We start from the raw sequence: 115,343 nt of genomic DNA, 5'->3' as shown, positions 1-115,343 counted from the left end.
GATTTAAGGTATCTGCCATTTTCCGAACTTGTGCTTCTTCTTTTCGTAAATCTTTTCTCCAGTCAATCCACCCTGTTATGCCACACATGTATTCTCAGCCCCTTTTGGGAAGTTTTCTAATTTCTTTCTAGTTTTTCACTCGCCCCGCTGAAGGGTCATACTCATAACCTATGTGTATTCAACTACTTAGGTAGATGTGTCAACTTTTTTATAGTGGCTGTTCGAAACTTCCGTGTTTTAGTCAGACACTAGGGAACATATTAAACGCGTTGCCTCGAATGCGGAAAGAGAAGAGTTCACATTCGGAGTTGCAGATAAGGCTCGAAAGTTACTGAAAACTCCTCAAAAGTTGCCGATAAAAGCCCAAAGTGCTGAAGAAGGCCTATGAAAAAGGTACGATTTTAAACTGCTCGGTTACCTCATTTATGCATTCATTTCTTTTACTGCTTGATCAGAAGGTAAGAAGAAGGTTAGGATTCCAATCAAAGGAAGAGCTACCGTTAGAAGCATTGTATTTGTTAGGCCGAATAAATCAGCAAACCATCCTAAGGCAACCGAACCAACAGCCCCCATCCCAAATGCTAAACCAATGATAAGACCTGAAACCATTCCGATTTTTCCAGGGACCAAATCTTGGGCATAAACTACTGAAACCGAGAAGCTCGATAAAATGATGAAACCGACAATCGTAATTAGCGGATAGGCAAGCACAGGTCCGACATGGGGTAAAATCAAAGCAATCGGTGCAGAGGCCAGCATCGACAGCATGATAATGGTTCTTTTCCCAAATCGGTCTGCGAGTGGGCCTCCACAAAACGTTCCGACAGCCCCTGCTGCGAGAAATAAGAATATATAAATTTGTGACTGCGAAATCGTTAGGCCATACTCCTGAATAATATAAAATGCGTAAAAGTTCGTTAAACCGGCATGGAACCAAGATCGTGCAAATACTAAGAAAATTAACAAACAAATGGCAAATTGAATCTTCTTTTTATAAGTATGGGATTCCCCTTTACTCCGGTTCGCTTTTGAAGGTTTTTTTCCGATATGGCGTTCTTGTCGTGCGTACCATTTTGCAATATAGATTAGCAACCCAACGGCAAGCGCTGCAACAAAGGTAAACCAAATTGCACCAAATTGTCCAAGTGGAACAAGAACTAACGCCGTAATTAACGGGGCTAACGCTTGACCCGCATTTCCCCCAACTTGATAGATGGATTGAGCCAGACCTCGACGCCCACCAGATGCCATGAAGGCAACCCTTGAGCCTTCAGGATGAAAGGTAGCCGAACCGATTCCAATAAACATGACGGAAACGACAACATACCAAAAGGACGGGGCATACGCAATGCCAAGCACACCAAAAAAAGTGAAGCAAAGTCCAATGGGCAAGGCATATGGCATTGGGTTCTTATCGGTATAAAGACCCACTAATGGTTGTATTAAAGAAGCTGTTGCATTTAAGGCAAATGCTATTAAACCAAGCTGCGTAAATGTCAATCCCATTGAATTTACTAGGACGGGAAACATTGCAGGAACTAGCGCTTGAATCGTATCATTCAATAAATGAACGAAACCAATAATTAATAAAATTCGATACATCGTTTTTTCTTGTGTTTCTTCTTTGATTACTTCAACTTTTTGGGCTTGCATCAATATTCTTCCTTTCTGGGCAAGCATTTTATAATCATAATTATAAAGCATCAGGAGACGATAACATAGAGGTGATTTATCATGGATCTTTTTCATGTCGCAAATCTTGAAGAACAGGACTTGCAAAAACTCCGCTCACTCGAAGAACAACTCGGTGTCGTCTTAATTGCCTATAGTGGTGATGACGAACCAATGAGTGAACAATAGGCTACAGAAAAAGGTTTTTACCTTTTTCTGTAGCCTCTATTATTGATTGCATTTCTTTGTGTTGATCGTCTACACTTAATCAAAAAGAATGAGGTCATGATATGGAGTATGCATTTGTGGTAAAACTTATTCACCAAGTTTGGAAAACCTACACGTATGGTGAAGCTCTCGTTTTAAATAAGTCAGAAGAACAAAAGATCGTTCAAGAAATTAATGACTTAAAGAAACATTCTGATGAGGATCTCATTGATATTACTCATGATGTTGTTTACCAATTTTTCACGGGTCAAACCGATTAGCAAAGGCCCCTGAAGAAGGTACGGTAATTGAAAGGTCTTCATTTCCTCCCTATTTTTTATTTAGCTTTTTCCCGGCGATTCTCTCAACAACGCGTGGCATGAGTTGATAAAGGGTTGAGCCTACATTCATCCAACGGGGCAAGTTTAACTCGCGCTTCGGCTGTTTAATTAGTTGGATAACTTTCTTAGATACATACTCGGGTGGTAGCATCCACTTATCTACATTTTTCACATAGCTTCCTTCCTCATCGGCGCGTTCAAAAAAAGCTGTTCGAATGGGCCCGGGATTAACAGAGCTAACGCGAATATTTGTATCCTCGAGCTCCATCCGAAGGCTATTGGTGAAACCCAGTACTGCATGCTTTGTTGCGGCATAGACACTGGCTTTCGGTGTCGGAAACTTCCCTGCTTGCGAGGCAATATTTATGATATGTCCTGATTGTTGATTCATCATCTCAGGCAATAACCGCTGTGTGACGTAAATCAACCCTACAACATTCACATCAAACATTTCTTTTATCTCTGCAATGGGCGCGTCCTTTAGATAGCGAAACACGGCAAATCCAGCATTATTAATTAGTACATCAATTCCGCCTACTATAAGAAGCAAGTCATTTAGCACCTTATCAACTTTACCAAAATCACTTACATCTAATTTTGCAATATACGCCTGTCCCCCAAGCGATTCAATCTCTATTTGTATTGCCCTTAAGCGTTTTTCATTGCGCGCAATTAAAATTGGGATATGTCCCTCTCTTGCTGCGTCAAGGGCCATTTGTCGGCCTATCCCGCTAGAAGCCCCGGTTATCCACACCTTTTTCGCCACCATTTGCTGTCCCTCTTTTCTCGTCGCTTTACATTTTTATCATACCATGGTCTGCTATCTTCTCGGTACTATCCTTCCTCCATGGATATCTCTGTTCTTAGCTTGACGGAACATGGAGACAGTTTTATAATGGTAGAAATTATAAAAATAATGTGACGAAAGGGATTAGTAAACAACGGTCATGTGTATAGAGAGTGGATCCATCGGCTGAAAGGTCCATCACCTCTGATATTGTTGAACCTGCCCTAGAGCAACCGGTAAACCGGTCGGCTTTCCCACGATACGGGATGATGAGTGGGCACTAAATATGCCAATGAAGGTGGTACCGCGGATAAACTTTTCCGTCCTTTTTTAGGGATGAGAAGGGTTTTTTTATTTTTTTCGAGAAAGAAGGCTGAATTATGGGACGACAACGTATTGTCGTAAAAATTGGAAGCAGCTCCTTAACGACAAAACAGGGCGCCTTAAGTATGGAAATGCTCTCTGATCATGTCAATGCGTTAGCATTACTAAAGCAGCAAGGGCATGAGGTTATTCTTATTTCTTCTGGAGCGGTTGCTGCAGGATTTTCAGAACTTGGTTATCCGTTTAGGCCAATCACCATTGCTGGGAAACAAGCTGCAGCAGCTGTCGGTCAAGGGCTATTAATGCAGGGTTATATTGAACTATTTAAACGTCATAATATAACTCCCGCTCAGCTTCTACTTACACGACAAGATTTTGAAAATCAAGAACGGTTTAGTAATGCGTATTCCACCATTAGTGAGCTGCTTAAACGAGGAGCTTTGCCAATTATTAACGAAAATGATTCAACTTCAATTGAGGAATTAACCTTCGGAGACAATGATATGCTTTCTGCCTTAGTGAGCGGATTTATTCATGCTCAGACGTTATGCATTTTAACAGATGTTAATGGCCTATACGATGACAATCCAACCACAAATCCTAATGCAAAGAAGTTCCATTACTTACCTGAAGTTACAGATGAACTGATGATGCTTGCCGGTGGCGCTGGAACAAAGGTTGGAACCGGCGGCATGAAATCGAAGGTCAGCGCAGCGAAAACCGCTTTATCATTAGGAGTTAATGTCTTTATCGGTCGAGGAAGTGGAAAGCAAAAGTTAATTGATATTATCAGTGGAAAAGGCGATGGAACCTATTTAGGATCCTTTCAGCATGATCCTGTGATGCCAACAGTAAAACAATGGATCGCTCTTCACTCAACAAGTTCTGGCCGTATCATTATCGATGATGGCGCAGAAAAAGCTGTGCTTGCTCATGGAAAGAGTCTTCTACCAGCAGGAGTGGTTTCCGTTGAAGGAACCTTTAATGAACATGACGTCGTAGAGGTCTTTAACAAAGAAGGATATATTCTTGGAAAAGGGAAATCGAATGTCTCATCAGAACAGCTACACCGTGTGAAAGGCTTATCTAGTACCGACGCGCAGCTGCAAACCGGCCGCTTGAAACCAGAAATTATCCACCGAAACAACTGGGTATCATTAAAAAAGGAGAGGATTAAATAATGAATGAATTAAGACGAAAAGCCAAACGCGCACAGGATTTAACGCATGAACTTGCAGCTAAAACGACAGATGAAAAGAACAATGCGCTCAACACCATGGCTACTCAATTAGTTGAAGAGCAATCCTTTATTTTAGAAGAAAACAAAAAGGATCTTGAAGCAGGAAAACAAAGCGGAATGAATGAAGGCCTGCTTGACCGCCTTTCATTAAGTTCTGACCGTATCACAGATATGGCAGAAGGCTTAAAGCAAGTAGCTGATTTGGTTGATCCTGTTGGAAAAGTGATGGACGCTTTCTCACGTCCAAATGGATTAAATATTGAAAAGGTTCGAGTACCACTTGGTGTAATTGGAATGATTTATGAAGCCCGCCCAAATGTTACAGTCGATGCCTCAAGCCTCTGTCTGAAAACGGGAAATGCTGTCTTATTAAGAGGGAGTTCCACAGCGATTCACTCAAATAAAGCGATTGTTCAAGTTTTACATCGTGCCCTAGAAAAAACAGCCATCCCTTTTGAAGCAATTCAGTTAATTGAAGATACGAGTCGAGAAACAGCAACGGAAATGTTTACCTTAAATGACTATTTGGATGTACTAATTCCTCGTGGTGGGGCAACATTAATTCAATCTGTTGTGAAAAATGCCTCCGTGCCTGTTCTCGAAACAGGCGTCGGAAACTGTCATATCTATATCGATGAATCCGCAAAGCCAGAAATGGCTACAGCGATTGCCATCAATGCAAAAACACAACGTCCGTCTGTTTGCAATGCGGCTGAAACGATTCTTGTTCACGAATCATGGGCTACTAATCATTTATCACATTTACTTGATGCCCTTGTGGACAAAGACGTAGAATTATATGGAGATGCGCCTTTATGTGCTAAAGACTCACGAATCAAACAAGCTGGTGAATCGGACTGGGCTGATGAATATTTAGATTTAAAGATAGCAGTAAAAGTTGTTCCATCCGTAAATGAAGCCATTTCACACATTCATCAATATGGAACAAAGCATTCTGAGGCGATTATTAGTGAAAATGACAGCAACGTTGTGAAGTTTTTAAATGAAGTGGATGCAGCGGCTGTTTATCATAATGCTTCGACGCGCTTTACCGACGGCTTTGAATTTGGCTTTGGTGCAGAAATTGGAATTAGTACCCAGAAGCTTCATGCACGAGGACCAATGGGACTTGAAGCATTAACATCCATGAAATACATTGTACGTGGCGAAGGTCAAATTAAAGGATAGGTGATACTATGTTTACAAATAAAACGATCACATTTCTCGGGGCAGGGTCAATGGCCGAAGCGATTATTGCCGGTCTTGTCGCTCATAAAATCGTCTCACCAACACAAATCGTTGCAACAAACTTATCAAATAAACAAAAGCTGGCCGATTTAAAAGCGCAATACGGGATTCAAGTAACTTCTAATCGTCACGAAGCAGTCGAACAAGCCGATATCATTGTTTTAGCGATGAAACCTAAAGGTGTTAAGGATGCTCTATCTGAAGTATTGGTGAATACATCGGAAAATCAACTATTTATTTCAGTTCTAGCTGGTATCCCTACCTTCTATTTAGAAGAATTACTTGGGCACACTGCTCCCGTCATTCGTACGATGCCAAACACCTCAGCAAAAGTTGGCGCCTCCGCTACGGCGATTTGCGCTGGTACACGTGCACGAGACGAACATCTTTCACTCGTTTCAACCCTTTTTGAAGCAGTTGGAACCGTTCTCGTTGTTCCTGAGGAGAAAATTGATGCAGTAACAGGTATTGCTGGAAGTGGACCTGCTTATTTTTATTACTTGGTTGAAGCGATGGAACATGCTGCTGCTGAGGCTGGTTTAACCGAAGAAGAAGCCGGCTCCTTAATTACTCAAACGATTGTCGGCGTTGGCAAAAGATTGCAACAAACGACAAAATCACCGAAACAACTTTATGAAGAAGTGATGAGTCCAAATGGGACAACCGAAGCAGGGATTAAAGTATTAAAAGAACGAGATACACAGAATGCCCTTCAAGATGCAATTGCTAAAGCGATTGCTCGGTCGAAAGAACTTGGAAGCATGTATTCATAAGAAAAAAAGTACTACAGAAAGGTTCAGCAAAAGTCGCTGAACCTTTCTTTCATCCATTCTCTCTCTCATTATTAACTTAATGTGTTTCTAACAATTTTATAAAAACAAAAAACCCTCTATACACTGTCGCTCTTGTTCACACAAGCGTAACATAATTTTTTTACGCTTTACCAATTAATCTTGTAGAATAGTAGATGTTGTGAAATTGATTTAGATGAAGGAGTTAGGATATGGAAAAACAGACGCACCTTGCACCTAAAAATACAATCGTCGGTAAAATTCAGCGAATTGTTTTCCATCGTGCATTTACACCTACGATTATCGCATTTATACTTCTTAATGCATTGGCTGTAGGACTTGAAACATACCCAACACTTGCTCAGAAATATTATCAATGGTTTCACATTATAGATATGGTACTATTGTGGATTTTCACAATTGAAATTGCGTTACGTTTTATGGCAACAACTCCAAAAAAGGACTTTTTCAAGGGTAGCTGGAACTGGTTTGACTTTATTATTGTCGCAGCGGGTCACCTCTTTATCGGTGCACACTTTATCACCGTCCTGCGGGTTCTTCGCGTACTACGGGTTCTTCGTGCAATTTCAGTTATTCCATCATTACGCAGATTAGTCGACGCTTTACTAATGACAATTCCGGCGCTCGGAAATATTCTTATTCTTATGGGGATTATTTTCTACATTTTTGCTGTCATTGGAACGATGCTCTTTGCTAATATTGCCCCTGAATATTTCGGGAATTTACAGCTCTCATTATTAACATTGTTTCAAGTTGTAACTTTAGAGTCGTGGGCAAGCGGCGTGATGCGGCCGATCTTCGCAGAAGCATGGTGGTCTTGGCCTTATTTCATTATTTTTATTTTAGTTGGAACTTTTATTGTCTTTAACCTGTTCATTGGGGTTATCGTAGGGAATGTTGAAAAAACAAATGAGGAAGAAAATAAAGTAGAGGAAGCTTTAGAAAAAGCTGAAGCCAAAGCAGAGATTCTTGCCCTAAGGCAAGACGTAGCCGATATGAAAGATTTACTGAAAGAAATTCATAAGCAAGCATCAAAACAAAATAGAAGTTAACGGAAAATTTCTCGATATCGCTTAACCCTTGATAATACCTAGTAGGCATTATCAAGGGTTTTGTTTAGGGATGGATACTGAGAAAACTAGCGATAATTCAAAAAGTAAAATAAGGTACCTTTTAGTTCATTACATCTTTTATCGCCTTAAAATCATTGGAAATAATAGGTAGAGTTATTTCTACAGTAGTTCCTTCATCTACTTTACTTTGAATCTTTAATTTCCCATTATGGTCTTCTATAATTTTGAAGCAAATCATTAGTCCAAGTCCAGTTCCTTTTTCTTTTGTTGAATAGAAGGGCTCCCCTAGTGAGGATATCCTCTCTTCTGGAATTCCAGTACCCTGGTCAATAATTTGAATTGTCACGTCAGAGTTTTCTTTTTGGATAACCTTAATGTAAATATCCCCACCTTTAGGCATTGCTTCAATTGCATTTTTCAGCAAGTTTAAAAACACTTGTTTTAGACGATTTTCTTCGCAACGAATGATCGAAAAATCAACGTTAAATTCCAAAAAAACCTGAACATTACTCATAATTGATTGGCTACCAATAAATTTCTCTATATCATTAAGTAGGATCTTAATATCTTTTTCAGAGAAAACATCAGCTGAAGGTTTTGAGAGGAATAAAAATTCACTGACAATTAAATTTATCCGTTCAATTTCCGAGAGTACCACATCATAATATTCACCTTTTATATAATTACTATTAGACTTAAATAATTGCATAAATCCTTTTATCGAAGTTAATGGATTACGGATTTCATGGGCAATCCCTGCTGCCATTTTACCCAACAGTGCAAGATTCTCAGACTTTTGAAGTAATTTTTCAGTTCTTTCTTTTTGTTCAGTAATATCTCTACCAATAGAAAGCACTGCCTCCTTCTGGCCAAAAGTAACATACATTGAAGCTACCTCAAAGAAAGCCATTGTGCCATCCATTCGTTTTAATTTATGGACTGTTGAATCTAATGGGCTTCTATCTTTCTGGATTTGCTCTATTCGGTTCTTTACCCTGTCTTTTGATTCTGGTGCAACATAGTTAAAAATGGAATCCCCTATTAACTTTTCACTACCCGAACCACCAAGCAAAGCGATAGCCGCTTTATTTGTATAGACAACTTTATCATCTTGATGGATGATTATCGCTTCAGGTAATATATTTATTAGATGCTTATAAGTTTCTTCACTTGCCTGAGCCTGTTTACTTTGAAATTGCACTTTATCATATTGCCATCCTACCAACCAAGCAATGAAAATAAAAAGAAAAAGCTCAAAGTTAAAAAAAAGATCACGACCGCCCATATATTGAAGGAAAGAAACTAATATCGTAATTAAAATCAAACTAATTCGTCCAGTTTTTTTCATTTAATATTCCTCAATTATTTATTTTTTCATTCTTATATTAGCATATTGATCAATAATTCCTACTATATTTTTCTAAAAAAACATTTCTTATTTTAGAGAAACCAATAAAGCTTTGTTGGAATACAACATAACTATGACTCTCTCTTATCGTACCATATATTGTCCTATAATTCTGATTAATACATTAATCTTTCTTACTAGAGACACTTCTCAAAGTCGTACAAACGAGAAATTTTGAGCGTCAATTATAAATATTATTTTATTATTAATATAGTAAATTATATACTTTCTTACGAAAAATTGAATATAAAGAAAACAAAAAGACGAAACCGTGTCCGATTTCGCCTAAGATAATACCTATAATACTGTAATTCTTTCTTCTAAACTACTTACCTAATTTACGGTTCATTTCTTACTCTATAGTTATTGAACCGTTTCGTCTGCAGAACCGAAAAACTCTTCATAAAGTTCTTGAACAGCACGATCCGTGTCCTTCGCATGAATACCAAGAACTAAACTGACTTCCGATGACCCTTGGTTAATCATTTCAATATTAACATTTGCTCTTGCTAGGGCGACTGTTGCTCTTGCTGAAACCCCTACTGTGTTATGCATACCCTCACCAACGATCATGACCATTGCAAAATCACGCTCAATGTAAACATCATCTACACATAGCTCTGTACGAATACGTTCAACAATTCGCGCCTCAATCTCTGCTGTTAATTGCTCTTGGCGTAATATAACAGAGGTATCATCAATACCTGATGGAATATGCTCATACGATAGTCCTTCATCTTCTAAGATTTGAAGAAGCTTACGACCAAAACCCACTTCACGGTTCATTAAGTATTTACGCACATAAATCGTCGAGAATCCCTCGTCTGCTGCAATACCAATAACCGGATTCTTGAAATACTCACGCTCAGAAATAATCATCGTTCCTGAGGAAACAGGGTTATTCGTGTTTTTAACACAAACGGGAATATCATTTCTGAATGCCGGAATTAAAGCTTCATCATGGAATACTGAAAATCCAGCATAAGATAATTCGCGCATTTCACGATACGTCATTCGCTTAATTTTGACAGGATTTTTAACGACATTTGGATTTGCCGCGAACACGGAGTCTACATCTGTAAAGTTCTCATAAAGACTAGCTTTTGTTCCAGCTGCGACAATCGACCCTGTAATATCTGATCCCCCTCGTGGGAATGTTACAAGTGTCCCTTCTGTTGAATATCCAAAAAACCCCGGGAATACAACGATTTCCTCACGCTCTGTTAATTTTGCTAGATTGTCATATGCTTCTGGTAGAACCTGCGCATTACCCGGCTCGTCACTAACTACTAATCCAGCATCTTGTGGATTAACATACACAGCATTCAGCCCTTCAGCTTGTAAAAACGTAGCAATCAATTTAGCATTATTATCTTCCCCACTTGCCTTGATTAAATCCATAAATGAACCAGGTCGATTACGATCAAACGTTAGTCGATCACGTAAATCGGCTTCAATTGTTCTAGTAATCTCTCCATCAAGTCCAAGTTCAGAAGCAATCGAGTCATAACGTGCGACAACTGCTTTTAATTCCTCCTCCGCTTCACCTTTTTCTAAATAGGTTTCTCCTAAAGCTATTAATAAATCCGTAACTTTCGTATCATCACTACTTCGTTTACCAGGTGCAGAAACCACAATAATTTTGCGCTCTTTGTCTTCAGCAACAATCGCTGCAACCTTTCGAATTTGTTCCGCACTCGCAACCGAAGTTCCCCCAAATTTTGCTACTTTCATTTTTTTCTCCAGCTCCTATTTGTCATGTTATTTACCAACATTATTATTAGAACATTCCAACTATATCATAGCTGTCTTTCTTTGGCAAAGCGGGTTTCAGCTTACTAGTAGCTAGTATTATTGCCTAAATAGGCTTAGTTCCTTTCACCTTTGCCATCCATACTATACGCCTTGATTTGAGCCAATGCCTCCATGATCCATCTCTTTGAGTAACACCTTATTACATTATTGAAACCAGCCAATTAAAATTGGTTTCTTTTCTTTAACAAACACGTTTGCTGTACACCCAGATTCTGGTTCATAATCTAACGCCAATGCCTCACCTAACGTTGTTTCCTCTAAATTATTTGTTAGTCCTGCTTCATCAAAACACGAGGGAGCACTATACACAAATTTTTCATGATCAATAATTACCCTAGTATCATCTGCGGGTCCAACCTCTGTTTGAACGACCAACCCCATTAGAAGGAGAATACCTGCTAACGCCATCCATATTAATGTACCTTTTTTCATTTTTCTGTTCACTTCCTTGTCCATTTTTCCCTTTGTAGTGTAATATGAAGTAGTCCTGTCTGCAACTAAATTTGTTTTTTGAGGCATACCAATGTTGCATTACATTTTTCTATGGTAGAATTTATTAAAGTTCTGTCTATTAATCTATTGATGAAAGACTCAGGAGTGATGATAAGTGAATAAAGCATTACCACCAAAAGCAGAGAGGCATCGCCATTTTGGCTCAGTCGACCCCACTTTTGGCACGAAGCCAACCGAAAAAGAAAAAATGCCTGATCTACAAAATAAACCAGATGATTATTACTTTCCAATTCAGCAGGTAGGGATTTCAAAGGTGAAGTACCCTGTCATGATTGAATCCGATCTTGCCCCGACAATTCAGACGACAACAGCCGAATTTGCCTTAACAACTAGTTTAGAGGCTAATTATAAAGGGATAAATATGAGTCGTTTAACCGAGCAATTACACATTTACTTTCAAACTCATATGCTCTCAATTGAAACATTGCGTGAGTTCACAACGATTCTAGCGAAAGAAATGAAGCAAAAAGCAGCGAATGTTCGTGTAAGCTTTCCTTGGTTTTTTACCAAGGCGAGTCCTTCAGTTGGTTTAGAAGGAATGGCCCATGCTGATGTCACCTACGATGTCACATTTGACGAAAAGACAGGCTATTCTTCTATCATGACATTAACAGCAGCGGTGACAACATTATGTCCATGTTCGAAGGAAATTAGTGAATACAGTGCACATAACCAACGTGGATTCGTAACAATGACCGTTACGACAGATGAAACGGATGCGTCCGATTGGAAAGCTGTGTTACTCGAGGCTGCGGAAAGCAATGCCAGCTCCATTCTATATCCCGTCTTAAAACGTCCCGACGAGAAAGCCGTGACAGAACATGCCTATGAAAATCCACGTTTTGTCGAAGATTTAGCCCGTCTTGTCGCCGCAGATTTATACGAACATGAGAGTGTGCTTGCCTTTGAAATAGAGTGTCGCAATGAGGAATCCATTCATCAACATGATGCGATTTCAAGACTTTCTTTTACAAAAAATAAAGGATGAAAGCACGTTGAAAACCTTGGTCTTAGCCAAGGTTTTTTTATTTCGTGGAGGGCTTTCACTTTTACTGAATTTGATTTCTCTGATTAACGGTTGGTGAAATCCCCTCCTTCTTAGTCATCATCACCTGATTTTTCATTAACCATCTGATTGAGTATATGGTTAATTCCAATCGTACGCTCAACTTCCAACACAAAAGCAATGCCTTTTCCCGGTTTGTTTAATTCTGCATGATCTAAAATGGCTTCCAACACATCATCAGTCTTTTCTCTACAAATCAATGTTAAAACGAGATCTTTCCCTGGTTCGATGGCAATATTAAATAGTCTTGCTTGTTCATGGATACCAGTTCCTCTTCCATTTAAAATCGTTCCTCCTTCCGCTCCTCCCTTTTTTGAAGCTTCAATTACTTTATCTGACTCTCCTTTATTGACGATCGAAACAATTAAATCGTATGAAACCTTATTCTTCATTGGAACCTCCCTGCTTTGCTTCGTTTTGTAATGTAAGTAAATGAGCAATGCCAGCAAGTCGCTTAACTTCAACCACAAAGCCTAATCCTGTTCCAGGCTCATCTAATTTTGCAGCCTTTTCTACGGCGAAAACAATCGCCTCCACTTTTTCTTGTGGTATCAACGTTAAAATGACTTCTCTATCAGAGTCACCACTAATCCCAAAAAACTTCTTCACTTCATGAATCCCTGTGCCTTTCCCGTAAAAAATCGTCCCACCTTCTGCACCCGCTTCCTTTGAAGCTCTTACAATGTTGGAAGCCATACCTTTTTTGACAATCGTAACAAGTAAATTATGACTCCGATTTATAGGTTCGTTCATTTTCCTTCTCCTTTCGACCATAAAGTAACCCTAATATCAAAACCGATAAGATAGGAGCAAGAGCAACTAACGCAATCATCCCAAACCCATCTAATAATGGATCGCGGCCTATTTCTTCTGCGATTCCAACTGCCATTGCAACGATAAACGTTACTGTCATTGGACCTGTCGCGACACCGCCGGAATCAAAGGCGATAGCTGTAAATGACCGAGTTGAAAATTTAATAAGAATGAGCACAAGTAAATAACCTGGAACGATGAAATACCATAATGGAATCCCGGTAATAATTCGAAACATTGATAATGCGATCGATACCGCAACCCCAATAGATAAGGTATATAGCATCACCTTCTCCGAGATGTAACCACCCGAAACCTTTTCAACTTCATAATTCATGATTCGTACGGCTGGCTCAGCAAAGGTAGCGACAAAACCTAAAACAAAACCAATCGGAATCAATAGCCATAAATGATTCATCTGGCCAAGAATGGAACCCATCATTTCACCAGCAGGCAAGAATCCGATTTCGACCCCTTGTAGAAAGAAAGCTAATCCCCAGAATGCTAAAATCATTCCTTTGACAATATCAAATAATTTCTTCATTGATAGTTTTAAGAGAAAGAACTGAAAGAACAGAAAGAAAATCAACAGTGGAGTGAGAGCCACTCCCACTTCAGATAACACGCCCCCAAATCCCTCAAACATTTGAGATATCATCCATAAATCACTCCCAACACTAAAACTGCTAATATCGGTCCAATTGATGCTAAAGCAACTAAGCCAAACCCTTCTGTCGAACCAGATTTTTCTCTTAGCACCGAGGCAACTCCAACTCCGAGTGCAAGAATAAACGGTACGGTCATTGGACCAGTTGTGACTCCTCCTGCATCAAACGAGATTGGAATAAAGTGACTAGGAGTAAAAGCTGCTAACAAAAAGACTAAACCATACCCACATACTAAAAGATAAGTAATAGGGATTTCTAACAAAATTCGAAGCATCGCTAACCCAACAAACAAGGCTACGCCGAGAGCGACCGAATAAATCAGCATATTCTCTGAGACTATACCCTTGGAAACTTCATCAATCTGTGTCGCTAATACGCGCACATCTGGTTCTGCAACTGTTACGACAAAACCGAGTATAAAACCAATCAAGATAATGAGCCATGCTTTTCCCATCTTAGGTAAAGCTGTACCAATCATGTCGCCGACCGGTAGCAAGCCGATATGTACACCTAATAGAAAGAGTATTAAGCCGACTGAAACCATGATGACCCCTGTAATAAATTGTATAAGTATATCCATTTTCAATCCAATAACCGTAAATTGTAAGATGATGATTACCGCGGACAATGGAATGATCGCATAGACGACTTCTTTTACAGTGTCTTTAACTCTTTGCATGATATCCCCCAATGTGAACTCGTTTTCCTGAGAATTTTCAATTTTTAATGATAGATGGTTTTAGGAAAAGAGTTTCTTTTGTTAGAAACGTATCGTTTTACCTCTATACCCCAATTTAAATGAGAATACGCGCTTTTTGGAGTTTTTAAAAAAGGATGGTAATTTAATAGTTAATAACGTTTGTGAGAAGATAATGGAGGAATTTAATAGTGTTATGAAAAGTTTTTTACAGAAGGGAATGGTTTGGTTGGAGGTAGAATTCGCAATGACTTATGTAACATTAAAAATTGTAATGATGCCGCACATTGCTTAGGGGTGTGTGATAAGGTCAAAAAGCAACCTTATCACACACCCCCATTGAATAGATGTTATATCACATTCCGATATCTTCAAACGTTGCCATTTCTCTCATAATTCGTGACGCTGCATCTAAAAGGGGATAGGCCAATGCTGCCCCTGTTCCCTCACCAAGTCTTAAGTCTAACTGCAACAGCGGACGCACACTTAGATAGTTCAATAGAATCTGATGACCTGGCTCTACTGATTCATGCGCTATAATTAAATAAGGGCGAACGGCAGGATTAAGACTAGCCGCGACAAGTGCTGCTGTTGACGAAATAAATCCATCAATGATAACCGGGATGTGTTGCTCAGCCCCCTCTAAAATCACTCCTGCAAGAGCGGCAATTTCCAGTCCCCCAACCTTCGCCACTATTTGAATCGGTGGCATGTTTGCAGCAATCTCCCGTTCGGCTAATGCCCTTTTAATAATATTAATTTTGCGCGCACGACCCTCTTCGTCAATCCCAGTTCCAATGCCAACGACTTTTTCAACATCAACTCCAGTAAATGCGGCAATTAGTGCACTTGATGCCGTTGTATTTCCAATCCCCATTTCTCCTGTTATCAACACACGATGCCCTTCTTCAATACATGTAGCAGCGACAGAACGACCCACGGTAACAGCAGCTTGAGCCTCTTCCTCAGTCATCGCATCTTCATGCAAGAAGTTTTTTGTTCCATTATTGATTTTTTCGTGAATGATGGGCTGTGCGAGAACATCGCCATTAATCCCTACATCGACAACTTGGACCTTTGCGCCTATTTGTCTTCCGAAAACATTTATCGCTGCTCCGCCTTTAACAAAGTTATCAACCATTATAGCGGTCACCGCTTGAGGATAAGCCGACACCCCTTCTTCCACAATTCCATGGTCCGCAGCAGCAACAATAATAGCCGGCTTTTCAATCACTGGTTTAACTTCTTCTGTTATCCCTGCTAATTGCACAGCTAACAGCTCAAGACGCCCAAGGCTTCCTAAGGGTTTCGTTAGCTTATTTAAATGGATTTCTGCTTCATTTATAACCGATTGATTAAACGGTGTTATCTTCATTGATATCCTCTTCTCTATCTACTCTTCTGTACATCTACATTTTTGAATCCTTTTCTATCTGCAATGCTTCCTGAAATTTTCTATTTCGATTCTTATCTTTTAAAAAAGAATCGGTTGAGATACGTTGCAACAATCTTTTTCTAGCTACTAAGGATAACCCTGCCGTAAGGACTTGCTTCCTAGCCTGCTCTAAAAACTGCAATTCCTCTTCCACTTCATCAGAAACAAACTCAGCCAGTTTATCGCGCAATCTCCTTGCATAAGTCGGACTAGCTCCACTCGTTGTAAGTGCAAGCGTTAAACGCTCTTTTTCAATCACTGTCGGAAAATGAATATCACTTTTTTGAGGGTCGCTTGCTACGTACACCCATTGATGTGGGAAACGATTGTTATAGAGAGAATCATTAAGCTTGGGGTTGTTTGTTGCGATCATAAGAAGATCTGCGGTAAATGTTTCATCTTCTTTTGCCTCCACTTGCTTCCATTCAATCTCGTCCATTTCATTAAGGAAATGCAATGAAGAATGAAGAGTCGGAGAAATAACGGTTATCTTTGCACCAGCTTCAAGTAAGCGTGGAATTCGTCTTGCGGCTACTTCCCCCGCTCCAATGACGACAATATGACGTCCTTCAAACTTTAGCATCAAAGGCACCCGTTTCATTGCGCTGGACTCTGTTGTTCTACATGATTAATTCTGAATCTGCATGCATCACAATTAACTTTTACATCATCACTCAGAGTTTCTTTAATTCGAGTTACTAACACATCGACAAGCGCATCCGCGAATCCTAAATAAGAGCATAAAATAAACTCTTTTTCCGTCTTCTCATTCCAGAGATTTAGTGTCTTCTGCAGCCCTTCCATCAAAACACCTGTAAACAGCAAATAAGGTAAAACATAAACCTTTTTATTTGGGATCCGGTTAATACGCTCAAGTCCTTCATCAACGGTCGGTCGAGTCGCAGCAATATAACAAACGTCAACATCAGAAATCGGCGTATACTCCCATAATAAACGTGATATTTTAACTAAATCACTGTTTGCATCAGGATCGCTACTGCCGCGTCCGACTAGTAAAACAGACACTGGCCCACGCTTATCATCTTTCGTTTGGCCTATCGTTACTGGTACTCCTTCTGATTGCAACCGTTCTTTTAATATCGTAATAATCGTTGACTCAATCCCTAATGGACGTCCGTAGGTAAACATCACATCAGGATATCGTTTCTTGGCTTTATCGATTTCAATTGGAATGTCTAACTTTGCATGATTAGCAGTTAACAATAAGACTGGAATGACAGCCACCTTTGTTGCTCCTTGGCTAATGCAAGCATCAATTCCCATTGCGATTGTTGGTTCACAAAGTTCAATGAAACAGCTCTCTTGAATCGGAATATCACTTAGCTTTTTCTTTGCTTTCTCTACAAAGGTAAGCAACTCCTCATTCCCTTGCTGAACCCTACTCCCGTGACCTACATAAAGAACAGCTTGCATGTCTTCATCAGCTCTCTTTCGCTAAAGTATCAATCAGTGCTTCGATGCTAGGTTCAGGTAGTTTCGAATCCACGTTATAACCCAATTGCATTGCCGCCTCAGCAGATTTTTCACCAAAACAAATGACTCTCGCTATCTCGTTCAGTTGTTGCGGGGTTTGTCCACAAGCCGCCATCCCTTCTGTTACAGCATGAACAGATTTGGCACTTGGGAAAATGAGCGTCTTAATTCTATCTTCATCTAATAAACGCTGACAGGTTCTTTCCGATTGTTGAACTTTCTTTGTTGAATAGACCGCTATAAAATCATGATTTCCATACATTTTTTGGCGTATTGTCTTTCTTTCTTGCCAATCATTATTACCTAATACGAGCAAATTTCCTTGATTTATCATCTCATCGATCGGTTGCCCGATACAAGCAAATCGCTCAATAGCTCTCAGTGATTTTATCGAAGCCCCGTAAAACGTTGCTTTGATTTTTCTAACATCAATTCTGCATCTATTCAACCAGTTGAAAAAGGACGATACGCTTTTTGGAGACGTAAAGAGAATTCTTTCATACAACTCGACTTCTGGGATTTCAATATGTTTTTCCAAGCTCGTCCACCGTGGGAATTCGAACACATCTGCCCCTTCCTCACGTAAACACTTTGCCACATTACTAGCTTCATCATTCGTTCGCCCGAGCAAGATATGCTGGTTGAATAGCTTTTGTCTTTCAAACCAGCTCTCTTTCGTCCGTAGCTTTGTTACATCACCAACAAGTGTAATCGCTGGATTCTTAAACTCCGCAGCGCTAGCTTTCTTTGCAATTGTTGCGAGTGTCCCTTCGAGCGTCTTCTGCTTACCAATAGTCCCCCATTGAATCAATAAAACGGGCGTATCCGGATTACGTCCATGTTTGATTAATTGTTCAGAGATATAGCTAAGATTACCAATCCCCATATAAAATGCAATCGTATCAATTGCTGTAGACAGCCCCTTCCAATCAATTGAAGGATGACCCACTTCTGATTTATCATGCCCTGTCACAACGGCAAAAGACGCACCATAATTTCGATGAGTGACTGGCACACCTGCGTATGTCGCGGCCCCAATTCCCGCTGTTACTCCTGGAACAATCTCGTAAGGAACACTAGCCAATTCAAGCACTTCTGCCTCTTCACCCACACGGCCAAAAACGCTCGGATCGCCACCTTTCAGTCGAACTACGACTTTACCTTCAAGGCCATATTTGACAAGTAAATCATTTATCGCATCTTGGCGCAGAAGATGTCGGTCTGGTAGTTTCCCACAATAGATAAGCTCAGCATCTGGCTTTGTCCATTCAAGCATTAAAGGGTTAACCAACCGATCATATAAGACAATATCAGCCTTTTCTATACACTCTTTCCCTTTTAACGTAAGTAATCTGATATCGCCGGGTCCTGCTCCTATAAGATAAACATATCCCATATTCTTCATCATCATCCCTCTACTTTCCCCTGCACTTGCTGCCATTTTAACCATTGTTCTTTCGCTTGCCCATTACGAAGTTGGTCATCCGCTGTTTGGATCCCTTTCTCAATCGTATCAACCTTATTTAAAAGAAAATAACGAATACCTGCATTAAAAATCACTTGGTCCCGGTAATAGGATAATTCTACGTTATCATTTCCTTCAATTACTAAAGAGATTAATTCCGCTTGTTGTTCAAAAGTTATTAGCTCTTTTTCAGGGTCTTTTTGGTGATTGAAGCCATAATCACTCGGCCTTACCGTCAACATTTCCTCACCCTGATCCGTTAATTTATAAATAAAACTACTATTCCGATGAATAGGGATATCTTCAGAACCTTCAACACCTTGAACGATAAATACTTGCTTGTACAATCGTTTAACCACTGGAATGATATGAGTAATCGCCGTTTTATGAAATGCGCCAAGCATTAGTGTTTCTCCCTGCGCCACCCTTCCTAGCTTTTCCACGGTATTGAGCAATGTCCGAACCCCAATCTCTTTGCGAAGGTCTCTTAACTTTGCGAGCGGTTTACAGAAGCTTTCGGTATCAGCAAACCCTATTTTCGTTCGTAAAAGTGTCTCCTCGACGGTATGTATTGAAACTTGAGATTCAATACCTACATGTTTAAGGATGGCCTTTAACGAGCTTCCATATTTCGGAGGCAACGGATCACTCCCGTGTAAAAGAACAGGAATTCCTTTTTCAGAAAGAAGGAGTGATACAGGAATAGTGGCTGCAAATGTATTCCGACCAACATAAGGGCCTGCACAATCAAGCAGCCCTTCAGGAGAGTGAGTAACATGTTCTGTATTCTTGTAAAACACATCAACAAATGCCCTTAGTTCATCTGATGACTCCTCCTTCATTCGCTCAGCCACAAAGAAGGCTGCACATTGGGCAATCGAAGCTTCTCCTGATGCAATTTGACTTGCCGCTTCAAATGCTTCTTCATATGTTAAATCACGAGATCCTTTTTTTCCTCGCGCTACTTCTTTTAACCACTGTTGCATTCTCTCACCTCGTTCTGCCAAACCCGACTTGATTACTATGTTTTATAAAGTATAATACAAGATTCTCAGACTAGGCAATGTCTATTTTATTTTACCTTAATTCTTGAATTCGAGGGAGGTTCTAAGAACATATCGGATCCCTATTTATTATTTCAATTAAGCTATAGACATTAGTTAAAAGGATGTATCACTAAACAACACGCCCCTCGAAACCAGAGAACACGTGTTGTTGCAAGTTCCTCTATTAAAGTAAATGATTATCCATTTATAAATAATGTAAAGTCATCTGATTAAGTAATCTAACCGAACGAACTCCGTCAAAGTAACAAAAATGAGGAAGGTTATTGAAGTATTTTAAGGTTTGATTATAAATATTGCGAAACTGCAAACATTATCGAAGAAGAATAGGTATAAAATTCAACCGTTAACCATACCAGTCTGTGCAAAATTTGTACACAGACTGGTATAATGCCCTATATTAATGAATCTGGCCTTATCCGTTATCTTATTACTTTATATTATAAAGTAAAGTAGTGGTCATAGAAACTAAACAAATCCTTTTTAACTTGTATCTACTCATGTATTAAGGGATTTTAACAGGCACATTTACATCATCTATATTAATATGTCCCCAATCTCCCGTTGAGGTATCAACAACTTGTAAATAAAACTCTTCACCAATATATTGTGAAGCATTCCAATTAATCTTACTATAAACCTCGGAATCATTGCCAGTGGCTTTAAATAATTCCATGCCATCTAACACCCGAACTAACGAAACAGACAGATTGTTTAAATCATTCCCACCACTAATTAAAAAATCAATCTTACCATTTCCACTAAGAACAAACTTCTCTGATTTCAACTTTCCCGTTAACGCGTCTCCACCGTCACGAAAACTAAACAAGTGGTATGTGCCTTGGTGGTTAAATGTGCCATTCCACCAATGCGTGTCTGACGTTACATCAAGGTTGCTGAAGGCGTCACCACTGTCAATAATCCAACCCGTCAAATCACCCGCTTCAAAATCGTGATTTTGTAGGTTCGTATTTAATGGATTTTGCATTACATTTTGGAAAACAGCTGCCGAATCCCAGACATTCAATCCAAAATAACCCCCTTTAAACGTTGAATCATTTGTATTTATTACAAGTGTGTTATTTAAATACACTTTTATAGAATCTCCAACAGCCTCTACTTTAAGGTGATAATTAGTATGGGTATTAAGAGTAGTCGGAAATTCTGAGAGGACCGTTGCCTGGCCATTTACAAATTTAAATAATTTGACAACGTCATTTCTTACATCAACATTTGCTACATACGCATTAGTTGCATCTTCATTCGCTCTAAATACTAATGCTCCGGCACCGTCACTCTCCGTATCTGTTACCTTTATATTCGCTTCATAGGATAAATCAAAGCCTACTTCTGCAGTCATTAAAAATACATCGGCACTCCCACTCCCTTGCTTCCCTTCTAAAGTATTTGTCCATTCTCCATTGAGTGGATGCCATTGCTGCAAGTTTGATACAAATCCACTAAGATTCGATATATTTACATCTTGAAATTTCACAGTAGCATTCCACACATTTAAACCTAATAAACCACTTTCAAAAGTGCTATCCATTTCATCAATAACTAAATTTCCGTTTAAATATACTTTAATTGAATCACCACTAGCTTCTATTTTTAGGTTATACACTGTATGATTATTTAAAAGTGTAGGGTGCTCAGCGATTAATGTATGTTCTCCATTCTCGATTTTGAATAACTTAACGACATCATTCAAAGTATCAACGTTTGCCACATAAGCATCACTTGCATCACGATTTGCTCTAAATACTAATGCTCCCGCACCATCATCTAATATTTTAATATCTGATTCATAGGTGAAATCTCCTGCATAATCGGAGGATATCGCAAATGAATTGCCTTGGCTACGTCCTTGTTTTCCTTCCGTTGTATCAACCCAATGTCCACTAACTTTATCCCAGCCCGTTACATTTGTACTAAATGGATTTGTTCCCCAGATTGAATTTAAATCATACACATCAAGGGAATTTATCGTTACATCTCCTCCTATACTATACATTTGAACCCCTAAGCTCGAAGGGTCTGGGAATATTTGATCCGTGATAATTTGAAGTCCATCATTCCCAAAAACTTCAACAGAAGAACGGTCTAATACAATATGAAGCTTTACTTTTCCATCCTTTGGTTGCATTGGTGCTGAATGTCTCTTTGCAAAATCGCCTTTGAAGCTGGCGTTGCCAGACATTGAACGGTCAACGAACAATTGGTTTTTAGAAATGTCGTAGCCAATTAACGTTTCTTGATTAGTACCTTTTCTTACCTTCAAACCTACTTCATTTGCTGACGTATTATTTACGTTAATTTCTATAATAAATTCAAGAGCGTCACCATTAATATTCTGTAATAGGCTACTCTCCCCAGAAATGATTTCATTTGAGTGGCTTTGTTTGTTGTCTCTAAGAACTTCTAATTCGGAAACCGGTCCCTGTTTTACCCTTACACCTTCGCCAGGGATATCCGTTAACGTCATTTTACGCGGGATTGTCATCGAGCTTCTCCAGTTAGAAGTTGGGGTAACATTCGCATAGTCCCAGTTACTCATCCAACCTAACCATAAACGATGATCGCTATTAGTGGGAACATCACTCCATGTTACCGCTGCGTAGAAATCAGCTCCATAATCTGTCCATAATGTCTCATTCGGGTAGTGATTTGTGAAGGACGTTCCATCAAAATCACCAATAAAATAAATCATCCCAGATCCACCAGCAATTGATTGTGATTGAATACTCACCTGCATAACCCATCTCGTATTATTAGGGTCCCCATCGACAGATAATTCAAACAATTCAGGGCACTCCCATACCCCTTGTGGTGAATTTGATGGTCTTTCAAAATCACTCGTATGTGTCCACTCTTTTAGATTAGAGGATGTATACATCATCGCTTTATCATGTGCAGCGAGAATCATTATCCACTTATTAGTATCTTCATGCCAGAATACTTTTGGGTCTCTCCAATCAGCAACAGGTGGGTCGGGCATAACTGGATTCCCAGAATACTTTGTCCATGTTCTCCCCTTGTCATTGCTGTAGGCTAAACTTTGCACTTGATTGCCATTATCATTGTGTGTAAAGATAGCAACCATTGCTTCATGACCAAATCCAGCAGTGTTGTTCCAATCGATAACTGCACTTCCCGAAAAGATATCCCCTATTTCATCTGGGGCTAAGGCTACAGGGAGATTATCCCAATGGACTAAATCCGTACTTACTGCATGTCCCCAGTGCATTGGCCCCCATTGCGTACCATAGGGATAATACTGGTAAAATAAGTGATACTCTCCGTCATAATAAACCATCCCATTTGGGTCATTCATCCAATTTGCTTCCGGCGAGAAATGGAATTGGTTTCGGTGTTGCTCGTTCATATAGTCATCATCCATAGTTGCACTTACGGAAAGATGAATACTTAAAAATAGAGGAAGTAATAAACAAAGTTGAAATAATAATTTTTTACTCATTTTTTCACCTCTTTTTTTATTTGGTTATTATTACAATAACCATTTGTATACGCTTACAAAAAAACATCTACCCTCCTTATCGAAGTATAAATTACTATATAAACCTTAATTTCTCCGTAGATAAATACAAGGAGATACTTATCTTAAAAAAGAACCCTACTTTCGAAACCACTGATAATGGAAAAAACCGAATCTTTTTAGATTTACAAAGAATCGGTATGGCTCAAATAGTCGCGTAACCGCTATGAGACACCAATCGTAGCGTGCCTAAATAAAGTGACATTTCCCCTCATAACTTCATAGGCCACTGAAAAAGTGAAAAATCGGAGGGCACTGAAAAAGGAAAAGCACCCTTTTTTCAGTGTCCTCGAAAAATCGTGACTTTTCAGTGCCATCCTAGATTCAGCTTCCTTTTCGAAACTATCTCCTTATACTGGTTCTCTTACACTCTTAAAGTCATTCTCTAGTAGTAGTTTTAGGTTCTTTTTCGTAAACGATCGAGTAGTACAGCTATGACAATGACTAAACCCTTAACTACTTGTTGCCAATAATAATCTACATTTAATAACGTCATACCATTCGTAAGAACAGCTACAATTAATACCCCAATAATGGTACCTTGTATACGACCAAATCCACCAACAAAGCTTGTACCCCCTAAGATAACTGCTGCGATGGCATCAAGCTCAGCGCCAACACCCACCATCGGCTGACCTGAAAACAAGCGACCAGCCATGACTACCCCTGCTACACCCGCTAACATACCACTTATAGAATAAACATTGATTAAAGTTCTCTCTACTTTAATACCAGTTAATCGTGAAGCCTCTTCGTTACCACCAACTGAATAAATATGGCGTCCAAACATTGTATATTTAAGCATAATAAACATGACGACATAAACGCTAGTCATAACATATATAGGTGTGGGTATCCCTAAGATGTAACCCGACCCTATAAATTTAAAGTTTTCCGATAGTAATACAACTGGATATCCACCTGTAATAACATAAGCTAAACCTCTAACATACGTCATACTTCCAAGAGTTACGATAAATGAAGGTAATTTAGGTTTTGCTGTGAAATATCCATTAATAGCACCCGCTACATAACCTACTGCAACCCCAGCCAACATAGCTATAGCAACAGGTACACCTGCATTAGAAAGCATTACTGAAATGACACCAGACAATGCCAATATTGACCCAACAGACAAATCAATTCCACCTGTTAATATGACTAAAGTCATCCCAGCCGCAAGTATCGCTGTAATTGAGCTTTGTCTAAGTATGTTCAACATATTACTAGTTTCAGTAAAATTCGGTGCAAAAATCATCATAACGATGATTAATAAAAAGAGTATAATTACCATACCTAGATTATTGAAAATTTGCTGAGAACGTTTTTTAAATGACACACGACTTTGAACTGATTCTTGTGGATTTGTATTCATTATTTAACCTCTCCTGTTGCATAATACATTATTTTTTCTTGAGTAGCTTCCTCTCGGGATAACTCAACCCTTAATTTCCCTTCATGCATGACCAAAATTCGATCACTTACTCCAAGTACTTCAGGCAATTCAGATGAAATCATTAGAACCGCTAATCCTTGGTCAGCTAGTTTACATATGATTTTATGAATCTCTGTTTTGGCACCAATATCAACCCCACGAGTAGGTTCATCAAGTAGTAAAACCTTTGGACTAATCGATAACCATTTAGCGATAACAACCTTTTGTTGATTTCCACCACTTAATCCCATAACATTTTGTTCTTTAGAGGCGGTTTTGACACCAAGATCTTTAATAAATCTATCTGCGTCTTGATCCATCTGTTTCGTCTGTAATAATTTATATTTACGATATGTTGGTAACTGAGCCATTAAGATATTTTCTTTAACTGATAGATTAGGTAGCAATCCTTGTTCCTTTCGACTTTCAGGAACATGGGCAATACCCAATTTCATAGCCTCAATTGGGGTCTTAATTTGGACTTCCTCACCGTTTATGAGAATACGTCCCTCCTGCAATTCAGACAACCCAAATATCGTGCGAATGAGTTCAGTTCTTCCAGCACCAACTAGTCCCGCTAATCCAACTATCTCGCCAGGGTAAATTTTCAACGACACATTACTAACTAAATTTTTGTCAGAAATTCCTTGTAACTCTAGCACTGGCTTTTCATTGTTAGCCCTAATTATTTCTTGTTTTCTTTCTTTAACAAAGAGATCGCTTAATTCTCTACCTACCATAAGCTTTACGAGATTATCAGGACTCGTTTCCGAAATAGGACCGCTCATAATCCATTGACCGTCTCTTAACACTGTTAAACGGTCTGATATTTTGAAGATTTCATCCATTCTGTGAGATATATAAACAATCGCTACCCCTTTTTTCTTTAATTCTTCAATAATGCCAAATAGCTTCTCTATCTCCTTATCGGTTAAGGAAGCGGTTGGTTCGTCCATAATTAAAATTTCAGAATTAAATGATAATGCACGAGCAATTTCCACCATTTGCTGTTGTGCTACACTTAAAGTTGATACATTTGCTTTGGGATTTAAAGTAGAGCCGATAGATTTTAATACATAATCAGCTGTTTCATAGATTTCATTCCATTTCACCAAACCTAGCTTATTTTTCTTGAATTTGGTACCCATTAATATATTTTCACCAATGGAAAGATTAGGAGACAAACTAATTTCTTGATGGATAACACTTATCCCCTTATTTCTTGCTTCCATTGGATTAGTCCATTGCTCTTCATTACCTTTATAAATAATTTTCCCTGAATCAGAATCTGGCTGATGCACACCTGCCATTATTTTCATTAATGTAGATTTACCTGCACCATTTTCACCCATCAATGCGTGAACTTCACCTTTGTAAAGTTCAATCTTTACACTGTTTAACACTTGTACACCCGAAAATGATTTGTTTATCGAATCCATCGTTAAAATTGGTGTATCTGTGGTTGAAGGATGAAATGTTTTTTTATTTTCCTGAAGTACTGTCATTTCCGCCACTCCCTCTTACACTTTTATCTAGCTTTCTATTAGATTGAAAATATATGGCGCCCTTTAAGAGAACGCCATATATTTTATAAATCAACTAAACGGGAAAAAGGTTTACCAGCCTTCATAGGAATCAACATTCTCTTGGGTAATAAATTGAGTAGGAATTAGGACTTCCTCGGGTACTTCCTCACCATCAATAAGTTTAAGTGCTAATGCAACACCATCAATAACCATGGAGTTAGGGAACTGAGCAGCTGTTCCTGCAAAGCTACCACCCGCTTTTAATAAATCTACTGCACTTGGTGCACCATCAACAGATACAATAAAGAATTCATCTAGACGTCCAGCTTGCTCTTGAGCAATTTGAACACCAACAGCTTCTTCATCATTAATCGTAAAGACTGCATCGATTTGCTGGTTAGCAGTTAAGATACTTTCCATTACAGTAAGAGCTTTTTCACGGCTACCTTCACCGTTTTGGTTTGCAATCACACTAATTTCTGGGTATTCACTAATCACTTCATTAAAACCTTTAATTCGGTCTGTCACAGCGGAAACTGGAGGGCCATCAATAATAACAATGTTACCTTTTCCTTCAAGTCGTTCCACTAAATGTTCAGCTGCAAGTCTACCTGCTTGAACGTTATCAGACATAACTACCGTGTTAATTCCACCTTCAGCAAATCCGTCAAGAGCTACGACAGGGATTCCAGCTGCTCTAGCTTGAGCTACTGCACCAGCAATACCAGCCGAATCAAATGGGCTTAATAGAATTAAATCAACTTTTCTTGTGATGAAATCTTCAATCTGTGCAGTTTGTTTTGCAAGATCATGCTCTGCACTTACAGTAATAACTTCTGCATCGTACATAGAGGAAACTTCTTCAGCTCCCTTTGACATTGAAACGAAGAAAGGATTACCTAAAGTTGGAACAGTTAGACCAATTTTAAGCTGTTCTTTCTCAGTTGCTGATTCGTTGGTATTATTAGATTCTTCAGGAGCGACTTCACCAGAAGACTCGCTTCCTCCCCCACCACACGCTGTCATCAAAGACATTACTAAAAGTAAAACCAACATAGCCATAAATTTCATATTCTTTTTCATTTTGAATCCCCCTATTTTTTTGTTGTTACGTAAACGATTACGTAAACAGTTGCGCAAACGATTACACAAATGTCACTAACCATTACGTAGAAATTTCACAATGCGTATTATGACACACACCTAACTTTTAGCATCACCTCCCTTATCATTTCAACTTGACTGTTTTTAATCGTTTTCTCTCTAATTAAAATTAAACAGTAGTGATATCGCTTTCATTAATAAAATAAAATAAAAACCTATTTAAAATTGATTGATTATGACTGCGCTTGATTGATTATGATTGTATTACACTTTTTAATTACTGTCAATACTTAGTTAAAATGGTAGCAATTATATCAATATTATATTTTAATTGCTTCTTCCTTAATTATTTAATTAATTTTTACTAGACTTATAGCCTTTTCATGTATTCTTAGGTATTTAATAAAAACGTTTAATAAACTTATAGAATAATTTTTAATAAATTTAATATTTTATTTTTTATTCGAGAGAAACTTTCCTATCTTCAATAGGTCTATATTTAATTTGCATCTCACCGGCTTACCTAACCTAAAATATCAGAAGTAAGCCGGTTAATGTTTCATATTGTAAATTTATTTATAGCCCTTTTTAGCACTAATCCCATATTGCTTAATTCGTTAGCTGACGACGCAATTTCTTCCATTTGAGCATGCTGTTCCTCTATAGAAGCAGCAACAAGCTGTGTACTTTCGTCTGTTTGTTTTGATATATTTGATACCTCATTTATCTTATTAACCATGATTAAAGAACTCTCTCTAACCTGCTCTACTATATGCGAGACTTCTCGTGACTGAAACGCTACTACATCTACCATCCCTACAATTCCCTGGAAAGAATCTCCTGTATCTCCTATTCTAATAATTCCTTCATCTAGTGCTAATGCACCTTCATTCATTGTTACGATAGCACTTTTAATCTCTAATTGAATTTCTTCTAAAATTATCTCGATTTTTTTTGCTGCTTGCGTTGATGTATCAGCAAGCTTGCGTACCTCATCTGCAACTACCGAAAAACCACGCCCATGTATTCCTGCTCGTTTTGCTTCAATGGCAGCATTTAGAGCAAGTAGATTCGTCTGTGAAGCCACATCTGTTATTAAAGTGACGATACTCCCAATATTGTTTGATTTTTCACCTAGTTCATTTACAACAACGGACGTTGTATTGACCTTATTTTGCACAAAGTTCATTTGTTTGATAGTTTCTTTCACAACCTCATTTCCAATCTTCGCGTTTTCCGATGATTGAAAAGCTATATCTGTTACCTGTTTAATCGAGATGGCAGCTTTTTTCATTTCATTTGAAATATTTTCAGTTAATTGATTCGCTTCAAATAAATGAGCGACCTGATTATCCGACCCTACTGCTACCTCTTGAATAGATACTGCAATCCCCTCTATTACTTTTGATGTCCCTTCAACATTTTCCGTTAACTCAGTAGAGGTATTTGAGACAATCTCTGAATGCTTCGCTACAGAAGAAATTAGCATTCTAAGATTATCTGTCATTACATTAAAATTTTTCGCTAAATCACCTAGTTCATCATGATTATTCGATTTAATTTCTTGTACGACCAAATTGCCATCTGCAAGGAGCTTCGCATTATTTGCCATATTTACTAGTGGTTTTGAAATCTTTCTTGTTAGCAACACCCCAATTAATATTGAGGACATAATTGCCAACACTAAAAATACAACAGATATAGTAGTAGCCGTCTTAAATATCCTTTCTCCATCCATTCTTGCAAGATAAGCTGCTTCCTCACTAACTTCTATTAACTCGTTTAATGTCTCCTCTACGATACTTAATTGGCTACTCCCACTCCTTATTAAATCCCGCGCTTTAACACTGTCATTGGCATTGCTCGCTTCGATAGTATGAACATGGATCTTTAAGTACCAATTCCAATCCTTTTTAAGTTGTTCAAAAAGAACTACTTCTTCCTCCATGGAGATTAAATTCTCGTAGTTTGTAAAAGCAACTTCTAAGTTTTCTATTGATTTAATAAGTTCATCTTCAAATACCTTCTTACTATCTACTGTATTTGAAGCCGAATGAAACAATTCGTTTGTAACAACCCTTTGCACATTATATTTGATATCTCCAAGACTTTTAACAGCTGGTATCCATGTGCTTACAATTTCGTGGGACTTGCTGTTAATACTTTTCATATTCATCGAATTGATTATACTAAGAGTTATTATTACAACAACAATAAATGCGAACGCTAGAAATAGTTTTCGACCTACACTAAAATTCATATATATTCCCCTATACTCTAATTTAAATAAAATCTATTAATAGATTACGCAAACGATTACGAATCAAAAAACCTTACTGAATACGCCTCTATTTATCAATTCACTTTCAATCATTTCAATAAATTCTTTTTCCAAATTGAATTTTTTTGCTTTAATGTAAAGTTCCACTAAATCTTGAGTCTTTAGCTTATACATATCTTCTCCCCCCATTACTTTTTTATAATATTAATTTGTGCGAATAGTATATTGTGATGATTGGTCATTTTTATTATCTAAAGATATGTTTTTGGTCCCATACTTTAATAGATTCTACTATTATTTCATTTGATCCCATTAATGATATTCCTTTCGCGTCTATTTTCGTTGGGTAGACACGTGTTGTTAAACTTTTGATGTCGTTGATATAGGCTTCAACCATTGATTTATCTACAAAGACTCGTAGTTTTAAAGGTTCACCCTCGTTTAGACCAATAAACCCACCTTGTATCCCTGATGTTTTTTCCTTTTTATCAAGTGTTGTCTTTGTTCGATCAACAAACATTCCTTTTGTAAATCCATCATAATAAAGTAGTGTTTCCTCGGTATGATCAGCAGTTTGACGAATAAACAGTCCATAGCATTCCTGCTCATATGGCTGAAACACTACCTCAATTTCGAGCATATCCCCATAAATACCTTTTAGTAATTGATTTGCTTCAGCAATCGTTACATTGGACAAATCAAGTAGCTTTCTCTTCCGAAGCTCTTTTACTTCATCAATTGGCTTAAACTTTAAACGGCCATCCTCTGATAAGTATAATTCGATTGGCAGACCACCGTTATGCGCCCAGCCTGATGCGTATTCATATTCAATAGGTCGCTCACCTTGAGCAATGGTAAATAAAATGATTCTTCCTGACTTTGGATCAAGCATTGCACTAGGACCCGTAAAATGAAAATCTCCTAAATCAAAGAGTTGTGGTTTTTCTTGCTCTGGTAGAAATCGTCTATTTTTACGATCCCATTTCCCTATCCAGTAGAAAACTTCCACATCGGCATCATCCCCCACAGGGCTAATAATGAAAATATGTTTCTCATTTCCTTTTCTATCCTTACCAAGAGGCAGAAGAATAGGGAGCTCCCACACTCTACCTAAATAAGGGTATTCTTTATAATCGCTTAGATAAAGAGGACCTCTATATTCCCAATTAATTAAATTATCTGATTCAAAAAGCAACGCTGTTCCACCACACCCATTTATACCCGAACCAACAAGTTGATACCATGTTTCCCCTTCTTTCCAGACAAACGGATCGCGGAAGCCATCATCGTCTAAGTTAAACCCCTCAGGCTGAAATAAAATGGGGGCCGGATGTTTCACCCAATTTTTAAGATCTAAATCACCGTCAGTCTTTACTGTGCTTCTTGCAAGGCCGATCATTTGATTTGGCAAATAGTTGTTGTTCCCAGCTGTGAAAAATAACACCGGCACCCCATCCCTATCATAATGAGCACAGCCAGACCAAACGCCATCCGGATCGACAGAATCTCTTTCTGGGGAAAGTGCAATAGGCAGGTCCCTCCAATGAATTAAATCATCACTCACCCAATGTCCCCAGTGGATGTTACCCCAGTATGGACCTTGAGGATTATGCTGATAAAAAAGATGATATTTGCCTTTGTAGTATAATGGCGCATGTGGTTCATTCATCCAATGTCCTGGTGCAGTCAAGTGATACTGAGGTCGATGTTCATCTAATATAAAGTCCTCCCGATGGATGTTAATATCTTCTAGTTCAATTGAAGGGATTTCACCATTAGAGGGAGTCAAATATGAGACATATTCATAAAGTATTTCTTCCGCCGTTAAAGCCCGTTGAAAAATACAAACCTCATCCATAAGACCACTAAACATGCCTAGAGAAAATGTCTGCTCGATCATTTTGGGATGATTGTGTTTTCCTATCAACAAATCCACATCCGCAATAACCAGCTGATTATCTTTCTCCACATTTGTATGAGCAACACGATCACCGTTTAAATAGATTTCTAATAATCCACACGTAGCCTCATATGTAGCAACTACATATGTCCATTTATTTCTTGGCAGACGTACATCACTATGAATTTCTGTCCAGCCACTCGTTAGTCCAACTTGAAAAGTGAGGTCACCATGTTTTTTAATTCCAAGAATGAACCCTTGCTCCTTTTCACGATTATGTTGATTAATCAATGCAGTTACATCTTCACCTTCTATTCCACCAAAAGAGTAGGGAGCTACCCATATTGAAATCGTCATACCTTTATTTGGGAGGTGAAACGCATCCTTTCTACGTTTTACATGTGTAGAAAAACCATCGAACCATAATGCTGTTCCCTGTAGCCCTTTTCGACGTTTAGGACTTCGATTTGGTTGAAACCTTGCCTCATGAAGTACATAGTCGATAGAGTCATAGATTTTCTGTACAGTTTCATATGTATATGCTCCATCCGTCTCTTCGAAAGACCAATGAGCAACCAGATCTTTGCTAGTTAAAGATTTTCTTACACTCACAGTTGTCACCCTCCTTATTCGCTTCAATTATTAATATTAAAGCCGGAACTTTGAAAATAGGTTCCGGCTAATTTTTGTGTATCCTTATAAATTTGAGTTAAAACGGTCTAAACCTTCTTGATAAATTTCCATTAGTTCATTAAGCCCCATCTTTTCTAGCTGTTCAAGATAGCTGTCCCAATCATCCTCAACGCCACCATTTAACAACCAGTATGCTTGCTTTTGATTAACAAAGTCGATAATGTCTACTTTAAGACGATTGATTCTATCAAGCTCTTCTTCACTAAAAAATATTTGAGGGTAATTCTCATCAACTAAATACGGAGCATAGACTTCTTCAATATCTTTTAACCGTTGTTTTGCACGAGGCTCCATTTCAACGACTGTCCCAAAATGCTCGGCTAATACGACTGTCGGACCGCCACTTGGCGCTACTTTTTGACGGAGCTCTCCCATCGCTACCCCTTCTTCTAATTCTTTGTTTACAAGCATCCCATCTTTATCTTCTTCATAAATAATACCAATAGGTCCCCAACTAATTTGTGCAGACATTTTAGGATCATAGAGCTGGTCTGCCCATCTCATCGTAATCTCAGGATGTTCGTTAGCTGATGTAATGACAAAAGCTGCTCTCCCATATTCTGAGTAATTAGATCGCCCTACCATTTTATGGCCATTTGGTCCTTCTAGTGGTGGAAGTAGAACATAATCGCTCGCACGTTCTGGGCCAACAATCTCCTCAGTTTCCCACCATATATAAGAACCAAGGGTCGCAGGCTCAGTCTTCCCTTTTGCAAAATATTGACTAACATCTTGGATGAAGGATTCCTCATCAATTAACCCCTCTTCGACCCAACCATGGAAGTATTCAATCGCTTCTTTGTACCCTGGTTGTATAGGTGTAAAAATAACTTCACCATCGCGAACAATATAATGATCGACGTTGTCAGGTACACCAAATGCAGCGAACATGTCGCCAAAGTTTCCAGTCCAAAAGTTATGCATAAAGCTTAATGGTATAACATCATCTTTTCCTGTTCCGTTCGGATCTTGATCTCTAAATGCACGTAACACATCTCCGTATTCATCAAGCGTTGTTGGCATTTCAAGCCCTAACTTATCTAACCAAGCTTTGTTGATAGAAGTGAAGTTCGGCACAGCACTCAATCCCATTTCTTCTGCTTTTGGTAAAGAGTAGATATGGCCATCAGGTGCAGTGACCATACTTTTCAGCTCAGGTCTTTGCTCAAATATAGCTTTTAAATTTGGAGCATACTCTTCAATTAAATCTTCCAAAGGAATAATTTGTCCTGATTTTCCGTATCTTACAATTTCATGATCAGAAAATTCAGCGTTATAAAAAGCATCGGGAAGTTCGTTACTTGCTAACATTAAATTCTTTCTTTCTTCATAGCCTTCTCCTGGGATATTGTTCCACTCAATCTGAACGTTCGTCATTTCTTCTAATGATTGAATGATTTCCATTTCATTATAATCCGGTGCTAGTGGAGCTTTGGGAGAAACAAAATTCAATGTTACTTTTTCTTCTACAATGGGTAAGCCATCTTTATTAAATTCAATACTGGCTTGCTCATCGTTAGTTGATTGTTGTTCATCGTTCCCCCCTGTGTCTTTTGAACAAGCCCCTATCACCATCATCACCATTATTAAAAAGATGTAGAATCCTAATTTTTTCGTCATTTCATTATCCTCCTTCTATTAAACTGATTTATTTGAGATATTAAAAAAGCTATTTTCGGCATCCCCCCCTCCAAGTAACCGCTTACAGATATAGAATAACTCATATAAACGATTACGTAAACGTTTATATGCATTTTAAAGAACACTCGTTTTGAGTTATGTGCTTCCTTCTAATATTCCGCACCTAACTGTTTAAACGCTTTATAGCATGTAGCATAGATGAAATAACTAACTAGGCTTGTAATAAAAAACATGAGAATAGGATATTGGTACATAAAATATCCTATAATAATAACAATCGCTAAACCTAGCCCTGTATATTTCCAATGACTCGTCGCAATGAAAAAAGCATTACGAATAAGTTGCCACATTGGCAATTCAAAATGAACGACCACTGGGAAAATATAAAGTGTTGTACACATAAATACGAGTAAGATCATGCCTATTAATAATGTCATAAGTAAACTTACTATGGATTCTGTGGGTTCTAACAACTTTATATTAGATAACAAAATGATTGAAAACGGCATCCAAACTAGTGTCAAAAAGATACTTTTTTTAACGTTTGTTTTTATGTGCTTTAGAAATGGTTTGATTACCCCTGAATCTTTCTTCATATGCCAGTCTCTTATTACGCCAAACATAGCAATCGTTGCCGGGAAAAATGTAATAACAGGTAAACAAGAAAGGACCCATAAAATATTTAGAAGAAAAAAGTTAGCACTCATTTCTACCAACTGATATAGCTTCGAATTTACTATACTCATCTCATACGTCCCCTTTCTTGTACTAATAATGAAACTATACTCAACGAAACGAGTCGATTAACTAACCTTTAATCCCACCAATCATGACCCCTTGTACAAAGTATTTTTGGATAAATGGGTACACAATTAATAACGGCAGGCTACCAACAATAATAACACCATATTTGATAAGGTCCGCAATTCGTTGCTGTGCCGCTACTGACTCAAGGTCACTTACCATTGTAGCAGCTGCCTCATTTTGGATTAAGATATTTCGAAGAATGAGCTGAAGCGGGTAGAGGCTTTCATTGTTTAAATAGACAAGCGCATCAAAATACGAATTCCAATGACCAACGGCATAGAAGAGAACCATCACAGCAATAACTGGTTTTGATAAAGGTAGAACGATTTTCGTAAAGAATTTTGTGTTTGAGCATCCATCTACCTTTGCGGCCTCAAGCATTTCGTCGGGAATGGATGCTTGAAAAAATGTTCGCGCAACGATAATGTTCCAAACCGCAACTGCTTTTGGAATAATCATCGCCCACATTGTATTAACCATACCTAAGTTCTGCACAACAAGATATGTTGGAATTAATCCACCTGAGAAAAACATCGTAAAAACAAACATAATCATGAAGAAATTTCTTCCATAGAAATCTTTCCTAGATAAAGCATAAGCAGCGGTTAATGTTAAGAAAACATTTAAAATGGTTCCAACCACTGTGTAGATTACTGTATTTTTATAACCAATCCAAATTTTTCCGTCCTGAAAAATTCTAGAATACCCTTCAAATGTAATTTCGATTGGATAGAGCCAAACATCTCCGGCAAATATACGGTCTGGATTACTAATAGAAGCAATCACAATAAAATACAACGGATAGAGAATAGCCAATAACATCAAAGTCAGGAGCGTTATATTTATTGCATCAAATACTTTGTCTTCTTTTGAACGTCGTATTGTTGATAGATTCATATCTTCACCACCCTTTTTACCATAAGCCACTACCAGATAGGCGTTTAGCTACTCTATTTACATACCACAATAAAAATAGATTGATAACAGCATTAAATAATCCTACTGCTGCTGCAAAACTATACTGAGCTTGCTGTAAACCGACTTTATACACATAGGTCGGAATAATTTCAGCTGTAGGCTGATTAAGCGGCGTCTGTAACAAATATGCCTTTTCAAAACCAATATTCATAATATTCCCCACAGATAAAACGAGCAATATCATCGCAATAGGCAGAATAGCAGGAATATCAACATTTATAATACGTTGCAATTTGTTGGCACCATCGACAATGGCTGCTTCATGAAGTTCAGGATTCACAGCTGCAAGTGCAGCTAAGTAAATAACGGCAGCCCAGCCCGTTTCTTGCCATACACTTGAACCTACATAAAGTGGTTTGAACCATGAAGATTCCATTAAAAATCGAATTTCTTCCATTCCAACCAAGGCTAGAAAGTTGTTGATAAGACCGTTACTTGAAAAGAATACATAAACCATCCCTACTAATACAACTACCGAAATAAAATGTGGAGCATAGATAATTGTTTGAACAAATTTTTTATACCGTTTTAATACCACTTGATTTAGCATTAGGGCAACAACAATCGGTAATGGAAATGTAATCAGTAATTGAAGAGCACTCAGCGAAAATGTATTATAAATCAAGTTCCAGAATTGGTAAGATTCAAAAAAGCGAATAAAGTGTTCCAACCCCATCCACGGACTACTACTAATACCAAAGCCTGGTGAGTAATCACGAAACGCTATTTGCACCCCATACATCGGGACATAATGAAAAATGATAAAATAAAGTAACGTGGGCAATAGAAATAAATACAATTCCCAATTTTGCTTTATTTGACTCCAACGCCTCCTGTTTTTTATTTTTTGTGGATCAGGTTCAACAACTGAAAAAACCTGAGATGTTTGTCCGATCGTCGCAGTCTTCTTAAGTACTGGTTTCATGTTGCCCCCCTTATTCTAGATAAGTTATTAATTAGTTCGTATTCTACTTTCAATAAAATTACCGCTGTTCATTCCAAATACTTCGTAAAGAATAAACCTCTAGTGAGATAACTTTAACTTCTCCATCAATAACGTACAATTCAAGTTCCTTGCTATCCTCTTTAGGGAAAATCAAGTCCGTCATGACAACTTCACCGTCATTGAAAAAAAGTTCAACTGAAGATTTATCAATAAACAGATGTAATCTAATACTTTCTTTGCTACTCGTCAATTTAACGGCATGTCTTCCACTGAATTCCTCACTAAATGAATTCTCTCCAGAATTTTCTCGATTAATGAACAACTCTTCTTTATTAAAATTATAACCGACAATTGTTTCTTCTTTATTTAATGATGATTTTCTAACCTTAAACCCAAATTCAACAGCTGAAAGGTTTTCAATTTCTGCTACAATTTCAAAAACATCTTCTTCTTGGTTAGCTAATACATTCTTGTCACCATTGACAAATTCATTACTGATATTTACCTTACTTTGACGCAATGTCTGTAATTCCGTTATAGGCTTTTGAAATAGTTTAATGTTTCCGTTGTCGTTTTGTCTTAATTCCATTTCACGCGGTATGGACATTGCACTGCGCCACGGAGTTGTAGGTACTTTATTGGCATATCTCCAATTACTCATCCAAGCCATACAAATTCGTCTACCATCCTCTTTAAGGACGTCTGAAAAGGACTGTGCTGCATAAAAGTCTCTACCATAGTCGACCCATAATGTTTCACTAGGTTTATTTTCATTTACGAACGTTGTGCCATCAAAATCTCCAATAAAATATTGCGATCCCGAACCACCTGCTATGGCACCATCTCCAAGATCTACTTGTAATACCCATTTCTGTTGATGAATATTTCCATCAACAGGTAATCGAAATAAGTCAGGGCATTCCCACACTCCACCATGAGCACCTTCATTGGCGCCAAAATCACTTAAGTAAGTCCACTCTTTTAAATTTGGAGAGCTATATAGCATCACTTTTTGGCCAGCTGCTATGACCATCTTCCACTCATTTGTTTCGTTATGCCAAAAAACCTTGGGGTCTCTAAAATCCTTAATCCCTTCATTCGGAATGACCGGATTGCCATTATATTTTATCCAAGTTCTACCTTTATCGTTGCTATAAGCAATGCTTTGAGATTGCACTTCTTCTTTCGAGTGGTGTGTAAAAACAGCTACAAGTCCTTCTTTCCCTCCAAAAAACCCTGTGGTGTCGTTCCAATCAACCACAGCACTACCTGAAAATATCATCCCTAAAGCATCTGGCTCAAGGGCAATCGGATAATGCTCCCAATCAACCATGTTTTTACTGATAGCGTGCCCCCAATGCATAGGTCCCCACTCACTCCCCTCTGGATGATATTGATAAAAGAGATGATATTCATCTCTATAAAAGACCATTCCATTTGGGTCATTCATCCAGTTTTTTTGAGGACTATAGTGAAATTGCGGACGATACCTTTCTGTATAATAGTTTGCCTTTTTACTAATTTTGTTTACTGTAGACAATATCAACACTCCTAATTTTTAATATTCCAAATGTAAAGAAACTTCTTCTATACTTGGTAGAGCTGAGATAGCACCTCTTTTTATCGTCGTTAAGGCACCACAAACATTCGCAAATGCGAGAATTTCATTTAATAATCCTTGATTTTCGATAATACTTTCTATTTTCTTTTTTTCATTTAATTCTTGGGCAAGTTTATAAAGCAATCCACCCACGAAGGCATCGCCTGCTCCAGTCGTATCCACTGGCTTCACACATATTGCTTTGACACTTCCTGACAGGTTCTTTGTATAATAAGTACACCCCTCTTGTCCTCTCGTAATTAAGATGAGTTTAATAGCCTCTTTCATTAATGAATCAACAGCTTCTTTTTCATTTTTTATCAAAGTGAGAAAGAATAATTCTTCTTCACTTAGCTTTAAAATGTGGGCATCTACTAAATGGCCTAGTATTTGTTCTCTAGCTAATTTTTCATCCTTCCATAAAGCCATTCTTATATTTGGGTCAAAACTAATAATTGTATTTTTACTTTTCGCGTATTTAATAGCTTCTATAGTAGCCTCTCTAACCGGGTCATCAATCAGAGAAATTGAACCAAAGTGAAAAATAGCTGCATCTTCAAACCATTCTTCTTTCAAATCACTTTTTTCTAATAACATATCTGCAGACGGTTGACGATAAAACATAAAATCTCTTTCTCCATTATCTTGCAATGACACAAACGCAAGAGCTGTATTGGCTTTATTTGTTTTTAATAGATAGCTTTTATTTACACCTTTTCTACATAAAACCTCTGTCAAATAGTCACCAAAAGCGTCATCTCCTACCTTACCCAAAAAGTAAGCATCGCCTCCAAGATTAGCTATAGCTGCACTTACATTTGCTGGGGCGCCCCCTGCAACTTTTTTAAACTCTCCTACGTCTTTTAAATTTTCACCATTCCTAGTAGGGACAAAATCTATTAATATTTCTCCTAAACATAAAACCTTTGACATAAATGAGCATCTCCTAGACAATATTTTTGTATATACCCGTCAGATATTAGATAGTAAACGATTACGCAAACGATTACGTTTCATGGAGTAAAGCAATGTAAAAAGAATTTACACCGATTTACGCGAAATATACTTTGTAGGTAAGATTATTTGTTCCTCTTCACTGGGTTTACTGTTTTCTATTCTATCAAGTAAGATACGTACTGCTTGCTCACCCATTTCAAAGGCTGGCTGTTCGACAACTGATAATGGTGGTGATGTAATTTTCATCCAATCATAATCATCAAAACCAATGATAGCGACATCCTCTGGCACTTTTAAATTACTTTCATTAATAAATCCTAAGGCGCCCATAGTCATTACATTATTTGCAACAAATAAAGCACTTGCCCCTCTCTCTGTTATCAATTCTTTCGCTATTTTATACCCATCATCAAAACAGGAGGACCCTTCTTTAATGAGCAGTGGGTCAACAGATAATCCATTTTGTTCAAAAGCAAACTTATATGCTGATAAACGCTCGTCACTTGTTGAAATACCTAAATGACCAGTTATAAACCCTATTTTCTTATGCTTTTTTTCAATCAAAGTGTTAATCGCTTCTAATGTCCCTTGGTAACTGTTCGCCATAACAAGATCTCCAGCATATTCAAGTGGTTTACGATCGATAAAGACTACTGGATAATCTCCATTGAAAAGATTTTCATATTCATTGTAACTTTCAGCTGTCGGCGCAATAATTAGTCCATCAATCAATTGGGAATTAAAAAGTTTTATTTGTTCAATTTCTGTTTTAATATCTTCATGAGAATTACCCAAAATTAAGTTGTATCCTTTTTGTTTAACAATGGTCTCTATCCCATTTGCAATAGACATAAAAAAGAAATTTGATGTATCAGTGTATTGCATTGGAACAATTAATCCAATAATCATCGATTTACGGCTCCGTAGACTTTTCGCAACTAAATTTGGTTTATAATCAAGTTCTTTCATGGCCTGAAATACTTTTATTTTAGTACTCTCGGAAACATACCTCGTCCCATTAATAACATGAGAAACAGTTGCAGTAGATACATTGGCTACTTTTGCAACATCTTTTATACTTGTCATTAGTTCTCTCCTCTTTATAGAGCGCTTTCTTTTATTAGAAAGGCAGTTAAACGTTTACGTAATAGTTTAACTAGATAATATTATAGAATGTTTTATTTGTCAATTGTAATTGTAAGAAAATTATATTTATTAAGAGATAATAAAAAGAGAATACACAAAATCGACTATTAAAACTTTTATAAATCATTTGGTAGATAGATGTATGAAATAAAACCTTCCCAGTTATATTAAACAAAGCTAACGCTATACTATTAGCGTTAGCTTTTAGACAAGTACCCGTTAATTCCCTAAAATCCCCTCCGCTTCTTCCCTAAACTTCTTCGCAAATTCCTCAACGGTAATCACTCCATAATCTAATTCCTCTTTTGCTCGTTCAAAGGCTCCTTGGATTTCTCCTACTCCGGCTGGCTCTGGTGGATGAATTGGTGTGGAGTGTTCCTGTACAAGTTCAATGTAATCAAACTGCATTTTCTCATATTCTCCAAGTTGAGGGTAGATATGGCTGCGTACTTCCTCCGAAATTGGTACTCCACGTTCAGCGGCTAAAATTTCATTCGCTTCTAAGTCATTAGTAATAAAATCAATGAATTTTGCTGCTGCCTCTTGTTCGGCTTGATCGGATTGGTTTGATACCGAGAAAAATTGACTCGGTTTTAAAAAGTGTCCTTCTGTTTTTCCAGAAGTGGAAGGCATTAATGCTAGTTTCAATGGTCGCCCCGCAGCATTTTGTAATCCAACAATTTGGTTACTATGCGGAAAATAAACGGGTGACATCTCATGAACGATTAGCTCATCTTCAAGTCCCTGGATTTCCATAAGTACGTCCGCACTTGGACTTATCCCCTCTTCAAGGAGTTCATTCCACTTTGTGAAATAATCAATGAAATATTGGTCATCGTCATAACCTAATCCGGTATTATTTTCATTGTAAAGCCATAGGTCATGCTGTCTTAGATAGTGCTTAAAGCCATGTAAATCTATATTAGGGACAGCCATAAACGTATCTTCTCCAAAGGTTTCTTTAATCTTATAAGCTGCATTAATAAAATCTTCCCAACTATAACCTGGTTCAAATTCAGGAATACCAGCCTCCTTAAACATTGCTGGGTCATAAGCAACCGCTAATGAATTGGCTCCTAAATTAACAGCATATAATTGTTCGTCAACTCTTCCACCTGACAAATAAAGTTCATCCACATCATCAAAGTTTATGATTCCATCAGAAACAAAAGGTTCTAAATCAATTAACAAATCCCTCGACACATACTCATTCAAATATTGCAAATCCATTTGAAAAAGATCAGGAAGGTTATTCCCCGCAGCTTGTGTTGCTAAGCGCTCCCAATAGCCTTCCCACCCAGTAAATTCAGGAGTAACCAAAATATCAGGATGTTTTTCTTCAAATAAATCAATCGCTTTTAGCGTACGGTCGTGCCTTGTTTGAGACCCCCACCATACGATTCGAAGTTCCGTTTGACCTTCTCCTGCCTTCTTCTCATTATTTTTATTATCTACATTTTCTGTAGGTCCACTTCCAGTCCCTGATGCACAAGCTACCACTGTCATGACCATAACCAACGTGACTATCATTAAAAATAAATTATTAACGGTTTTCATATTTCCTCATCCTCCTTATTATTTAGTACTTACCTCACTTTGTAATCGCTTACAAAGTGAGGTAAAGAAATTAACTCCTTTTAGTAGCACATAAATGTTCTAGGTTGGAAAAAATAAAACCATATATTGTTACATAAATGGTCGCTTTTACAAGGTGGGCGTTCCCCCTTTTCTAAATATTTAGATACTTCTCTGTTACCCTTATCATAGCGGATATGAAAATATTGCGCTTTATTCATATTAATGTAAAATGGGGTTCATTTGTACGTGATTGCTGTCTTGCCTCATCAATTTATTAAATACAAAAAGAAGCCTGACTATTCAGAGCGAATGTTCAGACTTATTATTAGAGTCTTATTTCTGTTGTTAACACTTCTTTTTTGTATTGTTCCGGCGTTAAGCCCGTGATGTTTTTAAATACCTTACTAAAATGAGAGGGATGTTTAAAGCCAAGACGATAGCCAACATCTGTGACCGAATTGTTCTCAGAGAGTAGGAACTCAATTTTTGCTTGGTTCACGCGTTTTTGATAAAAATAATTAAAAATAGTGAATCCGGTTACTTCCTTAAATATCTTTGATAAATAATATTTACTTAGATGTAGGCCATCCTCAATATCTTGGAGTGTTAAATTCTCTCGGAAATGTTCTTCAATAAACGCAATCAACTTTTGGACCGTTTTTTCTTTTTCTGAATGGGCTTCTTTTTTATTTTCTAACGGTTTCTGACAAAAGGTGTACATATAGGCTAGTAAATCTAGAAAGGCCAATTGCAAGCGATATCCAGAAATAGAATCATCCTTGTTATTATGTTGATTCATCGTTAAAAAAAGCCGTTCAACGGCTTGACGTTCCTGTCCTTGAAGCTGGAAACGATGCGATTGTAACGAGGCGAACGGTTCAAGCAGATACTCCATTCCCATCGTCCTTAGCACACCTCGAAAATAGCCATGGTCGAAATGTATTACGCTACGGATATAATCCTCTCGCTCATGCAAAGTCGGACAATGTAACGTCAATCCATTCATGAGAATCAAATCACCAGGGGCCAAAACATAAATTTGGTCGCCAATAAGATAATTGCATTTCCCTCCATGAAAATAAAAAATTTCATAATGCTCATGAGAATGAAAAGAAATTTCTTCCTTTAAATCGCAACAATACTTAAATTCGAGATGATTTGGAAAGAATATAGGAGTTGACATAAGACCCTCCAATGGAATTTTTCTTTTTTGAGTTTATCAATAACAAGAAGAAGTCGTCCAGTTAATGCGCATGCTTAAGCCATTGGCACAAAATATAAAAAAATAGTTTTACTTCTTTCTAATTATAAACTATTTGCTACTAAAGACTATTTTGAGGAACTAATTACTTTGTATCTTCATAGAAGCAAGTAGGCAATTAATGTTCCAACCCCACCATAAAAAAGACCAAAAGGCATATTTCTCAACGTGATTAAATATGGGTTTTGCTTTGTATTCATCACCGTAATTGTTACCATCATACCGTATGCCCCGACCGAAAGAGTTGCTAAAGCTCCAGTTATCATGACAATTCCAATACTTAACGGGTTCATCACATCAAACAGCGGCGTTAGTACCTCAATCAATACACCTATTGTCGCAATGGGGTGTACTCCAATAAGGCTCATAATTAAATATGTAAACTGAATCAAAAGGAGGATGATAAGTGGCGATTCGGATGATAAAAAAGGGTGTTGGATTAACGCAAGAAAAGGTGTTTCATTCAAACTATTTGAAAAAAACGCAAGCGCAATAAAAAGGACAATGAAATTTTGCATATTATTTGTTCGAAGTTTCCATGTTCTCCATCCTATCGCCAAAAAGCTCCTTGTGCGTTTCATTATCATTGCCCAACAAAAAGTGAAAGGTAGAATCACCAATGTTACCGATAAAATAAAATTAAGATGAAAGACGTTCCCTATACTAACAACGGTAAACAAAAATACACTTAACACGATAAATAATTGAAACAGCTTCCAACTTAACTTCCGTACATTAACTTCCCTTTTATTATTTAGGGGAGAAGAGTAAGGAATAGACGCGAATACCCTTCTCCCAATAAATAAATCAACAGAAAAAACAAGCAACGAACATAAGATAAGCCATGGTAAAAAACGGAGATAACTTACCCCCGTTGCATCAACAGTCATGGCAACAAGTATTTCCATTGGACTCCATGCAAGTGCGACCGCAAACGTACGTAAGGTTGTTTTGCTTATAAATACGTCCTTTACTTTTTTCTTCATTTTTTTCATATTTTCTAGTAAGATATCTTGGGATATTGTGAGAGCGGACAAATTAATGAAGGTGACGAGAGAATAGGTTGTTAAAGAACTTCGAACATATAGTTTGCCTAGATCGGAAACATTTGCTTTCATCGCATCATTAATTTGTCTGTCAAATCTCCCAGCTCTGACACAGCTATTCATCCACGGTAAAACCATTAGAAAGGCCAGTAATGGTAAGGTCGATGTCATATAAAAAGGTAGGTCTTTAAAAGGTAACCCAGAATACAGATATAAGAAAATGCCAGTCACAAGAAATATCGTGCCTATTACTTTAAACAACTTATCCGCCCCTGAAAATGAGACAAGTAACATGAGGATAGCTAATACTCCTACGATATATGAAATATGTTCATTTTTGATAAATGTATTGATAATAAATAGTGTTAAGATGATTGTATAGAAAATGTATAGGTTTGAGACAACCTTTTGTTTCATAACTCCCTCCTTAGTGACATGAAAGTCTGTATCTAATTTACCATTCTAGATAAATAATTCATACAAATTGGTTACCATTTTATCCAAATTTGTATCACCCGCTAAAAACGTTACCCATTGTTAAAAATTGCCTTTTAAAATTTTTGAACGACTTACTTTCAGGAAATTGAGGCACAATGACATCGTTCACCATTTCCTGAAGAAGTACTGTACCTTCTCCCTGTGAGACGGCCATCTGAATAATTTATCAACATCGTTCGGTCGAATTTAACAAGTATACCTAGTGAGGAATTTAACTCTTCTCTAATTTCCGATATATGTGCTCCCTATTGGTATTGTGCAATAATCAAGATGAGTTGGAACTACTTCTTGATTGTATCATTTCAAGCCCCGAACTTGTACCAATCTCGACTCATGGATCTATAACGCCCTCAGCCACTTATTCTGGTCCTGCTCCTGAGTAAGTCTTCATAATTGCTAATACCGGAGATTAATAATTGGCATTAAGTCCAATCTCAGTCATGTAAATGATACAAAACCAAGTTTAACCAGACACACCACTGTGACTGGATTTTTGACCGCAAACTTTGAAGTTTTCATCGTTCCCCCCCAGTCCTTTTATGTTTTCCTTTTTAGAAATAAAGAATATCATTTGTTTAAGAACGTCCAGCCTTTGAAAAACTGCAAACTATAATTATAACCTGTGAAAAACATAAGACCTGGGAAAGCAAAAATTAATATGAATGTTAACCCTAATGCCCAGCGCGTACAAAACTTTGCATCTTTGATTAATTACTTATCTTCCACCCTCTATACAATCTCTCTTTCTTTTGCAGATTGGAGCACTTCTTCTTCATCATCAAAGCTTTTAAACTTATCTTTCATTGCTTCAAAATCAAAGTTTTCATTCGATATAATGTAACATAGAGGATTTCTTTAAATTGTTAATCAAAACTTCTCTAACTATAAAACTAAAAAAAAGCCTCTCATAAGCTCAATAGAACTCATAAGACGCTTTTCTAGAACACTCATTTTAAATACAACACTTCACAGATTAATTGTTTCGTATTCATTAAAATCAAACGCCCCTGCTACGATATTAGACTTTAGCGCATTCCACATCTTACAAGTCTCATGATTTAGTCAAAAGCCTTTTCGACATCATCACATTCAAAACAATAAAAAAAACTGTGCACCATTTTTGAAAATCGATAGTTTTAATCGCTGCTTTTTGATGTTCTTCTAACACTTCCGGCCATGGTTATATATGGAATTTGATGTTTCATCTAAACTTCCTCTTTAATCCTTCATGTCGAGCTCCATTATTTTTAAAAATAGGTTTCCCTCTCTAGTATCTGATAAACAGGTTACTAGATGAAGGAAAACCTATTTTGCTTACTTAATAAACTTCTTTCCACTCATCAATATTAGCTGCATCAAAGCGGAACGGATCCCCTAGCATGATTTGCGTGCCTTTACCATCTTCCACTACTCTCATTGCACCAAGAGCTCCAGTAATTTCACCTTCAACTAATACGTGTGCCGTCATACCTGCTCCGTAACCAACATCAATTGGATTCCATAAAAACATTGCTGGGGACACACCATTTTCAAGATAGGTAGCCTTTTCACTTGGAAGACCTAGTCCGGTTAAAGCAATTTGTCCTTGTAGACCTTTGTCAGTTAGAACTTTACCAGCTGCTGCAATGCCTACTGTTGTCGGATGCCTTTAAATCTGGGAATCCTAAAAGTAAGGCTTCAGTTTCAGATGTACTCTTATCTCGTAAGTCATCACCGTATGCCACTTTTACAAGCTCAATATTTTCATAACCTGGTTCTTCAAGCTCTTTTTTCATCCATTCAATCCAAAGGTTCTAATTTGTAGCTTGTGATGTTGCACTTAAAATAGCAATCTGACCCTCACTATCAATCATCTCAGCAACCGCTTCAATTTGTGAACGACCAATTCGTTCTGGATCAGCTTGATTGACGTGAAGCATTCTACTGTTAGCGTTTACAGCTGAGTCAACAGAAAGAACGTTAATTCCTGCATCCATCGCCTTCTTCAACACCGGCTGAAGAGCCTCTTAAAAAAGCAGGGAGAATATAATTTCTCCCTACTCCATTATTATCATCGTCACAATCAAGTCGCTGATTCATCCTATTTCTATTAAATTCGTTCAATTAAAAACTCGAATTCTAAATCTTCGTGTCCTTTAATAAGGTATTCTTCATGAACAGGTGAACCCCAACTGTCATCACCGCCAACTCCCATTTGTTTACCTGCAACGGTTATAACTGTATAGTGTACATTTGGAAGCTCATATAAATGTTGTGCATTCTCGAGATCAAATGCTGTATATGGTGAAAAGTTGCATTCGAGTGGATCAGAAGATGCAGAAATTCTTATCCCCTGTCCTTCTTTATTAGTTAATTTTGCCCAACGTACTCCCGTTCTGCTACCTGATTCTTGCGGCATAAGATAACCAGATACATTGTCATCTACTTTATTTTTAAATCGTTCTAGTCTGGCTCCCAATGAGCGATCAGAATAATTTTCTTCAGGACCCATTGCATACCATTCTATTTGGTTATAATTTGCTGGAACCTTAAAGCTAACGGCAAAAATCGGTAGTTGAGGAAGATCCTCTGCCCCGTGGTAATTTGATTTAACTTGTACGCTTCCATCTGAATAAACCCTGTAATTAACTTTAACCTTGATTTCACTACTTATTGATAATTTATAAGTAAAACCTACGCTAACATAGTTTTTTGCTTCCTTAACGCTGGTTTTCACACACTTTCGTGCCAGGCTGGCTGTTAACCAGCAACCAGCATGAAAGTTTTGTGAAAAGCCTCTATCATTATCAGTTGTAGCCCGCCAAAATAAAGGTGCTGGCGGATATTCAATTATTTCTTTTCCTGCATATTTTAGTGAAATTAAACTTCCAACCTGTTTTGAAAACATAATTGTAAAATCTGTGCCGTGGACACCAATATTAACATCGCCTTCGACAACCCTAAAACGACCATTATCGCCTCCAACCTTCTCAACTTCTTTTTTGCTTTCTTTAAAAATAAATTGACCGAAAGCTATTTCATAATCAACATCAGCCCAGGGCGTGTTTTCCTTCAGCTTAAATGAAGTATGAATACAGTACTCGCCTGACTCACTTATGATATCAGTAGGCCATTCAAATTCAACATTCCCCTTACTCTTTGGGGAGACACCCACATGAAGTTTACTTCGATGCAATTCTTTTCCTTCATGAAAAAGAATACACTCTAAATCATAGTCCGCCGTATTAGTAAAGAGACTGTCATTTATTATCTTTACCCCATACTTATCAGGAACTAGCTTCAGGTCTTGGTATAAAAACTTCACCTCTTGCATCTTAGGAGAAAGTTCTCGATTGGCGTAAACAATCCCATTTGTACAAAATCCATAATCTGTTGGCCGATCTCCAAAGTCTCCTCCGTATGCTAAAAATTCCTTCCCGTAACGGTCTGTCTTTATAAGAGCCTGATCCATAAAGTCCCAAATGAATCCCCCTTGATACATTGTGTATTTGTGCTCTAGATCGGTATATTTGTTCATACCACCTAGAGAATTTCCCATCGCATGCATATACTCACAACTAATATAAGGCTTTTGGGGGTTTGCCGTTAAATATTCCTCAATATCGGCTGGTTTTGCATACATACGACTCTCCATATCACTTGTATCATTATAGTCACGATTATGAAATACCCCTTCATAGTGAACGAGACGACTAGGATCAACAGATCGGAAATAATTGGAGACATTTAAAATGACTTCGCCAGCATATGATTCATTTCCACAAGACCAAATAAGAATAGAAGGATGGTTTTTATCCCTCTCGAACATTGAAACTGCCCTATCTAAGACAATGTTCTCCCATTCTTTCTTATTGCCAGGAATATTCCATGAAGGCTCGACTGCCCCCATTTTCTGCCAAGAGCCATGCGTTTCTAAGTTCATCTCATCAATCACATACACTCCATATTCGTCACATAATTCATACCAATAACTTTGGTTTGGATAATGGGATGTTCGCACGGCGTTAATATTATTGCGTTTTAACGTCTTAATATCCCACAGCATATCTTCCTTCGAAATAGCACGGCCTTTTTCACAATTAAATTCGTGCCGATTTACGCCTTTAAACAAAATTCGTTCTCCGTTGAGACACATTATTTTATCTATAATCTCAAATCTTCTGAAACCCACTTTCTGCGGAACAACCTCAACTAAATTACTAGAAGCATCATATACCTTTATGAATAACTTGTACAAATATGGCTGTTCAGCACTCCATAATTTTGGCTCATTCACCTTCATTGAAAATTTGCCGGTCTTTTCTGAAAGATGTTCATTTGTCGTCGCTACTAAACTACCTTCTGCATCAAACAACTCTGCTACTATTTTTGCCCCTTTAGGAATAGGCGATAGAGACTTGAGTTCAGCCTGTAATGTCCCAAGCGTATAAGATGAATCCAATTCCGCCTGAACATTCAGATCATGGACATGAATTTCCGGTATAGTATAGAGATATACATCACGAAAAATACCTGAAAATCTCCAAAAGTCCTGATCTTCAAGCCAGCTACCGGTACTCCGTTGGTATACCTCAACCGCTAACTTATTCTCACCCTCTGTTAGAAATGGGGTGAGTTCAAACTCAGCTGGCGTAAAGGAGTCCTCACTATAACCAACAAATTCACCGTTTAGCCAGACATAAAAAGCAGTTTCCACACCTTGAAAGGAAATATTTATTGGCTTGTCATGCATATGATTCGGGACATTAAAGAACTTTACGTAGCTGCCAACTGGATTATGATCAGTTGGAATTTCCGGTGGACGAATTTCATTATGACCATCCCATGGGTACATGGTATTGACATATTGCGGGGTGCCATAACCCTGTAACTGAATATGGCCTGGTACATTAATGTCTCCCCAAGCTGCACACTCAAAATCAAGTTTAAAAAAGTTTTCTGGGCGATTATTTGGATTTACGGCATAACTGAATTTCCAGTTACCATTCAAATCATGTCTCATTTTCATAGGCACAGCATCCGTGGCCTCTTCCACCGTCGCATAATAAACATGATCGGAGTGTGCAGGGAGGCGATTTACCGCAAACACATTCACATCTGATAACCAGTTAATACTAGGCGTTTTTGTCATTTATCTCACGCTTCCTCTCTTTTATAAACTATTTAATAAAATGTAATTATTGTTGGTTCCATAGACTTAAGATATGTAGTACAATATTTTCTCACTTTTATATAACTTTAATTACATTGTATCTAGTTACAAAACTTGATGAAATATAATAAAATTGATATTGATATAAAAATATTGCACAAATATTCCGTTTCAACGAGGTGAAGGTATGCAGCATCGCAGGGAATTTATCACACCACTAAATGAACATAAACTCCCCTTATATGCAGAGACGATTGGATTTAACCCCAATCAAGACAAAATGATTCGTCCAAATGGATATCCTTTTTATCATTGGATTCAAACTGTACGAGGAAAAGGGATTTTGGATTATCAAAATCAAATAATCCTTCTTCCACCTAATAGTGGGACACTGTTATTACCAAGTATTCCTCATTCTTATAGGAAGGACTCACAAGAGAATTGGGAAACCTTCTATCTTACGTTTGACGGGGAAATGGTGAAGGAAATATTAATGAATTTAGACCTCTTAACTACACCATTATATAGTTGGGAAGCAGATACCCCTCTAACCAATGTTTTTGAGATCATTGATCAACAAAAAGAAGATGTGGCTGACATTTTTAATATTAAAGCATCCACCATTGTTTATCAGTTTCTTCTTTTATTAAAAAAATATGGAAAACTCCAAGAAAACACAGCCATATCAAGTAACCTTTCTAAGCTCAGACCACTTATTGATTGGATGAAAATCAATCTTTCCAATCCAGATTTTGGTCTAAATGATATGGCTGAGTATTTAGGGTTTTCCAAACGCTACCTGAACTCATTATTTCGAATGACCTTCAATGTCACACCTTATATATATTTTTTGAATTTACGCATTCAAAAATCAAAGCAATTGCTTCTTCAAAATAAAACAGTAACGGTCAAAAACATTTCTTTTCAAGTTGGGTTTCGTTCACCAAGTCATTTTGTGGCGACTTTTCATCGAATGGTTGGCACTTCACCTGATCAGTATCGGAACATTAATTAGTCGTGCCCTCATGAAGTGCACTAAATAAGTCCAATTCGAAATGAAAAAGAGATGAGTACCTACTGTTAATGGGAACTCAACTCTTTTTCAAAATTTATTCTTAGTCATAGTTATTAAAATAATATATTTTTCATTGATTAGTTTAATCCCTCTATAGTATAGTCACTTTTCTATCACCTATTTAGGTAATATTTCAAGTTTGGGTTCCCTTATATTTATTTGAAAAATGACCTTTTTTGTCCCTAGAGAATAAATTGTAATCATATTCTCTCTCGTTTCTATTTCCGGTGGAGAATTCCAGTTTTTTATCAATCTATCATTATTTTCTTCTAATAAAAGGCTTTCTGATTCAAGATGAAATCATTGGCTGATAGACTTCTGATTGCTTTGCTTCGCCCCACCATTTGGAAACAGCAATAAATTTTCTTCTGCATTTTCAAGCTCAAGCCATTTTTTTATCGTTTGCTTATTCATCCATATCCCTCCAGCTTGAAATTATTTTTTGTGATTTTACTCAATATAGCTGGTCAATACATCCAATATTTTTGACTAATTATATTGTTATTTTGTATTTCACAAGTGTTTTTTCTAGATAATTAGTTTGATTTTAGGTATGGACAGAAACAATTAATACGGACTTATCATTTTTTAACGGATCAATTGGATAATCTTTTAGATAACTTAAGGTGGAATAGCCTGTTCCAAAATCATCAATCGAAATCCGTACACCTAACTTTCTGAACTGCGTCAATTGATACGTAGAATTATTGATAATAAATAAGGCTATTGGACATTTTCTGAAAAATACGTTAGATTATCTAACATCGCCTATAACCCTCTTTTGAAATTTATGATATAGTTAATTTAAAGTTTAAACATTCTAACTTAATCATCTGTGAGGTGGAATGGGTGTCTTCCTATAAAGATAAAAAGGTTATTACAATTGGGGTAGTGAGTGAGTTAACAGGGTTGTCTGAGAGAAAAATACGCTATTATGAAGAACGAAAATTGCTTTTCCCGGAACGTACAAAAGGTGGTACTCGAAAGTATTCATTTTTAGATATTGAGAGATTAATTGATATTGCCAACAAGATGGAAGATGGCATGCAAACCTTTGAAATACGGAAAATGGAGCAAAAAGCAATCAAGAAACAAGAAGTACGTGAACGCATGCTTCGTGGTCAAATTAACGCTGCCTTTAATATAAGGAAATAAACACATGGTTGACGAATTATCGTTAACCGTGTGTTTTTTTGTTTTTCATTCATAATAATTCAAGCATTTGACAAACTAGGATAAAAGGTATGAAAGGAGGATTTTTTATGAAACTAGTTAGAGTATTATGGATTGTCACTGTGCCTATATTTTTCTTAATCAAGAACGTTGCAGGAATTTCAATCGGTTTTTCTTTTATAAAAGAACAGAATGTAATCCTTGTCCCCGCTTCCCTTTTTATTGACTCAGTGCTCAGAAAAATCCCGAATCCTTTTGGATCCTTTGGGTGGAGGTCGATGAGTGATGCCTCAAGCTGACCAGCAAATTGTCATGACATTTACCGCTAAGAACGATGACATTGTCACGGTTCGTCCTGTACAAAAAACGGATGCTAGTTCTTTAATTGAATTTTACACAAAGACGCCTTCTAACATGGAAACAATGGAGGAATTTTCCGTTACAACTGAAGGGGAACAACTACTTATTATTAAAATGAATGAAACCAATCAAATGTATGTCGTGATTGAAAAAGATGAAACACTGGTTGGCTATGCTCAAATCATTCGTGACTCATTCAAAAAAGATATAGGATATTTTAACGTCTGGCTTGAAAAGGAAGTGCCTGAAAATGGACTGACTCAACCATTATTAGAGTACATCCTGGAATGGTGTCGAGTAAATCAAATTATCAGCTTACATGAAATGAAACATGATGAGCTAACACTCAATTAAGGAGGGTGCATGATGTGGAGAATAGTTAAAATTTTGTCGGTAATTACTGGCGTTTCGCTCGGCCTAGTGATAATTGCAGCTGCACTAATTGGTGATGGAGTATTGACAATACAACATAATGATATTCCTCAAACACTCGAGGCTACTGCGATGGATAAATTAATGGCAGAGGATTTATCATTGACAACTACGATGTTTATTAAACAACTATCCGAACAACTAAACCGTTGGTCAGAAAAAGACATGTCCAAACCAGAAATACGTAAGGCATTTATCGAAGAACTAAACGAACACCCCCACTTTCACGGTTTTGCTATTTATAACGGGGATAAAATGGTGGAACAACTGGGTCATTTGAGTGCGAAACCCGATTCATTAACGCATCATCATATGAAAAGTGAGTTTTCAGACCCATATGAAATAGATGGTCAACAATTTATGTTATTAGGTGAAAACCTAGCAAACAACAAAAAGGTCATTGGTGAGATTAACCTCTCTTTTGTAAAGGATTTCATCAAAGATATGGCTTCAGTGGCGGACTCAAATGGAACTTTCTTTGTGTCTGGGGATAATCCAAATGTGAATTGGAAGACAACTGAGGATACTCCTGAAAGCCTCCAAGCTCAAACTGTCCCAGAGCTTGGTTGGCAAATTGTCGTTCATTCCGACGAACAAAAACAAAAAGAGCAGATTCACTATAAAAAACAACAGGCTGTCATTAAGTTTAAACATCCAGAAACTGCAAATGCTTGGCTTGCAGACCATCCACACTTAAGTGTAGTTGAATATACACAACCATTTTATGTTGTTCAATCTTCTTTGAATGAAACGACGGACGAACTTATTGAAAATCTCAGCCATGATTATGACATTGACTTTGCTGAACCAAATTATATTTTCACCAAGCAAGTCAGCAAAATGGAAACAGTACCCAATGATGAATTCTTTCAACCATATCAATGGAATTTAAACCAAATTAATGTCAGCGGTGGTTGGGATTTTTCCTCAGGAGACAATGTGAAGATAGCCATTCTGGATACTGGTGTAGATCCGGAACATCTTGAAATGAAAACCAAAATTAAGCATGGTTATAATGCCTTTGATGGCTCAGATGATTTTGCGGACGATCATGGTCATGGGACACATGTTGCCGGTGTGGCTTCAGCATTAACCAATAATGTGACCGGTATTGCTGGTATCTCTTGGAATAGCGAAATTTTGCCTGTGAAAGTTCTTGATAAAGACGGTGCCGGAACCTCCTTTGAAGTAGCAAAAGGGTTATATTGGGCAGTGGATCACGGTGCGAAGGTGATTAACATGAGCTTAGGCGATTATTATCACACAGATGTTTTACATGAAGCTATACAGTACGCCTATGACCATGATGTCATCTTAATTGCTGCTTCAGGTAACGATAATGTCGATGACCCGATGTATCCAGCAAACTACGACGAAGTATTAACCGTCGCCGCTGTGGACGATGCGAGAAACAGAGCCTTCTTCTCAAATTACGGGTCGCATATTGATGTTGCAGCACCAGGCGTTCACATACCTAGCTTATTCCCTGACAATAATTACGTTGTGATGTCCGGTACATCAATGGCTGCGCCTCACGTTGCAGGACTGGCTGGACTTATTCGTTCAATGCGTCCAGATTTAAATAACGAGGAAGTATATGAAGTGATTAAATCAACTGCAAAAGACATCGGTACAAAGGGGCATGATTCTTATTATGGATTTGGTGAAATTGATGTTGCACGTGCTCTTGAATCGATAGAGGGGTCCTAAAAAAAGGACAATTTTGAGACCATTGAAAAAGTCCCTTTAGCAGATTCGAGGAAGTAGCAATGGCTCCACATGTTGCTTAAAGGGCACTGGAAAAGGTAAAAAACGTACCTTTTTCAGTGCCCTCTACTCTATGTTAAACACCAGAGTAGGCCATGAACCCCCCATCGACTGGCACACTAATACCTGTTACAAAGCCACTCGCTCTCTCGTCAAGAAGCCATAGGAGCGTTCCAAGTAAATCTTCGGGTTTCCCGAGTCGTCTCATTGGAGTATGATTAATAATTTTCTCTGTTCTTTCTGTATAACCTCCATCCTCTTTCAATAAAAGCTTGCGATTTTGCTCCGTCAAAAAGAATCCAGGAGCAATGGCGTTCACACGAATTCCGCTCTCGGCCATATGTACCGCTAACCATTGTGTTAAATTATTAATTGCAGCCTTAGCTGAGCTATAGGCAGGTACTTTCGTCATTGGAGAAGGGGCACTCATCGATGAGATATTAATCACGGACCCTTTTTTCCCTAACATGCTTTTTGAAAAAACTTGAGTCGGGATTAATGTGCCAATGATATTTAAATTAAAGACAAAGTCAAATCCTTCCGCAGTTAAATCATAAAAGCTTACAATACCTTCATTATTGATATCCTCAAGTTTTAATGTTTCATTCGTCGTACTTCCTTTTGGGTGATTCCCACCAGCACCATTAATTAATACATCCACTTGTCCGTATGTTTCAATAACAGCATCATGTGCCTTCACCACACTGTTCTTATCAGTTACATCACATTGCACAGCTAATGCATTGCCACCAATTGCTTTAATTTCTTCGACAACATTAACCGCTTTCTCAAACGTTCTATTTAGGATGGCAACCTTCATTCCTTGTCTACCAAGCTCTTTCGCCATGCATCCACAAAGAACGCCACCTCCACCTGTAATTACAGCAACCTTGTTTTGTAAAGAATCACGTTGTTCCAACACTATACTCACTCCTTATCATTGGCCCTACATTTTTGCTTTATCTAAACTATCCCAAATTCCTAAAATATACATGATTCCTAGCGCACGATCGTAAAGTCCATAACCAGGGCGGGCCCTTTCTCCCCAAATCATACGACCATGATCAGGTCTTAAGTATCCGGTAAAGTTGGTATCATGCAAAGCTTTAACAATTTCATAAATATCTAAGGATCCATCAGAACCCCGATGAGATGCTTCTGCAAAATCTCCATTTTCTCCAAACTTAATATTACGAACATGAGCAAATGGAACACGGCCCATGGCTGAGAAATGACGGAATATGTCTGGAAGGTCATTGTCAGGGTTTGCTCCTAGAGACCCGGAGCACAGCGTTAACCCATTAGCAGGACTATCAACCAAGGAGACAATCCGTTCAAGGTTTTTCTTATTCTTTACAATACGCGGTAATCCAAATACAGACCAAGGTGGATCATCGGGATGAATCGCTAGTTTTACATCACATTCTTCGGCAACCGGAATCACCTTTTCAAGGAAGTATTGTAGATGATTAAATAAGTCCTCTTCCGTTACGTTCTTGTATAACTTAAAAAGCGTTTTTATTGTCTTTAAGCGTTCGGGTTCCCAACCTGGTAAAGAAAATCCATTTGAATTTTCTTCAATTTGTTCTGCGAGTAACGTGGGGTCAACTTGTTCAATCTTTGCTTTTTCATAAGCAAGTGCTGTCGATCCATCAGGTAGCTCTTTCGCTAAATCGGAACGTGTCCAATCAAAAATCGGCATAAAATTATAACAAATTACTTTTATGCCTGCTTTTGCGAGGCGACGAATCGTTTCTTGATAATTTTCAATATAAACATCTCTAGATGGTAATCCAAGTTTAATATCTTCATGGATGTTTACGCTTTCAATCACATCAAGATTTAAATCCTTTTCGATAACTTCCCTTTTCAGGCTTTCAATCTTTTCAACCGGCCAAACCTCACCTACCGGTACGTCAAACAAAGCACCAACAACCCCATCCATACCTGGTATTTGTTTTATTTGTTCTAGTGTGACACTATCATTCTGACTACCAAACCAACGAAATGATATTTTCATAATTTATCTCCTTACTTAAAATAGTTTGGATACTGTGCAATCAATATTGCTTTTTCAACGACAACCAGTTGTAAATGCTTTTTTATCACTTCTTTAGCTTTCTGCTCATTCTTATCCGTAATTAGTTGAACAATTTCTTTATGCTGTGAAACGATAATATTCCAGTCGAGATTGCTTACCAATAGTCGTAACATTCTCAGGCGTTTGAAGTGATTGTTCATTTGTTGAATCATCGACCATGTTCTGCTTTTTCCACAACCTGAGAAAATAATTTTGTGAAACTCTTCATCTAACTCAAACATGCGCGTAAAGTTACTTTTTTTGACGTAGATTTCTTGTGTAGCAACATTTGATTCCAGTTGAAATAGATATTCCTCTGGAAAGCTCTGACATGCGTCGTGAACAATCGCAGTTTCCAATTTTTCTCGTACAAACCTAGCTTCTTCCACGTGATCTAAATCAATTCGGGAGACAATCGTTCCACTTTGGGGAAAGATTTCTAAAAGTTCCTCCTGAGCTAGTTTTAGAAAAGCCTCTCTTACTGGTGTTCTACTCACTTGAAGAGTAGTAGAAATTTCTTTCTCAGAGATTTTCGTTGCGGGCTCAAGCTCTAACGAAAGAATTTTTTCTTTAATCGCTTGATAAGCGAATTCTCTCGTGGAAGTCTGACTTCTTCCTCCCTTTTTCATATTCATCTTCTTTCCTTTCTCTGAAAAAAGCAATTATACTAGTATGGTAGTTATGATTAAATTATATATTACCTATTAAAATTATTCAACAAGATAGATTAATTAAACGGAAAAAATGACCCTGGAGTAACCTCCAAAGTCATTTTTTATGATTCAATAACAAAGCCAGCGGCCTTGCGAATCGCTTTTTTCTCAAGTAATGTGACACTTTTTAATTCTGGAAGCTTTATAAAATACTTTTCAACTTCAATTTCAGCGATATTAAACGCCGTTTGTTCATCGCTTGCTGCGACAACCACATAGAGTACCCCATCTTGCTCTGTTTCAACTTCAAAACGATACAAGTTCATTATGATGCCAAATTAAGGATTTCATCAAGCGCTGATTGAAGGGCTTCCATACCTACACGTTGGGCAAAGTCAAAGAATACTTCATTCGCTTCTTTATTTTCTTCGTAATAACGTAGAAATGCAGCTAGGGCCGGTGCTAATTCATCAGCATCGATTTTCCCTTTAAGCTTTTCATTAAACTGAGCGACATCCTTTTCAAGGGTACCGCCAACATAAATTTCAAATGCTTCAACCATGCCTTTTTCTTTTGTCTTCATTTTCACGCCTTGCAAACCAATGTCAGCAATTTGACGTTGTCCACAGGCGTTCGGACAGCCAATCATATGAATACGAACAGGAACATCAATCGATACATGTTCATCTAAATACTCAGCGACACGACGCATTCTTTCTTTAGTTTCAACAAGCGCTAGATTACAATACTCAATCCCTGTACAGGAAACCGAATAACCGATAAAGTTTTTAGGCTCAAGCTTAATGCGCTCAAATAGTTTTTCTTGAAGTAGAGCATCCACTTCCTCATTTGGTACATTTGGAATAATAAGATTTTGTGAGTTCGATGTACGAATCTCTCCATTCCCGTACTCTCTTGCAATACGTGCTAAATCAAACCATTCATCAGAATTCATTCGTCCAACTGGCACATTGAATCCTACATAGCTTAATCCTTCTTGTTTTTGTGGATGGACACCATAAAAATAGCCACCGTTCCATTCTTTAAGTTGACATATACCCTTAGATGGTAATTCCCCAGTATACTCTAGTAACTTCTCTTTGAATTTCTCAACTCCCCAATCAGCGATTAGGAACTTAAGACGCGCACGATGACGCTTTTGGCGGTAACCAAAATCACGATAAATCGTTGCGATAGCAATCGAGACTGCCTTCACTTGTTCAGGACGAATAAACAAATCTAACTCTTCTGCTAAATAAGGCTTAGCTGATAATCCTCCACCAACTTTCACGTGGAAACCAATCACTTCTTCCCCATCAATTTCTTTCACAGCAGGCGTGAAGGCTACACAGTTAATACGGTCATGACCAGCATTATGTACATTTGCAGAAATCGACATTTTAAACTTACGAGGTAGGTTTGAAAAGTCTGGGTTACGTTGGAAAAAGCGATATACATCTTCAACAATTTCACGAGTGTCCATCAGTTCGTTCGGGTCAAGCCCTGCTAAAGGATTACCAACGATTGTCCGAGGAATATCTCCACAAGCACCAACAGCTGATAAGTTTACACTTTCTAAGCGCTTGTAAATATCAGGGATTTGTTCGATTGTTAACCAATGGTATTGGATTGCTTGGCGCGTTGTAATATCAATGACATCTCGCCCATAATCTTTTCCGATACCTGCTAGAACTTCCGCTTGCTCATTAGTAATAACCCCAGAAGGAATGTTGACGCGCATCATCCAATAGCCAGCTTCTTTAGGCTTTTGCAAATAAAGACCTGCCCACTTAAATAGACTCCAATCCTCTTTAGGAATTGAATCAAATCCGCCTTCTGCATACTTTTCAATGTCATTTAAAATGTCTAAACCGTCTTTTTCAAGTTTACGTAGCTCATCTTTGCTTAACTGGTCAGGCTCATTTGCCCAAATTTTTTCATAGGCCATGTTTTCAAACCTCTTTCGCGAGAATGTTTTTTTCAACTAAGTAGGCAATAATTTGATTAACTGATTCTTCAATACTAATTTGGTCAGAATCAACGGTTATTTCAGGATTTTCAGGCTCTTCATATGGAGAACTTATTCCTGTAAATGAAGGAATTTCACCTGTACGGGCTTTTTTATACAACCCTTTAGGATCACGGCTTTCACATGCTTCTAAAGAACAACGAACATATACTTCAATGAACTCGCCTTCTTCAACTAGTTCACGAACACGGTCACGATCTTCCTTAAAAGGTGAAATAAAGGCTGTACAAACAATCGTTCCCGCATCAACAAATAGCTTAGCTACTTCACCGATACGGCGAATGTTTTCTTTACGGTCTTCATCACTAAATCCTAAGCCCTTATTTAAGCCATGACGAACGTTATCACCATCTAAAACATAGCTATTATAACCACGAGCAAATAATGTATGTTCTAGTGCATTAGCAAGGGTTGATTTCCCCGCCCCAGATAAGCCTGTAAACCAAAGGATACAGCTTTTATGATTGTTTCGAGCTTGACGTTCTTCTTTCTTTACTGTGGTCTCATGCCAGACAATATTTGAATCAGACAAGTTAGTCTACCTCCACCTATATTCTAATTTTCCAAACTAAACTACCTACCATTCTATCATATTCCTCCACCGTCATCATAGGTGGTTCTTCTCTCAATCCTTGTTGAATGGTATAAACTATATGAACCAATTGTTGCAATGAATACACTAATAACAACAACAAATGTATAATAATCAGCCTTAATAAATAATAAGATAAGACCATATGACATCACAAGTGAAAAAACAGGCGAAACTATCCATACTTTAATGATTTGCTTCAAGATGCTTTTTTGCCATAATCGAAAACCATTATCTGCTGTCCCCATGCCAACAATTGCAGAAGTGGTAACTTGAGTAAGAGGTATAGGGAAACCAAAGATTGAAGCAAAAATGACAAGTGTACCGCCTGTCACTGAAACCGCACTTCCTTGCAAGAGAGAAAGTCTCGTAATCTTCTTTCCGTTTGTTTCGATTACTTTTCCGCCAAGTAGTAAAGCACCCAGCCCAACAAAAATCCCTCCAACGAGTACAGCCGTCTCCAAATCAATTAATCCTGCTCCCACTAATGGTCCAACAGCATTCGCGACATTATTCATCCCTGCTGCATATGCTTCAAGGCATCCACTAATAATTAAAAGTAAGACGAGGGGACGGCGCCATTTCCCTTTTCCGGTTAATGACTCCCATTTCCCCTCGGCCATGCGAACAAGTTTTCCAATGAAATAAGAAATACCAAATGCAACAATCGGGACAATTACCCAAAAAGAAACAATAAGAATAACACGTTCAATGTATAACGTTTGAAACGCAATACCTGCACCGACAATTGCTCCAACAACTACTTCACTCGTTGATAGGGGAATGCCGATAAGGTTTGAAATGAAGAGTGTTAAGCATGCTGCAGCTAAAATTATAACAACAATCTCAACAGTCGCAATATCGCTTGGAATAATGCCACTTCCAATCGTTTTAACAACTTCTCCACCTGCTAATGATCCTAAAAAAGCAAAGATACCAACAAGAAGCAAGGCTATTCTTTTCTTCGGAATTGCTCCACTGCCATAGGCTGGTCCCATTGCAGCAGCCGTCCCACTCGCTCCAATATTCATCGCAAAAAATAAAGCAATGGTAAAGGCTGCAACTGTCAGCATCTTTTTTTCACCCTTTCTACTCTTACACTTCTACCTTTTCTTTCATTCCACGAATGAGCACTTCAACTACTTCTTTGCGGCTAAATTCTGGAGGAGGTGTAACCCCATTTGAAAGCATTTCACGTACTTTCGTTCCCGATAAAATCACGCGTTCTTCCACACCATGTGGACATGTTTTCGTTGAAGCCATGTTTCCACAAGCCTTGCAATAAAAGCTATGTTCAAAGAATAAAGGCATGATTTCAAGTTCACCTTCTTCAAATTCTTGGAAAATCAACTGCGCATCATACGTACCATAATAATCACCAACACCAGCGTGATCACGGCCTACGATAAAATGTGTACAACCATAGTTTTTACGAACCGTCGCATGAAATACCGCTTCACGAGGTCCAGCATAACGCATAGCCGCTGGGAAAACAGCTAAAAATACACGGTCTTTTGGATAATATTTTTCTAAAAGAACTTCATAGCTTTCCATACGAACATCTGCAGGAATATCATCTGACTTCGTTTCGCCAACTAATGGATTCAAGAACAAGCCATCAACGATTTCAAGTGCAGATTTTTGAATATATTCATGTGCACGGTGAACAGGATTACGAGTTTGGAATCCAACCACACGCTTCCAGCCAAGATCTGCAAACTTTGCACGCGTATCAGCTGGATCCAAATGATATTCTTGGAAACGGTCGCGTTGAAGGCGTTTTGTTAGTGTAATAGGTCCAGCAACATAAAAGTCAGGACGCTCAAATAATTTCTTTACGCCTGGATGTGCCTCATCTGATGTGCGGTATACATTTTCAGCTTCTACCTTCTTGTTTGGTTCATAAACTTCAGTCACTTCAATTACACCGTATATTTCACCATTATGAACTAATTTAACTTTCTCACCCGTTGCAAGTGATTCTGCAACGTCAGACGTAACTGGTAACGTAATTGGAATACTCCAAATAGTGCCGTCTGCTAAACGCATGCTACGCACCACAGATTCATAGTCATTCTTACCTAAAAATCCTGTAAGTGGGCTAAATGCACCGATACCGATAAGCTCTAAATCAGATAATGCAAACGAATCTAAATTAATTTCTTTAGTAACAGCCGAAACATCATAATTTGGCTCAAAGCGTTGAATAAGTGTTCCTCCGTGTGGTTGAATCGTTGTCATGATTAATATTCCTCCTATTTTTGGTGTACTGTTGCACACTCTAGTACTTAAATGCCACTACCGTTATTATGAGATAAATGTAACCCACATTCTGTCTTTTCCGAGTTAGCCCATCTACCACTTCTTGGGTCTTCCCCTTCTTTTACTGGTTTCGTACAATTCTCACAGCCAATACTAGGGTAACTCTTATCATGTAATTCATTATAAGGAAGTTTGTGTAAATCGATATACATCCAAATTTCTTCCTCTGTCCAGTGAATAAGTGGGCAAATCTTAATCGACTTAAAGCGATTGTCTTTATTTACAAATTGTGTGTTCGCTCTCGTCGGGGATTGCTCACGACGTAATCCCGATATCCAAGCTGAGTATTTATCTAACTCCTGCTGAAGTGGAATGAGCTTTCTTAAATCACAGCACTTATCTGGATTTGATAGCCACAATTCTTCGCCATGCTCTTTCGCTTGTTCTTGCGGCGTCAAACCAGGCTTGATTAATTGAATATTCATCTTTGGATAACGGGCTTTCACTTGCTCAATTAACTCATACGTTTCTTTAAAGTGAAAGTCCGTATCAAGAAAGATAATTGAGGCATCTTTTTTGATTTTACTAATAAGGTCTATTAGCACCATACCTTCAGCACCGAAGCTACAGGAATAAACAAGATCATCACCAAACGTTTGATAAGCCCATTTTAAAACTTCAAGACTATCTTTACGTTCTAGTTGGTTATTCAAGGTTTCATAGTCAGTCTCACGCATTGTGTCAAAAGCATAACTCATTGACTTATCCCTCCTCCTTTTATTTTTTAGTTACCGATAATAAAAACTACCTTTTACTTTAATTCCTTGTAATTTGATATGATTTATTAGTTTAATTGTATTTTATCTAGGAAAGGTCATTATGTCAACGTTTGAATGTTGATTATTTATAAATAGAAAATCATCGTTCAGCAGCTAGCTTCACCATGTAGCAGATAGCTGCTTTAAACATCCTACATTTATTCCCATACGATTATTATGGTTCGATAATTGTCCCGGCAACATCTGCTATCGTTAACTTTCCTCCACTATTACCAGTAATCGTTACATCACCATCAATCGCTTGAATATCAACGTCTCCTGACCCACTACGAATGGTAACTGGTCCCTTAAACTCTTGAACCTGAACATCCCCAGCCCCAGATAAAATAGACAATTCACCTTTGGAATCATTCACGATTAATGTTCCGTTATTATTAGTAATTGAAGTACTTCCATTTAATCGTTCAGCTGTGATATTTCCAGCACCATCTGTTAGCTGGATTTGTCCAGAAATATTTACGAGGTTGATTCCCCCAGTACCATGCTGAAGGGTCATTTCATTTTGAAGGTTTTGGATGGTGAGTTCCCCTTCGTTTTGAGAGAATACCAACGAAATATCTGCTGGAACGCGGATATCTATGTGGATATTTCCTTGTTCTTTCTGGGAGCCTCTTTTAATTGAAGTTGTTAAATGGGCGGTTGCCCCCTCGCCCTCTAACCGTATCATCGTATGATTTTGTTTGAAAATGCGTGCTTCATCCATATCCTCACCTACAACGCTATACGTTGCATTCACTTCAATCTCCTCTAGCCCTTCCTCTCCTATAATGGAGACATCCCCTTCATCTTGATTCACACGAAATTCAGTAATTCCATCTGTTGAGATCGACAAGGTTTCGTTTTCTTCATACGTTACTAAATTACAGCCCGTCATCACGAGTACACTCAAGGCAAAGAACATCATCTGCCAAATCATTTTTCTCATTTTTTCGCTCCTGTCTTTTTAAAGTCCTTTATCAGTGTACATAAACTTGTTTTGGAAGCCAAGAATCGAAATGAGGATATCTTGTAATTCACGATTTGTTCACATTCTTTAACGGAATAACGATTGCTGGTAGTTTCGTGGAATAATGAACTTCGGTCTTAAATCCCTCCGTTTTACGATTCTTGTAGGTTCGCTCTGAAATAGGGCGAGGGGAAGACCAATTAATTGACTTGGGGTTATTCCATGAATCATGAGTAATGAGTTCCTGCTTATAATAATATTTATTACCTGAAGGGTAACACTCACAAATATATTTCACTGTATTTTTTGAATGCATATTTGTTCACCTCTCTTTTTTTAGTAGGATATCCAAATTTCATTCCCACTAAAAATTGAAAGCGATTTCAATAAACTTGACAAAACATTTCGTCCACTTGTACGATTAATATAGTCCTTTGTTCAAAAAATTTTAAAAAGAAGTGATAACCATGATTCAACACTTAAAAGACCTATCATTAATGGATAAAGAAATTAAGCCGATTATTATCTCCGTTGAAAAAGTAGCACATGTTCAGCTTGCAAATCCTCTAGAACATGCATTACTCGTCCTAATTAAGTCAGGTTATACAGCCATCCCTGTTCTCGATCCAGCTTTCAAACTACATGGCTTAATAAGTAAGTCTTTAATACTCGATTCTTTACTCGGTTTAGAGAACATCGAAATTGAACGGCTAGCTACGTTAAAAGTAGAAGATGTTATGCAGCCTTCCTTACCAACAATTCATAAGAATGACACATTTGCAAAAGCTTTAACGCTATCCATTAATGCCCCTTTTATTTGTGTTTTAGATGATGATGGGGCCTTTCTCGGAATCCTTATTAGAAGCTCTATTTTAAAACTCATTAGTAAATACTTGCATCAATAGAAAAACTGCGTAGCTATTGATGCAATGTGCGGAGCCATTGTTCTTCTTTGAATCACTAAAAAATTTTATACTTTAAATAAAGAGAGAGGGTGTGCAAAAAAGAAAATTTTGCACACCCTCTCTCTTTATAAATTGAATTTATGTGCGCATAAACTGATTAACGGCACGAGCCCTACCTTTAAACATTCTAATTAAAATAGACCGAATAAAAATGGACGGGAATAATGACTCGCATTCCACTTGGTCTGTCATTAACGTCTTATGACCGTGGTCTTTAAATGAATGTGTATGTCGCCATGATTTTAAAGGGAAAGGAAGCCTTTGACCGACATCAATAAAAAAAATGCTGCGGTTTTACTTCTTCAATAAGTGAATGCCATTCAATTGAAAATCCGGCTACCTTTAATTCCATCTTTATCAGATTCCCTGTTGCAGTAACTGGATTTGACTGAATGCTCACTTTAGGAAATGTAGTCATTCTTGCTAAATTATCAGCCGTGGAAAAAAACGTCCAAGTCTCATCGATTGGTGCTTCTATTATCGTCTCATATGTAAATGTAAGTCGCGTCATATCAATTCCTCCAAGACAGCCGATTTGTCGACAATAACGTAAAGATACTATACTATAAAAAAGGAATTTCACTATGATAAACACACGTTCTTTTTGGTTTGGTTTACTATTAGCTGCACTTTTACTAGCATTGTCTTTTAAGTGGCAGCCACTTGGTTTTTGGATTATATTCCCACTTTCCTTAGCCATTCTCTCTTTGTATGCGATCTCTTTTACTAAAATGGAGATAAGACTTCTGTCGAAAAAGGAGTGGGGCCTTGCTGTGATAAGCGGGACGTTGCTTTATCTCTTATTTGCGGTAGGTAATTGGCTAATCGAGCTAACAGGTCTACCTCTTCTCAGTCAATTACGTGAATTGTATGAGCTTGTTCAACCAAAGTCGATTCTCCATTTTATTTGGTTGTTTCTCATTATTATCCCAGGAGAGGAATGGTTCTGGAGAGGTTTTATTGTTAAGAAACTCACTGAGAGGGCTCAGCCTCTCAAAGCTTCCATAATCGGAACATGTCTCTACGCAGGCGTTCATTTGTTCTCAGGCAGTCTGCTCCTCGTTCTAGCTGCCCTTTTCGCAGGATTTATTTGGTCCTATCTCTACGCCAGAACAAAGAACCTAGCCATTGTCATAGTCTCGCATTTGGTCTTTGATTGTCTCTTACTCCTAGTCTTCCCGCTCTTATAAGAAACGACGGATCCACTGCTCTCCTATTATCCTTTTTATCTTTTTAAAAAGAGATGTCCAAAAGAGGCGAAATTACCCCTTTGAACACCCCTGCTGCAACAATACTCACCCACTCCAGGATCTAGTACTGTCTCTTAATTAAGAGGCAGTAGAGCACCTTCTATGCATATACATTTACAAGTAACCCTTTTATTTCTCCAACCATATTTAAAATATCGAGTCCTTTTTTTTGCTTCTCAAGGACGGCATCTGTTAAATCTAGAAGTTTACGGTCTACTTCTTGAACAATTTTGTATATTTTCGTCCGACCGCGACGATTAAAGCCACGTCGTTCCTCTAAGCTAAGACCAAATTGAACGGCATCTTCCATAAACTCTTTAACGAGCTGTTTATACTTTCGTAGCTCATCAACAGTTCTAGACTCGGAGAGAACTTTGCCCTGGTCGTCAATCTTCCCCATTAGAAGCGAGAGTCTCTCATAAACCTTCTCATCGCGCTTTTGACCGATGACTTCAGAAAATGAGACACGTGCTGTTGGTTCTTGTTTTTTTGACTCGACCTTTCCTATGCCAGTTTTTCCAATTCGTTGAACATCCATCTCGTTCCCGCCTTCTTCATCATATTATAATCATTCTAGCACATTCCCTTAAACATCGTGTTCAAAAAAAACGGCTACAATAAATGGTAAAGAAAAAGCGAAAAGACCGAGGCCTTTTCGCTTTTTACGAAATTATTGTAAAAGCTGTAGAACACCTTGTGGCAACTGATTCGCTTGTGCAAGCATCGCTGTTGCTGATTGGTTAAGGATGTTGTTCCGCGTGAATTCGGTCATTTCTAGGGCCATATCCGCATCACGGATACGAGATTCTGCAGCTGTTAAATTCTCATGTGTAACTTGTAAGTTGTTGATCGTGTGTTCCATACGATTTTGTGTAGCACCGAGTTTTGCACGAACATCAGAGAGAATGTTAATCGCTTGGTCTAATGTGAAAATTGCTTGATTTGCACCTGCTTGAGTCGTTACATCCACTTTCTCAATACCTAGACGCACTGTGTCAAGTTGTGGAATATCAATCATGACATTTTGGTTAGTATTCGGCCCAATTTGGAATGCAAGAGCATTGTTGATTAGAGCAAACTCTGTAGTATTACCAGAAGGTGTGCCTGAAGGATTTGGCTCTGTATCATCAGAAGGTTGGATACCACTATCAAATCTAAATTCCAACCCTCCGTGGCGAACAACACCATTACGAGTTGTGATTTCTTTGTCAAATTCAATTCTGTCATACTCATCAAAATCCGCATTATCTTTTTTATAAAAAACAGAGAAGTCTGCTTTCATTTCCATTGTGACTTTAGCAGTACCCGCACCTGTAATTTTTTCAACATCAATCGATAAACCACCTATAACAGCTCTTCCAGGAGTCGCTCCAGTACCAACTTCCACTGCTTTCTTATCAAGTGGAATTCCATCAGGTCCAATTACCTCAATTGACGCTCCTTTTGGAGAGATTGAGTCATCATAATTGCGAATATTGATTGTATATTCTCCTAATGCATTTTTGTCAGCCGCGTCTTCAAAACCAACATCATCAGGTTGTCCAATACCTGCCGCTGGCTGAGTGATACGAACTACTTGTCCAATATCGCTAATATCTAAACGATAGTCACCCGATTTTAATGCTGGATTTATAACCATCGGAAAATCTTTTAATTGAGCTGCATTTGTTTCATTTGCATTCTTATAAGTTGTTAAAACCGCACTTGAACCATTTAGTAATGTACGAGTATTGAACTCTGTCTTCTCTGAAATACTATCAATTTCTAACTTTAATTGTTCAATTTCTTTTTGGATTTGCTCACGATCATACTCAGTGTTTGTATCATTTGCTCCCTGCACTGCTAATTCACGCATACGTTGTAACATTGCATGTACTTCTTGTAGGGCACCTTCCGCTGTCTGCATTAATGAGATCCCGTCCATAGAATTACGTTCTGCTTGCTTTAATCCACGGATTTGTGAGCGCATTTTTTCAGAAATTGCTAAACCAGCTGCATCATCTGCAGCACGGTTTATGCGAAGACCTGATGAAAGCTTCTCAAGATTTTTTGATGTTGCAAATTGGTTTTTATTTAGATTCCGGTATGAATTTAATGCTTGAATATTATTATTAATTTTCATATAAGTGAACTCCTTTTATTAGTCTCCGTAAACGGAAGTACTTTCGTATGCACTTGCTTTTTGTTTCAAGACTCTTGGTTGAACATCACGCTTCTTCTTCATGGCTTCATTCCATGAAGACATAATAGGTGTTAATAATTTTAATACTTCTTCAATTAGTGTTTTATCCTTTTTGAAATTGGCTTCAAAAATTTTATCTGCCATATAGTTATAAACTTGCTCTAACTGGTCGGCAACAATACCTGCTTCATAATTGATCCCGGCACCAAGTCTATGTAGAATGTCACTTGCTTTTTGCAAGTGCTCATTTGCCTGAATAAAGTCTTTATCATCAATCGTTGTCATGGCTTTTTCTAAATTATCGTAGCAGGCTTCATATAATAGCGATGTTAACTCCTGCGATGTTTTTTGATGAAGGGCTTCGTTCGTTAAAAACGTTGTCATGGGTCCACCTCCGTCTTCCTATCTCCTAAAATTTATATCGGAATTTGTCTGAGATTGTTTAATAGTTTTTTTCCATTTCCTCGATAAGTAATAAAATTTCTGCCATGACCGAGTAAAGCTGTGGCGGGATGTTGTCTCCGAGATCCATATCTAGTAGATTTTGTACGAGCATCGGGTCTTCTTGCATGGCAACGTTGTTTTGTTTAGCAAGCTCTATAATTTGGTTGGCAACTTGGCCTTTTCCTTGGGCCACGACCTTTGGTGTATTCCCGTTTTCCTCATCATATCGAATGACGGCAGCCGTCGGACCGTTAATGTTCCGACGCTGCTTTTGATTAAAATGCTTGGATATAATCATATTTTAAAATCAAACCCCTTCTCCGTAAACACCGGTTGCTGCTTTGGTGTTGTTTCTTCTCTAGATGTTTTTGGTTCATCCACATTTAACTTTGCATACTTAATCCCGCTAATGGAGTAACCAATTTCAGATAGCCTCTCGACTGCTTGATCGATAAACGGTTCCATTCTTTGTTTGAAATCCTTGTTATCATTTTTCAAAGTCACCGCAAGCTGTCTTTCTGTTGCTGTGACCATAATACCGATTCCTCCCATTTTTGGTGTTTCCATTAGGAAGTACAAACTACAATTCTCCCAATCTACTTTGTCGCCTTCTTGACGCGAATTCACATACACTTGAAGATTTTCAACTTTTTCTTGAAGGAGTAATGGTAAATTAAAAAACATGCTTTGCAAATTCCCTTGCTGATCTGACCGACTTAATAATTGCTGTCCTGTCACGTTATTCAGCGCTTGACTTGCAAGCTGACTCGTTCTACTTCCTTCTTCTTCTCCACGCATCAGCTGCATTAACGCTGATTTGACATTACGCTGACTTTCTTCTTGTTGCTGCTGGTCACGATTTGATGCGAATTGCTGGGCCAATTCACTATCACGGTTTAAACCGAGTCCTCGCATCATTTCAAACATCGCTCGAGGAGATCCCTCTTGACCGGACACTCTAGTAGCGGTTTCCCCGTACTGCTGCGTATAGGTCTGAGTAGGGGTTCGACTTTCTGATTGCTGACGTTCATTTAAGGCTACATAATGCTTCACCTTTGTTTCGGACGGTTGAAAATTTAATCGTTCCATTTCCTGCTTCACGTCTTTAACAATTAGATTGGCTGCTTGATGCTGACCTTTTGCAAGTAGTTTTTTTGCTTCTGCTAATTGACTACTCGCTTGCATGAGGCTTCGCTCTGTTTTCATATCTGTAAATAACAACATTTCACTTTTCAATATCGCATTATCTAATTTCTTTATCGTTGTTTCTAGTAGTGGCTTAGCCTGCGGATGTGCTTGCGAACGAAACTGATCAATTTGTCGAGAAATTTGGTCAAGGGTTCTCGTGATATCCCGTTGCATTGATTTAAAATCAGCAGCAACTTCCGCCAATTTTTGGGTAATTGTTGTGACAGCAATATTTTTACTCGCCATCTCAACACTCGTCTGGAATTGTTCATTTTGTGTATAAATCGACGAGACTGGATCTGCCGCTCTGGCTATTTGCTCTAATTGTTGAAGGGGCCGCATCACTTCTTGACGTGCTGCCATTTCTCTCCCTTGACTCACACGTTCTTGAGCTTGACTAATCGTTTTATTTAAATTATCTTTCATCTCTTCGCTCATATCAGGATGATTATTCAATTGTGATTGCAATTGCTGAACGGCTTTTTCAAAGCTTGCTTCACGTTGAAACTGGACTTGCGCTTGCTTTAGGGCTTCCGATAATGAGCTTGGCTGTACCTGAACGCTCTTTGACACTATTAATTTTTGATCGTCCATTTGGCTTGTTATCTGCTCAACCCTTACTAATGCTTGTAGTATTCGTTCTCTTCCGACTTGATCCAACTGTTGCGATTGTGAAAAAGCTTTTTCCAGGCTTTGCTTAACTTCTGCAGAGACCGAAGCCGATTGAATTAATACTTTACCTTGTTCAGTAGCTCTTGCTATTGACTCATTTTGTAAAAGGGAACGTAATTCCCGCACCAGATCTTTTTCAGATGTTGTTGATGCTTGTCGTTCTAACTGTTGAATCGCTTGTTCCATTCGCTCCCGACCAACTAGGTTAAGATGACTCGCTTCTGAGGTTGCTCTTTCCACAAATTGTGAAGACTCACGGTTCATTTGAGGATGATTCACAACTTGTTGACGCACTTGATCTATAGCACGCTGTGTATTCGGCTCCTGACGAACTTGATCCCTTACTTCTCGAACTTGTTCGCTAACGGGCCTTTCCCGTGCGATAGCATCCTGCACGACTCGTTCTTTCCCTAGCGCATCGCCACGAACAGATTGGTTCTGTTCGGGTGTTCGCATCTCCTGCCGTTGACCTCTGTCCCTACTAGCGCTTACCTGTTCAGCTTGTCCTTGCTGCCTATTGTCACTGGAACGGGCCTCGACTTTAAAATTCTGATCTATTTCACGTGCCAATGCATCTAATACTTGATTTAATGGTCGACCATGTAACGCTTCGTGAACCGAACGTAAATGAGATGCAGTTACCTCTAACCGTTTGTTCGCTAATGCCTGTACTGTTTGTAAACGTTCTTCTGTTCGACCTTCATTAATAAAACGGTGTAACTCTTGCACAGATTCGCGGGTTAATGGTACACCTTTATCCATTAACATTTGAGCGGCTTGACGTAATTCAGCCGAAGCTTGTGGTGATCCTAATTGTCGTAATGTTTGATTCACATCGCTTGTACTCGCTTTTTGTCCTTTCGTCTCTTCCGTAATGGCTCTGACTTGGATAACGTCTCCTTTAGGATCTGTTACTTGTATCGTCGTTCGGTCACCAGAAGGGATGGAACCTTCAAATTTCGCAACGACTTCACGACCCCGGATGGAAAGCAACGCTTCGTTCTTTCCAATACGCTCTTTAATGGTTGCGCGATAAACCTCACCTTCACGCATTGGTCGTTCGGTTTGAGGTGATTGTGTCTGTAGTTGGTTACTAATTTGCATGCCCTTCACGCTCCCGATCAGTTTCTCTCTACACTTAATATCGGATAAAATTGTTCAAACTTAATGGTAAAACCGGCTAATTTTTCACAAAGGGTTTAGAAGTCAAAAGGGGGAGTGTTACTGAGGCACTGAAAAAGGTCGACTTTTCCTTTTTTAGTGCCCTCTAAGCAAAGATCGCGGCCGTTGCTTCATTTAGAAAAGCCCTGCTATGAGAAAATCACTCATAGCAGGGCGCTCAACGTGCCAATCCATTCTATTTAAACAAGGTGATGAAAAAGGTACGATTTTCACCTTTTTTCAGTGGCTTCAGTGTCACTAGGTCAGTTTTTGATTTTATGACACTCCCCCTTCAATTTAGCCGTTAATGCTCTTGATAATAACGTAGTAAATCACCGAAAAGTACTTTATCAGAATAATCCAGATCCTGCATGGTTTTATTTAAAAAAGGCTCACAATGCGCTATATCTGTTTCTAAACCGCTACCTTTTCGGTAACATGTATTTTCAGTAAAAACATAATCTTCTGTAATAAAACTACCATCTCGTAAAACAGCTAACGACTGGCGATTTTCAGAAAAAACATCTGTTCCAAACTGAATATCTTGCTTCGGTTCCAACCCAAGTAAATGCATTATGGTTGGCTTTAAATCAATTTGGCCTGAAACCGTATGATTAACCTCATGTTTTGTTTGCCCAGGAACATGAATAATCAAAGGGACACGTTGCAACTGAACGGTATCATATGGTGTAATTTCTGATTTATTTAGATACATGGCCATTGCTTTATTATGATTTGCTGAAATACCATAATGGTCTCCGTACAAAATGAAAATCGATTGTTCGTAAAGACCTTCTTCTTTTAACCTCTCAAAAAACACTTCAATGGCTCTATCCATATAACGAACAGTAGGAAAGTATCGATTTAGTGTTCGACTATTTGAGTCATACTCATCAATCAACCGGTCCTCCTCTTCAAGTTCAAATGGGAAATGGTTTGTTAATGTAATTAATTTTGAATAGTATGGTTCAGGCTGTGATTTTAAAATATCAATCGATTGTTCAAAAAAGTCTACATCTTTTAATCCCCAGCCAACCGAGTTTTCTTCTGTTACATCAAAAGAGTCAATATCATAAAACTTGTCATATCCTAAGGCTTGATACATCATATCGCGGTTCCAAAAGCTTTTGTTATTCGGATGCAAGACAGATGTATAGATTCCGTTCTTGCCTAGAATTTCAGGCAAGGCATGATATTCATTTGTTGCATGTGTAAAGAAAACAGCTCCACTATCTCGTCCAAACATGGAATTGTCAACAATGAATTCAGAATCTGACGTCTTTCCTTGCTCTGTTTGATGATAAAAGTTATCGAAATAATAGCTTTCTTTGATTAAATCATTTAGAAAAGGGGTAATTTCTTCACCATTTACTTTATTGTTAATTACAAAGCTTTGTAGTGATTCTAATGAAAGAACAATTACATTCTTCCCCTCTGCTACGCCTAAAAAGTCAGGATTTGCTCTTTTATACTTTGCGTTCGCATAATTTTTAACCTCAATAATCTCAGAACTATCTGCAAACACCCGCTGTGCTTTTGACTCAGACTGAAGATACAGATCATACGCATGATAATTAAACATCCCAATATTTTTAACTAGTAATTCTCGGTCAAACGAGCGCGTCAGCAATTGAGGTCTTTCCACCTGTGCGAGTGCTAAGTTTGCGAAAAATAGTAACAAAGCCAGCGAAAAGATAAAACCTTTATCGCTTTTTTTACTAACGACCAAAGGGATACTCCCTTTAACAGAAAGAAGCAGTAAAATAATCACGTCTGTAAATATTAAGAAATCAGCGATTCCCATAAGCTCTGTCATACTACCTTGTATATCTTGAGCATTACTAGTTTGGAACAACACTGGCCACGTAATAAAATCAGAGAAAAACCGAAAATAAAGAACGTTAAAATAAAGCACTAATGAAGCAACAAAACTAATCCCAATTAACATGACTTCTCTATGCTTCTCTCGAAAAAAAAGCGCCAATCCTAAAATTAGAATTGAGGAACTTAGAGGGTTGATCATTAAAATAAATTCTTGAAGTACATTAGTCGATTCGATGTTAAAACAAATTTTATATAATACGTACGTTTTTACCCACAAAAAAAAGACTGCAATTGCATAAAATTTCAGTCTCTTCACCGAGGCCATTATGCTTGTCATCTATTACTAGACCCCTTTCTCACCTATCTCATCCTAATCATATATTAATCCAATCTATCAAGATGTCAACACCATATTTTTTCACAATTTCATTCATCTAAAAAATCACGTTCTAAACTTGTTCCTTCTCCTATTTTGTTACTTAACCCATCATTAGATTCAAGAGAAATTTGATTTCCTTTAAATAAACTTTTCTCACCATATTTTGAGCGAATGGTTTCAATTGTTTTTAATAAATCATCCGTTTTTGCATCCTGCTTATACGTAAATAAGTCTAGTTGCTTATAGGCATATCGCTGTTCAACTAAATCATATGTACTTATTCCAAGAAGTCGAACATCATCTCCATTCCATGCTGTTCTCCAAAGATGAATAGCTTCTTTAAAAATGTCTTCTGAGTATTGTAATGGGTTCAATGTTTTTTGACTTTTGGTAACCGTTTTCCAATTATGATAGCGTATTGTAATTTGAACACCATTTGCGCAAACCTTCTTCTTACTAAGTCTCTCCGCAACTTTATTTGCTAAAGCTTGGAATGTCGCAGAGATTTTCTGCTCGCTCCTTGTATCTTCTCGAAGTGTTGTGGAATGACCGACACTTTTAAATTCGTAAAAAGCTTGAGGGTCAACGGGCCGCTTATCAACCCCATTTGAGCGCTCATGTAACTTTAGCCCATTCATTCCAAAACGCTGTTGAATGATTCCCTGGCTTTCTTTAGCTAAATCTCCTATCGTGTCATACCCATATTTACGCCATTTATCGACCGTTCTCTTGCCAATACCATACATCTCATCAATCGGGAGAGGCCATAGCTTTTTTTCCACATCGCGCTTTCTTAAAATCGTTATACCATTTGGCTTCTTCATATCACTTGCCATTTTTGCCAGAAATTTATTTGGTGCAATTCCAATACTACACGGTAAATCAATCTCTTCTAATATTCTCTTTTGAATGTCTTGCGCTAACGTAACAGGATGCATTTTTGCCAAGTAGGAGGTCACATCAAGATATCCTTCATCAATTGAGACTGGTTGTACAAGAGGTGTATATTCTTGTAAAAGTGAAAAAATTGTTCTTGATGCCCCGCGGTATCTTTCAAAATTAGGGGGAAGTATTAGAAGCTTGGGGCATAGTTGCTTGGCCTGCCAAATTGGCATCGCAGTTTTTACACCTTTAGCTCGAGCTTCATAGCTACTTGTTACGATAATCCCACGTCTTTCCTCAACATTGCCAGCTATGGCGATCGGCTTTCCTTTTAATTTAGGATTATAGGACATTTCCACGGACGCGTAAAAACTATTCATATCAACATGAAAAATAATTCGTCTCTGACTCAAAGCAATTCCCCCCTTTGTCATTATACGAAAATATGTTCGTTTTTGAAAGTCAAAAAGGTTGCGTGTATTTTCAAATTGCGTTATCGTTAAGATAGAGCTCTAACAGGTTCTTTTTTTGAACAAAGGAGGCTCCTCTATGAATGAGAACTGTAGAAAAAAGCTTAATAAGTACTCTGATGTTTTATCTCAAGTATTATCTATTGTTTGTTGGTGTCGTAAACAAAAGCTTAAATCGCCAACAATTAGAGAACTGTCTATGCTAATTGGAAACTCAGAAGAATTTATCTTAGAAAGCATCGAGTTCGGAACCCCTTCCAACCAACCTACCTTTTTGCATTAGAAAAAATACGCAACATATTTATTTTCCTCAACAATAATAAAAGAACCGATGTCTATAGAACGGACATCGGTTCATTATGATTAAGATTACGATTTTGCGACCTCTTTTATGACCGAAACTACAGCTTCTGATAACTTAATAAGCTCAGCAATTGGCATTTTTTCATTTTTCGTGTGAATATCCTCATACCCCACAGCTAAATTAACCGTCGGAACACCATACCCCGAGAAGATATTTGCATCACTACCACCGCCACTTTGGAGTAAATTCGGTGTCCGTCCAACGGCTAAAAGAGACCGTTTGGCCACCTCAACAACTTGATCTCCATCACTGAGCTTATAGCCAGGATACAAAATGTCTACATTTACATCAACCGTCGTTTTCATCTCTTCAGCAGTCTTCAAAAATGCTTCCTTCATTTTGTTCACTTGTTGATCCATTTTTTCATTAACAAGAGACCTGGCCTCAGCAAGAATTTCAACATGATCACACACGATATTCGTTTGACTTCCACCCTCAAATCGTCCGATGTTAGCAGTTGTTTCTTTATCTATCCGGCCGAGCGGCATTTTTGCAATAGCTTTTGCAGCAACTGTAATTGCAGAAATTCCCTTTTCAGGTGCAACTCCAGCATGTGCCGTTTTACCATAAACTATTGCCTTAATCTTTGCTTGCGTAGGGGCCGCAACAATGATGTCGCCTACCGGTCCATCACTATCAAGAGCAAAACCATACTTTGCTTGTAATAATTGACGATCCATTGCTTTTGCTCCCACCAAACCCGACTCTTCACCAACTGTAATGATGAATTGAACCATACCATGAGGGATGTTCTCTTCTTGAATGACGCGTATTGCCTCAAGCATCGCTGCGAGCCCTGCTTTATCGTCTGCTCCGAGTATCGTGGTTCCGTCTGTTATAATATACCCATCTTTTATCGATGGCTTTACACCGTTACCAGGAACTACAGTATCCATGTGTGAGGTAAAGTATATTGGATCTGCGCTTTGCTGTTGACCATGCCATGTACAGATTAAATTTCCCGCTCCATGTTCTGTTGTCGATGCTGCATCGTCTTCAATAACATCCAACCCTAAGGCTGAAAACTTCTCCTTTAATATCGGTGCTATTTTGCTTTCATTCTTTGTTTCAGAATCAATCTGAACCAACTCTAAAAACTCATTTATTAAACGCTGTTCATTAACTTTTAACATATGTACCCCCACTATAATTATGACTATATAAAGTACTTCTAGTTTTCCCGCTCGATTCCCTTTTTTAGATCATTGAATTCCTCCTCTTGTCCAAATACAAAAATCACAGTAAAATAGAAAGTATGATAAAAGGAGGTCTTCAAAATGCCACGTAAATTCCAAAAAACAATTATCTACATTATGATTATTACTATGGTTCTTGGGACAGTATTAATGGGAGTTTCGATCTTTTAAATTCTTAAAGATCCACCATATATTAAAGCCGACACTAACACGCTGTCGGCTTTTACTAATTTTTAAATCGCTCCATGCTTTTGCGCTAATGCGTAGAAGTCTTCCCCACTATCCGTAATTAATATTTTTGTTCCTAGTGGGACACGTTCAAACAACTTCTCAACCAATTCATTTGGTAATCGAAGACAACCTGCAGTCACCGATTTTCCAATTGAATCGGGTCGATTGGTTCCATGAACACCATATGTGCGTCCCTCCGTATCATTCGCATCAAAACCTATCCAACGACTACCAAGAGGGTTTTTCGGATCACCGCCTGGTATATTTTTTTTTCGATAATATGGGTTTTCTGCCTTTACAATAATTGTGTAAAGGCCTAGTGGCGTCTCGTCTCCTTTTTTTCCAGTTGCAACGGAATGAGTATCCACTAATTGACCGTCCTGAAAGAAGGATAATTGGTTTGTTGTTACATTAACAATAAGAAACGGGTCACCAACAATAGGATTCTCACCTAAAGGCCAGATTGGTGAAGCTACGAGCAAGAATATAGCGAGCATCCATTTCATACCTTTTCGCCCCTTTTCTTTTTCGTTAGGTTTCCCCTATACCATTCGTTTATCCACGTCATTCCAAAGCCGATCTTTAATAAATAAATACTGCTCAAGCTCGTGCATAATATAAAAGAGCGACGACCTTAATTCAAATTCTTCTCTCGTTTCTGGTAAAGGCATTTCTTGGAAGTCCCGTTTCATATCATTTAACCTGTCTAGAAAATAAGGAACATGGTTCGTTGGGCTAATTGATTTACTTAGTTCGTCTAAAAAATCAGCAATCGTAATCCCTTGAGGTACTGATCGATTAATTGAGGAAACAAAAGGCATTAGTCTTTCGATAATCTCAAATTGTTTTTCTCTCATTTTAAAATAATGATAATATTGATCCTCGTAACGAAGTATGTGATTATGAATATTTGTTAAAGCGATGTCCTTCCCTTGCTTTAGAAGGGCAAGGGTTTCTGGAATTTCTTTACCATCCCAAATACTTTCTCCGTGACGAATATACGTACTCATCTCATTGAAAATCGATTTAAAATGTTCTTCAATTTCACGCCTGAAATAGCGAAGTTTTTTCTCGTGGCTAGGCATATATAAATTCATCACTAGTGCCACCCCAACTCCAACACAAATTAGTAAAAGCTCATTCAATAAAATTGCTAAACTAACTTGCCCAATCACATAAATATGCAGTATTATAACGCAGCTTGTTACGATTCCTTCTGTCACTTTTAACTTTACAGACGTAGGGATAAACAATAACAATAATAAAGCAAGCGTTAATGGATTATACCCCAGTGCTTCAAAAAGAACGAAGCTAAATACCATGGCAACCAAACATGCAATAATTCTATGCCATGAAATCAGTAACGATTGACGCCGTGTAACTGAAATACATAAAATTGTTATAATTGCAGCTGCTGAGTAAAACTCCAGTTGCATGCCATGGGCGATGGCAATAGCAATCGCTGCACCTAGAGCTGTTTTTATGGTTCGATATCCGATTCTGAAATTCATATGACCCCTCATTCAATGTCTTTTCCTTCATCTTATCATACCCAGTAAATCAACATAAAAATAGAGCGGCTGCAAAGGCAACCACTCTTGTTAAGTATTAAAATCAAATTTATTCTACGATTGGTTCTTCTTCAGTTTCAAGGCCTGAATCTTCCTCTAGAGGTGCTGGGTCATCTGTCGCATCTCCACAAGCTGCTAATACACTAATTGATAATGCACCTGCTAATACAGTGTAAAGTAGTTTTTTACTCATTGGTAAACTCCTCCTTTTCAAAGTAGCTAGAATCTTCTGTTCTAACTTCTTTAATCATACTAAAGATGCACTCAATTCATAAGTATTTTCCCTTAGTTTACAAAATTTCACTTATTTTAAGAATATATTACATGTTTATTGAGTTCTATCCATTTTATCAAAAATTAAGTATACTGTTGTTAAAAGATAATAAAGGAAGAAAGCCTATGCAATATCGACGGTCAGATTCCTTTCGATATGAATTTCCCCAACCCCTTTCTGTAAGTTTTTATATTTTGGAAATTGATGGTAGGAAGGTGAAAAGTTCCCCAGGACAAATTACTCTTCTTAACATAAGTCCAGGGGGGCTCAAAATGGAGACCATGCTAGAATTCCCTGATCCTATGAAAAAGAAAATAATGATTAAAGTTATGCTTACCTTAAATGAAAACCATAGCGAACTTAGCGCAATGTTTGTATGGAAGAAGATACTACCTAGTGTGTATCAGTACGGACTAACATTTGAATTGTCCGATTTCGAGAAAGACAATCTTATCGCCTCCATTAAAGAATTCTCAAAAGAGCAACTGCAGAAAAATCAAGAAAAGGAAAGAAGCTTTCTCAGATGAGCAAAGCTTCTTTTCTTGGCTTACCCTCATATGAAGGTAAAATCACTTCCATTTTGGTACCCTTACCGAGTTGACTGTTAACTTTAATAAGGCCACAATGGTGCTCAAGTATTTTATAACAAACCATTAAACCAAGCCCCGTGCCTTTCTCTTTCGTCGAATAGAAAGGCTCTCCTAAGCGTTCAACACGCTCCTTCGTCATTCCACATCCATTATCTTCAACTTGGATAGAAATTTGATTGTCTGTGTATTTAAACAAGCGGATAATAACTACTCCATTTGGCCCGACAGCATCTAACGCATTCCGAATTAAATTAATAAAAACTTGTTTTAATTGTTTTTCTGATCCGAACGTTAGTGGAACATCCTCGAAGTCGAGCTTAACTCCCGCATTTTTCATAATCATTTGACGCTCAAGTAATGTCGTCACTTCAAAAATAAGCTCTTTAAGATTAACCTTCTCAAATTGAGATTGATGGTTTGGTTTAGCCAGGGCCAAGTATTCATAGATAATTGACTCCACATGTCCAAGTTCTTCCATAACTAAGGTCAAGTAACGACTATTGTATTCCTTATCACGTTCGAATAATTGTAAAAATCCTTTTATCGTTGTTAAAGGATTTCTAATTTCATGAGCAACTCCCGCTGCTAGCTGTGCTACAACTGCAAGTTTGTCAGATTTACGAATTAAATCATCCATCTTTTTTCGATCAGATAAATCGTTTAACATCGTACGGAAAGCAGGCTTCCCTCGAAAGAAAATCACGGTTGTTGTTGCTTCTACTTCCTTTACTTGTCCATCCATGCAATGCAGGGTAAGAATGGAGGAGAGCACTTTACTCTTTTCAGCTAGTAATAGCTTGATGTTTTCTAATAAACATCTTACATCCTGTTCCAAAAAAAGCTCCATTAAAGGTTTTCCGAACAATTCATGTAGTTTGTCCGTCTGGAACAATTTCCCACCTGCAGGATTGATGTAAATGAGATTTTTTTCATCGTGGACAGAAATAGTTTCCGGTGTATGTTCAACTAGACTTTTGTATCTTAATTCACTATCCCTAAGATCCTGCTCCATTTGTTTTCGGTTGGTAATGTTTATAAAATACAGGGTAACCTGATCATCAGAACGATAAGCTCTCACATCAAACCAGGTTTGTTGCTTTTCTTTAAAGAACTCAACTTCTACATAATCTTCTCCTACAAGAAGTGGATAGATTTTCTTTAAAAACTCATGCTTATCTTCTTGTATAAATGACCAAAAATCAAGATCCTTTAATTCTTTCCCAGATAACTCGAAAATCGACTGAGCTTCATCATTTACATATAGGAATTGTCCATTTAACGAAACTGTAACAATGGCGTCTTTTATTCCATCAAGTATTTTCTTTGGGAGTCTAACTTCATCTCTTCCATGGACACTAACAACAAGTGGAGAGTCCGGCAACTCAACCGGAAGGCAAATTCGGTCTAATTGTACAAGAAAAAGCGAATCGGGTATAAGCAAATCCTCTATCGTAAAAATAAACGATTGCAAATAACCCTCTCCATGGAGAATCATCTTCTCAAATTGCTGCCCTTGTGCTCCTTCATTTAAAAGGCACTCATCTTCTTGTATAATCAGAGACTGTAATTTTATTGATAGAAGATGTTCCTGATTATAGCCAACCGACTGACAAAAGGATGAATTAACAAGTTGAAACTCCCCTTGACGATTAACAAACGCTTGTCCAACAAGCGAAGCTTCGAAACTCTTTTTATAAAATGAGTCCATCTTTTTCTCCTCTAATAATGTGCTTATCCTTTTAATTCCCTAGTTTTTTCTAGAATCCTTCAAATTCTTCTATAAAACTTCACCAATTTCTTTATTTAGCAAATTCTGACCTTTTTTAAGAAGTGATCAGTTTATTAATAGGAAAAGAGGTTCTCCCCCATCCCGGGAAGAACCTCTTTTGACTCTAAAACGTTATCTCTGTTTCAATATGATCATGAATCATTTCTTGTTCGATATGAATAACAACTTGAAAAATCCCTTGTAAGTTTGCTATCTCTGCTACTTCATACACTCCGGCTTCCGTTTCAATGGCATCAAGCCAGATGGTATGTTCGTCTCCATTCTTTATTAATTCAAGAGTTACCTTACCTTTAGTAAACAAAACATTTTCTCTTTCAATAACAACTCGTAAATTTTCATTTTCTATTTTTGTCGTAACCTCAAAGTTGCTATGGTGACCTATATGAGTGTGATTACTTTCCTTTTCATGGTTCATCTCTTGTTCAACACCGTCTGCACCAATGTTAATTTCCGTAGCAGGCATCCTGTGCATATCTCTAGCTGTCACATGAACCTTGATGTGGTGTTTTCCTTCTTTTTCAAAGATATGGGTAAGTTTGTACAAATGCCCCTCCTGTTCGGAAGGCTCGATCATCATTCCTTTGTCTTGTCTGCCTTCTTCCCAAATCTCAAATATGACTTCACTTGCATCTTCAATAAGGTCTTCTCCTTGAGACACAGCACTAGATATGATAATTTCTTCCCCGACCTTCGCTTCTTCCGGTACATTTAAAACAACTTCAATTGGCAAAACTACATTGGGATTTTTTTCTCCAGTATTTTCTAATCCCTGCCCGCATCCGGAAATAACCAACAAACAGACTAAAAGGATATAATTGTAGGTTTTTTTCATATATGACACCTCTTCACTTTTCTCATTTTAAGCTTATCATAAGCATAAAAGAGTACACTACGTTTTTTCTGTGACAGCTTTGTGGATAAATACTATCCGTGGAACTACTGTCAGATTTTAAATCCTCTTTCAAGCGGTCTTCTTATAAGGCTCTTCTATGAATCATGCAACTCTTTCCATTTTAAAAGGTTGCGCCATTAGATAACTTTGACCTGTTGGCACAACCTCGAATGACTATCAGTCCTTCTTCTTATTATTTACAAGTTCATCTATTTCATTTTGGACTGTGGTTTCCATTTCTTCTTTTACTTGTTCATAAACTTCTTCATATACTTCTTCTTTTAAATCGTCATAAAGTGCGCTTCTTATTTCTTTCTTTATTCGTTCCGTTTGTTTTGTCCGCTTCTTCACTCTTTCAAGTTGATAATCTTTTCCTATCATAACTAACATTGAAAAAATCATTAAAATCATAATAACTGCAAAAGGTAACGCCGCTATGATTGAGGCGGTTTGTAATGCCCCCAACCCACCATCACCGCTTAAGAGAAGAACACTCGCTGTTCCCGCGATTAAGAACCCCCAAAGCAGCTTAACTGACATTTTTGGATTCAAGCTCCCACCTGAAGTCATTGCCCCAAGTACATAGGATGCAGAATCGGCAGATGTAATGAAGAAAATTAAAATAAGGAGTACTGCTAATCCGTTTGTAATCATACTTAACGGTAATTCACCTAGCATTGCAAATAAGGCCAATTCAACGTTTTCCATCACCAAGTCTGCAATGGGTGCAGTTCCAGCAATCTCAAGGTTTAGTGCTGTTCCTCCAAATGTCGTAAACCATATCACTGCCAGGATCGAAGGCACCACTAATACACCTGCCATAAATTCTCTAATTGTCCTTCCTCGGGAAATTCTCGCAATAAACAACCCCATAAACGGAGCCCAAGCGATATGCCATGCCCAAAAGAATATGGTATTCGTTCCTAACCATGCACTATCTGTAAAAGGAGTCATAGTTAAACTCATTGACACAACATTCGTAATGTAACCGCCTAGGGTTGTGACAAAACTTTCGGCAATAAATAAAGTTGGTCCGACAATAATTACAAAAATAAGCAAAAGACCAGCAACCACCAGATTAATATTGCTAAGTATCTTTATTCCTTTATCTACCCCTTTTGCTGCAGAAACCATAAATAGGAATGTAACAATGACAATTATAATAATTTGCGTCCAAACTGAATTTGGAATTGGAGAAATATAAGAAAGTCCTCCTGTAATTTGTAATGCGCTCAGCCCGAAGGTCGTCGCCACCCCAATACATGTAGCAATGACAGCTAGAATGTCAATCGATTTACCAGCCCATCCTTGAACGCGTTCTCCAATAATTGGGTAGAAAGCAGAACTAATTAGTGCAGGCCTGTTTTTACGAAATTGTACGTAAGCTAACGTTAAGCCAACTACCGAAAAAATTGCCCATGGATGAAGGGCCCAATGGTAAACAGCATAGCGTAATCCAGCATTGGCTGCTTCAGGTGTTCCAGGGGTATAGCCCATTGGCGTATCTATATAATATAAAACCGGCTCAGCGACTCCCCAAAATACAAAGCCAACACCGATTCCAGCCGCAAAGAGCATGCCAATCCAAGAGTACCATGTGAACTCAGGACGTTCGTCTGGTTTTCCTAACCTCATTTTCCCATAAGGACTTATTGCTAGGACGATGACAAATAACACAAAAAGAGCAGTTGAAAGCATATAAAACCAACCGAAATTTGCGATCATCCAATTAAGACCATAACCAGAGGCCACGTCTAAAGAACTTGGAGATATAGCCCCCCACATCACAAAGAGAGCCACAAGAATTGTAGATACAATGAGGACAATTCCTGGCCTCTGTAATTGCTTTGCACGTTTCATATAAAGAACACCCTTTCTACTTCTACCTTCACTAATCATTAGGATTTCCCTTGTTCCCCCTGTCTAAAACCTCTTCTTACTTTTTTCCGAAAAGACTTAGTACCTCTCCTCCCCAGTGAAGCTTTCAAGGCTATATAGAGAGAAGATGACGGGTATTGATGTTGGATACCACTTCTTAGTGAATACGGTTTTCCTGGCGTGGTGACTCTTTATTTACTCCATCGCCTGGAACGAAGGCTAGATATTCATTGAAACCTTGGAACAGTTGCCAGAAACGTTATCCTACCAAACGTTCTCAAAGAAAACAAATTACTTCTAGTGAAAAATTGGAAGTCCCATAAGGCAATTTTTTTAACCATTATGGGACTTTCTTCTTTACTAATTTCACAAATTCAAATCGTATTCAATGAGGGGTTTAAGTACACCATGTTATAATAGCCGTATCTTTAACTAACCGTTACCGGGAGGGATGAATTATGTCTAAACTTGATAAGGCTACTTTTGCAGGCGGCTGTTTTTGGTGTATGGTCAAACCATTTGACCAATATGAGGGAATAGAGAGTGTCACTTCTGGCTACACAGGAGGACATCTGGAAAATCCAACATATCAAGACGTTTGTTCTGAAAAAACTGGTCATTATGAAGCTGTTCAAATTATCTTTGACCCTTCAATATTTTCGTATGAAAAGATACTAGACATCTTCTGGAGACAAATTGACCCGACTGATGCAGGGGGACAATTTTTTGATAGAGGGGATTCTTACAGAACAGCGATTTTCTATCATTCAAACGAACAAAAGAACCTTGCTGAACTCTCTAAGCAGCATTTACAAGAAAAAGCTCAATTTGCTAAACCAATCGCCACGATGATTTTACCAGCAGAAACCTTCTACCCAGCTGAGGACTATCATCAAGATTATTATAAGAAAAACCCACACCGTTACTCGATGTACCGAAAGGGATCTGGAAGAGACACGTTTATTAAGAATCACTGGGGGGACGAATAACATGAAGAACGATTCAAAAGAAGAGCTCCGCAAAAGATTAACTAAAGTCCAATATGAAGTCACTCAAAACAATGGTACAGAACCTCCTTTCCAAAATGAATACTATGAACTTGATGAAGAGGGGATTTATGTCGATATCATATCGGGTAAACCATTATTCAGTTCTAATGATAAATTTGATGCGGGGTGTGGATGGCCAAGCTTCACCCGCCCAATTGTCGAAGAGAGTATTCTCGAGAAGGAAGACTCTAGCCACTTTATGGTTCGCACAGAGGTTCGTAGTAAAGACTCTGACTCACATCTAGGTCACGTCTTTAATGATGGACCTGACCCAACTGGATTAAGATATTGTATTAATTCTGCTGCCTTACGATTTATTCCGAAAGAGAATTTATTAAAAGAAGGCTACGAAGCCTACTTAAAACTTTTCAAATAAGTCCAATTTTTTATGAAAATTCGGCTTTTCGCCTACACCTGTTCCCTCTCGTACACATAGTCTATTAATGCGACAATTTCTAGTTTAAGTACGGAAAGGAATGGGAAAGTAATGGAAAATCATGAAAAGCAATTAATTGAATTAGTTGTTGGTAAAGTTCTTGATAAACATGACGTAAAACCGTCGAAACACCTTAGTAAAGTAGAAAAGGCAAAAATTAAAGATGTCGTGGGAAATATCCAAACTGAAGTTGAACGTTTTTTAGAAAATCAACAAAAGATAATCAGTGAAAAGGATTTTCCTAAAGAAAAAGATAAGACAGTCGCGTCACCACAGAAACAGATTTCAAACGAATCAAGTTCTAGTCGACCCACTTCACCAAGATCTCGAAAAACCTTCAGTGACAAAAATGACATTAGTGGCGTCAAAACTTTTGTAAATAGAAGAAAATAGCATGGTCATCGCAAAACTCCATAATAAAGAAATGGTGTCCAAAGGGTCTTACTCTCCCTTTTGGACACCTTCTTTTTTTCCAAGCTTTCCTAGGCCGTTGTCTCGACTTAATAAATATATGCGTTTCCCCTGTGTCATTTGTCCATTCCAAATCACCTATGCTTACATAGGTTGAAGTATAACCCGAAAGGAGGAATTGAATATGAATCAAGAAGTATTTTATTCAAATGAAAATAGTGAAAATAAGAAATGGTCAGCGTTAGATTCAGAACGCCATCCTTTATGTAAAAATGGAGATGGAGACGTCAAGCAAAATGCAGACCAGGTCAGCAAAACTCTTCAGTTATCTGAAGAATATATTATTGTAAAAGACTCTTGCGATGTTACTGTTACAACAACGGATACAAAGGCTGCTATTAACCTTCAAGCTTCATTGCAAGCGGCGATTGCTCTTGTCATCAGTATCTCAATCGCTTCTAGTGATCAAGCTGAGCAAATCACTCAGGAGCTTCTTCAAAGCTCAAAGGTGAAGCAAGTTTCTTACCAAAAAACTTTCATTGAAAACTCTCGCAATGTTGATGTAGTAACGACGGATACTCAAATCGGAGTAAACATTCAAATCTTACTTCAAATCTTACTTGCGTTACTGGTTGAACTTGATATTCTTTAAACCGAAGATTGCGGCTGCTTTTTTTTGAGCAGTCCTTACATAAGTACTGATATATATATTTATTAACACAAAAGCCGAGACTTTCCGTTTGGTCTCATCAATACTAAAGCATTGGTGGGTGATGCGGTGATTGCGGTAACACCGTATCATGTATATAAAGTGGTGCAGGCTTCAAGCGAGGCTTCTTTCCGAAGGCTTGAGGCTGCGCTACATAAACAAATTCGCCAAGTCCGTCCATGCTTCTTCCATCTGCCCAACGACCAGACTTACTTGCCTTGCCACCAGAAAAATCAAAGTAAGTATAAGCCACCTCTTGTTTTTCTAACTCACGTGGGAATGTACTTGGTACAACAATATTTTCTTGTTCCTCTAATTCACAAATAGCCGCATACCATTGATTTTGATGCATCGTATCTCGAGCAATCAGAAAGGAGAGCATGTCTTTAACTCCAGGATCAGTTGTCATCTCATAAAGTCTGACGGCCTGCAGTCGACCATGTGATTCATACGTTAAATTCATTCTAAAATCAGCTAGAAGATTACCACTTGCATTAATGTAAGACGCTGTCCAAGGATTACCAACACTATCTACTGGCATAGATCCAAGTCCTGAAACAATAATATGCTGTGGATTCATTCCACCTAAAATGGCACCGATAACAGGATCCTTTGCAGCTAATTCTTGATCTCCGATTGGTGCATTTTCTAATAAACGAGCAATCATCGTTGCAAGCATCTCAACATGGGCCAATTCTTCGGTACCAGTGGCCATTAATAAATCACGGTATTTTTCATCACCACGTACATTCCAACCTTGAAATAAATATTGTAATGCAACTGAAATTTCTCCAAATTGACCCCCGAGGATTTCTTGTAATTTTTTGGCATAAACGGGATCTGGACATTCAGGCTTAGCATGATATTGTAGCTGGTTAATATGATAAAACATTAATATTCCTCCCCTAATAATACTGACCCTTTAGCTTATTCGACGACAGGTTAATTCTATGCCATAAATTTCAATAAAATTGGCACATTTTCCTATGAAAGACTTAAAGTTATTTGGAAGAGACTAGTTAATGGTCGTTAAGGAGTTTGTCGACTACAATGAATTCAATTAGGGGGATGAGTATGGGGATTTTAAGCGGAGACCAAAAAGAACAACCCATGCATTATGGCGAAGTGTTTTCTGCATGGACCTTTCTTGCAGGTGCAAATGGGATGATTGCTGGATATCAAACCTTTATCAATCATGCGGGTGATGTAGATTTAGACAAATTACTACGAAACTGTATTGACCAGTTACGTACTGAAGTAGAGTCTCTTGAAAAGTTGCTGATGGAACACGGAGTCGCTCTACCTCCAGCACCACCCGAACGCCCAAGCGCACAAGTAGAATCGATTCCAGCAGGGGCTCGTTTTACTGACCCAGAAATTGCGGCCGCACTAAGTCGAGATTTAATGCAGGGACTAATGGCATGTTCACAAGCGATAGGCCAATGTACACGTGAAGACATAGCTCAAATGTATGGTCAGTTCCATACCCAAAAAGCCAGAATTGCCGCTTCAACTCTTCGTTTAAATAAAGACAAAGGTTGGTTACTCGTGCCTCCTTTGCATCACGGAACACCTGAACCTGCCCTTACCTAATGAATTCAAGAAGCCAGAGAATCAACTTCTCTGGCTTCTTTCTATTTCCCTTTTACAGTAATATTCATTGTGAACAAACGCTTCGTGAGTAAATAACTTAGAAAAATAAAAATGCCTGCCCCTATCCAATAACATAATATTTGTGCCCCATTACCTAATGAATATGGAACAAGACTTGAGAAAAGCATTCCACCAAGCATCGCAAAACAAATAATAATCCCTACTCTAAAAATAGGTTGAAGTTCCTTAAAAATTAAAAACTCCCCATTATGTTCATTATGGTTCTTTTCATACAACCACTGGCTTAATATAACAAAAAATACAATCGCGATAGCTGGGATCCACAATGAAAGATTACTTCCGCCTCCAGGTGGTGACAGAGCGTACATCGGCCACACAAATTGTTGAAGAAACTCTGGATAGCGTGGATACATACTAAAGTGCAAGTCAATAAATTGACTTATTAACACCATCGAACCTAAAGGAAAGACAGTGAAAATAAACGTTAAGGCAATTTGAGAAACCATTTCCCCGGTAATTGTGCCAATGAATAAAGCAAAGGTGTACATCGCAACATAGCCAAGCCAAGGAGCCAGAATTAATGAAAGAAAATTATAAGGTTCAAGGTACACAGCAAATTCAGAGGTAATGATTAAAAAGTACGCAAGCAAAAAAGAGAAGAACATAACTGCTGTAATCAACGATGTTCCAAGTCCCCATTTCACTAAAAATATTGTTCGCCTTTTAAACGGTAAGGCAAACGAAAAATCATGTCTTCTTGTATTCCGTTCGAGCCCGATAAACTGAACGGCCAGTAAAACAATAAAAACAATGATAAGCATTGTGGGCACACCAGGCCCGAAAATATTGGGTACTTGATGTTCAGGCATAAACCAATTTTCATTTCGAGTTTCTCGCAAATCCTGTAGTCCTAATACAGCGCGCATCGGATATTGAAAGATAAATAAAAGAGTAATTAACATTAATACCACTTTGCCTTGTTTCCATTCTTTTCGAACTAAAGCTTTAATCTGCAAATTCATCACCTCCAAGTTTGGTTACAAATAAATCTTCCAAGGTAATCGGTAACTCTTCATAAAACAATGGGTTTGCTTCAAGCAACGTTTTCATTGCTACATCTAAATCTCCTTCAAACACTAGAATAAATACCTTTCCCGTTTGTTGAAGAATCGAGCAACTTGCTTTTAGTTCCACTGGCAATCCATTCGGGAATACAGCCTGAACCTTTTTATAAGATGTTTTTAAAGCGTCTAATGAATTTGAAGATTCCATCTTCCCGTTTTTAATCATAACAATTGAATCAGCCATAAATTCCAGTTCATCAAGACGATGAGAAGAAATAATTACTGCCACTTCATAATCAGCAACTGCCTCAACAATAAATTGTAAAATACGCTTTTTCACAATAACATCAAGACCATCAGTTGGTTCATCAAGAAGAACATATTTGGCTTTTGTTGAAAAAGCAAGGATTAAAGCAAAGAGTGCTTTCATTCCTTTAGAAAACGAATCAATCTTTCCCCGTTGAGGCAAATTAAATCGTTCAATGAGCTGATAAAAAAGAGCTTCATCAAAATGACGATAAATATCCCGATACAATTGTACAATCTCTTTCACGGAGTAGGATTTCAACGCTTCTGACGTATCTGGAACGAAGACAATATCTTTTTTTAGTTCAGGGTTTGCATATATGCTTTTTCCTTCTAGCTTTACATCACCCGATGAAGGAGATAAGATTCCGACCATTAATCTTAGCAACGTGGTTTTTCCAGAACCATTTCTCCCGATTAATCCAGTCACTTTCCCAGGTTCAATGGTAAAATCAATATTTTCAATAATTGGTTTTCGATGAATGGTTTTGCATAATTGTTCAATCTTCATCGCTTTTCTTCCCCTCCAGTGCTTGAAACTCTTTGTTTACCCAATTTACGAACTTCTCTTTTGAGACGTCGGCATAGTTCGCCTCAATAACTAGCTTTTGGATTTGTTTTTTTACGGCCTCACGCTTTCTTGGGTCAGACATCCGCTTAGAGGCATCTGCAACGAAGGTTCCCTTTCCTCTTAAGGTGATGATGACGCCTTGTCTTTCTAATTCCTTGTATGCCTTACTAACGGTATTTGGGTTAAGGACAATTTGTGATGAAAGATCTCGTACAGATGGCAATTTCTCGCCTTCTTCAATTATCCCTTTTGCGACAAGTTCTTTCACTTGCTCAACAACCTGCTCATAAAGTGGTACCTGACTCGCTGTTTGGATTGTTATAAACACAAATTCACCACCTAATCATTCTTTGTGTACCATTAACACTAGTACACTTGGTACAATATGATTCTAATTCACTTTTAATCAAAATGTCAAATGTTTTTAGCCAAGAAAAACACATGCATGCACGTGTTTTGTCGTTAGAAATCGTATAGTAGCCCCTCTTACTAGAAAACTGCTTAAAAGACGGGCGATGCAGTTGATCAGGTTTTGGTTTCTATGTATGTTTTAGGGATGAGAAAAACGTGTATTAATCATACTAGTACCTATAGAAAGGGTGATATCTATGACGTTTCGAATTGAGAAGGATACGATTGGGGAAATTAACGTACCCAGTGATAAATATTGGGCTGCACAAACTCAACGAAGTTTAGAAAATTTTCGAATTGGCGATGAGAAAATACCAGCAGGAGTTATTACTGCCTTTGCTTATTTAAAAAAAGCAGCAGCGCGTGTAAATGGTTCTATGGCCAAATTAGACAAACGAAAAGTGGAGGCAATTTCGTTTGCTGCTGACCGTGTCATCAATGAAAATTTACACGAGCATTTTCCACTCGTCGTTTGGCAAACAGGAAGTGGTACACAATCTAATATGAATGTAAACGAGGTTCTTTCTTATTTGGCTAATCAATGGTTGGATGAGCATGGACATCTAGAGATTCGTGTTCACCCTAATGATGATGTGAATCGTTCGCAAAGTTCAAATGATACATTTCCAACAGCGATGCATATAGCGGTTTTGCTCGATGCAGAGAAAAAGCTAATACCAGCTCTTTCACAGTTCGCAGAAACCCTTGGGCAAAAAGAAAAGCAGTATGCAGAAGTCATAAAAATGGGGAGAACTCATCTTCAAGATGCTACTCCGTTAACTTTTGGTCAGGAAATTAGTGGGTGGTATTACATGGTTCATACGTGTAAAAGAATGATAGAAGAAAGTATGAATCATGTGCGTGAATTAGCTATTGGAGGCACAGCAGTCGGCACTGGTTTAAATACTCCGCAAGGATTTGGAGAGAGAGTTGCAGAAGAACTGACATTGTTGACGGGAATCAATATGATTAGCTCACAAAATTATTTTCATGCTTTGACTAGCCATGACCAGCTTGTCTATTTTCATAGCTCGTTAAAGGCTCTTGCTACTGATTTATTTAAAATAGCCAATGATATCCGGCTTTTAGCAAGTGGTCCACGCTCAGGTATTGGTGAGGCCCTAATCCCAGCTAATGAACCTGGTAGTTCGATCATGCCTGGAAAGGTAAATCCGACACAAAGTGAGGCTTTAACAATGGTGTGCTCTCAAGTGTTTGGGAATGATGCAACGATTGGCTTTGCAGCTAGTCAAGGTCATTTTCAGCTTAACGTGTTTAAACCCGTTATTATATACAATGTCCTTCAGTCTTTACGCTTACTTACGGATGGGCTAAATAGTTTTCATGATAAATGCTTACTCGGATTAGTACCGAATGAAGAGAAAATGACAAAACATGTAAACGAGTCATTAATGCTTGTCACAGCACTTAATCCTCATATTGGCTATGAGAAGGCTGCGCAGATCGCTAAAAAAGCTTATTCAGAAAATCTAACATTAAAGGAATCTGCCCTCAAATTGGGATTTCTAACAGCAGACCAATTCGACGATCTCATCAATCCCGCTGACATGATACACCCATACAAACAATAACAGCTAGCCCTATCAATGCTAACTGTTATATCTGTTCATCGTACGTATAGCGAACAATGTATTTATCTGTCCGTAATTTTTTTATTTCAACTAATGGTCCATTTTCATATCCGGCTTGCCAATTGTCCTCAAGCTTGGCTTTGATGCACCCTGCCTGAAATTTTGAGCGAAATGTTTTTCTATAATAAATCCAACGTGGTAATGATTTCATCGCTTCAAAGACCTAGACCTTTCTCAGATTTTATTCCATTGTAAGCTATCGCTAATCAAAAGTAAAAGTGCCAAAGCATGTTTCGCTTTGGCACACCTTTTAATCCTTTATCCTATCAATTCTTCATCTTCTCGTTTTCTAATATCTTCAATACGACGGTTTTCTTCACGATCTCGCATCCGGTGGGCAAGTCTTGCAGCGGAACTTGCAGCAATGCTTGCAACCAAATCATCTAAAAAAGTATGCACTTCTGACTTTTTGCGATCAAGCTCTTTGATAATCCCTACTTTTTGTTTATCTAAATACCCGAAGGTTGTTACAGCAATGCTTCCAAAACCAAATACAGAACCAAGCGCTACCGTTTCATCGACACCGAATAAGCCTTCATCTGAATCGATAAGAGATTGAAGTGGTTGTGATAATTGGTTCTTTTCAGCAAGAACGTCTAATTCAATTCCTACTAAAACAGCATGTTGAATTTCTCGCTTACATAATACAGCATTAGTACTCTCAAGACACTCATTCATTGTTACACTAGGATGATATGGGCGCTGCAGGTCAAACACAATTTTTGCAATGTCTTCAATTGTAACTCCCCGCTCCTCTAGCTTTTTGCGAGCAGCTTGTTCTACTATTTCACATGGCACTGGTTTTTTCATTTTGACACCCTCCCTTACTCTTTCATTTTACCATATTCCACATGTACGTTCCTTATTTGTGCTCCGTTCTATGATAAAATAAGTATAAACCCAACTGTTTTTAGAAAGGATGAGCACTATGGCAGGTTATCAAGGGGCATTGTCTGACTCAGTCATTCAAAGCAAATATTTAGGAGAAGAACAAAAAATTTTAATCTATACTCCACCAAACTATTCACCATTTTCTACATACGATCTTCTAATTTGCCAAGATGGAAATGATTACTTTCAATTAGGTAGAATTCCAAGGCAAGTCGAAAGACTACTAGAAGAGGCCGAGGTACGAGAAATGATTATTATCGGCGTGCCATATCCTAGTGTGAATGAACGACGGAAACGATACCATCCCGATGGAGAAAAGGTAGAGGCCTACCTTCGTTTTCTTGCCGAAGAACTTATTCCTTTTTTAGATGATAAGTTTCCAACATATCAATTGGCTTCTGGTCGTACATTAGCTGGAGACTCGTTAGCCGGAACAGTCTCTTTTCTCGCCGCTCTTAAATACCCAGAGTTATTTGGACAAGTCATGATGCATTCACCATTTGTGAATGCTACGGTTCTCGAGGCCCTTTCTGCGTTTTCCCCAAAATCTCTTTCCATTTATCATGTCATTGGCAAACTAGAGACGGCCGTTAAGACAACAGATGGGCAAGTTCTTGACTTTCTTACACCAAATCGCGAGTTACAAAGCCGACTTAAGCAACTTCCGATTACCTACTCATACCATGAATTTGATGGCGATCATACATGGACTTATTGGCAAAAGGATTTACCGAGAGGCTTAACTACTCTACTTTCTTATTAAAAGAGGTGTCTATCAGATGCACGTTATTAAAGTTGAAACAAACAAGCAGCTTCAGGATGCTTTTCACATTCGAACGAATGTATTTGTAAAGGAACAGCACGTACCGTTGGAGGAAGAAATTGATGAGTTTGAAGACGTTTCCACTCATTTTGTTGTGTATGATAATCAGAATGTAGTAGGGGCTGGACGACTACGTTACGTAGATGATTACGGTAAAATTGAACGGATTTGTATTGCCAAAGCCGCAAGAGGACTAGGCGTGGGTCGAATGCTTATGGAAGCAATCGAAATGGAAGCAAAGCGGTGCGGTGCCTTAAAAGCGAAGTTATATGCACAAAGTCACGCTGAAAAGTTCTATGAAAAATTAGGGTATTTCACCGTTTCAGACGAGTTTCTTGATGCAGGAATTCCTCATGTGACGATGGAGAAGGAATTATGAGTTCCTAATAAGGTACTTTTTCCTTTATCAGGGCCTCTTTTAGCAATAAGCATGCCATTGCTTTGTTAAGCTTGATGAGTGGGTTAATCGCAATAAGCGAACGTGCAGATCCACTCACGCTTCCATGAAAACCCTTTTCAGTGGCGCTTCAGTATCAACCTTCTCTTAAAAACAAGGACCGGATCCCTATAAAACAAACCGCTTCCTAAACGGAGGCGGTTTGTTTATAGTCTTTTTGATTATTGTATGTGCTTGTCGGCTACGACATTGTCCTTCTCTTCATCAACTTGCTGCCGAACTGCTTCAAGCTTGCCTTCCATCGTCGTTTGTTTATCACGGCGGTCATCAATTCGTATATTTGTTGCAACACGCTTAACCCCATGTTGGAACGGTACCTCATGAATGGCCTGAATCACTTCGAATAAGACAGATAACTCTCCTTCAATAATTGTGCTCATCGGTGTTAATTGATACTTTACTTTTCCTTCATATGACTTTAACACACGGTGAATTTCAGCAACATGGCTACTAACACTTGATGTTTCTGTCCCTATCGGAATAATTGTTACATCCACAATCGCCATCTTCTTAACCTCCTTCTTTTTAATAATCAATTGTTCTGGAAATTCTGTTAGTGCTAATGTTCTATAGGATTCAATTGCTGCGAGCAAATGCATTCTCCCAGGCTCTGTTGTTGTCACATTCGTTTGAAGCCAGTAGGATATCGAAAGGACTGTTGCTTTTAACCAGCCGAATCCCTTCACCTTTATAAATGTTTGAACGATCGGAACCATCACCACCGCCCCATAAGAAGCAATCGCTAAAGCATCAAGGATTGAGAATTGAAGAACAAGGAGAATGCTTGTCCCTAAAATAACGCTTAGAAAATATATGACAACAAAATTCGTTGAACAATTACGATTTGTAATTGCTGCCTTTCTAATCGCGTATAAACGCCCTCTTTTCTTTACTCCACGGTCACTAAACACTTTATGTTCTGCACCATGATACTGACGGAGTTTTTTAGGGAAAATAAAGTGCGTACCAAACATCACATAAAATAGTGTATAAATTGGAAGACCGCTCCAACCAAAGATCGGATATATTTTGGGTATAAAAACAACTCCAAGAATAACGGTAATAAGTGTCTTAAACCATACAGGCATCGAGAAGATAACTTGTTTTAGCATAGCTAGCATTCCTGATGCATTTATTGGTTTAATCCACGTTTTTAGTCGACCTTTATGATGATACCCACAGGATATATGTTTACTTCCTATAAAAAAAACACCATTTTGATAGGAGAGACCCCGAATCAACATTTACTCCCCTCCAACTTGTGTTTTCAGCGTCCAATATGGAACATTTTTAGCCTCACCGAAAAGAGGATTTGATAAGCTTGCCTCATTCTTTTCAAGAGGAGAATGAGCTGTCCATGTATGAAGTAGATGAATCGAGGCATTTGACGGCATTTTCTCTACCTTTACGACTGCTGTTCCTCGATTTCCTAACACTTCGTTTTCGATTATCTCATTCGGGAAAGAAAATATAACTCCATTTTCTACAATAGCCCCCTCATTTTCAAGAACAATACCATCCGCATGATATAGCTTGAGGGTCGAAGAAACGACCTCAATGTTTTCACCAAGATGAATTCCTAAATAGTCTTCACCGTATAACCCATCTGTTGGCATCATTGTCCAATCCCACTCTGCTGTAATCTCCCAACCATTTTCCGTTTCTTGGATACTCGAATCGAGTTTAGCAAACTGCTCTAACTCTTCATTTGTCACAACGTCTGTATTATTTAAATAGTAGTAGCCACCAAAAACCATCACCACCATGAGTATCGCAGGTAAAAGAAGGACTATTTTATTATCACGGAACATATCGTCACCAACTTATTTTATAATCATTTTCTCTTCTAACTTAGTTTCATTATACATGAAACAAAATTTGAACTGAATAAAAGAAATGTCAAAAATAAGAAAAGCTGCTGAGTAGCCTTTTCTTAGAAGCACTGTGCGTAGATATTGCCAGGTTATTAGCCCTTAACAAGTAGTCAGTGTGTGAATTTACTGCACTTAACCGAGTGTGCTTTCACTTCTTATCCACAGGCTTAGAAAACTATCGCTTCCTAAGCAAATAAAAAGTTGAGCTATTAATTTAACAGCTCAACTTACAACTCTTCAAATCAATGGTGGGCAAACCAAATCATAAGGTGTTGATTTTCTTATATGCACTATGGTTTGTCGGTCCAATCCCCCCACCTATTGGGAGAGATTCTCTTATCGCTGCTGTGATGAATGCCTTCGCTGTTTCTACCGCACTCTTGACATCGAAACCTTTCGCTAGCTCGGCGGCGATCGCTGCTGCAAATGTACAACCTGTGCCGTGCGTATGCTTCGTTTCAATTCGATCTGACTGCAACGTGTAGATTGTTTTGCCATCGTATAATATATCAACAGCCGGGCCACCCGGCAAATGTCCCCCTTTTAAGACAACATTAGCCGGTCCAAGCTTATGAAGTTCTTTGGCAACCTGTTCCATTTCAGAAGCCGTCTTAATTTCTGGGTACCCCAAAATTTTCGCGGCTTCAGGAAGGTTTGGGGTAATGACCGTTGAAATCGGCAAAAGCTCTTCAATTAAAGCTTGAATTGCTTGCTCTTGCAGGAGAGAAGCCCCTCCTTTTGCAATCATCACTGGATCAACAACAATTTGTTTCACATTATATTCTTTTAACTTATTTGCAACGAGTGTAATAATCTCAGCGGAAAATAGCATACCTGTTTTGACACAATCCACCCCAATATCTGATAATACAGCATTAAGTTGTGCTTCTATCGCTTCTATTGTCTGCGGAAAAACCCCATGAACTCCAAGAGTATTCTGAGCTGTTAAAGCCGTAATAACAGTCATGCCAAACGTATCAAGCTCTTGAAAGGTTTTCAAATCAGCTTGAATTCCTGCTCCTCCTCCACTGTCAGACCCTGCAATTGTTAATGCTTTTGCAGTCATCTCTCACCCTCCATTCTTATGAAAAACGCTCTGGTTTAAATAGATTTAATGGCACATGTTCAGCCAAACCATCAACAATATTTGCAACAGATACTGCTGTAACTGGACTTAGCAAGATTCCATTTCGATAATGACCTGTAGCCATTATCACATGGGGAGCTTCCTCTAAGGAACCAATCAGTGGATAGCCATCCTGAGTTGCAGGACGCAAACCAGCCCAGCGGTGAAACGGCTTCATCTCTTTTAAGAATGGGAAAATTTGATAATTCCAGTTTGTCAGTCTCAAAATGCCTTTTTCAGTGACATCCGTGGCAAAGCCAGCAATGTCTTCTGATGCACCGTTTACAATGGTACCATTGCCTTTTGGAACAAGATATCCCTGACTCGTGTAGACGATATGATTCACTCTACCTTGAAGATTATCATAGGCACAAATTTGTCCGCGAATTGGATACACGGGAATTCGGAGTGAAAATGTCTCTTCTAATTCTTGCGCCCATGCACCTGAACAAATAACCAGTTTTTCACTCGTAAATATCCTGCCATCCATTGATTGAAGCTTTATATCCCCACGCCATTCAAGCACTGAAACGTGTTCTAACTCATCACAAATCGTGACTCCCTGATTGCGGCATGCCTCCTCGAGGGCCCTTACATAATCCGGTGCAAAGACGTGACTTTCTTCCGGGTAATGCATCGCTGCGATAATATTATCTGAGAGCTCAGGCTCTTTTTGTTTTAGCTCTCCAGCCGTCAAAATATTAGCTTCAGTTCCCCAGTCTTTTTGCCAAGACTGCCTAGTTTCTAATGCGAGTAAATCAGCCTCATGGTATACAGCATGTAAGCTGCCACTATTTATGTATTCAAACCCTCTGTTAGAAAGTCGCTTTACTTCTTTCTGCCACGTTGGGTATAATCTCAAACTAGCTAAACATAATTGAAAAAAGTCATCCGGATCTTCGCCGATTTCAGAAAAAGGAGCAAGCATTCCTGCCGCTGCTCCCGAGGCTTGGCCTCCGCACTTACTTTTCTCTAAAACTGTAACCTGATGACCTCTGTTATTTAGCTCCAGGGCACTTGCTAGTCCAATAACGCCACCACCAAGGACAATTATTCGCTCTCCCATGACTGTCACTTCCTCTACATTACGTCGAAATTAAAGATGTTAACCCACTACTGGCCGTAGCATATTTCTTTTTTTGAATTCTTCCCGCTTCATACGAAAGACGTCCTGCCTCAATCGCATATTTCATTGCTAATGCCATTTTTGCCGGATCCTTTGCTTTTGCGACTGGTGTATTCATTAACACACCATCAACCCCAAGTTCCATTGCTTGAACAACGTCCTGAGCTGAACCAAGCCCCGCATCGACAATAATCGGTACATTCGATTGTTCGGCAATTAACGCAATGTTATAAGGATTTAATATACCAAGGCCCGTTCCAATTGGGGAGCCCCCAGGCATGACAGCAGCTGCTCCTGCTTCTTCCAACCTTCTACAGAGAATGGGATCATCAGATGTATAAGGTAATACGACAAAGCCTTCTTTTGCAAGGACTTCTGTGGCCTTTAAGGTTTCAATTGGGTCCGGTAATAGCGTTCGTTCGTCGGCACTTATTTCTATTTTAATCCAATTACTAAGTCCCGATGCTTTGGCAAGTCGTGCAATTCTGATGGCCTCTTCTGCATTAGTTGCTCCAGAGGTGTTCGGTAAATATATAAAATTTGTTCGGTCTAAATGTTGGAGAATGGCATCTTCCCCTGGCTCATCTAAATTCACACGACGAATGGCAAATGTTAATACCTCTGCCCCTGAAGCTTTAATCGCTTCATTTTGAACGAATGGATTTGGGTATCGTCCTGTTCCTATAAAAAATCGTGAGGAAAGTTCCTTCCCTGCAATAATTAGCTTTTTCCGTTTCATGTCATCCTCCCCCTACAAAGTGGACAAGTTCAATTTTCATTTCAGGTTCTACGTTTGTGCTATCCCACTGTTCTCTATCAATAATGACACCATTTACTTCAGTAACGACAAGATGCTCTTCAAGATTAAAATAGCGAACTACATCTGTCAGGGTGTCCACATCGATCGTATGAGCGACTCCATTTACAAGTAGCTTCATTTTTGAATGACTCCTTTGCTTGCAAGAATTTCTTTAAACGTTTCACATGTTCCTTTTATATCTGCTGCCCCGACAATTTCACTAATCATACAAATCCTTGTTGCACCCGCCTCAAGAACTTGGTTCACATTATGAAGCTTTATGCCACCAATAGCGACAAAAGGTATTGTGATTTCTGAGACCACTTGTTTAATGTACTCAGTTGTGACAGGATCGACAACATCTTCCTTGCTTTGAGTTTGGAAAATTGGACCAACTCCAATATAATCAGCCCCACCTACTTCAGCCTCTCTAGCCTCTTCTATTTCGTGTGTAGAAATCCCAATAATTTTATTAGGACCCAGTATCTTTCTTACTTCCTCTAAGGGTAAATCATCCTGACCAACATGCACACCATCCGCACCAACGGCAAGGGCAACATCAATATGGTCGTTGACAATAAATATAACATCATGCTTTCTAGTCAATTCACGAAGCGCTCTAGCCTTCTTTAACACTTCAAGTTTTGAACTTTTCTTATCCCTTAATTGGATGATGTCCGAACCCCCAAGAATCGCTTGTTCTATCACTTCACTTAATTCTCGGTCCGGATGAAACTCTTCTCCAGTGATTGTATAAAGATTAAACTCACGCATTTATAATCAACCCTTTCATATCACAAAAAAATAAAAAGCCGCATTCCAACGAACAGAATACGGCTACACATGATTAACTCACTGGCAGTCGACTTCCCTACGCTGGCTTGAACCAGATCAGGTACGAGGGTAAAAGGTATACCTTTTTCTCAGCCTGCTTCACGCAAACACCCCTAGCCTTCTACAACTATTAATTTGATTTAATTCTATTATGACAGAACACGCAAGAATTGCAAGAACCGCATTTTATTCATACATTGGATACATGGTTTGGCTTGCAATATCAAAAATTTGTTCAAAACTGTTTCCAACCAGAATATAATCCTCTTTTGGAGAAATCGCGAGAGGAACATGTTCTTTAAGTTCGGACAGTTTTTCCCCTGTATTCGTCCTTACATAATATGCCATCAAATCATAACCATCCGAATAACTAAAATAATCCCCACTATATTTCGGACGAAGATAATAAATGATTTCATCCTTTTTGCCGAAAGTATGAAAAGGAATCCACCACTGTTCTGAGTATGTGTTTAAAATTGGCATATCAAGATGGCTTACAATTGATTCATTTCGAAAGTCATGAAACGTATAGTCCGAGTGGAGATCATAAATGGTATCTACTGTGACTGTAAATGAAATGTCTGGAGACGCATTAACAAAAGCAATGATGTCATCTTGTACTGTTTGTTCTTCTTGTGTATCTAGATTGAAGAAAACAAGTGGTGCATGATAGCTCGGTTCCAGTTGATCCCAGTTTAAGTAAGCAATTTTCTGTTCTGATACCCATTGAATATACGACTGTTCAATCGGAAGTGGTTTGACTTTTTGCTCACTAGCTTTTATAAAATAAACGTCCAATTCCCAATCAGGTAAATATGCGATAAGAATAAACTCATCACGATTAAATGAGCTCCAATAAACTGAATAATCTTCTCCAAAGTCTTCTATTTCCATTTGAATCTGACCCGACGAATCAACGATTAAAACTTTCGATTCGTCTTCCTCATTCACCGTCTGAATGGCAAACAATGAATAGTCATGATTTTCTCTAATATTGATAATCCAATCTTCCGTATCAAAAAAGGGCATTGTTTCTCCTGAATGTACATCATGAATGACTAATGAAAACAACTCTTCTCTTTCTGTTAAATAAAGGACCGAAGTTTCATTAAACCAACCTTGAATTTCTGAAGAGACAGTTTCATTTTCGAAGAGGGGGGAAATTGGTGAACCTGAGAAAAAGGATGATGGTGCATTCCGTTTTTTAGGAATATCAGATAAACTACCGGGTGATGGTTGCCCCTCAAGCTTCGTTGAAAAGCAGCCTACACATGTAATTAAAAAAATAAAAAGTAATACCCATCTGAAAAAAACCATAAACTCTCCCCCCTTTTCTATCTGCTTACCTATCCTACACTATTGCGACCTAAGTTTGCTATTTTTATTTCCCTTTTATATTAGACGTATAAACTAAACCTAATGTTTCAACTTTTTTATAAACATTTATTGACTCAAAAAAGACACCTTTTTAGCTTCCCAAAGAAGCGGCAATTGCTCCGAACGTCGCGCGCCCACTATGAGAAACCCGTTCATAGAGAGCTGAGATGTCTTTTTCACTCATTGCTTAAGAGGGCACTGAAAGAGGTAAAATCATACCTTTTTCAGTGCCCTCTTTTTTTGGCGTTCTCATGTTCTCATCATCCGTAAATAAACCGGGCCCCTGCAATACCTGGATTGGTCATTTCCTTCGCGTCAAGAATTTCATTTAATTCTTCTTCAGACAAGATACCTCTCTCTATGCAAATCTCTCGAACGGACCGGTCTGTTTGAATCGCTTCTTTGGCAATCCTTGTAGCGACCTCATAGCCAACATGAGGATTAATCGCAGTGATAATCCCAACACTTTTCTCAACTAACTCTTGGCAACGTTCAATATTAGCGGTAATTCCTTCAATGGTATATTTCGTGAAAACAGTGATACCGTTTTGTAAAATCGATAATGATTGCAATAAATTAAAGACAAGCACTGGCTCCATTACATTCAGTTCAAGCTGACCTGCTTCAGATGCTAAGCTAATCGTATGGTCGTTTCCGATGACTTGAAAGGATATTTGATTAATAACCTCACACATAACCGGATTTACTTTTCCAGGCATAATCGATGAACCTGGCTGCCTTGGCGGTAAATTAATTTCATTCAATCCTGTTCGTGGTCCTGAACTCATCAACCGTAAATCGTTAGCTATTTTAGAAATATTAATGGCTAAAATCTTTAAAGCACTAGATAGTTCTGTGTAAGCATCCGTATTTTGCGTAGCATCAACTAAGTTCTCAGCCGTTTTAAATGGTAAACCCGTAATGTCAGCTAGATAGTTTGCAACTTTCTCTATATATTTAGGTTGAGCGTTTAGTCCTGTCCCAACAGCTGTTGCGCCCATATTAATTTCAAATAGATGGCCAACTGAGCTTTTAATTCTCCCTAAATCTCTCGTTAAAACTCTACGGTAAGAACCGAATTCTTGTCCTAAACGAATGGGAACGGCATCTTGTAGATGGGTTCGTCCCATCTTTAAAACAGTGTCAAATTCTTGTTCTTTTTCTTTCATCGCCTCAATTAACTTTAGAAGAGCATCTGTTAAACCTTCTGAAAGATGCAAACATGCAATATGGATCGCAGTTGGAAATGCATCATTCGTAGATTGGGCCATATTTACATGAGTATTCGGGCTCAAACGCATATACTCACCTTTTTGGCCACCAAGAAATTCTATTGCACGATTGGCTATCACTTCATTGGCATTCATGTTAAATGATGTACCAGCCCCACCTTGAATTGAATCAACAATAAAATGACTAACTAGTTTTCCATCAATAACCTCTTCTGAAGCTTCAATAATTGCATCCGCAATATTCTTCTGAAGTGCTCCTACATCACGATTTGCCATTGCTGCAGCTTTTTTTACATAGCCAAACGCTCGAATCAATTCTGGGTGAGGCGGATATCCTGTAATCGGAAAATTCTCCTGGGCACGCATTGTTTGTATGCCGTAATAAGCATCTTTTGGAACCTGCTTCTCACCCAATAAATCGCGTTCTATTCGATAGTCCTCCATGTTTGTAGTCCCCTTTTTTCTTTACTCGAATATTATAGTACCCTTCAAACATACTATCATGTAAAGAACGATGAACTCATACTATATCGTATGTAATTATTGATAATATGTGTAGATTATTAGCCAAGCTGTTTAGCAATCCAGGCACTTCCAATCACACCTGCATCATTCCCTAATGTCGCTATTTTAAACTCAGCACCCTCTGCTACTCGCTTTAAAGCAAATTTCTTAAAGTGCCGTTCAATTGGCTGAAGAACTAAATCCTCGGCTCTAGACACCCCTCCACCAATAACGATTTTTGACGGATTAAATGAATTAGCAATATTCGCTAATGCAAGGCCAAGATGAAACGATATCGTCTCAATAATCTCTTTTGCATATTCGTCCCCTGCCCTTACAGCATCGAACACATCCTTTGTAGAGAGAACACCTGCTTCTTTATATACGTCATGAAGCTGACTATTCGCTTGGTTAGTTAAGCCTTCTGTGGCTAATCGTGCAATGCCAGTCGCCGAGGCTAAGGTTTCTAGACAACCTGTTTTACCACAGTTACAAGGGAAACCTCCTTCAGGAATAGATGTAATATGCCCAACTTCTCCGGCCATACCATTGACTCCATGGAGAATTTCTCCGTTTGCGATAATTCCTCCTCCCACACCCGTCCCGAGTGTGATACATAGAAGGTTTTTAGCGCCCTCTCCTGCTCCCTGCCACATTTCCCCTAAAGCAGCTACATTTGCATCGTTATCAATTTTAACTGGAAGACCTGTCTCCTGTTCTAGAACATCTTTAAGAGCAAAATCCTTCCAACCAATATTTACCGCCTCGTAAATATAACCTGTCTCCATTTCAATAAAAGCGGGTGCTCCCATCCCAATCGCAACAAGCTGTTCTTTTGATTTTCCGAGTTTATGTAATTTCTCATCAATAGCTTTTGAAATATCAGAGGTTATATTCTTGCCACCATCCCTCTTATCTGTAGGGATTTCCCACTTTTGGATAATATCACCGTTTCCTGATACAAATGCCATTTTTATTGTTGTGCCCCCTAAGTCAACACCAACATACCATTTCTTATCCATAGTACCCACCTTCTACATGTGACCATGTTTCTCTTTTTGGATTATGAGCAATGCTTGCAAAAACACTGATGTTTCAACCATTTTCCAGTTATGCAATTCACGAATCTCTTCTTCCATTAACTCTAAATCGAGTTGTGTATCACGTGTATAAATGATCGTTCCGTGTTTTTTTAATAACTGTTGAACATCATAAAGTGTATTCATCCTGCTCACCTCTCGTCCTTATTATAACAGCTTAAGGATCGATACGAAAAGTAGCCAAATGAGTGGAATGTAGGCAATCTGAGCATGACGCCACATTATTCGCCGAATTTGAAGTTGGATATAAAGACCTAAAAAGATAGATATGAAAAAGAAAGTCCCTGCAAATAACGTAAAAAACGCCCGCCACTCTAAAATCCCCCACTCCATTCCCATAAAAAAGAATAAGCAAGCAATTAACGCAAGTAATAGCTTATCATCAGGATGAAAGAAACCAAGTGTTGGGTGAAAGCGAGTAAACGCTGCTACTATAATAATAAGGGCAATAATAGCAAGACCCATTTCCATTAAACGAAAAGCAAACCAACCGCTAATAAACATCCCAAGTAACATCCCAATATATGTTAAAAACAAGAAACATACACTAAATATAATTAAAGAAAAAGGGCGCGGGGCCATTCTTGGTGCGGCAAGTAACCCTCCCACAGTCATGCCAATTGCAAAAACAAACAATAGCATCATCATTATTGACCACATCTACACACAACTCCTTTACTCATAATGCAATTTCGTATATGGTATGATATGTGTGAGGATAATAAATAAGGACAAGAATTTTTCTAGCTTCATATTTACATAAAGAAAGAAGGGCTGTATGCGTGGATCAGAAAATGAAGGATGTTATTGACCGAGCATTATACGGAGTACCAGAGATAAAACCGGAAGAGCGAGGGTTGTTTCTTTCAACTATTATTGAACGAATTTATCTAGCCTTAACAAAGAAACAGGTTATCCGGGGTGGAATGTATGAAGAAGCGATTCGATTAATGAAAACGAAGCAAAATCTCCACCTTTATATAAATGGAAACCTCGCATACAAAACTTATTCGAATTATATTCAGGAAGCCTCCAAACATAATTGTCGTTTTACAGTGGTTACCCCTCCAAGAACCACCCCATTTGGTCTTGTTCTAGCCGATGAATCAAGTGCCATTGAATCAACTAATATGTTTGTCAAAGACGAATTATATCAGCTTGATATGGAAGAAATCGAATAAATCCACTAAAGACTAGAACCTTGTTTGAAGGAACTAGTCCTTTTTAATACCGGTCTCTCTTCTTACCCCATTCAAAAGCAACATTTTTTTCATTCACCTTCCTTTTATCAGCTAAATAGGGATGATTTGAACACATAATTTACTTGTCCTCTACATATTAATGAGCATAAAGTTTGTCCATTGGAGGGACTTCGATGCGTAAAAAAATTTACATTTCACTGATTATTATGACATCCCTACTCGTAGGACTGTCACTGACCTTTGGGTTAAAGTCAGAACCATTCAAAGAAGCCTTAACATTTTTCCCACTAGACCCCCAAGCAACGTTTGATGTTGCAACTTCTCAACTAGCGCTCCAATCAATTGAAGATGAAGATGAATATCGCTTAAAATGGCAAACTAAATCTCTTCTAAATCAGTCTGCTTATTTAAGACAAGACGTTTCGCTTTTATTTGAAGATGGTTATTTAAAGGATATCCTTTCTACTTGGGAGGAGAATACAAACCAAATCATCCAAGATAAATCAGTACTTGGAGAGGATAGCGGTCATTATAAAGTGATTACTTTTCACCATGCAGAGCTTCACTACCCAAACGACGTCATTAAAAGCGCACAAACGTTAAGCTTTGATGAGCTTTATGTGATTGATTCACCTTTAAGTTCTCTTCATTCTTTTCGTACACCTGATAACGAAAAGGACTTAGAAAGTAAACGGATACTTGATTACATTTTAGAACAACAGCAAAAATATGATTGGGATGACCTTTTTGAGTACTATCAAATCCCAGATGAGAAATATACACGTATTCCCCTTACTCAAATAGGTCGTTTTCTAGAAACACCGATTCCTGGACTCACTCAAGAAGAGACCGCCACATTTTTAGGGGGGCTCTGGGAAGGAATTTATAAAAATTATGTGCTAAGTATCCAAAAAAGTGATGGTTCAATCGTTAGTCCCCTTGGTTCAACCGTTCCATTAGTATTAATACCAGAGGACCCTGACCATTTTATGATTTTATTCCGTTGTGCAGACGGTGAACCCATTCAACTTCTTCAAACCTTAAGTTACTAAAACGTTTCTATTTGGTCTTTTAGTTGGGAGTATATCTCTTCATCTGGAGCTAACTCTAATGCTTGTGACACGGAGGCTAATGCCTCCTCATATGATCCAAGTTCTACATATACAAGAGCTAGATTATAATGCGCTTCATGAAATGTTGGCCTTAGCTCTATCGTCTTTAGTAAATGTGTCTTAGCTTCTTGAAAGTTCTCAAAATCAGCTTCAGCATACGCGAGTAAAAAATACGCTTCTGGTAATTCTGTACCTTGTTCTACCGCTTTAACTAGAAAGGGATATGCCTTATCTACGGCGTCTTGTTGCAAATATTCTTGGGCAATTTGAACAGGCAACACATCTGAGGTAACCTTATGTTCATTCGTTATTCCAAATAAGTAAAGGCCCCCTCCTAAAAAAGTTATTAAGATAAATGCACCTAGCTGCCTAATTTGCCTGCGATGTTTAGGAAGATGAACCAATGCAGATGCAAGAAATCCTCCTACCAACCCTCCTAAATGAGCCCCATTATCAATCATAGGTAAGGAAAACCCAAAGATCAGGTTTAGTGCTAATATGATTATTAAATTTCTTCCCATCGTTCGAAAGAACAATTTACGGTGAATGGTACCAAAATAAAGTAAAGCACCGAAACAACCAAAAATTGCACCAGACGCTCCGGCTGCAACCTGTTCATTAAAAGCAAAGCTTGAGATCGATCCCAGTATACCTGCTAGAAAATAAATGACTAAAAAGCGACTGGTCCCATAAATCCGCTCAACGGCCGAACCTAAGTAAAACAACGCTAAAGAGTTCATAACGACATGCAATAGTCCAATATGTAAAAACATAGCGCTTATAAAACGCCACCATTCCCCTTCTAAAATTAGCGGATTGTACTTTGCTCCAAATTCAATCAACGTTAAAATGGACGTACTCCCTCCGCTCCGTTCCAACTGATAGAAAGCAATTGCTATCAATAGTAAAAAACTGAACGTGGCAATTGGTTTTCCATACGTAAATAATGAACGTTCAAATGTTTCTTTTTGTTCCGCTTTCTGTCTTACTACTTGTCGTAAATTCAATGTTTTTAATTCTATTTGATCAACATCGGATTCTATTTGAAAATCGGGGATGTAATAAGTTCCCAATCTTGTCATTAAAGCTTGTTTTCTAGCCACCTCTTCTTGAAACAAGAGGGTCGTGTGCACGGTAATATTATGTTTTTTCCCTACTACCATTGGCTTTTGAAGATGCTCCCACGAATCAACAGGAGGATAGATGGACACATAGATATTTTCCGCTACCATGTTCTTCAAGCGGAGCTGCCTTCTAACTAATTCAAATTTCCTAGCTGATTCGACAATATCCTTCTTAAGCCAATTCGCCCAATCTATATCAGAACGAACGATACGGATAATCCGCCGTGGCTTTGAATCCTCTTCTTCTAACCAAACTTCCTTTTCACGAATATCATGAACTCGAAAATCACGTTCTACCACAAAAAAATGAACGAGTTGCCAAAAATAGTTATCATGCCGTAAGACCTCCATGACCTCATCCTCTCTAGCTATTATCAATTAACCAATCAAACACTTCCCCAAGACTCTCACATTCATGAATAGGTTCATGTGCTGTCGTACCAGGTATTTTTCTCGTATTTAAATAAAGAGCTTCCCACCCGGCATTTTTAGCCCCAACCACATCCTGTTCCCAAGAATCGCCGACAAATAAGCAAGAATTGGCTTTTTCCCCAAGCTCATCAGCCATCATTATAAAAATTTTAGCCTCAGGCTTAGCAAATCCAATTTCTTCGGAGATTAGAATATGCTCTTTTTTTATCATTTCCTTGTTAAGTCCAATTTTCTTCAATTGTCGATACTGCTTTTGAGGCATTCCATTCGAAATGATACCCGTTTTTATTTGATGATGTTTTAACCATTGCATTAACGGTAATAGCGCTTCATCTGGTTCACTAAACGTGTCAATGATATCGTCATAACGCTGATGAAAACGATCTGCAAGGCTATCATTTGTTCGAAAGCCGAATGCATGCATCGTCTCTTCAAACCTTAAACGACGATATGTGACAACATCAATCGTTCCCTCGTTATAGACCCCCCAAAAACGGTCACAATTTTTCTTGAATATGAAAAACCAATCCTCAAATGAAACAGGAGCGCTGTTATATTTCTTCAAAAAGGGAATCACCTCATGCTGATAACAATAGTCGATAGATTGATTAAAAGCCTTTTCATGGCTATATAATGTATTATCTAAATCAAAACAAACGGCTTTCCACTTCATCACAATTCCTCCATTAACTTTATTATAGCAACCACTTTTATGAATAGAATACTAATAGCTCTTATCTTTTCTTTTAATTTTTTATGACCAAAGAAAGAGCAACTCCACTTTATAAGTAGGTTGCTCAAGCTTCCATCAGGCTATGACATATTAGTACGTTCAGGTTGAAAAACCGAACCGAGCATTCTATCTCGAATCATCGGGATTTGCATTGCTAGCGTTACCGCAAGCTTCCTAAGGAGCTTACGACCTAAAAATGCATTAATAACACGGTAACGATACTTATACGCAAAATAAAAAGAAACGATTAAAGATATCATAGAAAATAAACGGTTAATCATCGATATCCCTCCTTCTTGTTACTTTGTGAAGGAACAAGTAAGATTATCCACAAAAATAAATCCAGTATACCCCTTTTAAGGAAATACTGGACAACTGAGTGAAGATTTATTTTGGTTAATCACCAATATACTTACTGTACAGGCTTCTTGCTCTTGTAATATCATCCGTTCCTTGAATTAAAATTCGACCATCTGGGAAAATGACTAATCTCTCACCTTCTTGAAGTTGGACACGGAGGAGAAACGGTGTCGTTTTAACTTCAGCAATCGGGTGCAAACGTTCAGCCCATTCTTTTAAGTCATTTTTCTGATGGCGCTTTATTTGAACAGTTTCACGACCACAAAGAGTCGTGACTTCATCTTCCATTTCACTTAAGGCAGGATACTTCTTTAATTGACATGTTGGACAATCCTTTTTGGGTGCGCTAAACTTCATATCAAATTGATGATTATTCCAAATATCAAACGTACGTAACGTACTCCGTAACGCCTGAAAATCCTCAACTAAATACTTAAGTGCTTCTACAACTTGATAAGAAGAAACAAGATCGACCACTGGACTTATAACACCAATCGTGTCACACGTTTGTCCCTGTCCATCCCCCTGTTGAATAAAGCAACGTAAACAAGGTGTCTGCCCCGGTATAAACAGTGCTGACATACCTCTTGCACTTACTGCCCCGCCATAGGCAAAAGGAATGCCACGTTTAAAGCAAGCATCGTTAAGTAAAAAACGTGTTTTAAAATTATCGGTTCCATCAAGAACAAGATCAATGCCATCTAAAAGATTATGAATATTGTCAAGATTCACATCACCAACAATACCTTCTATCGTCACATCTGAATTAATTAAACGTAGCTTTTTTTCGGCTGCAACAGCCTTTGGTGTACTATCATGAACATCTTGTTCGTCAAATAGCATCTGTCTTTGCAAATTACTTGCTTCAACATAATCACGGTCTATGAGACGAACATACCCGATGCCAGAACGAACTAAATGATTGGCAATCACTGTTCCTAAAGCACCAACACCTACAACAAGGACCCGACTGTTTAGCAGTTTCTCTTGTCCTTCATTACCTATAGGTGTAAATAACATCTGTCTTGAGTAGCGGTTAAACTGATTATCCATGTCCTCACTCCTTACATTATGTGTTCAAGGCTGTTTTGCACTTCCACCACCTTTTCATAAACAAAGTCTATAGATTAAAAGAAGAATCATTTAACACCTTAGACATTGGAAACCTGTTCACTTCTCTCGACTAAGACATGGGAGTTTATAACCCGACTTCAAAGCAAAATCAGACCTAAAACGAGTCCAAACAATCCTCCTGAGACAGTACAAATGAAATTAACTGTGTCATTATTCACCCATTTGAGTCCAGAAATATGCTCTGTTGCTTCGTGACAATGGAGCGTTTGCTCTGTTTCAATCTTGCAAACTTTACATCGATAAAGAACCTGCAATGCAGCTCCTGCTAACGTATCAATTAGATTCCCTAGAAATCCCGCTATCGTAAAGGCAAGCAAAAAGATGTGGCTATTGTAGGAGCTACTCCACCAAAAAAAAATAGAACAGACAACGATTAAAAAGCTCCCTGCAAACGCACCTGCTGAACCTACTGCTGTAACTGCACCTGAAGTTCCGGAGTTCACTCGCTTCCATGTGATAATATGGAGCGGACGTTGCTTACTTAGAATACCAATTTCAGATGCCCACGTATCTGCATTTGCAGCAGCTAAACTGGTGACAAATGCACAAATCAGTATAGAGGAAGGGAAAAATCCATAGATTAAAGCAAGGATCGCAGCCATACCGCCATTCGCTAACACTTGCCAGCCGTCTCTTTGATTGCCTTTTTCAATAATATCATTTTCTTTTCTTTCTTTTTGAAAATAACCCAAAAGGTTCGAACTAACAAAAAAGACGCCTAATAGTAAAAGTCCGGGCAAACCTAATCCAAATACAATCGACATTCCAACAAGGACTGCAGTCACGGCCCCTGATTTTGTAAGCTTTTTTAGAATGTAAGCAATCATTGATAGAATAACCACGATTAGGGAAAGAATTAGAATCATCGTACTATACCTTCAGGTGTAATAAGATGTCCAACTGGCACGTCATGCTTTTCTGTTGGAACCTTGTTTACAATTTGACAGTCAAAGGCAAGAGCTACAGTTTCACCTTTAAAGTCTACCAAATAACGATCATAATAGCCTCCACCAAATCCTAAACGGTACCCATGAACATCAAATGCCACACCTGGTACGACCATTACATCAATTTCATCGGGGGTAAGGAGTTGACAGTTTTCAATTTTTGGCTCTTTCAACTCAAAGAATGTTTCTTCCAAATCATCATAATCCTTTAGAATATAAAAGCACATTACATTTTTCTCTTTATTGATTCTAGGTACTGCTATTTGTTTATTAAGTGCCCAGGCTGCTTCAATTATGTATGTAGTACAAACTTCTCTTCTTCGCGATATCGTTATCCCTATTGTGCCAGCTTCTTTCCAATAAATGTTCCTAAATAAATGGTCAGCAATATTTGCTGAAAGATCTTTGTGTTGATTATTAGAGAGTTTGTCTAATTGTTGTAAGACTTGTTTTCTTAATGTTTTCTTTTCTATCATCACTTCACTCTCCTTGTTTCCTTAAAGTGTAGCTTATATATGAACCTCTTCATATAGGGATAAAACATTAAAAAAAATAAGCAGTGGAAAATCCGCTGCTTATTTTGTCTCACGATGAAGTGTGTGGCGCTTTAATCGCGGGCTGTATTTTTTGAATTCAATACGCTCAGGATTTGTTCGCTTGTTTTTTGTTGTAATATAGTTACGATCGCCTGTCTCAGTGCAAGCAAGAGTGACATTTACACGCATTCGTTATCCCTCCAAACCTTTGCTTTCTTCATACTTGAATATGATAGCAAATCTTTGAGCACGAATCAAGTGTTATTTCTTTACAGAACAATAGTTCTTCTGTTATTTTCTATATTGCTCCATTAGTTGTGAATGTTGCTGTTGCAGTTTGTCTAATGATTTATGTGAAAGCGCCCACATCATTCCTTGATCTTCCTCCCAAGCATTTAGCGATGTTTGTAACGTAAACACACTTTCTGACGATTTTGAAGCAAGTGGTAATACAGCGAGCGTTCCTTTAAACTGGTTCCAAACCAAATGTGGATCCCCTGCCGCAAATTGCCTCTGCTTCTCATCTCCAAGCATACCTGACACTAAGACAAATTCACGATTAACATGGTGAATGAGACACTTAGTAGTTGGTGAATAAAACGTCATTTGCTCGCTAAATTTTTTAGTAAGTCCATGCTGATAAAATACGACACGGACGTCTCTTTTACTATTGGACTGGTTTTTCAGGATGATTTTTCGTAAGCGGTCATTTTCATCTGACGATTTCTGGTCAAAAATAGTTAGATGGAGATTACTTTGTAAGTGGTATGCAAGGCTCATTGTCATATGCTCATTCTCGAAATAGGCTGGATAGAGTGCCCAATCCTTCTCACTTAACCATGAAAATACCCCATCTAACCACACACCGATGTTTGAGAACATTAGCTGATTTCCTGCATAGAAGGATAGCTTAATATCTGTCCCTTCCAAATCCCTCTTATTGTTTAAATCTGTTAATTTGTTCGACATATTCATTTGCAAGTTCCTTTGCTTGTATTTCTTCTTTAGCTTGGGCGTAGATTGTAAAGGTTGGTTGATCCTGATCGGGTACAATGAATGTCCATCCCCCTTCCTGGTGTCTTATTTTCATGCCATCGATTAATTCAACTTCTTTTCCCGTGAAACTTTCCATTAATTTTCGCATGACCACCCCTTTTTTCTCGGTTCTACACGCAACTTCTTCCTTATACATAATCTCAGTAGGAAGCTTTTGCAGTTGGTCAGAGAGTTTTTCTCGTTCTGCCGTTAACAAATCTAACACATGGGTTAATGCATAAAGAGAATCATATAAATACATCTGGACAGTTTCTTCGGCTTCCATCATCGCTCTTGCTGTTCCTTTTGTTCGAATCAACTCCGTATCAAAGCTAACGGCCATTTCCTCAAGCGATGGGCCACCAAATAAAGGAATAGCGATTTGTTTTTTTGTTCCTTGTCGTAATTGCATGTACACATAAAGTGAAAGCTGTTCCTCTTCTGTAACAATCTCACCTTGTTCAGTAATTAAAGTCATGAATTCCCCTGTTTCCCCGATAATCATACCAATGTCGGCATCACTCTTTTTTACCTGCTGTCTAAACTTCTCTACACCAAATGGAGGAGCAACGGTCACATGACATCCTAATTTTTGTAATATTGAGGTAACCACTGCCTGTTCCTGAGCTTTCTCAGTATGTAGTAAAACATTCCATGAACGCTTTGAAATTTGTTCAACATTGACTGTTTTAAGTAATTCATTAAAATAGGATTGTTCATACGTTGTGAGTAGGCTATAACTACCTACATAGTCAAATGCAACTCGACGGAAAGATGAAAATGCAATAGACTGATCTAGTTCCCGGTGAGTAGATGAAGAAATAGGCAGACCTGCTTCATCATAGAACTCAATAATTGCCTGCTTATTTTGTTTACGTTTTGACATTCGTACATAAATCCCACCGTTCACTGCTTCCTTTTCTAGAGCATAGCGTAATACAGGAAGCATTGTCTCTCCTAAATCAACCACATGGATGCCTGTTGCTTGAAGGCTTTGCGCTACACTGATTTTCAATAATCTCGAAAATGGATGATTATCGCCAGCTAGAAAAACCGTGTCTTTTGGTTTAAGTAACGATCCAAATCCGGCCCCAAGCTTTGTTGCTTGCTCAGGTGTCATCTCAATGTTTGCCACGCCAATTGCTCGATGCCCTTTTAGATGGGGTTGACCTCCAGTCGGTTCATTCCATACAACAGACTGATGAATAATAGTTTCTCCTTTAATCACTTTATGAGGCCAAAGCTTAATACTAGGTTGAATCGAGGCTTCTTCTCCAATTGTACAATGATGTCCTATCACTGCATCCTCATATACCATTGACTTCATCCCAAATGTGACATCATGGCACACTGTCGCCCCGCGTAGCTCACTATCATCGCCCACATAGGCACTATTCCATAAAACAGAACGTTTTAGTGAAGCACGATTTGATATAGTCGAGTCTCCACCAACAACAGTATGAGGACCTATTCTAGCTCCTTGGCGTATAATCGAATGATTGCCTATCGAAACCGGTCCCTCAACAATGACCCCATCTTCAATTACCACATGCTCCCCTACCCAGACGCCAGGACTTATTTCAGTGCCGCCAATATCCGCCTTTACCTCACGATTTAATATATCGAGTTGCGCTTGACGATATTGGGTCAAGTTTCCGATATCAGACCAATATCCCATTGCTGAAAATCCGTACAAGCAACCTTGT

116 protein-coding genes, 3 pseudogenes, 1 riboswitch and 1 other annotated feature (2 of these 121 cut by a window edge) are annotated in these 115,343 nt (G+C 38.2%); of the genes and pseudogenes, 28 read left to right on the top strand and 91 right to left on the bottom strand.

Annotated elements, in window-relative coordinates; genetic code table 11:
• Both asnB and CEF19_RS15620 read right to left on the bottom strand, forming a co-directional pair.
• Nucleotides 1-88 carry the 5' portion of an asparagine synthase (glutamine-hydrolyzing) gene (asnB, locus tag CEF19_RS15625; RefSeq protein WP_100406909.1) on the bottom strand. 1,760 nt of this gene lie to the left of the window's left edge, so the window shows 88 of its 1,848 coding nt (coding positions 1-88); the start codon lies at nt 86-88; its stop codon lies beyond the left edge, outside the window.
• Between the two features lie 335 nt (nt 89-423).
• Complete coding sequence (locus CEF19_RS15620) at nt 424-1,653, bottom strand: MFS transporter (RefSeq protein WP_100406908.1); 1,230 nt, start codon at nt 1,651-1,653, stop codon at nt 424-426.
• Between the two features lie 81 nt (nt 1,654-1,734).
• On the opposite strand from CEF19_RS15620, the gene CEF19_RS23980 reads away from it, so the two are divergent.
• Nucleotides 1,735-1,860, top strand: a complete 126-nt coding sequence (locus tag CEF19_RS23980) for a hypothetical protein (protein ID WP_264755135.1) — start codon at nt 1,735-1,737, stop codon at nt 1,858-1,860.
• 101 nt (nt 1,861-1,961) lie between these two features.
• The gene (locus CEF19_RS15615; RefSeq protein ID WP_100406907.1) at nt 1,962-2,159 is read left to right on the top strand and encodes a YqzH family protein; all 198 of its coding nucleotides are present in this window, start codon (nt 1,962-1,964) and stop codon (nt 2,157-2,159) included.
• Between the two features lie 49 nt (nt 2,160-2,208).
• Here the strand turns inward: CEF19_RS15615 and CEF19_RS15610 are convergent, their stop codons facing one another.
• A complete protein-coding gene (locus CEF19_RS15610) occupies nt 2,209-2,988 on the bottom strand; it encodes an SDR family NAD(P)-dependent oxidoreductase (RefSeq protein ID WP_100406906.1) in 780 nt (259 codons plus the stop codon).
• 143 nt (nt 2,989-3,131) lie between these two features.
• Nucleotides 3,132-3,337: a binding site (T-box leader), on the top strand.
• Nucleotides 3,338-3,386: 49 nt separating this feature from the next.
• Here CEF19_RS15610 and proB point away from each other — a divergent pair.
• The 4 genes from proB (at nt 3,387) to CEF19_RS15590 (ending at nt 7,682) form a co-directional block, all read left to right on the top strand.
• Nucleotides 3,387-4,511 (top strand): glutamate 5-kinase, encoded by a 1,125-nt coding sequence (proB, locus tag CEF19_RS15605; RefSeq protein ID WP_100406905.1) that lies wholly within the window; start codon nt 3,387-3,389, stop codon nt 4,509-4,511.
• The gene (locus CEF19_RS15600; protein ID WP_100406904.1) at nt 4,511-5,758 is read left to right on the top strand and encodes a glutamate-5-semialdehyde dehydrogenase; all 1,248 of its coding nucleotides are present in this window, start codon (nt 4,511-4,513) and stop codon (nt 5,756-5,758) included. The genes proB and CEF19_RS15600 overlap by 1 nt, the downstream gene beginning before the upstream one ends.
• 8 nt (nt 5,759-5,766) lie before the next feature.
• A complete protein-coding gene (gene proC, locus CEF19_RS15595; protein ID WP_100406903.1) occupies nt 5,767-6,591 on the top strand; it encodes a pyrroline-5-carboxylate reductase in 825 nt (274 codons plus the stop codon).
• Nucleotides 6,592-6,821: 230 nt separating this feature from the next.
• Complete coding sequence (locus tag CEF19_RS15590) at nt 6,822-7,682, top strand: ion transporter (RefSeq protein WP_100406902.1); 861 nt, start codon at nt 6,822-6,824, stop codon at nt 7,680-7,682.
• A gap of 121 nt (nt 7,683-7,803) precedes the next feature.
• Here CEF19_RS15590 and CEF19_RS15585 read toward each other — a convergent pair whose 3' ends face one another.
• The 3 genes from CEF19_RS15585 to CEF19_RS15575 form a co-directional block, all read right to left on the bottom strand.
• The gene (locus CEF19_RS15585; RefSeq protein WP_100406901.1) at nt 7,804-9,051 is read right to left on the bottom strand and encodes an ATP-binding protein; all 1,248 of its coding nucleotides are present in this window, start codon (nt 9,049-9,051) and stop codon (nt 7,804-7,806) included.
• 423 nt (nt 9,052-9,474) lie between these two features.
• A complete protein-coding gene (locus CEF19_RS15580) occupies nt 9,475-10,845 on the bottom strand; it encodes an aspartate kinase (protein ID WP_100406900.1) in 1,371 nt (456 codons plus the stop codon).
• A gap of 225 nt (nt 10,846-11,070) precedes the next feature.
• A complete protein-coding gene (locus CEF19_RS15575) occupies nt 11,071-11,358 on the bottom strand; it encodes a hypothetical protein (RefSeq protein WP_100406899.1) in 288 nt (95 codons plus the stop codon).
• A gap of 175 nt (nt 11,359-11,533) precedes the next feature.
• Here CEF19_RS15575 and folE2 point away from each other — a divergent pair, with 175 nt between their 5' ends.
• Nucleotides 11,534-12,427 carry a GTP cyclohydrolase FolE2 gene (gene folE2 / locus CEF19_RS15570; protein ID WP_100406898.1) on the top strand — a complete coding sequence of 298 codons (894 nt, stop codon included), beginning with the start codon at nt 11,534-11,536 and terminating at the stop codon, nt 12,425-12,427.
• 110 nt (nt 12,428-12,537) lie between these two features.
• Here folE2 and CEF19_RS23800 read toward each other — a convergent pair whose 3' ends face one another.
• From CEF19_RS23800 to CEF19_RS15435, 30 genes are all read right to left on the bottom strand, one after another.
• Nucleotides 12,538-12,897, bottom strand: coding sequence for a P-II family nitrogen regulator (locus CEF19_RS23800; RefSeq protein ID WP_227522005.1), 360 nt, complete (start codon nt 12,895-12,897; stop codon nt 12,538-12,540).
• Nucleotides 12,887-13,258, bottom strand: a complete 372-nt coding sequence (locus tag CEF19_RS23795) for a P-II family nitrogen regulator (protein WP_227522004.1) — start codon at nt 13,256-13,258, stop codon at nt 12,887-12,889. The genes CEF19_RS23800 and CEF19_RS23795 overlap by 11 nt, the downstream gene beginning before the upstream one ends.
• Nucleotides 13,230-13,976 carry a DUF1538 domain-containing protein gene (locus CEF19_RS15560; protein WP_100406897.1) on the bottom strand — a complete coding sequence of 249 codons (747 nt, stop codon included), beginning with the start codon at nt 13,974-13,976 and terminating at the stop codon, nt 13,230-13,232. Before CEF19_RS15560 ends, CEF19_RS23795 begins: the two co-directional genes overlap by 29 nt.
• A complete protein-coding gene (locus CEF19_RS15555) occupies nt 13,973-14,665 on the bottom strand; it encodes a DUF1538 domain-containing protein (RefSeq protein ID WP_100406896.1) in 693 nt (230 codons plus the stop codon). The genes CEF19_RS15560 and CEF19_RS15555 overlap by 4 nt, the downstream gene beginning before the upstream one ends.
• Nucleotides 14,666-15,038: 373 nt before the next feature.
• Nucleotides 15,039-16,058 (bottom strand): nicotinate-nucleotide--dimethylbenzimidazole phosphoribosyltransferase, encoded by a 1,020-nt coding sequence (gene cobT / locus CEF19_RS15550; RefSeq protein WP_100406895.1) that lies wholly within the window; start codon nt 16,056-16,058, stop codon nt 15,039-15,041.
• Nucleotides 16,059-16,092: 34 nt separating this feature from the next.
• Nucleotides 16,093-16,701 (bottom strand): precorrin-2 dehydrogenase/sirohydrochlorin ferrochelatase family protein, encoded by a 609-nt coding sequence (locus CEF19_RS15545; RefSeq protein WP_157800973.1) that lies wholly within the window; start codon nt 16,699-16,701, stop codon nt 16,093-16,095.
• Nucleotides 16,702-16,715: 14 nt separating this feature from the next.
• Nucleotides 16,716-17,552, bottom strand: a complete 837-nt coding sequence (locus tag CEF19_RS15540; RefSeq protein ID WP_100406893.1) for a sirohydrochlorin chelatase — start codon at nt 17,550-17,552, stop codon at nt 16,716-16,718.
• Nucleotides 17,553-17,559: 7 nt separating this feature from the next.
• On the bottom strand, nt 17,560-19,023 hold the full coding sequence (gene cobA, locus CEF19_RS15535; protein ID WP_227522003.1) for a uroporphyrinogen-III C-methyltransferase: 1,464 nt from the start codon (nt 19,021-19,023) through the stop codon (nt 17,560-17,562).
• Nucleotides 19,020-20,063 carry an anthranilate phosphoribosyltransferase gene (locus tag CEF19_RS15530; RefSeq protein ID WP_100406892.1) on the bottom strand — a complete coding sequence of 348 codons (1,044 nt, stop codon included), beginning with the start codon at nt 20,061-20,063 and terminating at the stop codon, nt 19,020-19,022. The genes cobA and CEF19_RS15530 overlap by 4 nt, the downstream gene beginning before the upstream one ends.
• 583 nt (nt 20,064-20,646) lie before the next feature.
• Nucleotides 20,647-23,619 (bottom strand): glycoside hydrolase family 32 protein, encoded by a 2,973-nt coding sequence (locus tag CEF19_RS15525; protein ID WP_100406891.1) that lies wholly within the window; start codon nt 23,617-23,619, stop codon nt 20,647-20,649.
• 475 nt (nt 23,620-24,094) lie between these two features.
• Nucleotides 24,095-25,072 carry an ABC transporter permease subunit gene (locus CEF19_RS15520; RefSeq protein WP_100406890.1) on the bottom strand — a complete coding sequence of 326 codons (978 nt, stop codon included), beginning with the start codon at nt 25,070-25,072 and terminating at the stop codon, nt 24,095-24,097.
• The gene (locus CEF19_RS15515; protein ID WP_100406889.1) at nt 25,072-26,637 is read right to left on the bottom strand and encodes a sugar ABC transporter ATP-binding protein; all 1,566 of its coding nucleotides are present in this window, start codon (nt 26,635-26,637) and stop codon (nt 25,072-25,074) included. Before CEF19_RS15515 ends, CEF19_RS15520 begins: the two co-directional genes overlap by 1 nt.
• Before the next feature lie 111 nt (nt 26,638-26,748).
• Nucleotides 26,749-27,741, bottom strand: a complete 993-nt coding sequence (locus CEF19_RS15510) for an ABC transporter substrate-binding protein (RefSeq protein WP_100406888.1) — start codon at nt 27,739-27,741, stop codon at nt 26,749-26,751.
• A gap of 580 nt (nt 27,742-28,321) precedes the next feature.
• The gene (locus tag CEF19_RS15505) at nt 28,322-30,022 is read right to left on the bottom strand and encodes a methyl-accepting chemotaxis protein (RefSeq protein WP_100406887.1); all 1,701 of its coding nucleotides are present in this window, start codon (nt 30,020-30,022) and stop codon (nt 28,322-28,324) included.
• A gap of 63 nt (nt 30,023-30,085) precedes the next feature.
• Nucleotides 30,086-30,217, bottom strand: a complete 132-nt coding sequence (sda, locus tag CEF19_RS15500; RefSeq protein WP_100406886.1) for a sporulation histidine kinase inhibitor Sda — start codon at nt 30,215-30,217, stop codon at nt 30,086-30,088.
• Nucleotides 30,218-30,290: 73 nt separating this feature from the next.
• Nucleotides 30,291-32,555: a GH32 C-terminal domain-containing protein gene (locus tag CEF19_RS15495; protein WP_100406885.1), complete on the bottom strand. Its 2,265-nt coding sequence runs from the start codon at nt 32,553-32,555 to the stop codon at nt 30,291-30,293.
• 84 nt (nt 32,556-32,639) lie between these two features.
• Nucleotides 32,640-34,256 (bottom strand): ABC transporter substrate-binding protein, encoded by a 1,617-nt coding sequence (locus CEF19_RS15490; protein ID WP_100406884.1) that lies wholly within the window; start codon nt 34,254-34,256, stop codon nt 32,640-32,642.
• A 170-nt stretch (nt 34,257-34,426) separates the two neighbouring features.
• Nucleotides 34,427-35,023 carry a YesL family protein gene (locus CEF19_RS15485; RefSeq protein WP_100406883.1) on the bottom strand — a complete coding sequence of 199 codons (597 nt, stop codon included), beginning with the start codon at nt 35,021-35,023 and terminating at the stop codon, nt 34,427-34,429.
• 61 nt (nt 35,024-35,084) lie between these two features.
• A complete protein-coding gene (locus CEF19_RS15480) occupies nt 35,085-35,981 on the bottom strand; it encodes a carbohydrate ABC transporter permease (RefSeq protein WP_100406882.1) in 897 nt (298 codons plus the stop codon).
• 16 nt (nt 35,982-35,997) lie between these two features.
• Nucleotides 35,998-36,987, bottom strand: coding sequence for an ABC transporter permease (locus tag CEF19_RS15475; RefSeq protein ID WP_100406881.1), 990 nt, complete (start codon nt 36,985-36,987; stop codon nt 35,998-36,000).
• Between the two features lie 58 nt (nt 36,988-37,045).
• Nucleotides 37,046-38,548, bottom strand: a complete 1,503-nt coding sequence (locus CEF19_RS15470) for a glycoside hydrolase family 32 protein (protein ID WP_100406880.1) — start codon at nt 38,546-38,548, stop codon at nt 37,046-37,048.
• Between the two features lie 18 nt (nt 38,549-38,566).
• Entirely contained in the window at nt 38,567-39,541 is a 975-nt protein-coding gene (locus CEF19_RS15465) for a PfkB family carbohydrate kinase (RefSeq protein ID WP_100406879.1), read from the bottom strand.
• A gap of 108 nt (nt 39,542-39,649) precedes the next feature.
• Nucleotides 39,650-40,651 carry a LacI family DNA-binding transcriptional regulator gene (locus tag CEF19_RS15460; protein WP_100406878.1) on the bottom strand — a complete coding sequence of 334 codons (1,002 nt, stop codon included), beginning with the start codon at nt 40,649-40,651 and terminating at the stop codon, nt 39,650-39,652.
• Between the two features lie 279 nt (nt 40,652-40,930).
• Entirely contained in the window at nt 40,931-42,268 is a 1,338-nt protein-coding gene (locus tag CEF19_RS15455) for an ABC transporter substrate-binding protein (RefSeq protein ID WP_100406877.1), read from the bottom strand.
• A 346-nt stretch (nt 42,269-42,614) separates the two neighbouring features.
• A complete protein-coding gene (locus CEF19_RS15450) occupies nt 42,615-43,472 on the bottom strand; it encodes an AraC family transcriptional regulator (protein ID WP_100406876.1) in 858 nt (285 codons plus the stop codon).
• A 176-nt stretch (nt 43,473-43,648) separates the two neighbouring features.
• The gene (locus tag CEF19_RS15445; RefSeq protein WP_100406875.1) at nt 43,649-45,013 is read right to left on the bottom strand and encodes a hypothetical protein; all 1,365 of its coding nucleotides are present in this window, start codon (nt 45,011-45,013) and stop codon (nt 43,649-43,651) included.
• A 1,399-nt stretch (nt 45,014-46,412) separates the two neighbouring features.
• On the bottom strand, nt 46,413-46,673 hold the full coding sequence (locus CEF19_RS23790; RefSeq protein ID WP_406565391.1) for a type 1 periplasmic-binding domain-containing protein: 261 nt from the start codon (nt 46,671-46,673) through the stop codon (nt 46,413-46,415).
• 31 nt (nt 46,674-46,704) lie between these two features.
• The gene (locus tag CEF19_RS23785) at nt 46,705-46,869 is read right to left on the bottom strand and encodes a hypothetical protein (protein WP_227522001.1); all 165 of its coding nucleotides are present in this window, start codon (nt 46,867-46,869) and stop codon (nt 46,705-46,707) included.
• An 18-nt stretch (nt 46,870-46,887) separates the two neighbouring features.
• Nucleotides 46,888-47,085 carry a substrate-binding domain-containing protein gene (locus CEF19_RS23780; RefSeq protein ID WP_227522000.1) on the bottom strand — a complete coding sequence of 66 codons (198 nt, stop codon included), beginning with the start codon at nt 47,083-47,085 and terminating at the stop codon, nt 46,888-46,890.
• A 98-nt stretch (nt 47,086-47,183) separates the two neighbouring features.
• Nucleotides 47,184-50,225: a beta-galactosidase, LacZ type gene (locus tag CEF19_RS15435; RefSeq protein WP_100406874.1), complete on the bottom strand. Its 3,042-nt coding sequence runs from the start codon at nt 50,223-50,225 to the stop codon at nt 47,184-47,186.
• 208 nt (nt 50,226-50,433) lie between these two features.
• Here CEF19_RS15435 and CEF19_RS15430 point away from each other — a divergent pair, with 208 nt between their 5' ends.
• Nucleotides 50,434-51,261, top strand: a complete 828-nt coding sequence (locus CEF19_RS15430) for an AraC family transcriptional regulator (RefSeq protein WP_100406873.1) — start codon at nt 50,434-50,436, stop codon at nt 51,259-51,261.
• Between the two features lie 628 nt (nt 51,262-51,889).
• On the opposite strand, the pseudogene CEF19_RS23775 reads toward CEF19_RS15430, so the two are convergent.
• Nucleotides 51,890-52,003, bottom strand: a pseudogene (locus CEF19_RS23775) (EAL domain-containing protein); the annotation flags it as partial.
• A gap of 167 nt (nt 52,004-52,170) precedes the next feature.
• Between CEF19_RS23775 and CEF19_RS15420 the strand changes: the two are divergent.
• The 4 genes from CEF19_RS15420 to CEF19_RS15405 all read left to right on the top strand — a co-directional run bounded on the left by CEF19_RS15420 (nt 52,171) and on the right by CEF19_RS15405 (nt 54,996).
• Nucleotides 52,171-52,476 (top strand): MerR family transcriptional regulator, encoded by a 306-nt coding sequence (locus tag CEF19_RS15420; protein WP_100406871.1) that lies wholly within the window; start codon nt 52,171-52,173, stop codon nt 52,474-52,476.
• A 107-nt stretch (nt 52,477-52,583) separates the two neighbouring features.
• Entirely contained in the window at nt 52,584-52,793 is a 210-nt protein-coding gene (locus tag CEF19_RS15415; protein ID WP_100406870.1) for a hypothetical protein, read from the top strand.
• Entirely contained in the window at nt 52,780-53,208 is a 429-nt protein-coding gene (locus CEF19_RS15410) for a GNAT family N-acetyltransferase (protein WP_100406869.1), read from the top strand. The genes CEF19_RS15415 and CEF19_RS15410 overlap by 14 nt, the downstream gene beginning before the upstream one ends.
• 9 nt (nt 53,209-53,217) lie before the next feature.
• The gene (locus tag CEF19_RS15405) at nt 53,218-54,996 is read left to right on the top strand and encodes a S8 family peptidase (RefSeq protein WP_227521999.1); all 1,779 of its coding nucleotides are present in this window, start codon (nt 53,218-53,220) and stop codon (nt 54,994-54,996) included.
• 133 nt (nt 54,997-55,129) lie between these two features.
• Here the strand turns inward: CEF19_RS15405 and CEF19_RS15400 are convergent, their stop codons facing one another.
• The 11 genes from CEF19_RS15400 to CEF19_RS15350 all read right to left on the bottom strand — a co-directional run bounded on the left by CEF19_RS15400 (nt 55,130) and on the right by CEF19_RS15350 (nt 64,770).
• Nucleotides 55,130-55,975 (bottom strand): SDR family oxidoreductase, encoded by an 846-nt coding sequence (locus tag CEF19_RS15400; RefSeq protein WP_100406867.1) that lies wholly within the window; start codon nt 55,973-55,975, stop codon nt 55,130-55,132.
• A 24-nt stretch (nt 55,976-55,999) separates the two neighbouring features.
• Nucleotides 56,000-57,073 carry a mannonate dehydratase gene (gene uxuA, locus CEF19_RS15395; RefSeq protein WP_100406866.1) on the bottom strand — a complete coding sequence of 358 codons (1,074 nt, stop codon included), beginning with the start codon at nt 57,071-57,073 and terminating at the stop codon, nt 56,000-56,002.
• An 11-nt stretch (nt 57,074-57,084) separates the two neighbouring features.
• Nucleotides 57,085-57,768 carry a GntR family transcriptional regulator gene (locus CEF19_RS15390; RefSeq protein WP_406565362.1) on the bottom strand — a complete coding sequence of 228 codons (684 nt, stop codon included), beginning with the start codon at nt 57,766-57,768 and terminating at the stop codon, nt 57,085-57,087.
• A gap of 140 nt (nt 57,769-57,908) precedes the next feature.
• A complete protein-coding gene (locus CEF19_RS15385) occupies nt 57,909-58,112 on the bottom strand; it encodes a DUF3906 family protein (protein WP_100406864.1) in 204 nt (67 codons plus the stop codon).
• Nucleotides 58,112-59,734, bottom strand: coding sequence for a nitrite/sulfite reductase (locus tag CEF19_RS15380; protein WP_100406863.1), 1,623 nt, complete (start codon nt 59,732-59,734; stop codon nt 58,112-58,114). The genes CEF19_RS15385 and CEF19_RS15380 overlap by 1 nt, the downstream gene beginning before the upstream one ends.
• A 4-nt stretch (nt 59,735-59,738) precedes the next feature.
• On the bottom strand, nt 59,739-60,347 hold the full coding sequence (gene cysC / locus CEF19_RS15375; RefSeq protein ID WP_100406862.1) for an adenylyl-sulfate kinase: 609 nt from the start codon (nt 60,345-60,347) through the stop codon (nt 59,739-59,741).
• Nucleotides 60,348-60,403: 56 nt separating this feature from the next.
• Entirely contained in the window at nt 60,404-61,480 is a 1,077-nt protein-coding gene (locus CEF19_RS15370) for an inorganic phosphate transporter (RefSeq protein ID WP_100406861.1), read from the bottom strand.
• Between the two features lie 22 nt (nt 61,481-61,502).
• Nucleotides 61,503-62,648: a sulfate adenylyltransferase gene (gene sat, locus CEF19_RS15365; protein ID WP_100406860.1), complete on the bottom strand. Its 1,146-nt coding sequence runs from the start codon at nt 62,646-62,648 to the stop codon at nt 61,503-61,505.
• Between the two features lie 47 nt (nt 62,649-62,695).
• Entirely contained in the window at nt 62,696-63,427 is a 732-nt protein-coding gene (locus CEF19_RS15360) for a phosphoadenylyl-sulfate reductase (protein ID WP_100406859.1), read from the bottom strand.
• A 235-nt stretch (nt 63,428-63,662) separates the two neighbouring features.
• Nucleotides 63,663-64,433 carry a DUF4097 family beta strand repeat-containing protein gene (locus tag CEF19_RS15355; protein WP_100406858.1) on the bottom strand — a complete coding sequence of 257 codons (771 nt, stop codon included), beginning with the start codon at nt 64,431-64,433 and terminating at the stop codon, nt 63,663-63,665.
• Between the two features lie 88 nt (nt 64,434-64,521).
• Nucleotides 64,522-64,770: a hypothetical protein gene (locus tag CEF19_RS15350; protein ID WP_100406857.1), complete on the bottom strand. Its 249-nt coding sequence runs from the start codon at nt 64,768-64,770 to the stop codon at nt 64,522-64,524.
• Nucleotides 64,771-64,921: 151 nt separating this feature from the next.
• Between CEF19_RS15350 and cbpB the strand changes: the two genes are divergently transcribed.
• Nucleotides 64,922-65,359 (top strand): cyclic-di-AMP-binding protein CbpB, encoded by a 438-nt coding sequence (gene cbpB / locus CEF19_RS15345; RefSeq protein WP_100406856.1) that lies wholly within the window; start codon nt 64,922-64,924, stop codon nt 65,357-65,359.
• A gap of 331 nt (nt 65,360-65,690) precedes the next feature.
• Here cbpB and CEF19_RS15340 read toward each other — a convergent pair whose 3' ends face one another.
• Entirely contained in the window at nt 65,691-65,930 is a 240-nt protein-coding gene (locus tag CEF19_RS15340) for an SRPBCC family protein (protein ID WP_100406855.1), read from the bottom strand.
• Between the two features lie 73 nt (nt 65,931-66,003).
• Between CEF19_RS15340 and CEF19_RS15335 the strand changes: the two genes are divergently transcribed.
• The gene (locus CEF19_RS15335) at nt 66,004-66,609 is read left to right on the top strand and encodes a CPBP family intramembrane glutamic endopeptidase (protein ID WP_100406854.1); all 606 of its coding nucleotides are present in this window, start codon (nt 66,004-66,006) and stop codon (nt 66,607-66,609) included.
• Nucleotides 66,610-66,769: 160 nt separating this feature from the next.
• On the opposite strand, the gene CEF19_RS15330 is transcribed toward CEF19_RS15335, so the two are convergent.
• The 7 genes from CEF19_RS15330 to CEF19_RS15300 form a co-directional block, all read right to left on the bottom strand.
• The gene (locus CEF19_RS15330; protein ID WP_100406853.1) at nt 66,770-67,207 is read right to left on the bottom strand and encodes a YaaR family protein; all 438 of its coding nucleotides are present in this window, start codon (nt 67,205-67,207) and stop codon (nt 66,770-66,772) included.
• 132 nt (nt 67,208-67,339) lie between these two features.
• The gene (locus CEF19_RS15325; RefSeq protein WP_100406852.1) at nt 67,340-68,791 is read right to left on the bottom strand and encodes a flagellin N-terminal helical domain-containing protein; all 1,452 of its coding nucleotides are present in this window, start codon (nt 68,789-68,791) and stop codon (nt 67,340-67,342) included.
• Between the two features lie 18 nt (nt 68,792-68,809).
• A complete protein-coding gene (gene fliS / locus CEF19_RS15320; protein ID WP_100406851.1) occupies nt 68,810-69,235 on the bottom strand; it encodes a flagellar export chaperone FliS in 426 nt (141 codons plus the stop codon).
• A gap of 58 nt (nt 69,236-69,293) precedes the next feature.
• Nucleotides 69,294-69,593, bottom strand: a complete 300-nt coding sequence (locus CEF19_RS15315; RefSeq protein WP_198510298.1) for an EscU/YscU/HrcU family type III secretion system export apparatus switch protein — start codon at nt 69,591-69,593, stop codon at nt 69,294-69,296.
• A complete protein-coding gene (locus CEF19_RS15310; RefSeq protein ID WP_100406850.1) occupies nt 69,590-72,259 on the bottom strand; it encodes a hypothetical protein in 2,670 nt (889 codons plus the stop codon). The genes CEF19_RS15315 and CEF19_RS15310 overlap by 4 nt, the downstream gene beginning before the upstream one ends.
• A gap of 361 nt (nt 72,260-72,620) precedes the next feature.
• Nucleotides 72,621-74,477: an LTA synthase family protein gene (locus CEF19_RS15305; RefSeq protein WP_100406849.1), complete on the bottom strand. Its 1,857-nt coding sequence runs from the start codon at nt 74,475-74,477 to the stop codon at nt 72,621-72,623.
• An 89-nt stretch (nt 74,478-74,566) separates the two neighbouring features.
• Nucleotides 74,567-75,814, bottom strand: coding sequence for a DNA polymerase IV (locus tag CEF19_RS15300; RefSeq protein ID WP_100406848.1), 1,248 nt, complete (start codon nt 75,812-75,814; stop codon nt 74,567-74,569).
• 136 nt (nt 75,815-75,950) lie between these two features.
• Here CEF19_RS15300 and CEF19_RS15295 point away from each other — a divergent pair, with 136 nt between their 5' ends.
• Nucleotides 75,951-76,154 (top strand): hypothetical protein, encoded by a 204-nt coding sequence (locus CEF19_RS15295; protein ID WP_100406847.1) that lies wholly within the window; start codon nt 75,951-75,953, stop codon nt 76,152-76,154.
• An 86-nt stretch (nt 76,155-76,240) separates the two neighbouring features.
• Here CEF19_RS15295 and CEF19_RS15290 read toward each other — a convergent pair whose 3' ends face one another.
• A complete protein-coding gene (locus CEF19_RS15290) occupies nt 76,241-77,368 on the bottom strand; it encodes a tripeptidase T (protein WP_100406846.1) in 1,128 nt (375 codons plus the stop codon).
• 144 nt (nt 77,369-77,512) lie between these two features.
• Here CEF19_RS15290 and prli42 point away from each other — a divergent pair, with 144 nt between their 5' ends.
• The gene (prli42, locus tag CEF19_RS23210) at nt 77,513-77,602 is read left to right on the top strand and encodes a stressosome-associated protein Prli42 (protein ID WP_157800971.1); all 90 of its coding nucleotides are present in this window, start codon (nt 77,513-77,515) and stop codon (nt 77,600-77,602) included.
• A gap of 62 nt (nt 77,603-77,664) precedes the next feature.
• On the opposite strand, the gene CEF19_RS15285 is transcribed toward prli42, so the two are convergent.
• From CEF19_RS15285 to CEF19_RS23550, 3 genes are all read right to left on the bottom strand, one after another.
• The gene (locus CEF19_RS15285) at nt 77,665-78,168 is read right to left on the bottom strand and encodes a L,D-transpeptidase (protein WP_100406845.1); all 504 of its coding nucleotides are present in this window, start codon (nt 78,166-78,168) and stop codon (nt 77,665-77,667) included.
• A gap of 36 nt (nt 78,169-78,204) precedes the next feature.
• Entirely contained in the window at nt 78,205-79,173 is a 969-nt protein-coding gene (locus CEF19_RS15280) for an aromatic acid exporter family protein (RefSeq protein WP_100406844.1), read from the bottom strand.
• A gap of 109 nt (nt 79,174-79,282) precedes the next feature.
• Nucleotides 79,283-79,426: a hypothetical protein gene (locus CEF19_RS23550; RefSeq protein WP_198510296.1), complete on the bottom strand. Its 144-nt coding sequence runs from the start codon at nt 79,424-79,426 to the stop codon at nt 79,283-79,285.
• Nucleotides 79,427-79,779: 353 nt separating this feature from the next.
• Between CEF19_RS23550 and CEF19_RS23205 the strand changes: the two genes are divergently transcribed.
• Complete coding sequence (locus tag CEF19_RS23205; protein WP_157800970.1) at nt 79,780-80,034, top strand: hypothetical protein; 255 nt, start codon at nt 79,780-79,782, stop codon at nt 80,032-80,034.
• On the opposite strand, the gene CEF19_RS15270 is transcribed toward CEF19_RS23205, so the two are convergent.
• The 3 genes from CEF19_RS15270 to CEF19_RS15260 all read right to left on the bottom strand — a co-directional run bounded on the left by CEF19_RS15270 (nt 80,027) and on the right by CEF19_RS15260 (nt 84,638).
• Nucleotides 80,027-81,805 (bottom strand): PAS domain S-box protein, encoded by a 1,779-nt coding sequence (locus tag CEF19_RS15270; RefSeq protein ID WP_100406842.1) that lies wholly within the window; start codon nt 81,803-81,805, stop codon nt 80,027-80,029. The genes CEF19_RS23205 and CEF19_RS15270 overlap by 8 nt on opposite strands.
• Before the next feature lie 184 nt (nt 81,806-81,989).
• Nucleotides 81,990-82,718, bottom strand: coding sequence for a FixH family protein (locus CEF19_RS15265; RefSeq protein WP_100406841.1), 729 nt, complete (start codon nt 82,716-82,718; stop codon nt 81,990-81,992).
• 237 nt (nt 82,719-82,955) lie between these two features.
• The gene (locus CEF19_RS15260) at nt 82,956-84,638 is read right to left on the bottom strand and encodes a BCCT family transporter (RefSeq protein WP_100408330.1); all 1,683 of its coding nucleotides are present in this window, start codon (nt 84,636-84,638) and stop codon (nt 82,956-82,958) included.
• 165 nt (nt 84,639-84,803) lie between these two features.
• Between CEF19_RS15260 and CEF19_RS24285 the strand changes: the two are divergent.
• The 5 genes and pseudogenes from CEF19_RS24285 (at nt 84,804) to CEF19_RS15235 (ending at nt 87,204) form a co-directional block, all read left to right on the top strand.
• Nucleotides 84,804-84,957, top strand: a pseudogene (locus CEF19_RS24285) (YvrJ family protein).
• 157 nt (nt 84,958-85,114) lie between these two features.
• Entirely contained in the window at nt 85,115-85,645 is a 531-nt protein-coding gene (gene msrA / locus CEF19_RS15250) for a peptide-methionine (S)-S-oxide reductase MsrA (protein ID WP_100406840.1), read from the top strand.
• A gap of 1 nt (nt 85,646) precedes the next feature.
• Nucleotides 85,647-86,081 carry a peptide-methionine (R)-S-oxide reductase MsrB gene (gene msrB, locus CEF19_RS15245; protein WP_100406839.1) on the top strand — a complete coding sequence of 145 codons (435 nt, stop codon included), beginning with the start codon at nt 85,647-85,649 and terminating at the stop codon, nt 86,079-86,081.
• Between the two features lie 111 nt (nt 86,082-86,192).
• The gene (locus CEF19_RS15240) at nt 86,193-86,534 is read left to right on the top strand and encodes a hypothetical protein (RefSeq protein WP_100406838.1); all 342 of its coding nucleotides are present in this window, start codon (nt 86,193-86,195) and stop codon (nt 86,532-86,534) included.
• Nucleotides 86,535-86,736: 202 nt separating this feature from the next.
• Nucleotides 86,737-87,204, top strand: a complete 468-nt coding sequence (locus CEF19_RS15235) for a spore coat protein (RefSeq protein WP_100406837.1) — start codon at nt 86,737-86,739, stop codon at nt 87,202-87,204.
• A gap of 103 nt (nt 87,205-87,307) precedes the next feature.
• Here the strand turns inward: CEF19_RS15235 and CEF19_RS15230 are convergent, their stop codons facing one another.
• Nucleotides 87,308-88,153 carry a manganese catalase gene (locus CEF19_RS15230; protein ID WP_100406836.1) on the bottom strand — a complete coding sequence of 282 codons (846 nt, stop codon included), beginning with the start codon at nt 88,151-88,153 and terminating at the stop codon, nt 87,308-87,310.
• A 182-nt stretch (nt 88,154-88,335) separates the two neighbouring features.
• Here CEF19_RS15230 and CEF19_RS15225 point away from each other — a divergent pair, with 182 nt between their 5' ends.
• Complete coding sequence (locus tag CEF19_RS15225) at nt 88,336-88,854, top strand: DUF3231 family protein (protein ID WP_100406835.1); 519 nt, start codon at nt 88,336-88,338, stop codon at nt 88,852-88,854.
• 41 nt (nt 88,855-88,895) lie between these two features.
• On the opposite strand, the gene CEF19_RS15220 is transcribed toward CEF19_RS15225, so the two are convergent.
• Genes CEF19_RS15220 through CEF19_RS15210 form a run of 3 tightly spaced genes read right to left on the bottom strand, consistent with a single transcriptional unit; the run spans nt 88,896 to nt 91,144 of the window.
• Complete coding sequence (locus tag CEF19_RS15220) at nt 88,896-89,891, bottom strand: hypothetical protein (RefSeq protein ID WP_100406834.1); 996 nt, start codon at nt 89,889-89,891, stop codon at nt 88,896-88,898.
• Entirely contained in the window at nt 89,881-90,756 is an 876-nt protein-coding gene (locus CEF19_RS15215; protein ID WP_100406833.1) for an ABC transporter ATP-binding protein, read from the bottom strand. Before CEF19_RS15215 ends, CEF19_RS15220 begins: the two co-directional genes overlap by 11 nt.
• Nucleotides 90,746-91,144 carry a GntR family transcriptional regulator gene (locus CEF19_RS15210; protein WP_100406832.1) on the bottom strand — a complete coding sequence of 133 codons (399 nt, stop codon included), beginning with the start codon at nt 91,142-91,144 and terminating at the stop codon, nt 90,746-90,748. Before CEF19_RS15210 ends, CEF19_RS15215 begins: the two co-directional genes overlap by 11 nt.
• A 280-nt stretch (nt 91,145-91,424) precedes the next feature.
• Here CEF19_RS15210 and fumC point away from each other — a divergent pair, with 280 nt between their 5' ends.
• Entirely contained in the window at nt 91,425-92,819 is a 1,395-nt protein-coding gene (fumC, locus tag CEF19_RS15205; protein WP_100406831.1) for a class II fumarate hydratase, read from the top strand.
• A 25-nt stretch (nt 92,820-92,844) separates the two neighbouring features.
• Here the strand turns inward: fumC and CEF19_RS15200 are convergent, their stop codons facing one another.
• Both CEF19_RS15200 and CEF19_RS15195 read right to left on the bottom strand, forming a co-directional pair.
• The gene (locus CEF19_RS15200) at nt 92,845-93,030 is read right to left on the bottom strand and encodes a hypothetical protein (RefSeq protein ID WP_100406830.1); all 186 of its coding nucleotides are present in this window, start codon (nt 93,028-93,030) and stop codon (nt 92,845-92,847) included.
• A gap of 107 nt (nt 93,031-93,137) precedes the next feature.
• Nucleotides 93,138-93,689, bottom strand: a complete 552-nt coding sequence (locus tag CEF19_RS15195; protein WP_100406829.1) for a phosphatidylglycerophosphatase A family protein — start codon at nt 93,687-93,689, stop codon at nt 93,138-93,140.
• Between the two features lie 118 nt (nt 93,690-93,807).
• On the opposite strand from CEF19_RS15195, the gene CEF19_RS15190 reads away from it, so the two are divergent.
• Together CEF19_RS15190 and CEF19_RS15185 are read left to right on the top strand one after the other, a co-directional pair.
• On the top strand, nt 93,808-94,533 hold the full coding sequence (locus CEF19_RS15190; RefSeq protein ID WP_100406828.1) for an esterase family protein: 726 nt from the start codon (nt 93,808-93,810) through the stop codon (nt 94,531-94,533).
• Nucleotides 94,534-94,549: 16 nt separating this feature from the next.
• Nucleotides 94,550-94,972, top strand: coding sequence for a GNAT family N-acetyltransferase (locus tag CEF19_RS15185; protein WP_100406827.1), 423 nt, complete (start codon nt 94,550-94,552; stop codon nt 94,970-94,972).
• 239 nt (nt 94,973-95,211) lie between these two features.
• Here the strand turns inward: CEF19_RS15185 and CEF19_RS24120 are convergent, their stop codons facing one another.
• The 13 genes and pseudogenes from CEF19_RS24120 to CEF19_RS15125 form a co-directional block, all read right to left on the bottom strand.
• Nucleotides 95,212-95,556: an MTH1187 family thiamine-binding protein gene (locus CEF19_RS24120; protein WP_319830098.1), complete on the bottom strand. Its 345-nt coding sequence runs from the start codon at nt 95,554-95,556 to the stop codon at nt 95,212-95,214.
• A gap of 69 nt (nt 95,557-95,625) precedes the next feature.
• Nucleotides 95,626-96,294: pseudogene (locus CEF19_RS24115) on the bottom strand (DUF1385 domain-containing protein); the annotation flags it as partial.
• A complete protein-coding gene (locus tag CEF19_RS15175; protein WP_100406825.1) occupies nt 96,295-96,861 on the bottom strand; it encodes a hypothetical protein in 567 nt (188 codons plus the stop codon).
• 325 nt (nt 96,862-97,186) lie between these two features.
• On the bottom strand, nt 97,187-97,990 hold the full coding sequence (thiD, locus tag CEF19_RS15170) for a bifunctional hydroxymethylpyrimidine kinase/phosphomethylpyrimidine kinase (protein WP_100406824.1): 804 nt from the start codon (nt 97,988-97,990) through the stop codon (nt 97,187-97,189).
• A gap of 16 nt (nt 97,991-98,006) precedes the next feature.
• Complete coding sequence (gene thiO / locus CEF19_RS15165; RefSeq protein WP_100406823.1) at nt 98,007-99,116, bottom strand: glycine oxidase ThiO; 1,110 nt, start codon at nt 99,114-99,116, stop codon at nt 98,007-98,009.
• Between the two features lie 19 nt (nt 99,117-99,135).
• Nucleotides 99,136-99,915, bottom strand: coding sequence for a thiazole synthase (locus tag CEF19_RS15160; protein ID WP_100406822.1), 780 nt, complete (start codon nt 99,913-99,915; stop codon nt 99,136-99,138).
• A gap of 1 nt (nt 99,916) precedes the next feature.
• Nucleotides 99,917-100,114, bottom strand: coding sequence for a sulfur carrier protein ThiS (thiS, locus tag CEF19_RS15155; RefSeq protein WP_100406821.1), 198 nt, complete (start codon nt 100,112-100,114; stop codon nt 99,917-99,919).
• The gene (thiE, locus tag CEF19_RS15150) at nt 100,111-100,749 is read right to left on the bottom strand and encodes a thiamine phosphate synthase (protein WP_100406820.1); all 639 of its coding nucleotides are present in this window, start codon (nt 100,747-100,749) and stop codon (nt 100,111-100,113) included. The genes thiS and thiE overlap by 4 nt, the downstream gene beginning before the upstream one ends.
• A gap of 77 nt (nt 100,750-100,826) precedes the next feature.
• Nucleotides 100,827-100,934: riboswitch (TPP riboswitch) on the bottom strand.
• A 61-nt stretch (nt 100,935-100,995) separates the two neighbouring features.
• Nucleotides 100,996-102,126 carry a YqgU-like beta propeller domain-containing protein gene (locus CEF19_RS15145; protein WP_100406819.1) on the bottom strand — a complete coding sequence of 377 codons (1,131 nt, stop codon included), beginning with the start codon at nt 102,124-102,126 and terminating at the stop codon, nt 100,996-100,998.
• A 320-nt stretch (nt 102,127-102,446) separates the two neighbouring features.
• Nucleotides 102,447-103,862, bottom strand: coding sequence for an aspartate ammonia-lyase (gene aspA, locus CEF19_RS15140; protein WP_100406818.1), 1,416 nt, complete (start codon nt 103,860-103,862; stop codon nt 102,447-102,449).
• A 119-nt stretch (nt 103,863-103,981) separates the two neighbouring features.
• Complete coding sequence (locus tag CEF19_RS15135) at nt 103,982-104,944, bottom strand: ROK family glucokinase (RefSeq protein ID WP_100406817.1); 963 nt, start codon at nt 104,942-104,944, stop codon at nt 103,982-103,984.
• A gap of 12 nt (nt 104,945-104,956) precedes the next feature.
• Nucleotides 104,957-105,148, bottom strand: a complete 192-nt coding sequence (locus CEF19_RS15130; RefSeq protein ID WP_100406816.1) for a YqgQ family protein — start codon at nt 105,146-105,148, stop codon at nt 104,957-104,959.
• A gap of 21 nt (nt 105,149-105,169) precedes the next feature.
• Entirely contained in the window at nt 105,170-105,682 is a 513-nt protein-coding gene (locus tag CEF19_RS15125) for a hypothetical protein (protein ID WP_100406815.1), read from the bottom strand.
• Nucleotides 105,683-105,804: 122 nt separating this feature from the next.
• On the opposite strand from CEF19_RS15125, the gene CEF19_RS15120 reads away from it, so the two are divergent.
• Both CEF19_RS15120 and CEF19_RS15115 read left to right on the top strand, forming a co-directional pair.
• A complete protein-coding gene (locus CEF19_RS15120; RefSeq protein WP_100406814.1) occupies nt 105,805-106,203 on the top strand; it encodes a YueI family protein in 399 nt (132 codons plus the stop codon).
• 194 nt (nt 106,204-106,397) lie between these two features.
• Nucleotides 106,398-107,276, top strand: coding sequence for a hypothetical protein (locus CEF19_RS15115; RefSeq protein ID WP_100406813.1), 879 nt, complete (start codon nt 106,398-106,400; stop codon nt 107,274-107,276).
• Here CEF19_RS15115 and CEF19_RS15110 read toward each other — a convergent pair.
• The 9 genes from CEF19_RS15110 to CEF19_RS15070 all read right to left on the bottom strand — a co-directional run.
• Nucleotides 107,273-108,811, bottom strand: a complete 1,539-nt coding sequence (locus tag CEF19_RS15110; protein ID WP_100406812.1) for a rhomboid family intramembrane serine protease — start codon at nt 108,809-108,811, stop codon at nt 107,273-107,275. The genes CEF19_RS15115 and CEF19_RS15110 overlap by 4 nt on opposite strands.
• A gap of 13 nt (nt 108,812-108,824) precedes the next feature.
• Nucleotides 108,825-109,565 (bottom strand): HAD family hydrolase, encoded by a 741-nt coding sequence (locus CEF19_RS15105; protein WP_100406811.1) that lies wholly within the window; start codon nt 109,563-109,565, stop codon nt 108,825-108,827.
• A 140-nt stretch (nt 109,566-109,705) separates the two neighbouring features.
• A complete protein-coding gene (locus CEF19_RS15100) occupies nt 109,706-109,906 on the bottom strand; it encodes a sodium:proton antiporter (protein ID WP_100406810.1) in 201 nt (66 codons plus the stop codon).
• Between the two features lie 115 nt (nt 109,907-110,021).
• Complete coding sequence (locus CEF19_RS15095; RefSeq protein WP_100406809.1) at nt 110,022-111,038, bottom strand: ThiF family adenylyltransferase; 1,017 nt, start codon at nt 111,036-111,038, stop codon at nt 110,022-110,024.
• Between the two features lie 158 nt (nt 111,039-111,196).
• Nucleotides 111,197-111,985: a DUF92 domain-containing protein gene (locus CEF19_RS15090; RefSeq protein ID WP_100406808.1), complete on the bottom strand. Its 789-nt coding sequence runs from the start codon at nt 111,983-111,985 to the stop codon at nt 111,197-111,199.
• On the bottom strand, nt 111,982-112,542 hold the full coding sequence (locus tag CEF19_RS15085) for a 5-formyltetrahydrofolate cyclo-ligase (RefSeq protein WP_100406807.1): 561 nt from the start codon (nt 112,540-112,542) through the stop codon (nt 111,982-111,984). Before CEF19_RS15085 ends, CEF19_RS15090 begins: the two co-directional genes overlap by 4 nt.
• A gap of 99 nt (nt 112,543-112,641) precedes the next feature.
• Nucleotides 112,642-112,791, bottom strand: a complete 150-nt coding sequence (gene rpmG, locus CEF19_RS15080) for a 50S ribosomal protein L33 (protein ID WP_100406806.1) — start codon at nt 112,789-112,791, stop codon at nt 112,642-112,644.
• Between the two features lie 102 nt (nt 112,792-112,893).
• Nucleotides 112,894-113,577 carry a hypothetical protein gene (locus tag CEF19_RS15075; protein ID WP_100406805.1) on the bottom strand — a complete coding sequence of 228 codons (684 nt, stop codon included), beginning with the start codon at nt 113,575-113,577 and terminating at the stop codon, nt 112,894-112,896.
• Nucleotides 113,540-115,343 carry the 3' portion of a sugar phosphate nucleotidyltransferase gene (locus CEF19_RS15070; protein ID WP_100406804.1) on the bottom strand. 605 nt of this gene lie beyond the right edge of the window, so 1,804 of the gene's 2,409 nt are visible here — the last part of the coding sequence; its start codon lies beyond the right edge, outside the window — the gene reads right to left on this strand; its stop codon occupies nt 113,540-113,542. Before CEF19_RS15070 ends, CEF19_RS15075 begins: the two co-directional genes overlap by 38 nt.

This window comes from Bacillus solitudinis (assembly GCF_002797395.1).
GTDB classification, from domain to species: domain Bacteria; phylum Bacillota; class Bacilli; order Bacillales; family Bacillaceae_D; genus Halalkalibacter_A; species Halalkalibacter_A solitudinis.
The sequence above is the reverse complement of the archived record's forward strand: the minus strand, read 5'-3'. Positions and strand labels throughout refer to the sequence as shown.

What these genes read in the sequence shown, in the direction of transcription:
- msrB (WP_100406839.1), top strand. Translation starts at nt 85,647, where the DNA reads ATGAAGAACGATTCAAAAGAAGAGCTCCGCAAAAGATTAACTAAAGTC.
- CEF19_RS15560 (WP_100406897.1), bottom strand. Translation starts at nt 13,976, where the DNA reads ATGATATCTCAAATGTTTGAGGGATTTGGGGGCGTGTTATCTGAAGTG.
- CEF19_RS15290 (WP_100406846.1), bottom strand. Translation starts at nt 77,368, where the DNA reads ATGTTAAAAGTTAATGAACAGCGTTTAATAAATGAGTTTTTAGAGTTG.
- CEF19_RS15615 (WP_100406907.1), top strand. Translation starts at nt 1,962, where the DNA reads ATGGAGTATGCATTTGTGGTAAAACTTATTCACCAAGTTTGGAAAACC.
- CEF19_RS15545 (WP_157800973.1), bottom strand. Translation starts at nt 16,701, where the DNA reads ATGCTAAAGTTTGAAGGACGTCATATTGTCGTCATTGGAGCGGGGGAA.
- CEF19_RS15315 (WP_198510298.1), bottom strand. Translation starts at nt 69,593, where the DNA reads ATGATTATATCCAAGCATTTTAATCAAAAGCAGCGTCGGAACATTAAC.
- CEF19_RS15370 (WP_100406861.1), bottom strand. Translation starts at nt 61,480, where the DNA reads ATGCTGACAGTTGCAGCCTTTACCATTGCTTTATTTTTTGCGATGAAT.
- CEF19_RS15230 (WP_100406836.1), bottom strand. Translation starts at nt 88,153, where the DNA reads ATGTTTTATCATATTAACCAGCTACAATATCATGCTAAGCCTGAATGT.
- rpmG (WP_100406806.1), bottom strand. Translation starts at nt 112,791, where the DNA reads ATGCGTGTAAATGTCACTCTTGCTTGCACTGAGACAGGCGATCGTAAC.
- aspA (WP_100406818.1), bottom strand. Translation starts at nt 103,862, where the DNA reads ATGGAGGACTATCGAATAGAACGCGATTTATTGGGTGAGAAGCAGGTT.
- CEF19_RS15580 (WP_100406900.1), bottom strand. Translation starts at nt 10,845, where the DNA reads ATGAAAGTAGCAAAATTTGGGGGAACTTCGGTTGCGAGTGCGGAACAA.
- CEF19_RS15505 (WP_100406887.1), bottom strand. Translation starts at nt 30,022, where the DNA reads ATGAATTTTAGTGTAGGTCGAAAACTATTTCTAGCGTTCGCATTTATT.
- CEF19_RS15285 (WP_100406845.1), bottom strand. Translation starts at nt 78,168, where the DNA reads ATGAAATGGATGCTCGCTATATTCTTGCTCGTAGCTTCACCAATCTGG.
- CEF19_RS15095 (WP_100406809.1), bottom strand. Translation starts at nt 111,038, where the DNA reads ATGGATAATCAGTTTAACCGCTACTCAAGACAGATGTTATTTACACCT.
- CEF19_RS15480 (WP_100406882.1), bottom strand. Translation starts at nt 35,981, where the DNA reads ATGAATCTATCAACAATACGACGTTCAAAAGAAGACAAAGTATTTGAT.
- CEF19_RS15295 (WP_100406847.1), top strand. Translation starts at nt 75,951, where the DNA reads ATGAATGAGAACTGTAGAAAAAAGCTTAATAAGTACTCTGATGTTTTA.
- CEF19_RS15430 (WP_100406873.1), top strand. Translation starts at nt 50,434, where the DNA reads ATGCAGCATCGCAGGGAATTTATCACACCACTAAATGAACATAAACTC.
- CEF19_RS15225 (WP_100406835.1), top strand. Translation starts at nt 88,336, where the DNA reads ATGGGGATTTTAAGCGGAGACCAAAAAGAACAACCCATGCATTATGGC.
- CEF19_RS15160 (WP_100406822.1), bottom strand. Translation starts at nt 99,915, where the DNA reads ATGAAACGGAAAAAGCTAATTATTGCAGGGAAGGAACTTTCCTCACGA.
- cobA (WP_227522003.1), bottom strand. Translation starts at nt 19,023, where the DNA reads ATGATGATGAAGAATATGGGATATGTTTATCTTATAGGAGCAGGACCC.
- CEF19_RS15485 (WP_100406883.1), bottom strand. Translation starts at nt 35,023, where the DNA reads ATGAGTATAGTAAATTCGAAGCTATATCAGTTGGTAGAAATGAGTGCT.
- CEF19_RS15525 (WP_100406891.1), bottom strand. Translation starts at nt 23,619, where the DNA reads ATGAGTAAAAAATTATTATTTCAACTTTGTTTATTACTTCCTCTATTT.
- CEF19_RS15260 (WP_100408330.1), bottom strand. Translation starts at nt 84,638, where the DNA reads ATGAAACGTGCAAAGCAATTACAGAGGCCAGGAATTGTCCTCATTGTA.
- thiO (WP_100406823.1), bottom strand. Translation starts at nt 99,116, where the DNA reads ATGGGAGAGCGAATAATTGTCCTTGGTGGTGGCGTTATTGGACTAGCA.
- CEF19_RS15265 (WP_100406841.1), bottom strand. Translation starts at nt 82,718, where the DNA reads ATGAAAAAAACCTACAATTATATCCTTTTAGTCTGTTTGTTGGTTATT.
- thiS (WP_100406821.1), bottom strand. Translation starts at nt 100,114, where the DNA reads ATGAAGCTACTTGTAAATGGAGTCGCTCATACGATCGATGTGGACACC.
- CEF19_RS15085 (WP_100406807.1), bottom strand. Translation starts at nt 112,542, where the DNA reads ATGATAGAAAAGAAAACATTAAGAAAACAAGTCTTACAACAATTAGAC.
- CEF19_RS15240 (WP_100406838.1), top strand. Translation starts at nt 86,193, where the DNA reads ATGGAAAATCATGAAAAGCAATTAATTGAATTAGTTGTTGGTAAAGTT.
- CEF19_RS15335 (WP_100406854.1), top strand. Translation starts at nt 66,004, where the DNA reads ATGATAAACACACGTTCTTTTTGGTTTGGTTTACTATTAGCTGCACTT.
- CEF19_RS15325 (WP_100406852.1), bottom strand. Translation starts at nt 68,791, where the DNA reads ATGAAAATTAATAATAATATTCAAGCATTAAATTCATACCGGAATCTA.
- CEF19_RS15215 (WP_100406833.1), bottom strand. Translation starts at nt 90,756, where the DNA reads ATGAAGATTGAACAATTATGCAAAACCATTCATCGAAAACCAATTATT.
- uxuA (WP_100406866.1), bottom strand. Translation starts at nt 57,073, where the DNA reads ATGAAAATATCATTTCGTTGGTTTGGTAGTCAGAATGATAGTGTCACA.
- CEF19_RS15185 (WP_100406827.1), top strand. Translation starts at nt 94,550, where the DNA reads ATGCACGTTATTAAAGTTGAAACAAACAAGCAGCTTCAGGATGCTTTT.
- CEF19_RS23980 (WP_264755135.1), top strand. Translation starts at nt 1,735, where the DNA reads ATGGATCTTTTTCATGTCGCAAATCTTGAAGAACAGGACTTGCAAAAA.
- CEF19_RS15520 (WP_100406890.1), bottom strand. Translation starts at nt 25,072, where the DNA reads ATGAATACAAATCCACAAGAATCAGTTCAAAGTCGTGTGTCATTTAAA.
- CEF19_RS23800 (WP_227522005.1), bottom strand. Translation starts at nt 12,897, where the DNA reads ATGAAGAATAAGGTTTCATACGATTTAATTGTTTCGATCGTCAATAAA.
- CEF19_RS15620 (WP_100406908.1), bottom strand. Translation starts at nt 1,653, where the DNA reads ATGCAAGCCCAAAAAGTTGAAGTAATCAAAGAAGAAACACAAGAAAAA.
- CEF19_RS15270 (WP_100406842.1), bottom strand. Translation starts at nt 81,805, where the DNA reads ATGGACTCATTTTATAAAAAGAGTTTCGAAGCTTCGCTTGTTGGACAA.
- CEF19_RS15190 (WP_100406828.1), top strand. Translation starts at nt 93,808, where the DNA reads ATGGCAGGTTATCAAGGGGCATTGTCTGACTCAGTCATTCAAAGCAAA.
- CEF19_RS15280 (WP_100406844.1), bottom strand. Translation starts at nt 79,173, where the DNA reads ATGAATTTCAGAATCGGATATCGAACCATAAAAACAGCTCTAGGTGCA.
- CEF19_RS15435 (WP_100406874.1), bottom strand. Translation starts at nt 50,225, where the DNA reads ATGACAAAAACGCCTAGTATTAACTGGTTATCAGATGTGAATGTGTTT.
- proC (WP_100406903.1), top strand. Translation starts at nt 5,767, where the DNA reads ATGTTTACAAATAAAACGATCACATTTCTCGGGGCAGGGTCAATGGCC.
- CEF19_RS15510 (WP_100406888.1), bottom strand. Translation starts at nt 27,741, where the DNA reads ATGAAAAAGAATATGAAATTTATGGCTATGTTGGTTTTACTTTTAGTA.
- thiE (WP_100406820.1), bottom strand. Translation starts at nt 100,749, where the DNA reads ATGCGTGAGTTTAATCTTTATACAATCACTGGAGAAGAGTTTCATCCG.
- CEF19_RS15445 (WP_100406875.1), bottom strand. Translation starts at nt 45,013, where the DNA reads ATGAAACAAAAGGTTGTCTCAAACCTATACATTTTCTATACAATCATC.
- CEF19_RS15465 (WP_100406879.1), bottom strand. Translation starts at nt 39,541, where the DNA reads ATGTCAAAGGTTTTATGTTTAGGAGAAATATTAATAGATTTTGTCCCT.
- CEF19_RS23205 (WP_157800970.1), top strand. Translation starts at nt 79,780, where the DNA reads ATGGAGACCATGCTAGAATTCCCTGATCCTATGAAAAAGAAAATAATG.
- CEF19_RS15405 (WP_227521999.1), top strand. Translation starts at nt 53,218, where the DNA reads ATGATGTGGAGAATAGTTAAAATTTTGTCGGTAATTACTGGCGTTTCG.
- CEF19_RS15330 (WP_100406853.1), bottom strand. Translation starts at nt 67,207, where the DNA reads ATGGATGTTCAACGAATTGGAAAAACTGGCATAGGAAAGGTCGAGTCA.
- CEF19_RS23785 (WP_227522001.1), bottom strand. Translation starts at nt 46,869, where the DNA reads ATGAAAAAAGAGCTTGAAGAACCAGGTTATGAAAATATTGAGCTTGTA.
- CEF19_RS15600 (WP_100406904.1), top strand. Translation starts at nt 4,511, where the DNA reads ATGAATGAATTAAGACGAAAAGCCAAACGCGCACAGGATTTAACGCAT.
- fliS (WP_100406851.1), bottom strand. Translation starts at nt 69,235, where the DNA reads ATGACAACGTTTTTAACGAACGAAGCCCTTCATCAAAAAACATCGCAG.
- CEF19_RS15100 (WP_100406810.1), bottom strand. Translation starts at nt 109,906, where the DNA reads ATGATTAACCGTTTATTTTCTATGATATCTTTAATCGTTTCTTTTTAT.
- CEF19_RS15115 (WP_100406813.1), top strand. Translation starts at nt 106,398, where the DNA reads ATGCGTAAAAAAATTTACATTTCACTGATTATTATGACATCCCTACTC.
- CEF19_RS15585 (WP_100406901.1), bottom strand. Translation starts at nt 9,051, where the DNA reads ATGAAAAAAACTGGACGAATTAGTTTGATTTTAATTACGATATTAGTT.
- CEF19_RS15340 (WP_100406855.1), bottom strand. Translation starts at nt 65,930, where the DNA reads ATGACGCGACTTACATTTACATATGAGACGATAATAGAAGCACCAATC.
- CEF19_RS15125 (WP_100406815.1), bottom strand. Translation starts at nt 105,682, where the DNA reads ATGTGGTCAATAATGATGATGCTATTGTTTGTTTTTGCAATTGGCATG.
- CEF19_RS15515 (WP_100406889.1), bottom strand. Translation starts at nt 26,637, where the DNA reads ATGACAGTACTTCAGGAAAATAAAAAAACATTTCATCCTTCAACCACA.
- cbpB (WP_100406856.1), top strand. Translation starts at nt 64,922, where the DNA reads ATGATTCAACACTTAAAAGACCTATCATTAATGGATAAAGAAATTAAG.
- CEF19_RS15390 (WP_406565362.1), bottom strand. Translation starts at nt 57,768, where the DNA reads ATGAATATGAAAAAGGGAGGAAGAAGTCAGACTTCCACGAGAGAATTC.
- CEF19_RS15590 (WP_100406902.1), top strand. Translation starts at nt 6,822, where the DNA reads ATGGAAAAACAGACGCACCTTGCACCTAAAAATACAATCGTCGGTAAA.
- CEF19_RS15475 (WP_100406881.1), bottom strand. Translation starts at nt 36,987, where the DNA reads ATGAAACCAGTACTTAAGAAGACTGCGACGATCGGACAAACATCTCAG.
- CEF19_RS15305 (WP_100406849.1), bottom strand. Translation starts at nt 74,477, where the DNA reads ATGACAAGCATAATGGCCTCGGTGAAGAGACTGAAATTTTATGCAATT.
- CEF19_RS15130 (WP_100406816.1), bottom strand. Translation starts at nt 105,148, where the DNA reads ATGAATACACTTTATGATGTTCAACAGTTATTAAAAAAACACGGAACG.
- CEF19_RS23550 (WP_198510296.1), bottom strand. Translation starts at nt 79,426, where the DNA reads ATGAGTAAAAAACTACTTTACACTGTATTAGCAGGTGCATTATCAATT.
- msrA (WP_100406840.1), top strand. Translation starts at nt 85,115, where the DNA reads ATGTCTAAACTTGATAAGGCTACTTTTGCAGGCGGCTGTTTTTGGTGT.
- CEF19_RS15195 (WP_100406829.1), bottom strand. Translation starts at nt 93,689, where the DNA reads ATGAAAAAACCAGTGCCATGTGAAATAGTAGAACAAGCTGCTCGCAAA.
- CEF19_RS15555 (WP_100406896.1), bottom strand. Translation starts at nt 14,665, where the DNA reads ATGCAAAGAGTTAAAGACACTGTAAAAGAAGTCGTCTATGCGATCATT.
- prli42 (WP_157800971.1), top strand. Translation starts at nt 77,513, where the DNA reads ATGCCACGTAAATTCCAAAAAACAATTATCTACATTATGATTATTACT.
- CEF19_RS15360 (WP_100406859.1), bottom strand. Translation starts at nt 63,427, where the DNA reads ATGAGTTATGCTTTTGACACAATGCGTGAGACTGACTATGAAACCTTG.
- CEF19_RS23795 (WP_227522004.1), bottom strand. Translation starts at nt 13,258, where the DNA reads ATGAACGAACCTATAAATCGGAGTCATAATTTACTTGTTACGATTGTC.
- CEF19_RS15355 (WP_100406858.1), bottom strand. Translation starts at nt 64,433, where the DNA reads ATGAGAAAAATGATTTGGCAGATGATGTTCTTTGCCTTGAGTGTACTC.
- CEF19_RS15540 (WP_100406893.1), bottom strand. Translation starts at nt 17,552, where the DNA reads ATGCAAGCTGTTCTTTATGTAGGTCACGGGAGTAGGGTTCAGCAAGGG.
- CEF19_RS15235 (WP_100406837.1), top strand. Translation starts at nt 86,737, where the DNA reads ATGAATCAAGAAGTATTTTATTCAAATGAAAATAGTGAAAATAAGAAA.
- CEF19_RS15145 (WP_100406819.1), bottom strand. Translation starts at nt 102,126, where the DNA reads ATGGTTTTTTTCAGATGGGTATTACTTTTTATTTTTTTAATTACATGT.
- CEF19_RS15460 (WP_100406878.1), bottom strand. Translation starts at nt 40,651, where the DNA reads ATGACAAGTATAAAAGATGTTGCAAAAGTAGCCAATGTATCTACTGCA.
- CEF19_RS15090 (WP_100406808.1), bottom strand. Translation starts at nt 111,985, where the DNA reads ATGATTCTAATTCTTTCCCTAATCGTGGTTATTCTATCAATGATTGCT.
- CEF19_RS15455 (WP_100406877.1), bottom strand. Translation starts at nt 42,268, where the DNA reads ATGAAAACCGTTAATAATTTATTTTTAATGATAGTCACGTTGGTTATG.
- cobT (WP_100406895.1), bottom strand. Translation starts at nt 16,058, where the DNA reads ATGAAGATAACACCGTTTAATCAATCGGTTATAAATGAAGCAGAAATC.
- CEF19_RS15200 (WP_100406830.1), bottom strand. Translation starts at nt 93,030, where the DNA reads ATGAAATCATTACCACGTTGGATTTATTATAGAAAAACATTTCGCTCA.
- CEF19_RS15575 (WP_100406899.1), bottom strand. Translation starts at nt 11,358, where the DNA reads ATGAAAAAAGGTACATTAATATGGATGGCGTTAGCAGGTATTCTCCTT.
- sda (WP_100406886.1), bottom strand. Translation starts at nt 30,217, where the DNA reads ATGTATAAGCTAAAGACTCAAGATTTAGTGGAACTTTACATTAAAGCA.
- CEF19_RS15410 (WP_100406869.1), top strand. Translation starts at nt 52,780, where the DNA reads ATGCCTCAAGCTGACCAGCAAATTGTCATGACATTTACCGCTAAGAAC.
- CEF19_RS15415 (WP_100406870.1), top strand. Translation starts at nt 52,584, where the DNA reads ATGAAACTAGTTAGAGTATTATGGATTGTCACTGTGCCTATATTTTTC.
- CEF19_RS15350 (WP_100406857.1), bottom strand. Translation starts at nt 64,770, where the DNA reads ATGCATTCAAAAAATACAGTGAAATATATTTGTGAGTGTTACCCTTCA.
- CEF19_RS15530 (WP_100406892.1), bottom strand. Translation starts at nt 20,063, where the DNA reads ATGCAACAGTGGTTAAAAGAAGTAGCGCGAGGAAAAAAAGGATCTCGT.
- thiD (WP_100406824.1), bottom strand. Translation starts at nt 97,990, where the DNA reads ATGACTGCAAAAGCATTAACAATTGCAGGGTCTGACAGTGGAGGAGGA.
- CEF19_RS15075 (WP_100406805.1), bottom strand. Translation starts at nt 113,577, where the DNA reads ATGAATATGTCGAACAAATTAACAGATTTAAACAATAAGAGGGATTTG.
- CEF19_RS15450 (WP_100406876.1), bottom strand. Translation starts at nt 43,472, where the DNA reads ATGTCAACTCCTATATTCTTTCCAAATCATCTCGAATTTAAGTATTGT.
- CEF19_RS15105 (WP_100406811.1), bottom strand. Translation starts at nt 109,565, where the DNA reads ATGAAGTGGAAAGCCGTTTGTTTTGATTTAGATAATACATTATATAGC.
- CEF19_RS15310 (WP_100406850.1), bottom strand. Translation starts at nt 72,259, where the DNA reads ATGCAAATTAGTAACCAACTACAGACACAATCACCTCAAACCGAACGA.
- CEF19_RS15110 (WP_100406812.1), bottom strand. Translation starts at nt 108,811, where the DNA reads ATGGAGGTCTTACGGCATGATAACTATTTTTGGCAACTCGTTCATTTT.
- proB (WP_100406905.1), top strand. Translation starts at nt 3,387, where the DNA reads ATGGGACGACAACGTATTGTCGTAAAAATTGGAAGCAGCTCCTTAACG.
- sat (WP_100406860.1), bottom strand. Translation starts at nt 62,648, where the DNA reads ATGACAACGATTCAACCACACGGAGGAACACTTATTCAACGCTTTGAG.
- CEF19_RS15385 (WP_100406864.1), bottom strand. Translation starts at nt 58,112, where the DNA reads ATGAACTTGTATCGTTTTGAAGTTGAAACAGAGCAAGATGGGGTACTC.
- CEF19_RS15380 (WP_100406863.1), bottom strand. Translation starts at nt 59,734, where the DNA reads ATGGCCTATGAAAAAATTTGGGCAAATGAGCCTGACCAGTTAAGCAAA.
- CEF19_RS24120 (WP_319830098.1), bottom strand. Translation starts at nt 95,556, where the DNA reads ATGGCGATTGTGGATGTAACAATTATTCCGATAGGGACAGAAACATCA.
- CEF19_RS15610 (WP_100406906.1), bottom strand. Translation starts at nt 2,988, where the DNA reads ATGGTGGCGAAAAAGGTGTGGATAACCGGGGCTTCTAGCGGGATAGGC.
- CEF19_RS15490 (WP_100406884.1), bottom strand. Translation starts at nt 34,256, where the DNA reads ATGACGAAAAAATTAGGATTCTACATCTTTTTAATAATGGTGATGATG.
- CEF19_RS15135 (WP_100406817.1), bottom strand. Translation starts at nt 104,944, where the DNA reads ATGGATAAGAAATGGTATGTTGGTGTTGACTTAGGGGGCACAACAATA.
- fumC (WP_100406831.1), top strand. Translation starts at nt 91,425, where the DNA reads ATGACGTTTCGAATTGAGAAGGATACGATTGGGGAAATTAACGTACCC.
- CEF19_RS15175 (WP_100406825.1), bottom strand. Translation starts at nt 96,861, where the DNA reads ATGTTCCGTGATAATAAAATAGTCCTTCTTTTACCTGCGATACTCATG.